The sequence below is a fragment of the Actinotalea alkalitolerans genome (genome assembly GCF_023369855.1).
Taxonomy (GTDB): domain Bacteria; phylum Actinomycetota; class Actinomycetes; order Actinomycetales; family Cellulomonadaceae; genus Actinotalea.
Map to the genome: position 1 here is coordinate 1 of NZ_JAMBPP010000012.1, position 115,343 is coordinate 115,343.

Here is a 115,343-nt window from a genome sequence, read left to right on the forward strand (position 1 = left end):
TCCGGGTACTTCCTCGGTGCTGCCATGACTCTCATCCTCCGTGGATTGAGAGCCTCTACGGAACCCGGGGCGGTTCAGCAGCGGTACGCCGTCCGGGGGTTGACCGCGGGCTCGGTGAAGGGCTGACTCGTCAGTCGGTCTCGGTGATGACCCTGGTCAGCCCGGACGCCGAGGACATGGAGCCGGCCATCGCCAGTGCCGCCGACCAGAAGCCCCCGGGGCGTGATACGAGACGGCGAGCCGGCGCCGAGGACCCCACCGGACAGCAGTGCGACCAGCCGAACACCTCAGGGCGCGCGCGTCCGTCGGGCCGGTGGTGTCAGGTGTTCGCCCTCGCCTGCGCGGCGCGGTAGTGCCGAGCGACGACGTCAGCACCCGCCTTCGCGTACATGCAGTAGTCGGTGTCCTTCCAGGCGGCTTCCGCGGGGTAGAGGCGCGCGGGCCAGTCCCAGAGCATGAATCCGTTCACCCAGGGACGACGGGAGCATGCCGACATCATCTCGTCGAGGTAGTCGGCCTGTGCCTGCTCGCTCGGGGGGCCATCATGGGTCCAGTCGTTGGGGCGGTCCGGTGAACCCTCGCGGCTGGGGCACCCGGCCTCGATGAAGAGGAACGGCTTGCGGTGGCGGGTGACCACGGGTTCGATGCGGTCGAGCTGCTCCTCCCAGTGACCGGTGGGGTAGTAGCCGGACGCGCTGATGACGTCGACGGCGTCCCACCAGGTCAGCCGGTCCTCCTGGTACTTGTCGGCGTTGTACGTCACCAGGCCCGAGTAGACCTCTCGCACGGCGGCGACAAGATCGCGCCAGTGCTGATCCTGCGCGTCGGCCCGCACCATCTCGCACCCGATGCAGAAGAGCTCGGCACCGATCTCCTCCGCGAGTGCGGCGTGGTGCAGCACGTACTCGCGATAGGACGCGAACCACTCGCCCCAGGTCGGCTCACCAGGAACGTCAGGCTCGAGGAAGCCGATGTGGGCCCGCCAGGTCCCGTCCGCGCAGTTCACCACGGGCTTGAGGCAGATCTTGAGACCGAGCTCACGGCTGCGCGCCGCCGCCGAGCGGATCTCGTCGTCGAAGACCGTCGTGTCGCGCCACTGGATGGCCGTGGACTGCGCGGTGTCCTGCATGGCGGCGTAGGCGAGCGTGACCCAGGTGACCCCGAGCTCGACGACGGCGGTCAGCGAGGCGTCGGCCGCGGGGCCCGTCCAGCTGCCGGGGGAGCCTACCCAGCCCCAGGTCATGCCGCAGACCGGTGCGTCCAGCGCCTGCGTGGTGAGGTCATGCATCGGAAGGCCTTTCTCCCGGTGGAGTGTTCAGGAGACGGCGTCGCAACGCCGCCTCGGCAGGAACTTACGCGCTTAAGTGATTTCGCGCTAGCCTACCGCTGGTGAGCGACGACCTCCTCGGGGTGCACTACGACGGCAGCCGGCCCTGGCGCACCGTGCTGCGCCTCTACCGCCGACGCCGCGGGCGTCTGCTCGTCGCGGCGATCGCCTTTGCCTTCAAGCACTCCCCGGTGTGGGTGATGCCGGTGCTCACTGCCGAGGTCATCGACATCGTCGTGCAGCGACGCCCGCTCGAGCGGTTGTGGCTGGCCGCGGGGCTGATGGCGCTCGTGATCGTGCAGAATCTTCCCGTCGCCGTGCTGTACGTCCGACAGCTCAGCATCAGCATCCGCAGCGTCGAGACCAGCCTGCGGATGGCCCTGTGCCGACGGCTCCAGGAGCTGTCCATCGGCTACCACCGTCGGGTCAGCGCCGGCGTGCTCCAGGCGAAGATCGTGCGAGACGTCGAGAACGTCGTCGAGAGCACCCGGCAGACCTTCGACTCCGGCATGGCCGCCGTGACGACCCTCGTCGGAGCGCTTGCCCTGACGGCCGTGCGGGTCCCGGAGTTCCTGCCCGTCTTCGGGCTTGCCGTGCCGGCGTCGGCGGCGCTCGTCGTCGCGATGCGCCGCAGGATGGTCACGCGCAACGCGGAGTTCCGCACGGAGGTCGAGCGACTCTCGGCGCGGGTCAGCGAGATGACCCACCTGGTGCCCGTCACCCGTGCGCACGCGGTGGAGGAGCGGGAGCTCGACCGGATGGGCTTCACGCTCACGGGGGTGCGCGAGGCCGGGATGCGGCTGGACGTCGTCAACGGATGGTTCGGCGCCCTCGCCTGGATCACCCTGCAGCTGCTCTCGGTGGCCTGCCTGGTCGGTGCTGCCTGGGTGGCGTGGACCGGCGTGTTCGAGGTCTCACCCGGCGACGTCGTGATGCTCTCGAGCTACTTCGTCGCCCTGACCGGCTCCGTGACGCAGCTGATGACGCTCGCGCCCGTGGTGACGAAGGGGCTGGAGTCGATCAGGTCGATGGGGGAGGTGCTCACCGACGACGACCTGGAGCGGAACGAGGGCAAGCGCTCCGTCCACGAGGTTGCCGGGGCGATCACGTTCGAGCGCGTCGGGTTCGCCTACGCCGACGCCCCCGGCCGGCAGGTCGTGGCGGACCTCTCGCTGGCGGTGGAGCCCGGCGAGACCGTCGCCCTTGTCGGGGCATCGGGCTCAGGGAAGTCCACCGTCCTCAACATGGTGATCGGCTTCCTCCAGCCCCAGCAAGGACGGATCCTCCTGGATGGCGTCGACATGTCGACCCTGGACCTGCGCGGCTACCGGCAGCACCTGGCCGTGGTGCCCCAGGAGTCGCTGCTCTTCGAGGGCTCCGTCCGGGACAACGTCACCTACGGACGCACGGACATCACGGACGACGCGCTCGTCGCTGCGCTGGTCGGCGCGAACGCCCTTGCCTTCGTCGAGGAGATCGGCGGTCTCGACGCCCTGGTGGGTGAGCGGGGGGCGTCACTGTCCGGCGGACAGCGTCAGCGCATCGCGATCGCCCGAGCGCTCGTCCGGGACCCGAGCGTCCTGGTGCTCGACGAGGCGACGTCGGCCCTGGATGCCGAGTCGGAACGGCTTGTCCAGGAAGCCCTGGGCCGGCTCATGCGTGGACGGACGACGCTGGTCGTCGCGCACAGGCTGTCCACCATCCGGGGGGCCGATCGCATCGTGGTCATGGCCGGGGGCAGGGTCGTGGAGACGGGGCGGCACGCCGACCTCGTGGCGGCCGGCGGGCACTACGCGGAGATCGCGCGGATCAGCGCCGGACCGCGGTGAGCGTCACGTGCCGACCTGTGCCTTGCGGGCCTCGTACGGCCGTATCCTGCTGGGGCTGCACCAGCGACCACAGACGAGGACGGTGACGGTAATGGCGCATCGACCGGGGACCGCGCGATGAGCCCGCGTCGACCGTCCGGCCCTCGGCGCCCGACGATCGCGGACATCGCCGCCCAGGCGGGCGTGTCCGCCGGGGCCGTCTCCTACGCACTCAACGGTCGACCGGGCGTCTCGGAGGCCACCCGTGCACGGGTGCTCCAGGTCGCCGCCGAGGTGGGGTGGACACCGAACTCGGCAGCCCGCGCGCTGACCGGGGCCGGCTCGGCGACGGTCGGCATGGTCATCACCCGACCGGCCTCGGTCTTGGGCGTCGAGCCGTTCTTCATGTCCTTCGTCTCGGGCATCGAGGAAGTCCTCTCCGAGCGTGGTTTCGCTCTCCTGCTGCAAGTGACGCCCTACCTCGACCGCGAGCTGGAGACGTATCGGCGCTGGTGGTCCGAGCGGAGGGTGGACGGCGTCTTCGTCGTCGACATCCGCGTCGCCGACGACCGCATCGGGCTGCTGACGGAGCTGAGGCTCCCGGCGGTGGTGGTCGGGGACCCCGAGCACGCCGGGTCGTTGCCGTCCGTCTGGAGCGACGACGTCCGCGCCGTCGAGGAGGCGGTGCGGCACCTGGCGGAGCTCGGCCACCGTCGCCTCGCGCGGGTCGGGGGCCTGGAGAACCTCGTGCACACCCGCCTGCGCGCGGAGGCGTTCGACCGCGTCGCCCAGGAGCTGGGCCTGGACGCGGCGGTCCAGGTGAGCACGGACTACACGCTCGACGGCGGGACCGCCGCCACCCGCGCGCTGTTGACCTCCAGCGACCCGCCGACCGCCGTCGTCTTCGACAACGACCTCATGGCGTTGGGGGCCATGCACGTCGCGGGGGAGCTGGGCCTGCGGGTCCCGCAGGACCTGTCGATCCTGGCCTGGGACGACTCCCCGCTGTGCCGACTGACCAGCCCGCCGTTGAGTGCGATGAGCCGTGATGTGGCCGAGTACGGCAGGGCCGCGGCAGTCCTGCTGCTGGCCACGCTGGACGGGTCCGGACCCCGGGTGGTACGGAGCGCGGTACCGCGGCTGGTCGACCGTGGCAGCCTCGGACCGGGCCCGGCCCTCGCTGGGGTCTGATCTCGTCGTGTGACCGTCGCCACTTAAGCGGTTGATAACGATGTGGTCTCGACGCCATGGCAAGGGTTGACCGTCGCGGCCTTAAGCGGTTAAGTCTCAGTCATGTCGCACTCGCGACCCGCCGCAGCGAGGCTGTGGGCGTCGAGACGGAGAGAACAACCATGAAGAAGCGCACAGTGGCGCTCGTCGCCGCCGGCACGACCCTTCTTGCCGCGTGTGGGGGCGGCGGCGGCGAGCCCGAAGCCGGTGGTGACACTGGCGAGATCGCCGGGGACATCACCGTCCTCACCAACCGCACGGACATCGTCGACACGGTCTTCCAGGGCTACAAGGAGCAGTTCGAGTCCGAGTACCCCGACGTCACCGTCACCTTCGAGGCCATCACCGACTTCGAGGGTGAGGTCACGACCAGGATGAGCACCGCCGACTACGGCGACGTGCTCCTCATCCCGAACTCTGTCGCGCCGGCCGATCTTCCGGACTTCTTCGAGCCGCTCGGCTCCGTGGAGGAGCTCTCGGAGACCTACCGGTTCGTGACGAGCGAGCAGAACTTCGGGGGTGACGTCTACGGGATCGCCATCACCGGCAACGCCAACGGCCTGGTCTACAACAAGCGCGTCTGGGAGGAGGCAGGCGTCACCGACGCACCCGCCACCCCCGAGGAGTTCCTCGACGCGCTGCAGGCGATCGCGGACTCCACGGACGCGATCCCGCTCTACACCAACTACGCGGACGGCTGGCCGCTCTCGCAGTGGAACAGCAACCGCGGCGCGATCAAGGCCGACCCGGAGGCGCCGCACCAGATCGCGTACTCCGACACCCCGTGGGCGCAGGACGAGGAGCTCAACGTCATCGACTCGCTGCTCTTCGACGCTGTCGAGGCCGGTCTCACCGAGCCGGACCCGGTGACGACCAACTGGGAGGAGTCCAAGGTCCTGATGGGCGAGGGCAAGGTGGCCACGATGGCCCTCGGTTCGTGGGCGATCACCCAGATGCAGGAGGCGGCGAGCGACGGTGCCGACATCGGCTACCTCCCGTTCCCGTACCAGGTCGACGGTACCTTCCACTCGGTCGCGAACGGTGACTACAAGAACGCGGTCAACGTGAACTCCGACAACAAGGCAGCCGCGCTCGCGTGGTTGTACTGGTTCGCCGACGAGTCAGGCTACGCGGCCGACCAGGGCGGCATCTCGCCGCGCCTCGACGGCCCGACTCCTGACACGCTGGCCGACTTCGACACCTTCGGCGTGGAGTTCGTCGAGCTGGCGCCGGCACCGGTCGGCGAGGAGAGCCTGGTCAACGACATCGACGCCGAGGGTCAGATCGGCCTGTTCTCGCCCGAGTACAAGCAGCGGATCGTCGACGCTGCGCGGGGCGCGTCCGGCGAGACCAAGGAGCAGATCTTCGACGACCTCAACGCCCGCTGGGCGAAGGCCCGCGCGGCCGTCGCCGACTGACGCTCAGCCTGCCTCCCGCCGCGCCGATCACCGACGCGGCGGGAGGTACCGGGTCGGTCCGGCCCGGTACCTCCCGGACCCCTAAGCTTGGAGAACCACCATGTCCGGTGTGACGACCCCCACCGCGCTACCGATGAAGGTGAGCGCCGGCGGGAAGCTGGGCCGCAGGAAGGACGAGGCGCCGCAGGGGCGCCGCCGGGGGTCGCCGACGAGCCGGCTCACGCCCTACCTGTTCTTGCTGGTCCCGATCGCTCTGCTCGTGACGTTCACCTACGTCCCGATGATGAACATGTTCCAGTACTCGGTGACGGACTGGAACGGCATCAGCAAGACGCGTGACTCCGTGGGACTCGACAACTATGCCCGGATCTTCACCGACCCCGAGTACTTCCGCGTCTTCTTCGTCAGCCTCTACTACTTCGCGGCGTCCTTCATCCAGATGGCGCTCGCGCTCTACTTCGCCACCGTCCTGAGCTTCAGCACCCGGTTCCGCAACGTGTTCAAGGGGATCCTCTTCTTCCCCTACCTCCTCAACGGCGTGGCGATCGGTCTGACGTTCCTGTACTTCTTCCGCCCCGGCGGCACCCTGGACGCCTCGCTGGCCTTCGTCGGTCTGGAGAGCCTGCAGCAGCAGTGGCTCGGCGACCGGAGCCTGGTCAACGTCTCGCTGGCAGGCACCTCCGTCTGGCGCTACATGGGACTGAACTTCGTCCTCTTCCTCGGTGCGATCCAGTCGATCAACCCGAGCCTCTACGAGGCGGCCGAGCTCGACGGGGCCAACCGGTGGCACCAGTTCCGATGGCTGATCCTGCCGTCGATCAAGCCGATCATCGGTCTCTCGTTCATCCTCGCGATCTCCGGGAGCCTGTCGGTCTTCGAGATCCCGTTCATCATGACCGGCGGCGCGAACGGCTCGTCGACCTTCGTGATCCAGACGATGAACACCGCGTTCGAGTTCCGGCGCGTCGGCCTGGCATCGGCGATGGCCGTTGTCCTGCTCCTGTTCGTGCTGCTCATCACGTGGATCCAGCGGCGGATCGTGCCCGACGAGAAGGTCGACCTGACATGACCGCGACCCGAGTCCCAGAGCGGACCGGCTCCCACGAGCCGGCCAGCACCCAGCACGTGACGGAGAAGGACCGCACCGGCCGCGCCGGACGCATCGTCGCGACGGCCGCCAAGTACGCGACACTGGTTCTGGCGTGCTTCGCCTCGCTGCTGCCGATCGTTGTCATCGTCATCGCAGCTCTGAAGCCCGCAGAGGAGTTCCGCTCGAGCGGCGTGTTCGAGCTTCCTTCGGGCGTCTACCTCGGCAACTTCGTCACCGCATTCACCGACGGGCGCATGGCTCTCGGTTTCGTCCACACGGCGATCATCCTCACCGTGTCGGTCGGGGGCGCGGTCGTGATCGGGGCGATGACCGCGTACGCGGTCGACCGGTTCGAGTTCGCCGCCAAGCGGCTCGTTCTCGTCCTGTTCCTGATCGCGGTGCTCGTGCCTGGCGTGACGATGCAGGTCGCCACCTTCCAGATCGTCAACGGTCTGGGTCTGTACAACACGCTGCTCGCGCCGATCGTCCTGTTCATGGGCACCGACATCGTGTCCATCTACATCTTCCTGCAGTTCGTGCGGTCGGTCCCACGGGAGCTCGACGAGGCGGCCACTCTCGACGGCGCGAACCACTGGACGATCTTCTGGCAGATCATCTTCCCGCTGCTCAAGCCCGCGGTCGTGACGGTCGTGGTCATCAAGGGTTTCGCCGCCTACAACGAGTTCTACATCCCGCACCTGTACATGCCGTCGCGTGAGCTGCCGGTGCTGTCGACCTCGCTGTTCCGGTTCATGGGCCCGTATGGAAGCCAGTGGGAGATCATCGCGGCCGGCGTGCTCATCGTGATCATCCCGACGCTCGTCGTCTTCCTCATGCTCCAGCGCTACATCTACAACGGCTTCACCTCGGGCGCGTCCAAGTAGCGCCTGCGGCGCCCGGTCCGACCGATCGCTGCCCCCGCCGGGCGGGGGCGTCGGAAGACACCCGATCCATCCAGTACCCGTCTCCGGCGCCTCGCGCGTCGCAACCAGAGTCGAAGGACGATCATGACCACCACCGCTCCGCGACCCAGCGACGTCGTCGTTGGCCCCCAGCTCACGACGGTCGCCGACTGGACGTTGCGCGTCCGCGGGCCGCTCGACACCGTGCCCGAGAGCTTGCGCCCACGGTTGGCCCGCGGGCTTGCCGTCACCACACCGGTGACGGCACTGGGTGCGCTCGTCGCGGCGGGCCTGGTCCCCGACGTGACAGTCGACGCGCGGGAGGCGGAGGTCCAGTGGGTCGCGGCGACCGCGTGGGAGCTGCGCACCACCGTGGCGCGCCCGACGACCGGCGCGGCTGCGCGGCTCGTGCTGCACGGTGTGGACACGGTCGGCCGGGTCGTGGTCGACGGCGTGGTGCGTGCCGAGGTCGAGAACATGTTCGTGCGGCACGAGGTCGAGCTCGACCTCGTCGCCCCTGTCGCGGCCGACCACAACGGCGAGCCGGCGTGGGACGTGCGGGTCGAGCTCGACCCCGTCCTGCCGGTCGCAACGGCCGCGGAGGCCGAGAACCCGCTGCCCCGCCCGCTGATGTACGTCCTGCCCTACAACCAGGTACGCAAGATGGCCTGCTCCTTCGGCTGGGACTGGGGTCCCGTGACGATGGCGGCCGGCCTCTGGCGTCCGGTCGACCTGGAGGTCTGGGACGGGCCGCGGTGGCAGGACGTGCTCCTTTCCACGGGCTGGACGGGGACCCACGGGACGCTCACCCTCTCGGCAACAGCGACCGACGGCGCCTCGACGGCCCAGGTCCGCGTGCGGGCGGCGGGCGAGACCGCTGCCGGCCGCGTCGTCGGCACGCTGCCGGTGGTCGACAGCGCGGTCGCGGGAGAGGTCCCCGTCCCCGACGTGCTGCCGTGGCACCCGGTCGGATCGGGCGACCAGCCGCTGTACGACGTCACGGTGGAGCTCCTGGGTGAGACCGGTGAGGTGCTCGACCGGCAGGAACGCCGGACCGGCTTCCGCACGGTGACCCTGCGCCAGGACTCCGACGCGCAGGGGCGCAGCTTTGAGATCCACGTCAACGGCCGGCGCATCTGGGCGCGGGGCTACAACTGGATCCCGCCGCACGTCCTCCCGGAGGTCGTGACGAAGGACTGGATCCGCCACCTCGTCGGCGAGGCGGTCGACAGCGGGGCCAACATCCTGCGTGTCTGGGGGGGTGGCGTCGTCGAGTCCCCCGACTTCTACGACGTCTGCGACGAGCTCGGGGTCATGGTCTGGCAGGACTTCCAGTTCGCGTGCGCGCCGTACCCCGAGGACGAGGTGACGCGTGCGCACGTCGCCGACGAGGTGCGCGAGGCCGTCCGCAGTGTCGGGCACCGGGTGTCCCTCGTCCTGTGGTGCGGGTGCAACGAGAACCTCTGGGGCTACGTCGACTGGGGATGGCAGGAGATCCTCGCGGACCGCCCCTGGGGCGACGTCTACTACTACGACGTCATCCCGGGGATCCTCGGTGAGCTGGACCCGGCACGGCCGTACATCCCGGGTTCGCCCTTCTCCCCGGACCCGACCCTGCACCCGAACGACCCGACGCAGGGCACCACGCACCACTGGGACACCTGGAACGCGCTGGACTACACCGCGTTCGACGGGAAGACCACCCGCTTCGCGGCGGAGTTCGGCTGGCAGGGGCCAGCGTCCTGGCCGGTGCTCGTGCGTGGGCTCGGCGGTGAGCCGACGGGTCTGCACGACCCGAAGCTGCTGCGCCTGCAGAAGGCCGAGCGCGGCACCGAGAGCCTCGTGCGCGGCATCGAGGCACACGTCCCGGACGTGACCGACGGCCGCTCGTGGTTCCTCGCCGCCCAGCTGGTCCAGGCGCGCGCGGTCCGCGCCTCGATCGGCCGCTTCCGCTCGTTGCACGACGCGTGCTCCGGAGCGATCTGGTGGCAGCTGGACGACGACTGGCCCGCGCTGTCCTGGTCCGTCCTGGACGTCGCCGGACGCCGCAAGCTCTCGTGGTACGCGATGCGGGAGGTGCTCTCGCCCCGCGCGGTGCTGCCGACCGCCCCCGACGAGGCTGCCGCGCTCACGTTGGTCAACGACACGGACGAGGCGTGGGAGACGATCGTCCTCGTCACCGCGGTGTCGCTCACCACCGGTGCTCTGGGGCGCCGCGAGGGCGCTGTCGTCGTCCCGGCCCAGGGGCACGCCGTCGTGCGGTACGACGACGCGCTGCCGGAGGGCACGGACGCCGTCGTCGTGGACGCCGGGGGGCTCCGCTCGGCGCGCTGGCTGCGGCCGGACCTCGATCTGGGCGCGCCGTCGGCTACGGCGACCCTGCGGGTCCGCTCGCGCACAGCGAGCACCGGGACCGTCAGCGGCGAGCCCGGCACCGTCGAGCTCGAGGTGCGCGCAGGCACGGTCGTGCGTGACCTCGTCCTGCTCGCCGAGACGGACCCGCGCCTCGCGGACGTCGTCGTCGACGCGCAGCTCATCACCCTGCTGCCGGACGAGACCGTGACGTTCACGGTCCGCGGGCAGCAGGTCACGGAGATCCCGGACGCGGACTGGGCTGGGCTGCTCGCTCTCGCCGGTCCGCTGGAGGTGTCTGTCCAGCAGCTGTGAGGGAGACCTCGCACCGGGGCTCGGCGTCGTCGAGCCGCACCGCTCCGACAACGACGTCCGACGGAGGACAACGATGCGACCAGTGCACGGAAGACGAACGAGCGGCTTGCTCGCCGGGCTCCTGGCAGGGGCCCTCATGGCGAGCGGGTCACCCGCCCTCGCCGCGGAGGGTCCCCTGCGGATCGTGGACGCCGAGGCGAACGGCCCCACCGCGTCGCTCTTCGCCACGCTGCTGGACCTCGACGACGGCGGGATCCTGTTCGGCCATCAGTACCCGACCCAGCAGGGCATCACCTTCGACACCGCGGACGGCAGCGCCTCCGACGTGCTCGCGGGGATCGGAGACCACCCGGCCGTCTTCGGCTGGGACTCGCTGATCCTCGAGGGGCGTGAGGCGCCCGGGATCGGCACGCTCGCGACCCATGGCGAGCAGAACGCGCGGACGTGGGGCGCGGCGATGGCGCAGGCGCACCAGCTGGGCGCGATCAACACGATCAGCATGCACCCGAGCAACTTCGTCACCGGCGGGAACTACGACGACACCCGCGGCGGTGTCGTCACCGAGATCCTTCCCGGTGGCTCGAAGAACGCCGAGTTCCTGGCGTACCTCGACCTCGTCGCGCTCGCTCTGAACGAGGCGGACGACCTGGGTGGCGGGGTGCCGGTCGTCTTCCGGCCGTTCCACGAGAACACCGGCTCGTGGTTCTGGTGGGGCGCCGGCCACGCGACGACCGGCGAGTTCAAGGAGCTCTTCCGGTACACGGTCGAGCACCTGCGCGACTCCCGGGGCGTGGACAATGCTCTCTACTCGTTCTCCCCGAACGGATCCTTCGGTGGGAACCCCGCCCGTTACCTCGAGACCTACCCTGGCGACGAGTGGGTCGACGTCCTCGGGTACGACCTCTACGAGGGAAGTGACGACGCCGACACCTCCGACGCCTTCATCTCCCGCCTCGTCACGGACCTGGAGATGCTGACCGAGCTCGGCCAGGCGCGAGGCAAGCCGACGGCCCTGACGGAGTTCGGCCGCAACGGCGCCCGGACCATCCGCGAGACGGGCAACAAGAGCCTGACCTACTACAGCGACCTCATCGAGGGCATCGCGGCGAGCCCGACGGCGAGCCGTATCAGCTACGCGCTGACCTGGGCGAACTGGGGGCTCGACCAGTTCTACATCCCCTACCCCGCGCACGGTGAGCGCGCCGAGCACGAGATGTTCGGCGACTTCGTGGCTTTCGCGGAGCACCCGCTGACGCTGTTCGCCGACGACATCCCCGCCGACGCCCTGACGCGCGACGTCATCGTGGCGCCGGCGCTGTCGACGGCCCGCATCGCCTCGCCGGCGGACGGGATACGGGTCGAGACGACCTCGACGATGCTCCGGGTCCGAACGACCGGCTCGGCGCCGACGTCGGTCACGGTGGCCGCCGACTCCGGCGGGGATCCCGTCGTGCTGAGCGACGACGACGGTGACGGCTGGTGGACGGGCACGTGGACGGTGGCCGAGGACCAGCTGACGGACCAGGCGGTGACGCTGACGGCAACCGTCACCTCCGCGGGTGGCTCGACGCAGGAGGCGACCTCCCGGGTGATCCTCGGGGCCGAGCGCGTCCTGCCGGTCGGGGTCGTGGACGACTTCGAGGGCTACGCCGACGACGCCGCACTGCGAGCGGGGTTCGCGTACAACAACGCCGCAGGGTCCGACCTGTCCCTGGTGACCGACTCGCGTGACCCGGACGGCTCGGCTGCCCGCTTCGCGTACGACTTCACGTCCCGCGACTACGGGGGCTTCGGGAAGACGTTCGACCCCCAGGACTGGTCCGGTTTCAACCTCATGGAGCTGTGGCTCGAGCCAGACGGCTCGGACCAGCTGCTCGTCCTGCAGATCAAGGCCGGTGGACGCACGTTCGAGGCCTACCCGTCGCTGGCGGGCACCGATCCGGGGCAGGTGTCGATCCCATTCGTTGACTTCCGTCCGCCGGCGTGGGACACCGCGAACGCCGACGTGCGTCTCACCAGGGCCATGCTCGCTGAGGTCACGGAGGCGTGGGTCTACCTCAACAGCGTCGGTGAGCGGCGTTCCGGGGCGATCGTGCTGGACGACTACCAGGCCGTCGCGGGCGAGGGTCCGCAGGTCCCGGGCGATGAGCCCGCTCCGGTCGCCCCGCAGGTAGTGGACGACTTCGAGTCGTACGGGACGGACGACGAGCTGCGTTCCGTCTGGAACCGCAGGGAAGACGGCGCGCAGCTGTCGCTTCTTCCGGACGGCGGTTCCGAAGGGTCGCAGGCGGCCACCTGGGACTACGCCTTCGAGACGAGGGACTACGTAGGGGTCGGGCGGTCCGTCACGGGTGACTGGCGCGAGCTGGACCGGCTCGTGATGCTCGTGACGCCGGACGGCTCGGATCCGCGCCTGACGGTGCAGCTCAACGCCGGAGGGGTCGTGTACGAGGCGGCCCTCGTCCTGGAGGGCACCGAGCCGCGGACGGTCGAGGTGCTGTTCGCCGACGCCGCTCCCGCGGGATACCAGGGCCTTCCGGCCGACCGCCGCGCGAGCGCGACAGAGCTGGTGAGCGTCACCGAGGTGACGTTCTTCGTCGGCGGGACACTGGGCAGCGCCGGGCGGCTCGTCGTCGACGACGTCCGGGCGCAGCTCGGTGCGACTGTTGCTCCGGGCCAACCGACGGGTCCGACAACACCCCAGCTGGTCGACGACTTCGAGTCGTACACGACCGACGGAGAGCTGCAGGCGGCGTGGGACCGGCGGGACGACGAGGCTGGGCTGTCCCTGCTGGCCGACGGCGGCTCGAGCGGGTCTCGGGCCGCGGCCTGGGCGTTCGACTTCACGGACCGGAACTACGCCGGGATCGCGAAGGCCGTCATCGGTGACTGGAGCGGTCTGGACCGGATCGCGCTCCTGGCCACATCCGATGGCTCGAACCCGCGGGTGACCGTGCAGTTCAATGCCGGCGGGGTCGTGTACGAGGGCACCGTCGCCCTGGAGGGCACCGAGCCGCGGACGGTCGAGGTGCTGTTCGCCGACGCCGCCCCGGCCGGGTACCAGGGGCTGCCGGCCGACCGCCGCGCGAGCGCCGCGGAGCTGGCGGGCGTCACCGAGGTCGCACTGTTCCTCGGTGACGACGCAGGTGCGGCCGGGGTCGTCGTGCTCGATGACATCCGCGCCCAGCTCGGGGCCTCGCCCACCGACCCGGTGGACCCGGTGGACCCGGTGGACCCGGTGGTTCCGGTAGACCCGGCAGATCCGGCAGAGTCGCCGAGCAAGGGGTCCGGGTGGACCGGTTCGCTGGGCGACACGGGCAGGGACCTTCGCGCTGCCTTGCTCGCGTTGGTCCTCACCGGCAGCGGCGCCTTGCTGGTCGCGGTGGCTCGACGTCGACGAGCCGGCCTCGAGGCCCCGCTGAGGGTGGTCTGATCGGCTGACGCGGCACATGTCGCGGGCCCCGCGCGGTCCTCGGACCGACGCGGGGCCCGCGCTCCGACTGCTCGACCTCGCAGAAGCCCGACCCCGGTCACCACGACGAACAAGATCGAGAACTACACCACCCCAAGGGACGTCACCCTCGTGGTCTCCACGTCCAGCCGGCGCCCGTCCGAGGCGCTCGGTGAGGTCTGGGCGGCACCACCCGCCGCGTGCCGGACGGCGTGGGCGTCACCTCGGTCTGATCATGACCTCGACCGAGCCCAGCACCCGCCCGTTGACCTGGAGCTCCACCCGGTGCGGCCCGGGGCGGATCGTGCGGATCGAGACGTGGTCGAACCGGTGCCGTTTGGTCACCGTGACCTGGTCGCCGGCGGGCAGGTGACGGCTCGTCAGCTTGAACACCTTGCCCGGTCGCGGCCCCCGGGCGCCCTGGTAGTGCACGAGGTAGTCGATGGCGGCCCGGGTGTCGTCGGCCGCGCTCAGCGTCGCGGTCAGGGTGACCTCGTCGCCGATGGCGATCACGTCTGGGCTCACCGTGAGGTCGACCAGCGTGACCGTCGTGGAGTGGCCGTACCCGAGCAGGGCCAGCGCCCGCGGGTCACCGCGCTTGATCAGGGTGCGCAGCCCGTGCCGGACCACGCCGTCGCCGTGGCTGGACGCTGCCAGCCACCGCTCGGCGCAGGCCAGGGCGAGGTCGGGATGGTCCTTGCTGATGTCGTTGAGATGGTTGGCCACCGACCGCCGGACGTACGCCGACTCGTCGTCGAAGAGCCGCTCGAGCAGCGCGACGGCCGGCGTCGGGTCGGTGATCAGCCCGCGCAGCACGGGCGCCCACGGCAGCCGGGGCCGGGTGCCCTCCGACACCAGACGGCGGACGTGCTCGTCCGGGTGAGCGGCCCACTGGTGGAGGTACCGGAAGGTCACCTCGGGGTGACGGGCGATGAAGGCGCGGATCGGGAACTCGCTGGAGGACCTCCTGGTCAGTCGAGCCAGGAGCGGCAGCGCGATGTCGGGGTCGTCGATGCCCTGCTGGGCGACGAGCTGCCCGCAGGGCCAGATCATCCAGCCGGTGAACGTCGGCGACTCCAGGGCCCGGTCCAGCACGGCCGCGGCCTCGGGGAAGGTCGGCGGGAGGCAGAGCGCCAACGCGTCGGCGAGGTGTGCTGCCCGGGCCTTGAGCTCGAGCACCTCCAGGCCCGAGGTCGCGGCGTGCGACCAGGTCTCGAGGGGGAAGTCGGTCCAGGCGTTCTGCAGCTCCGAGCCGAGGGCCTGGGCCAGCGCGGGCGAGAGCTCGTCCTTGAAGTCGGCCATCAGGGGGTGGCTGTCGCTCGGGCCGGGGGTTCGTCTCGCACCCGTCCATCATGCCTCGGAGATCGCCTCGGCCCCCCGCGCCCGCTTCTCGGGAGGCCGTCAGCCCGCCCTGCCGGTCCAGTGCAGGGCTGCGGTGACCCTCGGGTTGAGCGTGGGGTCGGCACGGTCCAGGTCGAGCTTGGCGAACAGGTGCGAGACATGGCACTCGACGGTCCGTGGGCTCAGCGAGAGCAACCTGGCGATCCCGGCGTTCGACAGCCCGCTGGCGAGCAGGGCGTACACGGCACGCTCGGTCGCCGTCAGGGCGGGCTGAGCGACGGCGGGAGCGCCGAGGGTGGCGAGCCACCCGATCACCTGGGACACCGTCGCCGCCTGGGAGATGCTCGTGGCGAGAGGCAGCACGTCCACGCGGCGCGGGGCGATCGCGTCGGTGAGCGCCTCGCGCCAGTGGTCGGGTTCGTCAGTGAGCACCAGGACGCCCGCACCGCCTACCGCGAGGTCTCCCAGCGCGTCAGGGTCGGGGCTCGTACCCGGCGCCACCACCACGACGGCATGGTGGTCGCCGTCGAGCTCGTCGGCCGTGGCGGACTCTGCTGCGACCGGCACGCCACGGTCACGCAGCTGGAGCACGACGCCGTGCCGCAGCAGCGGGATCCGTCCGACCACAGCCAGTCGCATGAGGTCCCCCAGGGTCCTGACCTGTCCCATGGTGCTCCTGACGTGGCGTCCAGGACCAGTCCCATCTCAGTGTTTGCACCGATGACACCCGGCGGGCCGCGTGCCAGTTTCGGAGCAGGCGGACGCAGTGGTCGCCCTGAACGAGGAGGTGCCAGGTGGCACCAGGACCCAGACGTGATCCCGACGACCGGCCGGTACGCCGGCCGCCGGATCCGGACGGCCGGCTCGACGTCCGCCTGATCCGGCCCGAGGACCTCCTGGACCTGCGACTGTCGGCCGTCGACTGCACCGTCGAGGACGGCGTCGCTGGCCAGGTCCTCGTCGGCCATGGCCAGGACGCACGTCTGGTCGTGCACCTGCCGCCGCAGCACGTGGGCGAGCGCGCCTGGTGGGAAGGAGGGTCGGCCGGTGCGGTCTCGGCACACCGCGTGGCCGCGGCGAGCCGCCTGGTCTTCGCGGTGGGGGACGGCCAGAACGTGCCGTTCACGCTCGAGGGTGTGCTCGGGGCGCTGCCGACCTTGCCGCTGCGGGTCTCACCGCACGCCGAGCCGGCTGGTACGGCCGGCGAGAGGGCGCCGAGCTGGCCGGGTGGCGTGCTCGTCGGCGACTGGGTCGAGCAGCTCACGGCCGGAGCGCACGTCGCCGATCTGATCCTCGGCGGCAGCGGCAGCAGGCGGCTGGCCGGTGCCGGGGGTGACGTGCTCGCCCACGTCCGTGCCGCGCGGGTCCTGCGCGGGTGGGCGCCGCCGAGAGATCTCGTCTCCGGGGTCGGCGTGCACCGCGTCGGCGAGCTCACGGGCGGGTTGGGCGGGTTGCTCGGACGCGGCGTCAGGCCGGGTGTCGACCGTGGTCCGGGGGGCTTGGGTGACATCCTCAACCCCGGTGGAGGGACGGGCCCCGTCGTGCGGGACCGCCCACGCCCACCGCGCGACGACGAGACGGCTCTCGAGGTGCCGTACCGGGTGACGGTCTCGCCCAGCGCCCTGGGGGCGTTCACCCACTCGGTCGCCCCGGTGCGCTCGGTCGAGGACCCGCAGCGCACCGAGCTGTGGCGCACCCACCTGACCGTCCGGACCACCGACGACGAGGGTGCCTTCGTCGGTCATGACCCGACCGACGACGCCCAGCGGGTCGTCCGTGCGATCTGGTCGCGCGACCTGGACGCGATCGATGCCTCGTCCGCCACCGATCCCGCACCGCTGGCGCCCCAGTCGCTCGCCCCTGCCCACCGTCGCGCCCTGGTGCGACAGACCGCCGACCCGCGCGTCGCGGCACGCCGGCCGTTGTCGGTGCGTTCCTTCGCGCTGTCGAGCCTCGGGGCGTGGGTGGACTGGCAGGGTTCGTGGGACACCGTGGCGCTCGGGGCCCCGCAAGGCGGGGGGAACCTCGTCCAGCTGCTCGAGTCCTACCGGCACCAGGCGGTCATGGGCCGGGACTCCTACGTCCGGGTGACCATCCCCGGGTTCCTGTTCCCGTTCGGTCACCGGGCGGTGTGGGTGCAGGTCACCGAGCGCAAGGTGCGCGACCGGTCCCAGGGAACCGCGTACCTCTGGCAGCGGTTCTTCATCATCGTGCGTGAACCCACCCGTACCTACACCGGCCACGACACCCCGCTGACCCGGGTGACGCTCGAACCGCTCGTGACCCCCGACCTGGACCCGGCGCCGGACGGCGACGCCGGCGGCCCGTTCGCCCCGTTCGTGCCGCACCGCGGCGGCAAGCCCTTCGAGTTCTCCCTGGTCAGCGTCGACCAGGGTGGGGGAGCGTCGACGTACGGCGCAGGGCTCCTGTTCGTGCCGCAGGTCTGGGTCGAGCACACCGACGACGCGACCGCAGCCGCGCAGACCGAGCTGCTCTACGGTCCGGTGCGATCGATCGACGCACGCGGTCAGCAGGTCACCGTCGCCCGGCCGGCCGTCGCCGGCGACACGACCCTCGACGTCGACGAGCTGCGCTTCAGCGGCGAGGTGCAACGCGCGACGCTGTCCAGCCGGCCCTACCTGTCCCGGATGCGAGCCGTGGTGCCCTCGATGCGGCACCTGGCCCCGCACGCGCCCGGCGTGGAGCTGGTGTACCCGCCGCACTTCCTCGCCGCCGGTGACGGCGGCTTCGGTGGCGGCAACCCCGGTGAGGTCTTCCTCGCGCTCGCCGGGGCGCCTCCGGTGATCGACTTCTCCGGCGGGTCGGACTCCTCGGGCGGCTTCCTGGCGCCGAACATGGCGGTCGCCGCGCTGTCGAGGGCCTTCGGGGCGGTCGGGGACGACGGCGCCCAGCCCCAGGGGCTGTCGCAGGGAGACTTCGACCCGACGACGTTTCTCGCCGGTGCGCTGCCCAAGCTGTTCGGTCTGTTCTCGCTGGTCGACGTGCTCGACGCACTCGGTCTCGACGGCGTCCCGGAGTTCGTCACCGAGGCGTTGGACACCGTCAGCGCGATCGTCACGGAGGCCGACCGGCTGCGGGGCGCCGCTGCCGGCGCGGACCAGCGACTCCTCGACGAGATCGCCGGGGCGGCGCACGACGGTGCCGCGGCCGGCATCGAGTCGGCGCGTGCCCAGCTCGCGGCCGCGACCGGACCGCTGCTCGACCACCTGGACACGCTGACCGCAGCCGTGCAGGCGCTGCCGGGCGCCGGCGACCCCGGGACCGCCGTCGGCGCCGTGACCGACGCGCTGGCCGCGGTCGTCACCGACGTCGACCTCCTTCTGGGGGCTTCAGCGGCACCAGCCCTGCCCTCGCACCTGCGCGCCGCCCTCGAACGGCCGGCCAAGGCCCTGCGGACGCTGGCCGCTGCTGCCGAGACCGTCCAGGCCCTGGCCGACCTGGTCGAGGACCTGCTCAGCCCGGCGACCGCGGTCACCGCACGGTTCGAGTGGGCACCGAAGATCGTGGGCTGGCCGGCGGGCGCGGAGGTGTTCGTGCCGCACCAGGACCGTGGGCTGCGCCTGGCCGTCGAGGTTCGGTCCTCGGCCACGACACCGCCGGTCGTCGACGTCTCGGCCGAGATCGTCGACTTCTCGCTCGTGCTGCTGCCGGGTGAGCCGTTGATGGGCATGCGCTTCCAGCGGATCGGCTTCCGCTCAGGGTCGACGTCCAAACCGGTGGTCGACGTCGTCTTCGGCGGGATCGAGTTCCTCGGACCCCTGGCGTTCGTCGACACGCTGCGGCGGATGATCCCGTTCGACGGCTTCGCCGACCCTCCGTACGTCGACGTGTCGCCCGAGGGCGTCACCGCTGGCTTCGACCTCGCGCTGCCGAACGTGTCGGTGGGGGTCTTCAGCCTCGAGAACATCGCACTCGGCGCCGACGCCCGCGTGCCGTTCCTGGGCGACGCCGTCACCGTCGGCTTCGGCTTCTGCTCCAAGGAGTCGCCGTTCCGGCTCACCGTGATGATGATCGGCGGTGGGGGATGGGTCGCGCTTCGGGCCTCGCCCAAGGGCCTGGTGCTGCTCGAGGTAGGGCTCGAGGCTGCCGCCTCGCTGTCGATCGACCTGGGGGTCGCGTCCGGGTCGGTCTCGATCTCGGTGGGTGTCTACCTGCGCCTCGAGGCCGACAAGGGGTCCCTGACCGGGTACTTCCGGATCCGTGGCCAGGTCGACGTGCTGGGCCTGATCTCGGCCTCGATCACCCTCGAGCTCTCGCTCACCTACCACTTCGACTCGGGCAAGCTCATCGGCCGCGCGTCCTTGGTGGTCGAGGTCGAGGTGCTGTTCTTCTCCGCCTCGGTCGAGATCACCTGCGAGCGGCAGCTCGCCGGATCGAAGGGTGATCCGGTTCTCGCGGACATCATGCCGCCGGTCGACGGCGCCAACCCGGACTGGTCGCTGTACTGCGAAGCCTTCGCGGCGATCGCCTGAGGAGACCCGATGACCACCACACACCTGCTGACCACCGCCCTGCCGGCGTCCCGTGGTGCGCGCGACCGCGTGCACCTCACCGCGTTCGTCACCCACAAGCTCGTCCCTGATGCGGCCGACGCGACCCTGGCGGACTTCCCGGCCGCGCTGGACTGGGTGTCCACCCTTCAGGCCGGCAGGTTCGAGCTCCTCGCCTCCCACCTGGCCGGGCCGGTGCCCCTGACGGTCGTGCCCGACGCCGATGCCGCCGCGTGGCGGGCGGTGTTCCCGCCGCACGTCCCGGTCGAGGGGTATCCCGCACCGACGGTCTCGACCGCACCGTGGCGCTCCTTCCCTGCACACCGCACCGGTGACGGTGCGGTGGACCTGCATCTCCTGCAGCTCACCGCGGCCCCCACGTCCACCCCCGGGGTGGTGGGCAGCCCGGTCCTGTCCGGCGTCGTGCAGGTGCTCGCCGAGGTCTCGGTCGCGGTGCGGGAGCTGCTCACCATGGCCGAGCGCCGCTCACGGCGGGCCGAGGACCTCCTCGCACGCCGGACCCAGGAGGCGCAGGCCTCGCTCGGCCTGGTCCGTGAGGCGCACGGGTACCCCACCAGAGACCAGACGACGGCGTCGGCGATCGAGGTGCTGCTCGCCGATGCCGAGGCGGACACGGCGATCACCCAGTACCTCGACTCCCTCGTCGGCCAGGACCTCTCGGGGGCCCCTGAGCTGCAGCTGCTCGTCGACGCGCACACCGCCCGGCGCTTCTACCAGCGGCCCGAGGCCGAGTACGCCTACCGCGACCGACCCGTCGAGGGTGCCGCCGCGCCGCGCCCGGAGCGGCCGAACCCTGACTTCCATGCCCGTGCCGCGTCGTTCGGGTCCACCCCCGTCATGCTCCGCAGGCTCGGCCTCGCGGTCGACCTGCGTGTCGAGGATGCCGACGTCCGGACCGGCCTGGACGCTGCCACCTGGCTCGCGGTGCGGTTCGTGCCGGGTCCGGACGCAGACGTCACGGTGCTGGCACACCCACGCACGCAGGTCGTGGTGCGTGGCGATGTCGTCACCGCCCGGTCCAGCGACGCCTGGGTGGCGGGGGCGCTGCCGCTCGGTGACGAGACCTACGTCGTCCTGGACGTCGACCCCGATGCCAGCGGCCTCAAGACCGAGCAGCACCTGCGTGACCTGCCGCGGACCTTGGCGGCAGAGGTCAACGGTGACCCGGCGACCTCTGCCCCGGCCACGCTGCGCTCCACGGGCTTCGCGATCGCCCGGACCGACCGTGTCGAGACCACCAGGACGCAGGTCGCCCGGGCCGAGGCGATGACCTCACCCGTCGAGGGAGCGGGCGCCGTCGGTCCGGACCTGCTCTACGACGACCTGGTCCGCGGGCTACGGGTCGAGGTCTGGGACGACGTGACCCGGACGTGGCACAGCCTGCACGAGCGTCGGGTCACGGCGACGGCCGACCCCGGCACCGGTGCGATCACCGTGCTCGACGACGAGCCGGACGTCGGCTTCCTCCAGCTCAGCGGTCTCCACCGGGTCCCGGGCCCTGACTCCAACCCGTACTACCTGCACGAGGTGATCGCCGGGTGGGACGGCTGGAGCCTCTCGGCCCCACGCCCGGGAAGGGTCGTCGTACGTGACGGTGCGACCGAGACGGTCGTGGACGCCCCGACGGACCCGCCCGCGACGGGTGTCGCGCTGCGCACGAGGGTCGAGCCGGGATCCCTGCCGCGGCTGCGGCACGGCACCTCGTACGCGTTCCGTGTGGTCGGGGTGGACCTGGCCGGTGGTTCGGTCCGAAGGACCGGTCCGCGGCGCCCTGTCGCGATGCCGGCCGGTGGCGACGCGCCGGCAGCTGCCCGTGAGCACCTGGAGCGCCTACGGGGCGTGTACCGGGAGCGGGACACCAGGCTGCTGGGTGCGGCTCGGGACCGGGTGCTCGATGCCCTTCCCGTCGCAGAGCCCGGGCCCGACTGGCGCACCACGCTGACGTGGCTCTCGGCGCACGAGCCCCCGCAGGCAGGTTCCGGTGCCGTCGCGGGCTCACCCGCTGAGCGCGTGGCCGCCGTGGTGCCCGAGGCGGTCCGTACCGGTGACCTGGCGATCGACGCCGTCATCGCGGACCGCATCTCCACCGGGGCGGCTGGGGCATCGATGACCTCCGATGCCGCGATGGCCCTGCGCGCAGCCGCAGCCGGCACCCACCACCTCGCGGCCGGGGCCGGCACATGGCGGGTCCGGCCCCAGCTCGAGGTCGACCCGGGCACGTTCGCCGCGCTCTGGGCCCTCGACGACCTCGTCGTCGGGCCCGGTGCGCTGCCACCGTCACGCGCGGTGGTCACCACCCCCAGACCCTTCCTGCGGTGGGACCCCGTCCCGCCCCCGAGCCTGGTGGCCCGCGCGCCGCTGACCACCGGTGAGCAGCTGTCGAGGATCGTGGTCCGCAGCGGGCTGGACACAGGCTCTCCCGATGCGGTCGCGACGAGCGAGCGCCACGTCGTCCCGGCGAAGGCGACGCAGACCGACGCCGAGCTGGCAGGACGCTTCGACGAAGCGATCGGCTCACCGGACCCCGACGTGCAGCGGGTCGCCTACGGCTGGGCGCTGCGTGAGAGCGGCACCCTGCTCGATCGATGGATACCCGACCCCGCGAACCCCGGCGGTGTCGTGGAGCAGCCGGGCATCGCACTGCATCAGCGGCCCGGCGCGAACCCCGACACGCTCGTCACGCTCGCCGACATCACCGACCACCGTGACACCCCGCTCGGCGAGGGCCAGTACGTGGTGCACGACGTCGACGAGCTCGTCGTGCCCTACCTTCCCGACCCGTACGCCGCCGGGGTGGCGCTGGTGTTCTACGACGCCGGCGCCCCCCACCTGCTGCCCGAGCCGCGGGTGCTTCAGGCAGTCACGGTCCCGTTCGCCGGGTCGTGGCCGCGAGGACGTCCGCTGCGGCTGGTCGTGGAGGCCGCCGGTGCGGACGAGGAGCTCGGCGCCGTCGTGGAGGAGCTCGGTGCGGGTGGAGGGGGCACCGTGGTGCGGGTCCGGCTGCCGGCCGGACTGCAGGTCAGGGTGGCCATGTCGAGCTCGATGCGCCGCGAGGACCTCGACCGGTTCGGGCTGTGGCGCTCGCACCTGGCGAGCACCGTCGACCCGGACGGGGACGGTGGCGCCACCCCCGAGGACGTCGTGGCTGCGGCTGCGCTCGTGCGGGCCGCGGTGAACGGCTGGACGTGGTGGTTGACGCCGTCGGTCGACCTGCGTCTCGTGCACGCCGTGCCGGCGCCGGTCAGGCCGCCCGCGATCGAGGCGTTGCGCTGCCTGCTGCGCCCACCGGGGCTCACCGTCGCCCAGCTCGCCGGCCTGGTGGACGTGCACGGACCGAGCACCGACCGGCTCGTGGTGCGGGCGTCGTGGACCGAGCAGGTGGACGACCTCGCTGCGCCTGGCCCGACGACGGTCGCCCGCGACGACGTCGTGGTGAGCTCGCCGGTCTCTGCGGGGCAACGGACCGGACTGCTGACCATGGTGGACTTCCAGCCCTTCGGCCCCAGCGCCGACATGCTCGCGCTGGCCGGTGGGGGTGTGGGTCTGCACCGTGCGATCCAGACCTTCCCCGACACCCACCACCGCCGGGTCACCTACACCCCCAGCGGTCTGACGCGCTACGCCGAGATGTTCGCTGCGCAGGACGTCCCCGAGCCCCAGGACCCGCTGCTCGCCGGCGAGCCGGTCACCCTGGAGATCCCGAGCTCTGCCCGTCCCGCGGCACCCGACCTCGTCGACGCCGTGCCGTTGCTGCGGTGGGAGGAGACCACGGAGCCGGACCAGCCGTTCGCGCTGCGCCGGGTGCGTCGCTCGGGCGTGCGGCTCTGGCTGCGTCGACCCTGGTTCTCCTCGGGTGACGGAGAGCTGCTCGGTGTCGTCGTGTCGCGCACCGGCCACGAGCCGGACGCGACGATCAGCCTCTGGGGCCGTGACCCGACGGTCCTCGGCGCGGCGACGGGTCCGGCGACCCTGCCGCCGCTGCTGCGGGCGGGGCACCTGCTGGTCCAGATGGTGGGTGGTACCACGCTGGACGAACCGGCACGCCCCGTGCTGCCGGTCGCCGCGGTACCGCTCGTCGACCTCGCCGGCGCGCCGGTGGCCAGCGTGCTGGCCTACCGCCCGGAGTACCACCCGGAGCGTGGCCTGTGGCACGTCGACATCGCGCTGGACGACGGCCCGGCGTTGTGGCCGTTCGTGCGTCTCGCCGTCGGCCGCTACCAGCCGGACTCGATCGAGGGGTGCGCGCTGTCGGCCGTCGGTCTCACGTCGTGGGTCCAGCCGTTGCCGACGCGCACCGCGACCGTCAACCGACCGGACGAGGACCATGTGCGGGTCACCGTCACGGGTGCCGTCGCGTTCCTCCGGACTCCTCGACGTGGTGAGGACGGTCCCCGTTCCGCCGGTGACGACCTCGACGCCGACACCCCTACCGGCGCGGCCGCTGCGTTCGACGCGCTGCTCGCGCAGTCCAGGACGATGCACGCCAGCGTCCAGGTCCTCCCTGACGGTGCGGGTGACCTGGGGTGGGTGACGGTCGCCGAGCGCCGGCTCCCGGCGGTCGGGGTGGGCGACGAGTCGAGCTTCCGGGTCACCTGGAGCGGCGGGCTCGACCTGCCCGCCCCGCATGCCCGGCCGGCACCCCTCGAGCTGCGGACCCCCGGGGATCAGCCCCGGTGGCGGGTGCTCATCGAGGAGCGCGAGCTGCTCGACGCGGACCCGGTGGACCGGCCCAACGCCAGCGGGGCGACATCGATCACGCCGCGGGTGGTCTACGCCGACGCCGTCGTGCTCTGAGCCGCGGAAGGTGCAGGGCCCGCAGGCGGGACGGGCCGGTCGTCGCCAGGTCCCGGTCGCGAGATCGGTGGTGGACGGGACGCGCGGGTCGGCAGACTCGTGACCATGACGTCCTTCGTCTCGCACACCACGGTCGACTGCCGTAGCGCCTTCGCCCTCTCCGAGTGGTGGAAGCAGGTGCTCGGCTACGTCGACGTGGTCGATGACCCGAACGAGGCCGGAGACGAGGAGTGCATGATCGTCCGCCCGGACGGCGGCCACCGGATCCTGTTCGTCGAGGTGCCCGAGGCCAAGCGCGGGAAGAACCGCCTGCATCTCGACCTGCGCCCCGGTGACGGCACACGCGACGAGGAGGTCGCGCGTCTCGAAGGTCTCGGAGCGACCCGGATGGCTGACCGTCGTGACGAGCACGGACCAGGAACCGGATGGGTCGTGCTGGTCGACCCCGAGGGCAACGAGTTCTGCGTCCTTCGCAGTGAGGCAGAGATCGGCCGGTGACCGTGCCGGGCGGCATCGCGACCATCTCTCCGGCCTCGTCACCCGAGGACGATCGCGACCCCGTCGCCGGTCATGACGAGGACCTTGTCCCCGATCACCCCCGCATAGGCGCTCTGCTCAGGTATCCCGACGGTCCAGCGCACCTGCCCGCTGCGGATGTCGTGCGCGGCGAGCACCGGACCCGAGCCGGCGTCCCGCTGGGGCACGAGCAGCACGTCGCCGTCCGTCATCGAGCCGATGTACGGCCGCAGGTGCGCACCCTGCTCCCACCGGACCTCGCCGGTCAGGACGTCGATCGCCACCACCCGGCCTGAACCCACCGCCACGAGCACGCCATCCACCTGGACGCGCGGTGACACCCCCGCAAGGACACCACCCGTCCACCGCAGCTCGCCGGTGCGGGCGTCGATGCCGATGACCTCCCCGGTGCTCAGCAGCGGTCCGGTCTCGACGCGGCGGACGGTGAGCACCTCGGGTGCGGAGCCGTCGCTGACCGGAGGCGCCCACGGCTCCACGGGCGCGTCGAACAGGAGGGTCCCGTCCGCATCGAGCACCCGGCTCCCCACGACTCGGTCGTCGTCGCGGGTCTCGACGAGCGTGCCACCACCGGGCACCGACGGGGCGGCATCAGGGACCACCTCGCCCGTCCTGACGTCCAGCGGGGTCGTTCCCGGTGCGCCCCACCACAGCAGCTCGTCGACGACCCGGAACACCGAGGTGACGTCGTGGCTCCCCCCGAGGAAGTCCTCCGCCGCCGGCTGTGCCCAGACCCTGCGACCGGTGCCCGGCTCCCACCGCTCCAGCAGGATCCCTGCTGTCCGCCCCACGGACGCCACGAGCAGATCCGTGCCGTACCCGCCCGCCGCCACGACGTACCCGGAGATCTCGAGCTCGGCGACGGGTGCGCCGGTGGCGACGTCGAGCAGGACGACGGCGTGTGCCTGGTCCTGGGAGGCACCTGCCTGCGCCACCAGGGCCGTCTGGCAGGCGATCCGCGGCGGGTCGTCGCCACCGCCGCCGTCGAGCACCGGCTGGCACTCCTCGTCTGCGCCCAGGTCACGGCTCCATCGCAGGTCACCGTCGGCCAGGTCCAGCCCCCGGAGGGTCAGCCCGCCGGCGTCGCTGAACACCACGACACCTTCGGCGGCATGCAGCTCCCCGCCGACCTGGGTGCGCCACAGCTCCTGGAGCGGCTGGTCGAGCGGGGCGAGCACGCCCGGGATGGCTGCCAGCTGAGCGCGTCGGGCCGACTCGCGCCGGTCCTCCATGACGGAGGCGCCCGCGGCGATCACGGTCACCAGGGCGACGGCGGCCACCACCGGCCACCACGAGCGGCGCCGGCGCGGACCGCCGTCCTGGGCGGGCGGAGCGAGGTGGTCGACACCCACGTCGTCGTGCTCGGTCATCGAGACCTCGACGGACTCGCGATCGTGCCGTGCCTGCCCCATCTGCTCACGCTATCGTCCGCCCGCCGTGGTGCTTCCTCACGCTCGGACGGTCCGTACCCCGCGACGCAGTGCCAGGGGGACCACCGCGAGCACCGCCGTCACCGCGATCGTCACCGACAGGCTCACGTACACCACCCAGTCCATGGTCGGGACAGGTGTGCCCAGGAGCCCGTAGCTGGCTCCGACCAGGGCGGGGATGACGGCGAGCGTGCCCACGACCCAGGCCGACAGCACCACGAACGCCACCTCGACGACGACCATCGCGGTGAGCTGTCGACCGGTGGCACCTGTGCGACGCAGCAGCGTGAGCTCACCGGTCCGCCGGGTGGTGAGCATGGCCAGGGTGTTCGCTGCCGCGAGCCCGATGAAGGTGAGCAGTGCGAGGAGCAGGACGGTGGACAGGTGCTGCTGGGACGAGCCCGCGACGCGGACCTCGTCGACGTAGGTCTGGGTGGTCCGCGTGCTCAGGCCCATCATCGCGAGCTGCTCACCGACCTCACCGGCCGCACCGGGTGCGGTCTGGATGAAGAGCGTGTCGGGCTCGGCCTGGCCGAGCTCACGGGCGGTCCCCTCGCCGACGAGGTAGTCACCGAAGCCCAGCGACCGGTCGTAGACCGCGACGATGGTCGCGACGATGGTCGCGACGTGCTCGGTCCCGTCGGTCAGGCGCAGCTGGACGGTGTCGCCGATCCCCTTGCCGGTGCCGAAGGTCGCGTCTCGTCCCACGGCGATGGTTCCGGTGGTGTCGAGTGCGGAGAGGGACCCTGCGCGCACCTGCGGGTCGATCACAGCCGTGGTCACACCCGTGGGGAGCACCCGCAGCGCAGTCGGCTCCCAGGCGAGGAGGTCGAGCACGGGGAGGTCCTCGTCGTCGGCCTCGATCTTCACGTCGGCGGTCATGGTGCCGGTGGTCACCGTGCCGGTCACCCGGGGAAGCCGCTCGACCTCCTGCATCAGGTCGGGGCTCGCTCCGGACGCGTCGACCATCAGGTCGGCCTGCAGCCCCGCCGCGAGCTGCGCGCCCGACGCCTCCACGGTGGTCCTGCTCACCCCTGTCTGCACGGTTCCCAGGGCCAGCAGCAGGGCGAGCGGGATGATCGCGCTGGTGAGACGGCGCGAGAACCCACGGGCGTTGGCCAGGGCCAGGTGCCCGCTCGCCCACCCCAGGGGGCGGACGAGCCGTAGCGCGCGCCCGGCCATCCCCGCCACGACGGCGGGGCCGGCCAGCGCGGCTGCGGTGATGAGCAGGACCGCGGAGCTCACGCCGGCGGCGCTGCCCATCAGACCGGGTGTGACGAAGGGCACGAGGGCGACCGCGAGGCCTGCGACCGCCAGCCACGTCGCCGCCACCCGCCGGCCGTGCCCGAGGGTGGGGAGCTCGGCACTGCTCTGCTGCACCGCTGCCACGGGGCTGGTCCGTACGGCTTCGCGGCCGGCCAGGCGTGCAGCCAGGACTCCGGTCGGCACCAGCAGGAGAAGGGTCGCGACGACCGGTAGCGGTGAGAGCGTGAGCTCGTACCCCGGCGGTACGATGCCGCTCGAGGCGAGCAGCGGCTCGAGGAGGCGAGCTCCGGCCAGGCCCGGAACGGCGCCGAGCGGACCCGCGACCGCGATGATGAGCAGCACCTCAGCGGTGACCATGGCATGCACCTGTCGGCCGGTGGCGCCGACGGCGCGGAGCAGCGCGAGCTCACGGCGACGATGCCGCAGCGCAGCGGCGATGGTCGAGGAGACCATGAGGACCACGACGAGGATCGTGGTCCCGGCGAACGAGGCGGCGACGGCTGCCAGCAGCATCGAGGCGCCGCCCGGCCGGGCTGTGCCCAGACCGGTGCGGACCCCGGACTCCAGGAGCACGCCCGTCGCGGTCAGCAACGCCGAGGCGAGCAGGACGATGGCGAACCCCCCGGCAAGACCGGAGCGGTGAGCACGGGCGGACGACCTCGCGAACGACCACACCGTCATCACCGCCCGGTGGTCGTCAGGCGAGCGATGATCTGCTCGGCGGTCGGCGACCCGAGGGTCCCCACGACGTTGCCGTCGGCGAGGAAGACCACCTCGTCGGCGACCGCGGCGACCTGCGCGTCGTGGGTGACGAGCACCAGGGTCTGGGCCAGGCTCCGGGTGGTGCTGCGGAGCACGTCGAGGACCTGCCGTCCGGTCGCGGAGTCCAGTGCACCGGTCGGCTCGTCGGCGAAGACCACCGCGGGCCTGGTCACCAGGGCCCGTGCGATCGCCACCCGCTGGGCCTGCCCTCCGGACAGCTCACCGGGGAGCCGCGTGTCCATGCCCTGCAGACCGACGGCCTGGAGGAGGTGGTCCTGCCAGTCCGCATCGGGCCGCCGCCCGTCCAGGAGCAACGGCAGGTGCACGTTCTCGGCGACCGTGAGGTGCCCCACGAGGTTGTAGGCCTGGAACACGAAGCCGACGCTGCGCCGGCGGAACCGGGTCAGGTCGTCGGGCGACATCGACGTCAGGTCCTGGTCACCGATGACGACCTGGCCGCTCGTCGGGGTGTCGAGGCCCGCGGCACAGTTGAGGAAGGTCGACTTGCCTGAGCCTGACGGGCCCATGACCGCGGTGAACGATCCGGGCCGCAAGGCCACCGAGACCGATCGCAGCGCGTGCGTCACCTCGAGACCGTCGGGGTAGGTCTTGCCGACCTGGACGAGACGGACCGCCGTCCGCGTGCCCGGATCAGCGAGGGACGTGGACGAGGCAGTGACGGCTTCCATGGGGCTCTCCTGGGGTTCGGGTCAGCGGTGTGGACCGCCGATCTCGACGCTAGGAGCGCGCAGGGCACCTCATCGAGCCGCCTACGGGGGAGCTTCGGGACCTGCATCCTTCGATGCAAGCGGGTCGGGCTCGTCGTCCGGGACCGCGACCACACGGTTCTGGTAGGCCCACACGGCAGCCTGCAGACGTGAGCTCACGCCGAGCTTCGGCATCATCCGAGCGAGGTGGGACTTCACGGTCGACACCTCCACGACGAGCTCGCGTGCGATCGCCTCGTTCGACATCCCGTGGGCCAGGAGCAGCAGGATGTCGGCCTCGCGTGCGGTGAGCAGCTCGGAGGCGCGCCGCGCGCTCACCGGACGGCTGCGACGGCGCTCGGCGAACTCCCGGAGCACGCGGCGGGTCAGGGTCTGGTCGAGGGTGCCGTTCCCGGCCGCGATCGACCGCACCGCGTCGACCATGACCGCCGGGTCGGCATCCTTGAGGAGGAACCCGGCCGCACCGGCCTCGAGGGCCCCGAACACGTAGTCGTCGAGGTCGAACGTGGTGATCACGAGCACCGGGATCGGGTCGACCACGTCCGGTCCGCTCAGGTCCCGGGTCGCCCGGATCCCGTCGCGTCCGGGCATCCGGATGTCCAGGCAGGCCACGTCGGGTCGCAGCTCGCGCGCGAGACGAACCGCCTCGTCGCCGTCGGCCGCGAGGGCGACCACCTCGATGTCCGGCTCGGCCCCGAGCAGCGCCGAGAGCCCCGCACGCACCAGCACCTGGTCATCGGCGATGAGGATGCGGATCATCGGTCGTCTCCTGCGGTCGGGTCGCGGGGGAGCCGCAGGGAGACGTCCCACCCTCCGTCGGTCGTCGGGCCGTACCGGAGGTCTGCGCCCGTGAGCTCGGCCCGCTCCCGCATGCCGACCAGCCCCAGCCCGCTTCCGCGCGAGGTCGGCGCGGTCGCAGCAGCCTCGTTGCGCACGGTCACGAGCAGCGACGACGGGTCGCGATCGTCCATGGTCACCAGGCACCGTGCGCCGGGCGCGTGCTGGACGGCGTTGGCCAGCGCCTCCTGGACCATCCGGTACGCCGTGAGCTGCGCGAGTGGTCCCAGGCCGGACCCGAGCGGTCGGCCGCCCTCGTCGCGCAACGTCGTCAGCCCGACCGGCGTGCCGTGCTGCGAGATCCGACCGGTCAGCTCGGCGATCCCGTGGAGCGCCTCCACGGACAGCTCTGCGACGTCGTCCTCGCGCAGCAGCCCGACGAGTCGGCGGAGGTCGCGCAGCACCGCTGCGCTCTGACCGCGCACCTGCCGCGCACCGTCTCTGGCGCCCTCGGGATCCGTGCCGATCTGCCGCTCGATCGCCGCAGCCATGACAGTGATCCCGGAGAGGTGGTGCGCAGCGATGTCGTGCAGCTCGCGGGCCATCGCGGTGCGCTCGTGAGCTCGTGCCTCGCGCACCCGTGCCTCGTTCTCGCGCTCGACCGCACGCAGCTCGTGCTCCCGGGCCTCGCGGATGTCCCGCCTGGAGGAGACCAGCAGCGCCACGAGTGCGGGAACCCCGACGACCAGCGCGGCCTGGGCCAGGGAGCCGGCGAGGACCGCACCGGCGCCGAGCTCGTCCTCACGGAGCCCGGCCACCGCGAAGGCCACGAACGTCATGGCCACGACAGCGAGCCCGACGGCTCGAGCGGCGTCCAGGGGGCGCTCGACGAACGCGACGTAGGACGCGACCGCCACCGCCACGGACGTCAGGCTCAGCAGGGTGCCCGCTGTGGTCCACGAGACGATCAGGGGGATGGTGGCGACGACCAGCAGAATCGCCCGTGGGGCGACCCGTGCCCACAGCAGCGCGACCGCCTGACCCGACACGGTCAGGGCTGTCGCCCACCATGTCGTGGTGCTGAGCCCGGCGACGTCGTCGGCGAGCTCCGGGTCGAGCCCCGAGACCGTCCGCACCAGCAGGAGCAGCCCGACCGCGACCGACCAGCAGACGACAGCGATGACGACATCACGGCGCAGCGGTCGTCGGAGCGCGACGGACGGGGTCATGCGCACACCCTAGGTCGCGACCACTGCTCGACCCGGCGGGGGCCGGGTCCGGCGACGAGCTCAGGGATGAGCCCGTCGGTAGACCTCGAGGGCACGCGCCGCGCGCTCCCGACGGTTGGCGAAGACCCGCTGGACCGCGGGATCCTCGCGTGGCCGCAACCGACCGGCGTCAAGGACGGCACCGGGTACCTCGAAGCGGTACACGACCTCGTCGGCAGCCTGGTCCGCGCTGACCGAGGGGTCCGAGATCACGCGGTTGACGGCGGCATACGAGGCGCGCAGCTCGGTCACCAGGTAGTCGAGCTGGGCGTCCATGTCGAACAGGATCGCCTCACCTGTGACCCCGCCGTGGGAGTGCGCGAAGAGGCCTCGTCGGCGGGACGGCGAGGTCCACTGGGCGAGGCCGACACCGGGCTTCTCGGGCCCGCGCCCGGCATCGCGGTCACGGTGGATGACGTCGTGGGCGGTGAAGGTCCGCTCGACGCCGTCGAAACCGCGTGCACGCAGAGGCGTGGCAGGCCGGCTGCCCTCGACCCGTGACGGGATGATCCCCGACTCGGCATGCAGGTTGCCGACCAGGCCCGCGGCCCCCTGGACCGGATAGCCCCTCGCCACGAGCTGTTCCATCGCGTAGAGGTACCGGGCGTCATCCGTCTCGTCGGACCAGCTGCGGGTCCCGGGCGGTGCGGAGTGCCCACCCGCGCTGCTCGACCCGCCGCCGGCTCCGCCTCCACCGCCTCCAGCGGCGAGCGCACGCTCGGTGTGCGGACCGACGATGCCATCCGCGGTGAGGCCGTTGGCCGCCTGGAACGACCGCACGGCCCGGTCGGTCGCCTGGCCGAAGATCCCGTCGACCACGCCCGGGTCGTGCCCTGCTGTCGTGAGCTGCTCCTGCAGCCGGCGCACCGCGTCGCCGCGGTCACCCCTCCTGATCAGTGCCACCTGCGGTCTCCCTCTGCTCGGTCACCTCCTGCTCGGTCACCTCGTCGGCGGGTTGTACTCCCAGTGCCACGGCTCCGCCGAGTACGGGTAGAACCCGAACCGCGATGCGTTCGCGTCGAGCCACCTCCACACCGCTGTGCCTCGCTGGCTGTCGGCGTTGGCGCTGTTGATCGACGAGCCCATCCAGCAGTCGACAGCCCGCCCCGAGTGGTGCGGGCTGTTGCCCGGGGGTGCCACCCACCGGCGTGCAGCCTGCTCGGAGCCGTAGCGTTCGACGGCTCGCTGCCAGGTGCTCTGCTGCTCGGCGACGCTGCGGTACCCGGACATCGGTTGGAGCAGCGGCTCTGCGATGCCGTCCGCACGCGCCGTGACCGTGAGTGCGGCCCAGGCCTCGGCCGCGAGCCGGTGCAGCCGGACGTCGCGACCGCCGTGACCGGCGACCGTGACCATCTCGCTCGTCGCCGGCTCGCTCTTGTCGGTGATGCGACCACCGCCAGGGTTCTCGACCGCCGTGGGAACGAAGGCGCCGCTCGGGTGAGGTCTGGGTGGTGCCGGTCCGGACCCCGCCCCGCCGAGTGCCGCCTGGGTCATCGGTCCCACGACACCGTCGGCGGTCAGCCCACGGGCGGACTGGAAGTCCTTGACGGCTCTCTCGGTCTTGGGACCGAACACGCCGTCCGCGGTGCCGCTCAGGTGACCGAGATCGATCAGCCGAGACTGCAGGTCGCGCACGGCTGAGCCGCTCGAGCCTCGACGTAGGGTCACGATGCCACCTCCTGGGGGACGTCGGCCCTGGGCACGGGCCACGTACCCTCCATGCTCGCGCCGTGGAGGGGTCGGGACGACGCCCGCAGGGGCAGGCCCACGGTCACGGCACCCCGCCCGTGCAGGCACGGTCCCGCCGGAACAGCTCGCTCCCAGGATCTCGTCCCGGCAGGGCATCCACCTGAGGGGCTCCCGGACGACCCTTCGCCCTGGGCAACGTCGGCGCCGCGTGGCAGCATCACGCAGGTGACCACCGATCCGGCCCGGGTGCAGCACCTGCGCGGTCTGGCGCGGTTGCGGGGGGTCCGCGACCGGATCGACCGCGAGTACGCGCAGCCGCTCGACGTCGAGGCCCTGGCCCGCGGTGCGCACATGTCCGCCGGGCACCTCAGCCGTGAGTTCCGGCAGGCCTACGGGGAGTCGCCGTACTCCTACCTGATGACGCGGCGCATCGAGCGGGCGATGGCGATGCTGCGCCGGGGCGATCTCAGCGTGACCGAGGTCTGCTTCGCGGTGGGCTGCCAGTCGCTGGGCACCTTCAGCACCCGCTTCACCGAGCTGGTCGGGGTACCGCCGAGCGTGTACCGGCGCCAGGCGGAGGGCTCGACCGCCGGGATGCCCTCGTGCGTGGCGCGGCAGGTGACCAGACCGGTCAGGAATCGAGAAGCGCGACCGAGCGAGCCGCGCCTAGCGTGAGCGTCATGGACCTCACCATTCACCACACCTTCCTCCCGCACACCGACCCGGAGGTGTCCCTGGCGTTCTACCGGGACGTGCTCGGCTTCGAGGTGCGCAACGACGTCGGGTACGCCGGGATGCGATGGATCACCGTCGGCCCCCCGGGCGGCAGCGGCACGTCCGTCGTCCTGCACCCCCCGGCCGCAGACCCGGGTGTCACGCCGGACGAGCGCCAGACGATCGCGGACATGATGGCCAAGGGCACCTACGCCTCGCTCGTCCTGGCCACCGCCGATCTCGACAGCACCTTCGCCCAGGTGCAGAGCCACGACGTCGAGGTCGTCCAGGAACCGACCGACCAGCCCTATGGTGTCCGGGACTGCGCACTGCGTGACCCTGCGGGCAACATGGTCCGCATCCAGGAGCTGCCGTGAACCGTCGGGTGGTCGCGGCCCTGACCGGTCGTGTCGAACAGGAGACCCGATGACAGCGTCCACGCGGACCGGGGCACCGACGGCGGTGCCGCGCACCGCCGACAGCCACGACGTGATCCGGGTGCAGGGTGCCCGCGAGAACAACCTCAAGGACGTGCACGTCGAGATCCCCAAACGCCGGCTGACGGTGTTCACGGGGGTGTCGGGATCTGGCAAGAGCTCACTGGTCTTCGACACGATCGCCGCGGAGTCCCAGCGGATGATCAACGAGACCTACAGCGCGTTCCTGCAGGGCTTCATGCCGAGCCTCGCCCGGCCTGACGTCGACGTCCTCGAAGGGCTCACGACCGCGATCATCGTCGACCAGGAGCGCATGGGGGCCAACGCCCGTTCGACCGTCGGTACCGTCACCGACGCCAACGCCCTGCTGCGGATCCTGTTCAGCCGCCTCGGTCAGCCGCACATCGGGTCACCGCAGGCCTACTCCTTCAACGTGCCCTCGGTCAGCGGAGCGGGGGCGGTCACGCTCGAGCGGGGCGGACGCAGCGTCAAGGAGCAGCGCAGCTTCACCGTCACCGGGGGCATGTGCCCACGGTGCGAGGGCATGGGGACGGTCTCCGACATCGACCTGAGCCAGCTCGTCGACGAGTCGAAGTCGCTCGACGAGGGGGCGATCACCGTCCCGGGCTACACGGGCGACGGCTGGTACGTGCGCATCTTCGGCGCCGTGGTCCCGACCGACGTACCCATCTCACGGTTCACCAGCAAGCAGCGCCAGGACTTCCTGTACGGGCAGGCCCGCAAGGTCAAGGTCGAGAACACCAACTTCACGGTCGAAGGGCTCGTGCCCAAGGTCCAGAAGTCGATGCTCTCCAAGGATGTCGACGCGATGCAGCCGCACATCAGGGCGTTCGTGGAGCGCGCCGTCACCTTCCAGACCTGCCCCGAGTGCGGTGGCACGCGCCTGGCCGAGGCGGCGCGATCCTCCAGGATCGGCGGGACCAGCATCGCCGACGCGTGCGCGATGCAGATCACCGACCTGGCCGGCTGGGTGGGTGGTCTGGACGAGCCAGGTGTCGCGCCGCTGCTAGGCGGCCTGACGCACCTGCTCGACTCGTTCGTGGAGATCGGGCTCGGCTACCTCTCGCTCGACCGTCCGTCGGGGACGCTGTCGGGCGGCGAGGCTCAGCGCACCAAGATGATCCGCCACCTCGGGTCGTCGCTCACCGACGTCACCTACGTCTTCGACGAGCCCACGATCGGCCTTCACCCGCACGACATCGCGCGGATGAACGGCCTGCTGCTCCAGCTGCGGGACAAGGGCAACACGGTGCTGGTGGTCGAGCACAAGCCTGAGGCGATCGCTGTCGCCGACCACGTCGTCGACCTCGGCCCGGGCGCGGGGACGGCGGGCGGCGAGGTGGTGTTCGAAGGCACCGTCGAGGGGTTGCGGGCCAGCGGGACCCTCACCGGACGGCACCTGGACGACCGCGCGGTGCTCAAGGAGTCGGTCCGGACACCCAGCGGCGCGCTCGAGATCCGCGGTGCCGACGCCCACAACCTCCGGGACGTCGACGTCGACGTCCCGCTCGGGGTGCTGGTGGTCGTGACGGGTGTCGCCGGGTCGGGGAAGAGCTCGCTGATCCACGGCTCGGTGACGGGTCGTGACGGTGTGGTGACGGTCGACCAGGGCGCGATCCGGGGCTCGCGCCGGAGCAACCCGGCGACCTACACCGGGTTGCTCGAGCCGATCCGCAAGGCGTTCGCCAAGGCCAACGGGGTCAAGCCGGCGCTGTTCAGCGCCAACTCCGAAGGCGCCTGCCCGGTGTGCAACGGGGCGGGCGTGATCTACACCGACCTGGGTTTCATGGCCACGTTCGAGAGCACCTGCGAGGAGTGCGAGGGCAAGCGGTTCGACTCCACGGTCCTCGAGTACCACCTGGGTGGACGTGACATCAGCGAGGTCCTGGCGATGCCGGTGACCCAGGCCCGGGAGTTCTTCGGAAAGGGCGAGGTGCACAACCCGGCGGCGCACGCGATCCTCGGCCGGCTCGACGACGTCGGCCTGGGGTATCTCAGTCTCGGTCAGCCCCTGACGACGCTGTCGGGCGGTGAACGTCAACGCCTCAAGCTGGCGACCCGGATGGCCGACAAGGGCGGCGTCTACGTCCTGGACGAGCCCACGACCGGTCTGCACCTCGCCGACGTCGAGCAGCTGCTCGGTCTGCTCGATCGCCTCGTCGACTCGGGTTCGTCGGTCGTCGTCATCGAGCACCACCAGGCGGTGATGGCTCATGCCGACTGGCTCATCGACCTGGGGCCGGGCGCCGGCCACGACGGTGGTCGGGTGGTCTTCGAGGGGACCCCGGCCGAGCTCGTGTCCTCCCGCTCGACCCTGACCGGTGAGCACCTCGCGGCCTACGTCGGTCGCTGATCGCAAGGTACCCACCGGTGCGGGCGCATCAACCCGCCGTCTCCAGGGTCGTCATCTTGCGGACCAGCGCGAAGGCCTGCTCGACCGAGTCCTCGTCGGCCGGGCCCTCCCCGGGGGGCTCGTTGCCTGTCTCGACCGCGACCAGGTTCAGCGGCTTCGTCGTCGACGAGCTGGTGCCGTAGGTGTAGTAGAGCTGGACGGGCGCCTCGTTGCGCAGGAGGTCGTACATGCGGTCGAAGTCCGCGAACGGCACCTGTCCCAGGACGTGGATGCCGTCGAAGTTGAGGCCCCCGACGTTGAGCGCCCAGCCGTTGAGCTGGCCGTACGACGGGAAGAAGTACAGGGTCGCCCTGTTCTGGATCCCGTGGGACAGGACGGGACCAAGGATCGTGATGCGAGCGAACTGCGTGGAGGTGTTCCTCGCGACCCGGACGGTGTACGACACGATCGGGATGGTTCCTGACGGCATGATGACCTCCTTCGGCTGGCCGGTCGTCGCCTCGGTGCGGCGACCGCGCGGGGAGCAGTGACTTCCCGTACCACCTCAGGAGGCATGGCACCCGCGAGTGTGACAAGGCCGGGCGAGATCTGGACAGGTGACGTCCGGTAGCGGATCCTGGCCCGAGACGACGGCGTCGCCCTTCGCTGGTCGATCGAGGACGAGGACATGCCATGACGACGACGCCGCAGATGGTCATCTCGGGACTCCCGTACGCGGTGGTCGAGGTCGACGGTGATCCGCCGTCGGGCCTCACCGCGTTCGAGCGAGCCGTGGAGTTCGTCGTCGAGGGGGGCACCGGTCGTCACCGGGTGACCGGCGAGGGCACCCGCCACGGGGAGACCGTGCGGTTCCACGAGAAGGACCCCGACAGCGGCAAGGACGTCCGGGTGTGGAGCGTGCACCTGTCGAGCGAGCGCGTGCTGGTCGCTGAAGCTGTCTGACCGAGTGGTGGGCAGTGCGCCCGCACCGGTCGATCGACGTGCCCCGCAGGCTGCCCGTCCCGACCGGCGTGATCGCAGGGGGCAGCGACGTCAACGGGTTGCCGGTCGACATCAGCAGCACCGCCGACGTCAGGGCCTTCCGCTTCGGGCCCGGCCACCAGGTCGTCGTCAACGCCGCGCCGAGGGCCAGCAGCGAGGCCACTGACCTGGTCGACAAGCTTCGTGACGAGTCGCTGTCTCCCTCGTCATCCTCGTCATCCTCGTGCAGCCGGTCCATGGCCCACGCAGACATGTCACCGGCGTCGCCCTACCGTGTCCCCATGGGGATCGAGGTGCTGCCGGCGGTCGGGCGGTTCGAGGACTTCGCGACGGTCGCCGGGACCCGTCGACCCGATGCGGGCGGGTGCTGGTGCATGAGCTACCGGGACTCCCGGGTACCGAACCTCGAACGGCCCGCGTACATGCGACGGGAGTGCGACGAGGATCCCGGTCCGGGCGTGCTCGCCTACGTCGACGGCGAGGTGGCGGGCTGGTGCTCGATCGCTCCACGCAGCACCTACCGCAGGCTCATGCGGTCACGCACGATCCCCTTCCTCGACGAGCGCGACGCGTGGAGCGCGGTCTGCTTCGTCGTGCGCCCCGGCTTCCGGCGACGGGGGCTGATGCACGAGCTCCTGGCCGGGGGCGTCGCGCACGCCGCGGCGCACGGCGCGGAGGTCGTCGAGGGATATCCCGTGGAGACCGGGGGCACCCGGGTCGACGTCATCTCGGGCTACGTGGGTACCGTCGAACTCTTCGAGGCGGCCGGATTCCACCGCGCCGGCCCCACCACGGCCCACAGCGGTCACCGTGAGCGCTGGGTCATGCGTCGCGAGCTGGCTCGCGGCGCAGGTGCTGCCGGGTGAGCACATGAACGCTCAGGACCAGCTCGACACCCTCTCCTGCTCCTCGCGACGCAGGGCAGCCTCGACCGCTGCGAGCTCGCGGTCGGTGCACGGCAGGTCGAACGCGAACCGCACCGCCCGGGCGATGTCCGCCCGGTAGTCGTGGCCCCCGGCGGCGAAGGTCCCTGGGGCCGCGTACCCGGCGTTCTTGGTGTCGACCGCTGCCTGCAGGAAGGTGATCGGGGTCTGCCACCCTGTCTGGGCGGGAACCGCCGCGGTCCGGTGCTCCTCGAGCCATGACGGGCTCCGGACGAGCAGCTCGGGGCTGAACAGGGTGATCCCGTCGTCGTCGTGCGAGAGCAGGACGTACCGTGCCGCGGCCGCCCGCTCGGGCTCGAGACGCTCGAGCGCGTCGACGTCCGAGACCCGGAGCACCTCGCCGGGGCGGACGTCCCCCCGGGTCGGGTCCCGGACCTCGTGCGCCCACCCGCTCGCGTACGGGGTGCCCAGCCAGAGCGCGCGTTCGACGTGGTGCAGCCGAAGCCCCCGGGTGCCCGTGTGCAGGAAGGGGTCCTGACTGGTGTGGGCTCCCAGGCTCTCGCCGAACAGGACGACCCGTGGCCGCCGGCCAGCGGGCCGGGCTGCGACGAGCTCGGCGACCGCGGACCACATCGCGCTGTTCTGCTCCCGGCCGTCGTCGACCCGGTCGAGAGACAGGATCGAGGGCCGGAGCGAGTACTGCAGCGTCAGGCTCGCGCAGTCCCCGAGGGTGAGGTACTCCCAGGCCGCGCAGGCCGAGTAGTTGAGGTAGCCGGTTCCCGTGGGCGAGCAGAGCACCACCAGCGAACGGTCGAGCGCCTTCGTGCGCTCGATCTCCGCCAGCGCCAGGTCGACCCGCTCGGCCACCGTCGGCGCGCTGGTCAGGCCGATGTAGAGCCGGATCGGCTCCTGGGCCGGGGAGCCCATCGTCGCGGCGATGCGCGCCGCTGGGGTGACCGAGGCCAGGTGACGTCGAGCGGGACGGGTCAACGGTGCCCACGCCACGGCGCTGTCCGGCCCACCGCTGACCAGGTGCGACTCGGGAGCTGCTGCGAGGTTGACGTCGGGGGAGGACGCCGCAGCCTCGACCCGGTGGTAGTAGCGCGCACCCAGGGCGTACAGCAGGCCGCTGATCACGGCGACCGAGGCGAGGTGGCTCGGGACGGCCCCGTGCCCGGCGAACCCGGTGGCGCGGCGGATCGTGAGGTCGGCGCGGCGGGCGATCCGTCGCTCGACCGCGGCCAGCCCCACGGCGCCCGCCGCGGTCAGGGCCCCCACGCCGAGCGATCTCGCCGTGGGGGCGCCGGCCCCGTGCGCGGCGTCGATTCCGAGGGCGCGCAGACGTCTCACGCGCAGCACCTGGACCCCGGTGGACACGCCTGCCCCCACGGCGACGGTGGCCGGCAGGGTCCGCACCGCGCGTCCCAGGGCACGGTCCCGACCCGGTGCGGCGTCAAGCATCCCCGCGATGATCCCCGCCACCGACGCCGCACCGACGCGGCGTGCCGTGGTGCGGACCAGGGCACGCACCGTGGTCTCGTCCTCGCGCCTCGGCAGGGCGAGCTGGACGACCGCGGACACCCCCAGCGCCACGGTGTCGACGGCCAGGGTGGTCCGTGCAGTGCTCCCCACGTCGGCACGGACTCCCGCGAGCCGGAGCATCGCGCGTGAGGTCATCAGCACGGCGTCGTGCTCGATCGTGGTGAGCGCGTAGCTCATGGCAGAGGACAGGCCGGTGATCAGACCCTGGTCGAGTGCCGAGCGAGGACGGAGCAGCGGGACGAGGCTCATCGGGACCGAGGCCGACGCGGCGACGATGCCGGCCCGCTGGCTCGCCGAGAGACGTCGGTACAGGTCGCCGTTCCTGATCAGTCCTCGGGTCGGGTTCCGCACCCCCTCATCGTGGCCGACGACGGGTGGAAGAGGGAGTGGTTCGACGACCCGACCGGGGACGTGCGCGAGGTTGACCTCATCCGTGCCGGCGCAGGACCTGCCGCGCGTGGGCGAGCACCGGGCCGTCGACCATCCGTCCCTCCCAGCGGAACGCCCCGCGCTGACCGTCTGCGGCGTCCAGCACCGCACGCGCCCAGTCGACCTCCTCCTGGTCCGGTCGGTACCCCGCTCGGATCACCTGGACGTGCGACGGGTGGATGCAGGCGGTGGCCGTGAACCCTGACGCGCGTGCGTCACCGACCTCGGCGGCAAGGCCCTCGAGGTCGGTGATGTCCAGGTGCACGGCGTCGACCGCTCCCTTGCTCTGGGCCCGGGCGGCCAGCAGGACGCTCGCGCGGGCATGCCGAGCGACGTCGCGGTAGCGCCCGTCCGGGTGGCGGCTCGAGGTGCCGCCCAGGGAGGCCACGAGGTCCTCGGCACCCCACATCAGGGCGACGACCGCGGGCGCTGCGGCGATCTGGGCGGCCTGCGCCACACCCGTGGCCGTCTCCACGAGGGCGACGACGGTGACGCCCGGGAGGGCGCCGGACACCACGTCCACGTGCTGGGCGCTCCCGGTCTTGGGGAGCATGACCGTGCGGTACCCCGTCGTCGCGAGGGCCGCGAGGTCCTGAGCGAGCTCGGGCGAGCCGACCTGGTTCACCCGGACGACGGTGCGGTCCGGGTCCAGCGCGCTGGCGACCAGCGCCTCCCGTGCCGCGGCCTTGTCGTGGGGCGCGACCGCGTCCTCGAGGTCGAGGATCACGGCGTCCGCCCTGCGTGCGGCCTTGCCGAAGCGATCCGGCCGGTCGGCGGGGCAGAAGAGCAAGGCAGGGCCCATCGTGAACCCGGTCATGGTCGGGCGTCCGAGCACCAGACCAGGACGGCGCGGGTCGCGGTGACGACCACCAGGCCGTCCTGGTTCCGTCCGGTGTGCGCGAAGGTCACCACGCCCTGCCCCGGACGCGAGGACGAGAGCCGCTTGGTCACGACCACCGTCTCGGCGTACAGGGTGTCGCCGTGGAAGACCGGGGCCGGGAAGGTGACCTCGGCGAAGCCGAGGTTCGCGACGATGGTCCCCTGGGTGAGCTGGGCCACCGAGAGGCCGACCAGGGTGGACAACGTGAGCATCGAGTTCACCAGCCGCTGCCCGAAGGGTTGCCCGGCGGACCAGGAGGCGTCCAGGTGGAGCGCCTGGGTGTTCATCGTCATGGTCGTGAACAGGACGTTGTCGGCCTCGGTCAGGGTGCGGCCCGGGCGGTGCAGGTACCGGGTGTCGGGGGAGAGCTCCTCGTAGTACAGGCCCCGTTGCTCGACGTCGCTGGTCATGACTACCTCCTCGGCCCGCGGGACCGGGCGTGGGCCACCGCTGCCCTGGGGCGCCCTTGCCCGCTCTGCTGCCAGCCTACGGCGACAAGCGACGGCAACCGCTTGTCAGCGATGCCGGCGCAGGGCTCAATGAAGCCATGGAGCAGACGTGGCGATGGTTCGGCCCCGACGACCCCGTACGCCTCACGGACGTCACCCAAGCCGGTGCGACCGGCATCGTGACCGCGCTGCACGAGGTCCCCAACGGTGAGGTGTGGAGCAGTCAGGCGATCGCGGAGCGCAAGGCCCTGATCGAGGCGGCCGGGCTGCGCTGGTCGGTCGTGGAGAGCGTTCCCGTGCACGAGGACATCAAGCGTGCCGGGCCGCTGCGAGACCGCTGCATCGAGGCCTACCAGGAGAGCCTGCGCAACCTGGCGGCCCACGGCATCGACACCGTCTGCTACAACTTCATGCCGATCCTGGACTGGACCCGCACAGAGCTGCAGCACCGGTTGCCGAGCGGTGGGTGGGCGCTGCGTTTCGACCAGGACGCGTTCGCCGCGTTCGACCTGTTCATCCTGGAACGCGCCGGGGCACGGGACGAGTACTCCGACGCCGAGGCACAACGGGCGCACGCCCATCACGAGGCGATGTCCGCGGACGAGCGCGCCGCCCTGGTGACCACGATCATCGCCGGCCTGCCGGGCTCCGAGGCCGGCTACACCCTCGAGTCGTTCCGGGAGATGCTCGCGACCTACGCCCATGTCGACGCCGACGCGCTGCGGGCCAACCTCGGGTACTTCCTGCGGGCTGTCGTCCCCGTGGCCGAGGAGCTCGGGATCCGTCTGGCGATCCACCCCGACGACCCGCCGCGCCCGATCCTGGGCCTGCCGCGCGTGGTCTCGACCCGCGACGACGCCCGGTGGCTCCTCGATGCTGCCCCGAGCGTGTCCAACGGCCTGACGTTCTGCACGGGGTCCTACGGGGTTCGTGCCGACAACGACCTCGTCGCCATGGCGCGCGAGCTCGCCCCCCGCATCTACTTCGCCCACCTGCGTTCGACCCGGCGCGAGGACAACCCGCTCAGCTTCCACGAGGCGGACCACGCCGGTGGGGACGTCGACATGGTCGGTGTGATCTCCGAGCTCGTCCGCGAGGAGCGACGTCGTGAGCTCGAGGGTGGCCCCGCGATCCCGATGCGCCCCGACCACGGCCACCAGCTCCTGGACGACCAGCACCGTCGGACCAACCCCGGGTACTCCCTGATCGGCAGGCTCAAGGGCCTCGCCGAGCTCCGGGGGATCGAGCTCGCGGTCCGCCGGCTGCTGCCGTGACGTCGTACCCGGGCCCCTAGAAGCCCAGCTCACGGGCGATGACCATCAGCTGCACCTCGGTCGTCCCCTCGCCGATCTCGAGCACCTTGGCGTCACGGTAGTGACGGGCGACCGGGTTCTGGTTGAGGAACCCGTAGCCACCGAAGACCTGGGTCGCGTCACGGGCGTTGTCCATCGCAGCCTCGCTGCCGATGAGCTTGGCCAGGCTCGCCTGCATCTTGAACGGCTTGCCCGCCACGATCCGGTGGGCGGCGTCGTAGTAGGCCAGCCGGGCAGCGTGCACCCGCGCCTGCATCCGCGCGATCTTGAAGGCGATGTGCTGGTTCTCGCCGATCGTCCGCCCGAACACGGTGCGCTTGCGCGCGTACCGGACGGCCTCCTCGAGGCAGCCCTGGGCCGCCCCGGTGCACAGTGCGGCGAAGGCGACACGACCCTCGTCCAGGGTCTGGATGAAGTTGGCGAACCCGCGACCACGCACGCCCAGCATGTTGGCCTCGGGGACACGGACGTCGTCGAGCGACAGCGGGTGGGTGTCCGAGGTGTGCCATCCGACCTTGTCGTAGGCCGGTCCGACCGTCAGACCTGGGGTGCCACTGGGGACGAGGAAGGCCGTGAGCTCCTTCTTGACCGTGCCGTCCACCCGCGTGGTCTCGCCGGTCACCGCGGTGACCGTGATCAACCGGGTGATGCGGGTCCCCGAGTTGGTGATGAACTGCTTCGACCCGTCGATCACCCACTGACCGTCCTCGAGCCGAGCCGTGGTCCGGGTTCCCGCAGCGTCCGAGCCGGCGTCGGCCTCGGTCAGGCCGAACGCCGCGAGCGCCCGGCCCTGGGCCAGCATCGGCAACCACTCCTCCTTCTGCGCCTGCGTGCCGCCCCGCCACACGGGCATCGCCCCCAGCCCGACCCCGGCCTCCAGGGTCACGGCGATCGACTGGTCCACACGGGCGAGCTGCTCGACCGCCAGGCACAGCTGGAAGTAGTCCTTGCCCTGGCCGCCGTACTCGCGCGGGAACGGGAGGCCGAACAGGCCCATCTCGCCCATCTGGGCGAGGATCGCGTAGGGCAGCTCTCGACGGGTGTCGTACTCGTAGGCGGCCGGGGCGACGACGCTGTCGGCGAAGTCCCGCACGGTGTCGACCAGTCCCTGCTGCTCGCTGGTGAGCTCGTGACTCATGGGGGCGTCCCTTCGTGGGGGTGGGGGGTGATGGTGGCCACCACCTCGTCGAACCTCACCCGGTCGGCCGGTCGGGCCGTGAGGGTGACGACACCGCCGGTCGTGGCGGCGAGCCTGTGCTCCATCTTCATCGCCTCGACGGTCAGCAAGGGCTGACCTGAGGTGACGTGGTCGCCCGTGACGACGTGGACCGCGACGACCGTCCCGGGCATCGGGGAGCGGACCTCGGGGTCCGCGGCGCCCTCGGGCCGGGTGATCAGGGAGAGCTCCTCGGCGAGCCGGTCCGCACGGCCACGGATCCTCAGCTCGAAGGCCGACCCGTCGTGACCGATCCAGGTGCGGTCGCCCTCGGTCGCGACACGGACCCTGCGCGTGATCCCGTCCACCTCGACGACGGCGACGTCCGGCCCGCAGCGGTCCAGATGGGCGCGGACGGGTGCGGAGTCGCCGACGGTGACGGTCGCGGTGCCTGGGGGCCCCAGGACGGACACGTCCAGGTTGGCACCGGCCCCTGTGGACACCTCGACGTGGGTGGGCCGATCGTCTCCCAGACGCCATCCGTCGACGCGCCATGGGTCCGTGGGGCCTCGCCGACCGTGCGGAGGCTGTGAGGTGGCGCACGCCCAGAGCGCAGCGGTGACGAGGTCGGTGCGGTCGGGTGCGGGCAGGTCGAGGCCGGGGAGGCATCGCTGGAGGAGGTCCGTGTCGAGCTCTCCGGACCGGACCCGGGGCTCGGCCAGGAGCCGGCGCAGGAACGCGATGTTGGTGTGCACACCCAGGACGGAGGTGGAGGCCAGGGCGGTGTCCAGGCGGGCCAGCGCCTGGTCGCGGTCGTGCCCCCACGCGATCACCTTGGCCAGGAGCGGGTCGTAGCTCGGGGTGAGGACCTGGCCCGGCAGCAGACCGCTGTCGACCCGGACACCCTCACCGGTCGGCTCCTCGAGCAGCAGGACCGTCCCCGTGGTGGGCAGGAAGCCGCGGGCGGGGTCCTCGGCGTACACCCGGGCCTCGACCGCGTGACCGGTCATCTCTACGTCCTCCTGCCCGAAGGTCAGGGCCTCACCGGCCGCGACCCGGAGCTGCCACTCGACGAGGTCGATCCCGGTGACGAGCTCGGTCACGGGGTGCTCGACCTGGAGCCGGGTGTTCATCTCGAGGAAGAAGAAGTCGCTGGGGGAGTCGTTCGACACGAGCATCTCGACGGTCCCGACGCCCAGGTACCCGACGCTGCGCGCGACCGCGCACGCCTGCTCACCGAGCCGGCGCCGTGTGTCGGGGTCGAGCAGCGGCGACGGCGCCTCCTCGACCACCTTCTGGTGGCGCCGCTGGAGCGAGCACTCGCGCTCACCCAGGTGGATCACCGACCCGTGGGCGTCGGCGAGCACCTGGACTTCGATGTGACGCGGCGAGGGCAGGTGGCGCTCGAGCAGGAGGGAGTCGTCGGCGAAGGCGGACCGCGCGACCCGCCGAGCGGTGAGCAGCGCCTGCGGGAGGTCGTCCGGGTGCTCCACGACCTGCATCCCGATGCCTCCGCCACCGGCCGAGGGCTTGACGAGCAGCGGGTGACCGACCTCGTGAGCCGCGAGGACCAGCTGCTCGTCGCTGAGTCCCGGCTCGGCCACCCCGGGGATCACGGGGACCCCGGACCGCTGGACGTGGGCCTTGGCGCGGATCTTGTCGCCCATGATCTCGAGGGCCGCGATCCCGGGTCCGACGAAGACGAGGCCGGCGTCGGTGCAGGCCCGTACCAGGTCCGTGCTCTCGGACAGGAACCCGTAGCCCGGGTGGACCGCCTGGGCACCGGTCCGACGTGCGGCGGCGATCACCGCCTCGACGTCCAGGTACCCGGGATCGCTGCCGGCGTCACCCAGACGCACCGCGGTGTCGGCCATGGTGACGTGCTTGGCGCCGCGGTCCGCGTCGCTGTGCACGGCGACCGAACGGATGCCCATCCGCTGCAGCGTGCGGATCACCCGGCAGGCGATCTCGCCGCGGTTGGCCACCAGGACGGTCTGCAGGCGGACAGGGGACGGGGTCGAGGTCATGGTGCTCACATCCGGAACAGGCCGAGGGCCGGCCGGTCGAGCGGGACCGTGGAGCAGATGTCCAGAGCCATCCCCAGCACCCTGCGGGTGTCGGCGGGATCGATGATCCCGTCGTCCCAGAGCCGCGCGGTCGAGTAGTACGGGCTGCCCTGGCTCTCGTACCGGTCACGGATCGGGGCACGGAACCCGGCCTCGTCCTCGGCCGACCACTCCTGCCCCCGTGACTCGACCTGCTCGCGGCGGATCGTGGCGAGCACCGACGACGCCTGCTGCCCGCCCATGACCGAGATGCGGCTGGCGGGCCACGTCCACAGGAAGCGCGGCGAGTAGGCACGGCCGCACATCGAGTAGTTGCCCGCGCCGAAGGAGCCGCCGATCACCACGGTGAGCTTGGGGACCCGGGTGGTGGCGACCGCGGTGACCATCTTGGCCCCGTTCTTGGCGATGCCCCCGGCCTCGTAGTCCTTGCCGACCATGAAGCCCGAGATGTTCTGCAGGAAGACCAGGGGGATGCCACGCTGGTCGCAGAGCTCGATGAAGTGGGCGCCCTTGAGCGCGGACTCGCTGAACAGCACCCCGTTGTTGGCCACGACTCCCACCGGGTGCCCGTGCAGACGGGCGAACCCGGTGACCAGGGTGGTGCCGTACTCGCGCTTGAACTCGTGCAGCTCGCTCGCATCGACCAGTCGGGCGATGACCTCGCGCACGTCGTAGGGGGACTGCACGTCGACGGGGACCAGGCCGTAGAGGTCACTCTCGGGCGCGGCCGGCCCTCGGCCCTGGTGGACCTCCCAGGCGGTGGTGCGGGGGGCCGGGAGCGTGCTGATGATGTCCCGCACGATCTGGAGCGCGTGCGCGTCGTTCTCGGCGAGGTGGTCGGTGACCCCCGAGGTGCGGGAATGGAGCTCTCCGCCGCCGAGCTCCTCGGCGCTGACGACCTCGCCGATGGCGGCCTTCACCAGCGGGGGCCCGCCCAGGAAGATCGTGCCCTGGTTGCGGACGATCACGGTCTCGTCGCTCATCGCGGGCACGTAGGCGCCGCCGGCGGTGCACGAGCCCATGACGCAGGCGACCTGGGGTATCCCTGCCGCCGACATACGGGCCTGGTTGAAGAAGATGCGTCCGAAGTGGTCGCGGTCGGGGAAGACCTCGTCCTGCAACGGCAGGAAGGCACCGCCCGAGTCGACGAGGTAGACGCACGGCAGCCGGTTCTCGAGCGCGATCTCCTGCGCGCGGAGGTGCTTCTTGACGGTCATCGGGTAGTAGGTGCCACCCTTGACGGTCGCATCGTTGGACAGCACCATCACGTGCCGCCCGTGGACCAGGCCGATCCCGGCGATGACACCAGCGGCGGGGGCCTCGTCGTCGTACATGCCGTGGGCCGCGAGCGCGCCGATCTCCAGGAAGGGGCTGCCGTCGTCGAGGAGCACGTCGATGCGGTCGCGCGGCAGCAGCTTCCCTCGGGTGACGTGCCGTTCGCGCGAGGACGGGGGGCCGCCCAGGCTTGCCGCGCGCAACCGGTCGCGGAGCTCGACGACCAGGGCGCGTTGTGCCGCCTCGTTCTGCTCGAACGGGGGCGCGCCGCGGTCGGTCGTGGTGGGCAGTGTCTCCATCGACGCCGCTTCCTTGAGGACCCTGAGGTCGCCTGAGTTAACGCTCGCTAACTGAACTGACGCTAGTGTGCACGGACGGGGTTGTCCACGCAGGGAAGGGCGTGAGTCGTGTGAGGGTCGAGGTGGGAGAGGTGGCGTCGGTGCGCCCGACCTCCGCCCGGCACCGGGCCAAGGCCGATCGCCGGGCGACCCTGCTGACCGAGGCGAGCCGGCTCTTCGCCCGACGAGGCTTCGACGGCGTCTCGATCGAGGACCTCGGTTCGGCGGCCGGTGTCAGCGGACCCGCCGTCTACCGGCACTTCCCCAGCAAGCAGGCCGTGCTCGCCGCGCTGCTCGTGGGCGCGAGCGAGCGACTGGTGACCGGCGGCCATGAGGTGGTCGCCGAGGCAACCGACGACACTGCGGCCCTCCGATCGCTCATCAGGTTCCACGTCGAGTTCGCCCTGGCCGACCCTGACGTGATCCGGGTCCAGGACCGAGACCTCGACTCGCTCGCCGAGCCCGAGCGGCGGGCGGTGCGCGGCCTGCAGCGCCGCTATGTCGAGCTCTGGGTCGCCGTCCTGACCCGGCTCGAGCCCGAGGTCGACCCGGCCGAGCTGCGGATCCGCACCCACGCCACGTTCGGGCTCCTCAACTCCACGCCGCACAGCGCCCGCTCGCTGCCACGCTCCCGCGTCGGTTCGCTGCTCGAGGAGATGGCCCTCGCCGCGCTGGGACGCCCCGCCCCCTAGACCATCGTCAGGACCCGCGCCGGGCGGGCCAGGACCGTGCCGACATCGGCGAGGAAGCGTGACGCCTGCTCTCCGTCGACCAGCCGATGGTCGAACGAGAGGCTCAGCGTCATCACCTGGCGCAGCGCGACCTCGCCCTGGTGCTCCCACGGCAGCCTTCGGACGGCTCCGACCGCCAGGATCACGGCCTCGCCGGGGTTGAGGATCGGTGTCCCCGCATCGATCCCGTAGACCCCGATGTTCGTCACCGAGAGGGTGCCGTCCCGCAGGTCGGCAGGTGACGTCGTCCCGGCGCGGGCGGCGTCGGTCAGCGCGGTCAGCGCCTGTGCGAGCCCCGCGAGGTCGAGCCCGTCCGCGTCCTTGATGTTCGGCACCAGGAGGCCCCGTGGGGTGGCGGCCGCGATGCCGAGGTTGACGTAGCCGAACTGCACGATCTCGCCGGCCTCCTCGTCCCAGCGGGAGTTGACAGCCGGGTGACGGCGCGCCGCGAGGGTCACCGCCTTGGCCACGATCGTCAGGACCGTGATCCGGCTGCCCGAGAGCTCCCGGTCCTGGCGGAGCTCCTCGACGAGCTCGACAGCAGCGGTGGCGTCGATCGTCAGGAACTCCGTGGCGTGCGGCGCGGTGAACGCGCTGGCGACCATCGCGGCCGCGGTGTGCTTGCGCACCCCGGTGATGGGGGTGCGCACCTCCCGCGGTGCGGCCTCCCTACCGCCTTCCGCTGCCCCCACCGCGGTCCGCTCCAGCGGGCCCGCGAGGTCTCTCGCACGCGTCAGCACGTCGTCCCTGGTCACCAGTCCGCCCTCGCCAGAGCCGTCGACCGAGGCCAGGTCGACCCCGAGCTCCTGGGCGAGCTTGCGGACCGGAGGGAAGGAGCGCGGCCGGTCACCGCGCCTCCGCCCCGGGGCAGTGGGCACGGGAGCGGAGCTCGGCGTCGCGGACCAGGCCGACCCGCGAGCGCGCCGACGAGGACGGTCCGCCGCCTCGACCCGCGGGCCGTACCCCACCAGCACCGCGTTCCGACCCGAGCTGGCCGTCGTGGCCCCGGCCGAGGTGGCACCGACGTCGATCGCCAGGATCGGCGCACCCACCGGAACCGTCGCACCCGGCTCGACGAACAGCCGTGCCACCGTCCCGGCGTAGGGGCTGGGCAGCTGGACGAGCGCCTTGGCCGTCTCGACCTCGGCGATCACCTGGTTCAGCTCGACGGTGTCGCCCACCGCGACCTTCCACTCCAGAAGGTCGGACTCGGTCAGTCCCTCACCGAGGTCGGGCATCGCGAACTCCTCGACCGCCATGTCCTAGCCCCTCCATCCGCTGAGCGAGTTCTGCCGGCCCATCACCCGGTCCACCGCGTCCAGGAGCCTGTCCAGGTCGGGCAGGAAGTGGTCCTCGAGCGCGGCGGGCGGGTAGGGCACGTCGAAGCCCGTCACCCGCGCGGGCGCGGCCTCGAGGTGGTGGAAGCACCGCTCGGTGATGCTCGCCGCGACCTCGGCGCCCACGCCGCCGTGCTGCTGGGCCTCGTGGGTGACCACCAGCCGACCCGTCCGGCGCACCGAGGCCTCGACGGTCTCGTAGTCCACCGGGGCCAGCGAGCGCAGGTCGATCACCTCGAGGGAGATCCCGTCGTCCGACGCGGCGAGCGCGGCGTCCCGGGCCGTCGCCACGAGCGGGCCGTAGGTCACCACGGTCACGTCGTCGCCCTCGACCACGACCCTGGCACGATCCATCGCCATGGTGGTCTCGTCGATGACCTCGTCGACGTCCCCCTTGACCCAGTAGCGCCGCTTGGGTTCGAAGAAGAGCACCGGGTCGTCGCAGGCGACGGCCTGGCGGATCATCGTGTGGGCGTCCTGAGGCGACGAGCAGGTCACCACGCGCAGGCCCGCGGTGTGCGTGAAGTACGCCTCGGGCGACTCGGAGTGGTGCTCGACCGCCCCGATGCCCCCGCCGTAGGGGACTCGCACCGTGATCGGCATCCGGACCGCCCCACCGGTGCGGTAGTGGAGCTTGGCCACCTGCGCGACGATCTGGTCGAAGGCCGGGTAGATGAAGCCGTCGAACTGGATCTCGACCACGGGCCGGTAGCCCCGGTAGGCGAGGCCGACGGCCGTGCCCATGATCCCCGCCTCGGCCAGCGGGGTGTCCATCACCCGATCGGCTCCGAAGTCCCGCTGGAGCCCGTCGGTCACGCGGAACACCCCGCCCAGACGGCCGATGTCCTCGCCGAGCAGCACCACCCTCGGGTCGTCCTGGAGGGCCCGGCGCAGCCCTGTGCCGATCGCCGCGGCGAGGGTCTGGACGGCCATCAGCCCTCACCTCCGCCGGGGGCGTCCTGATACATCGCGAGGTAGGCCTCGTACTGCCGGCGCTGCCGCTCGAGCCAGGACGTGGGGGAGGTGTAGACGTGGTCGAAGACGCTCAGCGGCTCGGGTGGCTCGAGGCCGTGGCAGCCGTCCCGCATCTCCCGCGCCGCGGCGTCGGCGGTCGCGGTGACCGCACGGGTCAGCTCGGGGGTGAGGTGGCCCCCGAGCTCGAGCAGCCGCTCGACCCGCAGGATGGGGTCGCGGCCCGCCCAGCTCTCGTGCTCGGCCTTGTCGACGTACCGGGTGGGGTCGTCCGATGTCGTGTGGGGACCCATGCGGTAGGTCACCGCCTCGATGAAGGTCGCGCCGTCCCCGCGACGAGCCCTGTCCAGAGCGACGCGCGTGGCGGCGAGGACGGCGAGGACGTCGTTCCCGTCCACCCGGATGCTCGGGATGCCGAACCCGGGTGCCCGGTCGGCGATCGGCCGGACGGCCTGAAGGCTGACCGGCTCGGAGATGGCCCACTGGTTGTTCTGGCAGAAGAAGACCACCGGGGCTCGGAAGCTCGCGGCGAAGACCATCGCCTCGTTCACGTCGCCCTGGCTCGTCGCCCCGTCACCGAAGTAGGCGACAGCCACCGAGTCGACGCCGTCCTTGACACACCCCATCGCGTAGCCGGTGGCGTGCAGGGTCTGTGCGCCGATGATGATCGAGGGGGTCGCCATCCCCACCGCGTAAGGGTCCCAGCCGCTCGCGGAGGTGCCCTTCCACACCCGCACCAGGTCCGTCAGGCCTACCCCTCGGCAGTACGCGACAGCGTTCTCGCGGTAGCTCGAGAAGACGAAGTCGTCGGCCCGGAGCGCTCGAGCCGAGCCCACCTGCGAGGCCTCCTGACCCAGCAGCGGTGGCCACAGCCCGAGCTGACCCTGGCGCTGCAGAGCGGTGGCCTCGATGTCGAGGCGGCGCACGACGACCATGTCCTGGTAGAGCGCGGAGATCTGGTCGGTGCCGACGTCCTGGACCCATGGCTCGTACTCGGGGTCGCTGCGCCTGGTCCCGTCAGGCGAGAGCAGCTGCACGGTCGCGCGCGGCCTGGCGGGGAGGTCCTGCCACGGGTCGACATCGTCGTCGGTTCCCGCTCGTGAGTCGGTCGTGCGGTGGTGGACGGGGTTCGGGGACAGTTCTGAACGCAACATGTTGTGCTCCGTTGTTGGCGGAGCCCACGCCCTTGTGAGGCTTGGGCACCATTGCCCGATGTCCAGCCAGGGTACGACGCGGGAGCACGCCGTGCCGCCTTTGTGCCGGGAGCCGGCGTTTCTGGGTCTCGGCACCCGGGGGCGCGGCCTAGTCCTCGGCCCGCCCGAAGCGGCGGAGGAACAGCCGCCGGACCTGCTCGGCGAGCTCAGGGGCCGGTCCCTCGACCACCACCTCGGGGGAGATGTCCTGGACCCGCAGCATGCGGACCGGTGGCAGCGGCAGGTCGAGCTCGGTGAGCCACGAGGCCAGCTGCGCGGACGACGTGGCGTAGACGATGCGGCCCAGCCCCACCCATCCGTGCGCCGCAGCGCACATCGGGCAGTGCTCGCCCGAGGTGTAGACGGTCGCACCCGAACGCTCGTCGGGCGAGAGGTGTGTGGCGGCCCAGCGGGCCAGCGCGAGCTCGGGGTGACGCGTCGCGTCGCCCGCGGCGGTCCGGTTGTGGTCCTCCGCGAGCACCGACCCGTCGGGACCGACGAGGATCGAGCCGAAGGGCTCCTCGCCTGACTCGAGCGCCTTCCCGGCCAGCTCGACGCACCGACGCAGGTGTGCCAGGTCGACGTCGTCCAGCATGCCGGTCTCCCTCCGGTCGGCCGTGTGGCGGCAGCGCCGAGAAGGCGCACCGTGGTCCACGACGATGCTGCCATCTCGGGAGCTCGGGGCCCTTCTCGCAGCAGGATGTCCGCACCACGAGGGGTCCGCGTGGCGGGCGCCACGGCGCGCGACGGGACCGGTACGGCAGGATGGGTGCTGATGACCCGAACAGACCCGCGCCACCGCCCCGCCCCTGTCAGCCCGCAGATCGCTGCCGAGACCCTCCCTCCGGGATGGGTCGTATCCCACCCTGCGCCCGACGACGTCGACGACCTGCACCTCCTGCTGAGCCGTCACGAGGTGGCGGCCCGCGGCCGGTCGGGGACAGGTCGTGAGGACGTCGATGCCGACCTCACCACGGGAGGTCTGACCCGTCGCCACCTCGTGGTCCGCGACCCCGACGACCATGCCCAGGGCTGGGCGACGGTGCACGACCGAGCCGCCGGGCGGGTCCTGGTCTCGGTCGTGGTCGACCCCGACCTCGAGCCCTCGACGGCCGACACGCTCGCCGAGGGGCTCTTCGGCTGGACCGCCCGGGCGGCCGCAGAGCTCGCGACCAGCCGCGGCCTGGACCTGACCCAGATGGACAGCGGCGCCTTCGCCGACGACCTCCGCCAGCAGCGGTGGCTCACCCGTGCGGGTTTCGAGCACACGCGGACGTGGTGGCAGATGAGTCGCCCGGTGGACGAGGCTGAGGGCGACGCGCCCGCTGTCGACCAGTACCCGGGTGTGGTGGTACGACAGGTGCGCCGGGCCCCCGACGGGATGCCCGAGCAGGCAGACCTCATCACGGTGCACGACGTCCTCGAGGAGGCGTTCACCGACCACTTCAACTATCACGCGGAGACGTTCGACGAGTTCGTCTCACGGCTGCGTGAGGACCCGGGCCACCGCTGGGACCACTGGTGGATCGCCGAGATCGTCGACGACCAGGACGGTACCGGGCCTCGCGCGGCCGGTGCACTGGTGGGAACGGTCTCGCCCGGGGCCGGCGGGGCGCCTGACGGCACGTACGTGGCGTACCTGGGGGTGCTGCGCTCGGCCCGCGGGCGCGGCGCTGCCCGCTCGCTCCTCGACGCCGTGATCGCCGATGCCGCGGCGCGTGGACGCGATCGCGTGGGTCTGGAGGTCGATGCCGAGTCGCCCACCGGTGCGGTCGACCTGTACACCACGACCGGGTTCTCCACCTCGTACGTCACCCAGTCGTGGCACCGGGACCTCCCGGTCGGCGGCTGAACCGACGGTAGAGTTCGCACCATGCCTCTGATCCTGGTGCGTCGCGTCCACGTGGACCTGCTGCGTACCGGTAGTGCGCTGTGTCCGGGTTGCCCTCGCTCCCACTGACCCGGACCCCACACACCAGAAGGCCCACTCCGATGACCCTGTCGTCCCTGCCTGTCCTCGACCTGTCCCACGCCGACGATCCCGCCACCGCGGAGCAGTTCCGCACGGCCCTGCGGGAGGCCACCCACACGCACGGCTTCTTCTACCTGGTCGGTCACGGCGCGAGCCGTGAGCTGACCGAGCGGGTGATCGCGGTCGCCCGGGAGTTCTTCTCGCTGCCGACGCACGAGAAGCTCTCGATCGAGAACACCCACAGCCCCCACTTCCGTGGCTACACCCGCGTCGGCGGTGAGCTCACCCAGGGGAAGGTCGACTGGCGCGAGCAGATCGACGTCGGCCCCGAGCGTGACGCCCTGCCCACGGGCCCCGAGCACCCGGCGTACAACGTGCTGCAGGGCCCGAACCTGTGGCCCGACGCGCTCCCCGAGCTGCGCGAGGTGATCACCGCGTGGAACGCGACCATGGCGGGCGTGGCGGACCGGCTGCTGCACGCGTGGGCGCTGTCCCTGGGGCAGCAGGCCGAGGTGTTCGACGGCGCCTTCGGCGACGCTCCCGCCACCCTGACGAAGGTGGTCCGCTACCCGGGCCGCACCGAGGGGGGCACCGACCAGGGCGTCGGCTGGCACAGTGACTTCGGTGTGCTGACCCTGCTGCTCGTCGAGCCCGGTCGACGGGGGTTGCAGGTCGAGTACCAGGGCGAGCCGCTCGACGCACCGCCGCTCGAGGACGCGTTGATCGTGAACATCGGCGAGATGCTCGAGTGGGCGACCGACGGGTACCTGCGGGCCACCAAGCACCGGGTGCTGGCCCCGGATCCTGGCACCGACCGGATCTCCGTGCCCTACTTCCACAACCCGGCCCTGGACGCCGTCTTCCCCCGGGTCGATCTGCCGGCCGACCTCGCCGCCCGGGCCGGGGGTGTCGCGCGCGACGCCGACGACCAGGACATCGTGGGGGAGTACGGGTACAACGCGCTCAAGAGCCGCGTACGCGCCCACCCCAACGTCGTCGCGGCGCACCATCCGCACCTGCTCGCAGCACCGATGGCTGCCGCGGGCTGACCGGGGCGCCGCAGCGGCGGGATGCCCTGCCGCTGCGGCGCACCACCCAGGACGTCCGTCCCGCTTCGCGACGGCACGGTGGCGGCATCATGGATGGTGCAGTGTGCCTGCGTACCGGGGAGTCCTCATGTGCGACCCTGCCGTGGCCGAGTGCGACCTCGACCTTCCGGACGACCGGCACGGGTGTGAGCCCGTGGCCGATCCCGTCAGCAGTGCGGCCCGAGGGGCCCCCGGGCGACATGACATGGACCGCACGGACGGGTCGGGGCGGTCCCGATGAGCGGCCGTCAGGCCCGCTACCCGGGCATCCCCGTGGTCATCAACGGCAACGGCGCCGTCGCGCACGTCATGAAGCACGTCTGCGGTGGGGTGATCGGGTACCCGATCACCCCCTCGACCGAGATCGCCGAGCTGTACGAGGCCGCCCGGGCCGAGGGCAGCGTCAACGTCTGGGGCAAGCACCCCTTCTTCTTCGAGACCGAGGGGGAGCACTCTGCGCAGAGCGGTGCGCTCGGTGCTGCCCTGACCGGTGGTCAGTACATCTCCAACGCCTCCTCGAGCCAGGGGATCCTCTACGCGATGGAGTCGCACTACGTGACCGTGGGCAAGAAGATCGGCGGCTTCGTGCTGCAGGTCGCCGCGCGGGTGGTCTCCAAGCACTCGCTCAACGTCATGGCAGGTCACGACGACGTGTACGCCCTGCTCCCGTCGGGGTACACCGTGCTGTTCGGCGCCAACCCGCAGCAGGCCGCCGACCTCGCGGCGATCTCCTACCGCACCTCGGCGCTGTCGCTCATCCCGGTGGCGAACGCGATGGACGGCTTCGCGACGAGCCACATGCTCAGCGAGGTGCTGCTCCCCGAGCCCGAGCTGCTCCACGAGTACCTCGGCGACCCGGAGGGAAGCATCCCTTCCCCCACCGTGGCGCAGGAGATCCTCTTCGGTGCCGCCGGGCGGGTCGCTCAGCTCACCCGCTATCTCGAGCGCATCCGCGGTGACCTCCCGGTCGACGACCTGCGTGCGTTGACCGCCTACCTCGACGCGCGCGCGGACCAGGTCGAGATGGACGGCACCGGCAGCCTCCTGGACGACACCCTGCCCTGGCTGCCCGAGGAGGTGCACGGGGCATGGCGCCGCCAGTGGCTCAACGCTACGACGCGGGGTACCCGCAAGCGTGTCCCTTCGCTGGTCGACCTCGACAACCCGGGCATGACCGGTCCGGTGCAGAACCAGCCGGACTTCCAGGCCGGCGCCGTCGACCACCGCACCCACTTCGCCGCCGACGTCCCGGACCTGGTCCGTCGCGCGATGCGCGAGTACTCCTCGCTCACCGGCCGCCACTACGCGCCGCTGGACACCGACGGCTGCACCGATGCCGACTACGTCCTGGTCGGGCTCGGGTCGATCGCCGACGACGTCCGGGCCGTGCTGCCCCACCTGCGCGCGCAGGGCCTGAAGGTCGGGCTCGTCCAGGTCACGCTGCTGCAGCCCTTCCCCGAGGCCGAGCTCGTCGCGGCGCTGCGGCAGGCGAAGCACGTGACCGTGCTCGAACGCTCCGACCAGACCGCCCTGACCTCGCTGGTCACGCAGGCGCTGTTCCGAGCCCGCGCCAACGCCGAGGTCGTGCAGCACGCGGGCCTCCCGGCGATCGACTCCCTCCCGCGCCTGACCACCGCGATCTTCGGACTCGGCGGTCACGACGTGCAGCCGCGGCACCTGGTGGCAGTCGTGCAGCACATGGCCGACGGCGGGACGGCGCCTCTGGTGTACCTCGGGTCCCAGTTCTTCTCTGCCGATCCCTCGCCGAAGGCAGCGCTGCTGGAGGACCGCCTGCGCACGGCCTACCCCGGGACCCAGCAGATGGCGCTCCGCACCGGGCCGAACCCGGTGCTCCTGCCGCCGTCGGCGATCCGGGTCCGCTTCCACTCGATCGGCGGGTACGGGACCGTCGCGACGGGCAAGCTGCTCACCGACATCCTGGCCGGGGTGCTCGGCATGCACTCCAGGTCGGCTCCGAAGTACGGCTCGGAGAAGAGCGGTGCACCGACCAGCTACTACATCACCCTGAGCCCCGAGCCGGTGCTCCTGACGAACGCCGAGCTCGAGGACGTCGAGGTCGTCGTGTCCCCGGACCACAGGGCCTTCGCCCACACGAACCCGCTCAAGGGTCTGGTACCCGGGGGCACATTCATCCTGCAGACCGACCTGAGCCCCGAGAAGGTGTGGCGAGAGCTGCCGCAGCAGGCCCGACGGACGATCCGTGAACGGCGCATCCGGTTCCTCGTCGTGGACGCGTTCGCGGTGGCGAAGCGGCACGCGCCCACGCCCGAGCTCGAGACCCGCATGATGGGGATCGCCTTCATCGGTGCCGTGACCGGGCACGTGGACCGGGTCACCGGTGACGCCTCGCCCGAGAGCATCGACCAGAGGGTCCGCACCCAGATCACCAAGAAGTTCGGCAGCAAGGGCACCGCCGTCGTCGAGGGCAACATGGCGGTCATCCGTGACGGGATGGAGGCGACACGACCGGTCCGGTACGACACGCCTGAGCTCCTCGCGATCGACGCCGAACCCGTCGTGGTGCGGTCGCGCTCCACGGTGGCGATGTCCGCGCAGATGTGCCCGACCGTCGCGACCCCCGCTCCGAGCGGACTGTTCGACCCGGACTACTTCGAGACCGCCACGGCACGACCGTTCCGCGAGGGCACCATCGGTGAGGCACCGGTGCTCCCCGGTGCCGGGCTGTTCATGCCGGTGGGGACCGCGGCGACCAAGGACAAGGGCCTCTTCCGGCGCAGCGTGCCCAGCTTCGACCCCGACCGGTGCACGGGGTGTCTCGAGTGCGCCCTGGCGTGCCCCGACGCGGCCATCCCGAACACCGTGCACGAGATCCCCGAGCTGCTCGAGAGCGGCATCGCCCGGCTCGACCTCACCGACGCGCGCCGTGAGGAGCTGCGTCGTCACGTCCACGTGCTGGCTGAGGGAGTGCGCGAGTCGTACCGGCAGGACAGGACCCCGCGCGCCTTCGCCGACGTCGTCGCCGACGTGGCCGTCGACGTCGTCACCGACGACCCGTTCGTCGCGCGCGCTCTCGATCAGCTGGTCGCCCGCCTCGCTCGGTATCCCGTGGCGCGGACCCGGCCGTTCTTCGACGCGATGGAGAAGGCCGTCCCGGGGACCGGTGGTCTCTACGCAGCCGTCGTCGACCCCTGGAAGTGCACCGGCTGCCTCGAGTGCGTCGAGGTGTGCGGGCCTGGTGCGCTGACCCCCATGGACCAGGACAGCGACGTCCTGGCCACCCTCGAGGACCGCTTCGACGTGACGGCGACGGCGCCGCCCACGCCCCGGCGGTTCTTCGAGGGGTCGACAGCTCCCGGTGGTGACGTCAAGCGGCTCCTGCTCGACCACCGCAACTACTACGCGACGACCGGTGGTCACGGGGCATGCCGTGGCTGCGGGGAGGTCACGGCGATCCGGCTCCTCATGGCGACCAGCCATGCCCTGGGATCCCAACGCCGTCAGGCGCACCTGCGTGAGCTCGGCGCGCTGCTCGACCGGTTGCACGCCCTGCACGACCGGCTCGACGCCGACGCCGACGCCGACCGCCGGGCACGGGTCACGGCGACCATCGCGACCCTGGACCGTCGCCTCTACCGGTACGAGGGGGGACCGACGGGTCACGGACCCGCCTCGACGGTGGTCGCCAACTCGACCGGCTGCAGCAGCGTCTACTCCTCGACGATGCCCTTCAACTGCTACCTGGACCCTTGGGTCAACAGCCTGTTCCAGGACGCCCAGCCGCTCGCCAAGGGCATCTTCGAGGGCCTGTGCGCGCAGGCGCTGCCGGACGTCGTCGCGTGGCGTCGGGCGCACCTCGAGCTCGAGGACGCCTACCAGCCGACGACCCACGACAAGCAGCTGCAGATGCTCTCCTGGGAGCGACTCACGCCGCAGGAGATCGCCCTGCTGCCCACCGTGCTGACCATCGGTGGCGACGGCGCGAGCTACGACATCGGCTTCGGCGCGATGTCCCGTGTGCTGGCGAGCAGCACACCGGTCAAGATGCTGGTCCTGGACTCCGGTGCCTACTCCAACACCGGTGGGCAGGCCTCGACCGCGAGCTTCACCGGGCAGGACTCCGACCTGGCCCGGTTCGGCGGCGAGCACGTCGGCAAGCTTGAGGCCCGCAAGGAGCTCGCCCTGCTGGCGTCGTTCCACCCCGACGTGTTCGTCTGCGCCACGAGCACCGCGCTCCACGGACACTTCCTGGGCAGCGCCCTGGAGATGCTCACCTACACGGCCGGTCCGGCGGTGATGGACGTCTACACCCCGTGCGGCTCGGAGAACGGGGTTCCCGAGGCAGCGTCCAACGCACGGTCGCGGCTGGCCGTGGAGAGCCGGATGAACCCTGTCTTCGTGCACGACCCGCGCCGCGGGCCCTCGCTGCACGACAGGTACTCCCTCGAGGGCAACCCCGACATCGAGGCGACCTGGACCACGACCACCCTGGAGCACGTGGACGACGAGGGCAGGCCAGCACTCCTGAGCACTCCGCTGACCCCGGCGGACTTCGCCCTCGGCGAGACCCGGTTCCGCAAGCAGTTCCGCCCCCTGGACCCGGCTGCCGAAGGCGTGCACGTCGCGGAGTACGTCGAGCTGGCCACGGACGCACGCGCCGGACTGGTGCCCTTCGTCCCGACGACCGACCGTGACGGCCGCCTGGTACGCATGGCCTGCTCGACCTCGATCGTCGCCCTGGTGGAGGACCGGCGTCGCCACTGGCAGACGCTTCAGCACCTCGCCGGGGGGCGCGAGGCCGAGCTGACGGCCCGCCACGACGAGCAGCTCGCGGACCTGCAGGCGCGGTACGACCAGGTCCAGGCCGACCAGGAGCACGTCCTGGACGACATCGTGCGGACGATGACCGAGCTCGCCACGGCGAGCGGTGCACCGGTCCGGCCGGGCGTCGTGCCGGCGGGAGGTCCGGCACCCGGCGTCGGAGACCACGACGCAGGGACCGCTCGTCCGCCGGCTGCTCCCGTCGACGTCCAGGACGCCGTGATCACCCTCGACCCGGCGGACCAGCCGCTGTGCAACGACTGCGGGACCTGCTACCAGGAGCTTCCGCAGCTCTTCGAGCGCACCACGATGCTCGTCGACGGTGCTCCCAGGACCGTGGCGGCGATGATCCCGGGTGCGCTCGGCAAGCTCGAGCTGACCCCCGAGCTGCAGGCCCGGATCGAGCGGGTGAAGGCGACCTGCGACGCGGAGATCCTGCGATGACGACGACCGCGTCGGGACCGACCCTGCGACCTCCCTCGGAGGGGCGGGCGGACCTTCGCCGCTACCTGGAGGCCGACGAGGCGGTCCGGGCAGGTCAGGAGCAGGTCCAGGTCCTCGAGGGGTCGGAGGCGGTCGAAGACTTCCACCGCCAGCTGGCCCTGCTCAGACGGCGCCTCCTCGCCGACCCGTCGGCGTTCCGCGAGCTGTTCCTCACGGACGGGATGGAGGCCGTCGCGTGGGAGTTCCGTCAGCCCGAGCTCGGCGCCGAGTTCGTGGGTGCTCTCTGGTCGGCGCTGCTGCGCGGCGACCAGAGCAGCAGGGTGCTCATGCGGTTCGTCTGGGCCCTGCCGCTGCGGGGCAAGCGCACCTTCGTCCGTGCGCTCGACCGGCACCTCTCCGACCGGTACCCGATGTTCGCGGGCCTCTCGCAGGACTGGCCCGCGGCCAGCAGCATCCCTCCTCGGGTCCGGGAGGCCACGACCCGCTCGCACGACTTCGACCTGGTCAACACCGGGTTCCAGGGCTATCTCGACGTGGGGTACACCTCCGCGGAGGTCGACCTCTTCGTCTGGCTCGAGGCGTTGCGTGACAAGCAGTGCGCCGAGAAGCCGTGCGAGCTGGGTGTCTTCCTCGCGGGTCATCGTGAACCCCAGGGTGGCTGCCCGGTCGGCATCCACATACCCCGGGTGCTCGAGCTCGTCGGGACGGGGCGCTTCCAGGAGGCGCTCGAGCTGGTCGAGTCCGCCAACCCGCTGCCGGACGTCACCGGTCGGGTGTGCCCGCAGGAGCTGCAGTGCCAGGGCGTGTGCCTGCACGCCCGGATGCCGATCGCCATCGGCCAGATCGAGTGGTTCCTCCCCGAGCGGGAGAAGCGGCTGGACCCTCAGGGGTTCGCGCGACGGGTGGCCGGCAGGCCCGACCCCTGGACGGCGGCGACCCTGCCACCGGTCGCCGTGGTCGGTTCCGGCCCGTCAGGCCTGATCAACGCCTACCTGCTGGCGGTCCAGGGCTTCCCGGTCACGGTCTTCGAGGCCTTCCACGCCCTGGGTGGCGTGCTGCGGTACGGCATTCCTGAGTTCCGCCTGCCCAACGCCTTGATCGACGACGTCGTCGCCAGGATCACCCTGCTCGGTGGCCGGTTCGTCCCCAACTTCGTCGTGGGCCGGACGGCATCGCTCGAGGAGCTGCGCGAGGCCGGGTTCTGGCGGGTGTTCGTCGGTACCGGTGCGGGGCTGCCGAAGTTCCTCGGGGTGCCCGGTGAGCACCTGCTCAACGTGATGTCAGCCAACGAGTTCCTCACCCGGGTCAACCTGATGCAGGCGCTGCGCGACGACCACGAGACACCCCTGCCGCAGGTCGAGGGCCGTCGGGTCGTCGTGGTCGGCGGGGGCAACACGGCGATGGACGCTGCCCGGACGGCCAGGAGGCTGGGTGGCGCGGTCACGATCGTCTACCGCAGGTCCCGCGAGGAGATGCCTGCCCGCGTCGAGGAGCTCGAGCACGCCCTCGAAGAAGGTGTCGCGCTGCAGGTCCTGCGGTCACCCACCGAGTTCGTCGGCGACCCGCAGAGCGGCTTCGTGCGGTCCGCGACCCTGGACGTGATGGATCTGGGGGAGCCGGACGCGTCAGGACGGCGTCGACCCGTGCCGACCGGGCGCACCGAGAACGTGCCGGTCGATCTGGTGATCATGGCCCTGGGGAACACGACCAACCCGATCATCAAGGACTCCGAGCCGCGCCTGCACACCTCGCGTCACGGCACGATCGACCTCGACCACCGCGGCTCGCAGGAGACGACCCTGCCAGGGGTCTTCACGGGTGGTGACGCCAGTCGCGGTGGGTCGACCGCGGTGCACGCCGCGGGTGACGGGCAGGCGGCGGCCCGGGAGATCATCGGGACCGTCGACCTCCCGGCAGACGCCGTGCGAGCGCAGGTCGCCCGGGCCCGTGCGTACACCGACCTCGCGGCGACCGTGCCGGCGGTGGTTGCCTCGACCGACGTGAGCGAAGGCATCGTCGAGCTCGTCGTCCGGGCCCCGCTGATCGCGCGCGCGGCACGGGCGGGGCAGTTCGTGCGTCTGCTGCCCCACCCCCGCAGCGAGCTCATCCCGTTGACACTGGCCGACTGGGACGCTGACGAAGGGACGATCTGCCTGGTGGTCCAGGGGGTCGGCACGACCACCATCGGCCTGACCAGGACGGCCGTGGGGGAGTCCTTCGCCGGGGTCGCGGGGCCTCTGGGACGTCCGAGCGAGGTCACCCGCGTGCCCGAGGGGTCGGCCGTGGTGCTGACCGCCGGGGGGTTGGGTCTGCCACCGGTCTTCCCGATCCTTCGCGAGCACCTGCGGCTCGGCAACCACACGACCCTGATCGCAGGGTTCCGCAGCGCCGGGCTGATGTTCTGGACCGGGCCGCAGGAGCGCATCGGGAGTCTCCAGCGGGAGTACGGCGAGCTGCTGGACGTGATCTGCACCACCGACGACGGCTCCTTCGGGGTCCCCGGGCTGGTGACGGGCCCGCTCGAGGAGATGCTCAGGGCGGGCGAGGACGGGTCGGGACGAAGGGTCGCGCAGGTCGTGACGATCGGGCCGCCCCCGATGATGCGCGCGGTCAGCGACCTGACCCGCCGTCACGGTGTGCCGTGCGTCGCGAGCCTGAACTCGATCATGGTCGACGCCACCGGGATGTGCGGGGCCTGCATGGTGCCCTGCGTGGTCGACGGGCGGCCGGTGCGTCGGCACGCGTGCCTGGACGGCCCCGAGCTCGACGCGCACAGCGTGGACTGGGACCGGTACCTCCCGCGCTTCGGTCAGTTCCGCGAGCAGGAGCTCAGCAGCCGTGTGCGGCACGGGCTGGCCTGAGCGGGCGGCGCACGCTCAGAGCAGGCCGAAGGCGCGCATGACCCCGAGACCACCCACGACCGTCAGCGCTCCCGACACGGCGTAGACGTGCACGACGCGCACCCGCGCGGCCCGTCGGATCAGCGCCAGGGCCCGGCGTGACGGCGGTGTGTGCCCCAGTGGACCGAGCTGGCGCAGCGCCGGGCCGATGGTCGCGTCGAAGAGCCGTTCGACGTGGGCCCCCACCGAACCGGCACGGGTGAGCAGGGACCCGGTGGTCGAGCCGAGCTCGGCCACCAACGACCGGGAGACCTGGGCCCCACGCAGCAGCACCAGGGCGAGTGCGCAGCCACCCAGGGCGCCTAGTCCCACCATGCGGTCTCCCCGCGCCTCGCCTGGCTCCTGCACCCACACGAGCACCGTGATCACCAGCCCGGTGAGCACACCGAGCCAGGCGGGGGCGATCCCACGGTCGACCACCCCGATCACGGCGCGGTGCGCCCGGCTCACGAGCGTGCTGCGGACCATCGCGAGGTCATCGGCAGGGGCGCCCTGCAGTGCGCCGACGACGCCGACGAGGGCGGTACGGGCCTCGGCGCCCGCTGGTCCCTGCCCCACCAGCCAGAGATCGAGATCCGCTGCTGACTCCGCCACCAGAGCGCGCAGCACGGCCCTCTCGGTCCCGGAGATGTCAGTGCGGACCTCTGCCTCCACCAGTGCGAACCGGTAGGAGTCGGCGAGCCGTCCCACGGTCTGGACCAGGTCGCTGGGCACCACCTGAGCGTACGTCGGTGGCGTGAGGATCGTGACGACGCCGGCGAGGCGGACGGAGCGCCCGGCGGGGCGAGGTAGCGTCGAGGCCGTGGAGCACCCCGGATCGGACGAGGCTGCCCGTCGGTCCCGTCCCGGGCTCACCGCATGCAGCCTGTGCAGCGGCGAGACGCTCGGGGACCGCGACCCGGCGGCAGGTGGACAGGCCGCCAGGCTGCGTCGGCTGCAGGCCGAGGGCCTGGCGAGGTTGACCTTCGTGGAGTGCCTGGACGAGTGCGAGCGCGGTGACGTCGTGGTGGCACGCCCCAGCGCGAGCGCCCGCGCGTCGGGAGGCCCGGTGTGGTTCGAGCGGCTCGCGGGGGACGACCCGACAGGACACCTCGCGAGCTGGCTCGCCGAAGGCGGCCCAGGTGTGGCACCGGTGCCGGGGCCGCTCGCCGCGTACCGAATCGACAGAGACGGGCCACCGACGGGACGCGACGGCGGCGCCGAGGTCGGGTCCGCGGGTGTCGACCGCGCGGAGTGACGTCGACACCGACCCGCCTGGCAGGAATACGGCGTGGCCCCCCTCTGTTCAAGGCATACCCCCCTGGGGTATAAAGGGATGACTCCCCACGACAGACCGAGGAGTGGACGGATGAGCACGCGACAGCCCCAGCACACGACCCCGGACCACCACCGTGCCAACGCCCTGGACCATCCAGATCACATGTCGCACGGTGACCTTCCAGCGCACACCGGCGCACCCGGCGAGGCAAGCCACGCGGGGCACCACGACCACGTCGCGGAGTTCCGCCGGCTGTTCTTGATCAGCCTCGTGCTGGCTGTCCCGACGGTCGTGCTGAGCCCCATGTTCGCCATGATCCTCGGGTACGACCTGCCCGACCTGCCCATGATCAACGCTGTCCCACCCGTTCTGGGGAGCGTCATCTACCTGTGGGGTGGTCGGCCCTTCCTGGTGGGAGCCGCCAAGGAGATCGCAGCGCACCGCCCAGGGATGATGCTGCTCGTCGGGATGGCGATCACCGTGGCGTTCGTGGCCTCCTGGGGTGCGAGCACCGGACTCCTCCCGCACGAGCTCGAGTTCTGGTGGGAGCTGTCCCTCCTGGTCGTGATCATGCTGCTCGGGCACTGGGTCGAGATGCGCTCGCTCGCGCAGACCTCGTCTGCGCTCGACTCCCTCGCAGCGCTCCTGCCCGACACCGCCGAACGTGTCGAGGGCGACCAGGTCGTGCCCGTCGCCCCCGCCGACCTCCGGCTCGGTGACGTCGTCGTGGTGCGCCCCGGGGGTCGGGTGCCGGCGGACGGCGACGTGGTCAGCGGCACGGCCGACGTCGACGAGTCGATGATCACCGGAGAGTCGCGCCCGGTGCGGCGCACCGTGCACGACCGGGTGGTCGCCGGGACCGTGGCCACCGACTCCGCCCTGCGGGTGCGGGTGACCGCCATCGGGGACGACACCGCCCTGGCCGGGATCCAGCGGCTCGTCGTCGAGGCGCAGGCCTCGACGAGTCGCGCCCAGCGCCTGGCGGACCGCGCCGCCGGGTGGCTCTTCTGGTTCGCCCTGACCGCGGCCGTGGTCACGGTCGTCGTCTGGTCGGTGCTCGGCACCCCGGAGGCCGCACTGATCCGGGCGATCACCGTCCTGGTCATCGCCTGCCCGCACGCGCTCGGCCTCGCCATCCCGCTCGTCGTCTCGATCGCGACCGAGCGCGCCGCCCGTGGCGGCGTGCTGATCAAGGACCGGATGGCCCTCGAGCGGATGCGGACCGTCGACACCGTGCTCTTCGACAAGACGGGCACCCTGACCCGGGGTGAGCCGGTGGTCCAGGAGTTCGTGGCGGCGAGCGGTCAGGACGAGGACGAGGTCCTGGCGCTGGCCGCAGCGGCGGAGTCCGACAGCGAGCACCCGCTGGCCCGGGCGATCGTCACCGCGGCCACGTCCCGGGGCTTGCGACCGGTGCCGGCCAGCAGCTTCGAGGCCACGACAGCGGTCGGGGTCCGGGCTGAGGTCGCCGGCCGAGAGGTGGCCGTCGGCGGGCCGGGCATGCTCGCCCTGCACGACGTCCGTGCCCTGCCGCAGACCCTCCCGTGGGAGAGGCGCGGAGCGATCGTCCTGCACGTGCTCGTCGACGGTGTGGTGGTCGGCGCGTTCGGCCTGGCCGACGAGGTGCGCCGGGAGTCGCACGACGCGGTCCGAGCCCTGCACGACCTCGGGCTCCGTGTGGTGATGATCACCGGAGATGCCGAGGCGGTGGCGAGGTCGGTGGCCGACCAGCTGGGCGTGGACCAGGTCTTCGCCGGCGTGATGCCCGAGCACAAGAGCCAGAAGGTGCTCGAGCTCCAGCAGGGTGGCCGGACGGTCGCGATGGTGGGCGACGGCGTCAATGACGCACCCGCGCTCGCCCAGGCCGACGTCGGGATCGCGATCGGTGCGGGCACAGACGTGGCGATCGCGTCGGCAGGGGTGATCCTGGCGAGCGACGACCCGCGCTCCGTGCTGTCGGTCATCCGGCTGTCGCGGGCGAGCTACCGGACCATGGTCCAGAACCTGTGGTGGGCCGCGGGGTACAACCTGGTCGCCGTGCCGCTCGCCGCCGGGGTGCTGGCCCCGGTCGGTTTCGTGATGCCGATGGCCGTGGGGGCGCTGCTGATGTCGGTGTCGACCGTCGTGGTCGCGCTCAACGCCCAGCTGCTGCGTCGCCTCGACCTGAGCCCGCGGCTGGAGGGAGCAGCGACCCTCAGGGACGCCAGAGCACTGCGTGCGTCTCGTCAGACGTGAACTCGCAGCCCACCGCCCACCCGCGGTCGTTGACGGCGTTGAGCACCCCCGCCGCGTCCGGGAGCAGCGCAGGGATGCCCTGCACCTGTCCCGGCCCTCGGGTCACGAAGCCCTGCTGCCCCCCGTCGGCCGGCGTGAGCCACCCCACCACCGCGCCGTCACGGTTGAGGTCGGTGGCGGTGCCCGAGGTCTCCCCGTCGGGGGTGAGGACCTCGATCTCACCGTCCTTCGACCAGCGCACGGCGACCATCTGGCCCGAGCCTGCCGCGGAGTAGGCGTATCCGACGGAGACACCACGGTCGTTGATCGCGGAGGCGAGGGCGTGGTCGCCGGCCCCGAGGGGTGCGAGCCGCGTCAGCGTCCCGTCGGCCTCCCACCGCACGGGTACCTGGACCCCGTTCTCGTAGGCGTAGCCCACGGCCTGACCCGTGCGGTTGACGTCCAGTGCGCCGGCGTCCCCACCGAGGTCGGGCAGCACGGTCAGGGCGTTCGACTGCCACCGGAAGGCACGTGAGGGGCCGCCGTACTGCCCGGAGATCCCCACGACGACGCCCCGGTCGGAGAGCCCGGTCACCGAGGAGTACTGGTCCTGCGGGTCGGCCACACCGATGACTCGGGTGCGACGGCCGTCCCACACGGCGGCGACCCCGCCGGTGGTCCCTCCGATCTGGCCCGAGGCGTTGATCCGGGTGGCGGTGGAGAGCCCGTCCGGGAGGGAGGTGATCCGCCCGTGCCGGTACACGTGGGTGTCGGTTACGACGACGCCACGGTTGTTGATGTCGCGGGCGCACTCCTGGACGCCGATCAGCTCCAGTCCCCGGCTCACGGGACCGTGGGCGTGGGCCGGTGCTGCGTGGAGCCCCGCCAGCAGCACGCCGACGACGACGAGTGATCCCGCTCTCTTCACGTTCTTCCCCCTGATCACGGGTGCGGTTCGTCGAACCGCACCTTCCCCCCGAACCGGCACATACCGGCCAGGGGAATGATCCGCCTGTCTCCGGTCTGGCGCAACGTCCGGACCCATCTGTGACCATGCCGTGTCCTGGCGGGTCACGTCTCCTGGGAGCGGGGGAGCGGCGCGCAGTCGAGCTCCCACCAGACCACCTTGCCGCTCGGGGTGTCGTCGGCGCCCCAGCGCGAGGCGAGCCGATCGATCAGCAGGACACCGCGACCGTCCAGGTCCGTCGGGGTGGGGTCTCGGAGCACCGGGACGCTCGAGGTGCCGTCGAAGAGCTCGAGCCGAATCTGGGTGTCCCGGAGCAGGAGTCTCAGCTCGAGCGGGTTCGCGGCGTGCTCGATGCCGTTGGTGACGAGCTCGGAGGTGAGCAGGCGGACGGTGGCGGACTCGTGCTCGGACAGTCCTGCGGTCCCGAGCTGCTCGTCGACCCAGCTGCGGGTGGCTGCCGGCTCGCGCAGGTCAGGCATCACGGACCGACGGAGCGTGGGGGTGTCCCCACGGGCTCCACCGATCTCAGAGGTCTCGGCCACGGCGCCCCTCTTCCCCCGGCGGACTGTGCTGGGACGTCCGCATGACGGCCGTCCAGGCCCACACCCTAACCCGCCGCCCTCAGGAGCCGTCCGGCGACGTGACGACGCGCCCTAGGCTCGGGGCACGGGCGCGTTCGCGCGACCGATCGTCGGATCCAGCTGAGGAGCTCCAGCCGTGACGACCATCGACCTCAACTGTGACCTGGGGGAGTCCTTCGGGCCGTGGTCCATGGGCGACGACGCAGCGATGCTTGCCCTGGTGAGCAGCGCCAACGTCGCCTGCGGCTTTCACGGGGGGGATCCCCTGGTGGCCCGCAGGACCTGCACGACGGCCGCCCACGCGCAGGTGAGGGTGGGCGCCCACGTCGGCTACCGGGACCTGGGAGGCTTCGGCCGGCGCTTCGTCGACGTCGACCAGGAGGAGCTCACCGCGGAGGTCATCTACCAGATCGGCGCGCTGCAGGCCGTGGCACGCTCGGCGGGGACCGAGGTCAGCCATGTCAAGCCGCACGGCGCCCTGTACAACGCCATCGTCCACCACCGCGAGCAGGCCCGCGCCGTCGTGGCGGGGATCCACGCGGTCGAGCCGGCGCTCCCCCTGCTGGTCCTGGCCGGCTCGGTGGTTCAGGAGGAGGCCCACGCCGTCGGGCTGCGAACCGTGACCGAGGCCTTCGCCGATCGTGCCTACCGACGGGACGGGACCCTGGTGCCGCGGGGTGTCGAGGGGGCCGTGCTGCACGACGCCGAGATGGTCGCGGACCGCGTGGTCCGGATGGTGGTCGAGGGAACGGTCGAGACCGTCGAGGGTGACGTGATCGAGATCGACGCCCAGAGCGTGTGCCTCCACGCCGACACCGCGGGTGCCGTCGCCCTGGCCACCGCCGTCCGCCGGGCCCTGCATGCGGCGGGCGTCCTGGTCGCGAGCTTCTGATGACACCCGAGGTCCGGGTGCGCCCGATCCACGCGGTCGGAGACCACGCGATCATGGTCCAGTGCGAGGACCTCGAGGAGGTCCTGGCCCTGCACGGCGAGCTGAGGTCTCGTCCTCGTCCTGGTCAGGTGGACGTGGTGCCCGGCGCCTGCACCCTCATGGTGCGGACCGAGAGCCCCGCAGCGGCACTCGCCCTCGCGGCGGAGCTCGCGTCGCTCATGGTGCCCCCGGCGGGGACGGAGATCGGCAGGACGCTCACCCTGGACACGGTGTACGACGGCCCGGACCTGGAGACGGTGGCAGCCCGAACCGGCCTGAGCATCGAGGAGGTCGTGGCGAGGCACGCCGCTGGGACATGGGTAGCAGCCTTCGTCGGCTTCGCGCCGGGGTTTGCCTACCTGACCGCACCGGGTTCAGGTCTCCACGTGCCGCGGCACGACTCCCCGCGCGCGAGGGTCCCGGAGGGCTCGGTCGCCCTGGCGGGGTCCTTCTCGGCGGTCTACCCCCGAGACTCGCCGGGCGGATGGCAGCTGATCGGTCGGACCACCGCTCGGCTGTGGGACCTGGGTCGTGAACCCCCTGCACTCGTGCTGCCGGGAGACCGCGTCGTCTTCCGGGCAACCCGTGAGGTCGTGAGCGCTGCGCACCGCCCCCGACAGGCGCCGCCGGCACCGGTGAGGCCGCGCGCCACCCGGGATCTCCCGAGGCCGTCCGGGCTGATGGTGGTGAGCCCAGGACCGCAGAGCCTCGTCCAGGACCTCGGGCGCCCCGGCCAGGTCCACCTGGGTGTCGGCAGGTCCGGTGCCGCGGATCGCGGAGCCGCCATCAGGGCGAACCGGCTGGTGGGCAACGACCGTGGCGCGGCGGTGATCGAGACGGTGCTGGGGGGTCTCACCCTCCAGGCCCGGGGCCGCCAGGTGCTCGCAGTCACCGGACCGTCCTCACCCCTGACGACCCGTACCGCCCACGGCGCGGGCACGCCGCCCCCGGAGGTCGGCCGGCCCTTCGTGCTCGAGGACGGGTGCGTGCTCGAGGTCGGTGCCCCGGTGCAGGGTCTGCGCTCCTACGTCGCCGTGCGTGGAGGGCTGGACGTCGACCAGGTGCTGGGCAGCCGGTCCACCGACCTGCTGGCAGGGATCGGTCCGGACCCGTTGCGCCCGGGTACGTGGCTGGGCGTGCTTCCCGCCGGCGGCCGACCTGTCGCCGGCTGGCCAGACGCCGGTGTCCGGGAGGTCACCGGTCCGGTCCGGGTCCGCGTGGTCGCCGGGCCTCGCGACGACTGGTTCGGACCTGCGGGGCTCGCGTCCTTCCTCGACCAGGAGTGGACGGTGACCCCCGACGCCAACCGGATCGGGCTGCGTCTCGACGGCAGCCCGCTCGTCCGGACCCGGACCGAGGAGCTTCCGAGCGAGGGGACGGTGGAAGGGGCGGTGCAGGTCCCCGCCTCGGGGCGGCCGGTCGTCCTCCTCACCGACCACCCGGTGACCGGCGGCTACCCGGTGGTGGCCGTGGTGGTGCGTGCCGACCTCGACCTGCTCGGTCAGCTGCGCCCCGGAGCCCGGCTGCAGTTCGAGGCGGTCACGGGTCCGAGCCTCCCGCGACCGGTGATGCGGTGAGACGCCGCCGCGACGCGCTGACCAGGACCCTGACGGCGAGTCGGCCCGCCGGCCGAGCTCCGGCCGGCACGAGTCTCACTGTGCGTCGAACTCCCAGTGCCACGGCTCCTGCGGGCCGCCACCGCCGGGCTGCATGATCCGGGGGTGGTACCAGCCGAACCGCTCGGCGTTCGCCTTCATCCACCGGTAGTTCGCGCTCCCGAACTGCCCGAGCCCACCGAACCCGCCGAAGTCCACGGCGAGTGCCAGACCGTGGTTGGAGGTCCCCGGGGTGGCCGCGAGCGAACCCCGGCTCCGCTTGACGGCGACCTGACGGTCGTAGCTGCGGTAAGAGCTGACGATGGTCAGGTCGGTCCCGAAGTCCGCCCGGTAGGCCGCGTTGAGCTCCTCGAGCGCCGCTGCGGCGTCGCACCGGATCAGCGCGTCGCGCGCGAAGGAGACTCCGCACAGAGCGTCGGTGGGGATCTGGCCGTTGGGGGCGTCGGATGCCACGGCGATCTTGCGCTCGATCTCAGCGGCTGCAGCCCGGGCCGCAGCCTCTGCGGCCTCTCGGGCGGCCTCGGCCTCGGCCGCTGACGCCTGCAGCTGGTCGGACAACGCGGCGACGTCCTGTGCGGCGGCAAGGATCTGCGCGCTGACGTCGAGGTCCAGTGCGTCGACGTCAGCGCTCTCCGGGAGCTCGGTCGGACCGTCCTGCGGCTCGAGCGACCCGTCGGGGGCAGCGGGATCCGGTGCGGTGACGTCCACGTCAGGCAGGTCGGTCGGCAGTGCGGGTGCTGCGGAACGCGAGGCGGCCGAGGCCGACCGGTCGGCACCGGGCACGGGCGGAGACCGGAACGGGAGCGCGGACTCGCCGTCGGCGGTCTCCGGGGTCTCCTCGTCGAGCTCGGCGTCGGGGGGCTCCTCCTCGAGCGAGGCCGGGGCGACCGGGGAGGTCTCGATCAGCGAGGTCAGCTCGGCGACTGCGGCGTCGAGGGCGGCGATGGTCTCGGGGGTCACCAGCTCCATCGCGTCGGCGCTCACGGCGCCCGCCGTGTCGACCGCGTCGCGAGCGACCACCAGGGCCTCCTCGCGCTTCGCGGCCGCGAAGCCGGCGGCCTCCCCGGTCAGGCGCGTGGTCGTGGCGCGGTCCACGCGCTCGGCGCGGAGCTGGTTCAGCGCAGCGGCGGTCGTGGCGTCGGCCTGCTGCTGGTTGCGTGAGCGGTGCTCGGCGTGCACCTGGGTCATGCCACCCAGGAGCAGTGCAGCGGCGAGCACCCCGACGGTCGCCGGCCGCGACATCGTGTGCTGACGGCTCAGAGCGGTGCGTGCGGCGGTGCGGTCGCGCCCGGCAGTGCGGCCCTGCCGTCGGACCGCAGGGGGGCTCAGGACGAGGGAGAACGGTGACCGGCACGCCTGGTCGGCCAGGCGCAGCTCACGTCGGGTGGTCGGGGCCCGTTCCGGCGTGACCTGTGGGGTCGCCGCCTGCGACGGACGGCGCGACTGCTCCGCGGCTCGTCGCTCACGTCGGGTGACCGGCGTGGGGTCCTGCTCCGCCATACGTGGTGATCCTCGCTGTCGAGATGCCCGGTCCTGGTGACCGGGTCGATGAATCGTGCCTTGTGCCGCAACGTGGATTCGGCCGGATCCATCCCTCTCTGAAGGGTTCTTGCCAAGCCATCACCGGATCCACACATTCAGCCGGTCAGAGCCGTCACAAGACGATGGCGTTCGTTGCACGGACCGCTTCACCCAGGCCGCCCGGCATGCCAGCCCGTGCAGCACGCGGGATCACCCCGCGGTGAGCCGTCCGACCAGTGACTGCGCGGCTGCCGTGACGAGCGCATGGTCGTGGGTCACGACGAAGTCGAACTCGCGGGCACGGTCATCGGCGGTCCCCAGACCTGCCGGGGGACGACCAGGCCCTGCCTCCCGAGCGATCAGGGCGACGGACTCGTGGGCTCCCAGGACCACGACGGTCCACTCGCGTGCCAGGGGGTCGTCCGCGGCCAGGCTCGTCCCGTGCACGCCCACGACCGGGACCCGGGGCATGCCCACACCGAGCGCGCCGACGAACGGCAGCGACGCGGCCAGCGCCGAGTACCGGCCGGCGGTGGCGCGGGTGAAGTACCGGGAGTCCTGGAAGCACGCGAGCAGCACCGGGGGAACTCGGGACTGCCGGGCGACGAGCTCGAGGCTGTGGGAGAGGGGAAGCAGCAGGTGCTTGGGTGCGCGGCGCAGGTCGGTGCGTCCCGCGACCAGCGTGGAGGGCTCGGTGCGGGATCCGCCCCTGACGGGGTGCGGCACGAAACGGGGACGGGCGTCGGCGGTCTGCGTGAACGCCCGGGCGGGACGTCCCCACAACCATCCCTGGCCCAGTGTCGCCCCGAGGACGAGCGCCCGGGTCAGGTCCTCAGGGGTCTCGATGCCCTCGGCGACGACCTCCGCACCGCTGGCCTCGGCGTAGGCACGGACGGCTCCTGCCACGGTCAGCGTGGCAGGATCCTCGATGCTGCGCAGGAGCGCCAGGTCGAGCTTGACCACCTCAGGACGCAGCAGAGGGATGAAGGCAAGGGACTCAGGCTCGACCCCCACGTCGTCGAGTGCGATCGCGCAACCGGCCGCACGCAGCCGCTCGGCGCCCGCGAGCACCCCAGCCGGATCGGCGGCAAGGGCACGCTCGGTGATCTCGACCACCACCTGGGTGCTGTCGCGGCGGGACAGCGCCTCCACCACGACGTCCAGGTGGCCGGTGAGCGTCGAGGGCTCGATGTTGACGAAGAGGGTCCGGGACCCGCGCGGAGGCAGCCGAGTGGCGTCGTGCAGGGCCGCCTGGAGCGAGCACCGCTCGAGGTCGCTCAGCCGCCCGACCGCTCGGGCCGCGTCGAGCAGGACCAGCGGGGACTCCCATGGACTGCCCGCGGGGCCGCGGAGAAGGGCCTCGTGCCCCACGGCGGCTCCGCTGTCCAGATCGATCAGCGGCTGGTAGACGCAGGAGAGCGCACCGTCGTGCAGGAGGTCGTCGATCGGTACCAGGGGCGTACCTGCCAGGGCTCGCACGTGGTGCTCGGTTCTCACTGCTTCCTCATCGACCACGATCCTGCGGTCGTGAGGCCTTCCGAGGACCGGTGCCGGCGGTGCCGGCGGGTCCTAGCGGCGTGTCGCGGTGCCGTACTCCCAGTGCCACGGCTCCGGCGGCCCGTTGCCGCCAGGCCCCAGGGCAGGGGGGTGGTTCCACCCGTGGTCAGGTCCGTGGACGACCATCCAGCGGTAGGTAGGACGGCTGAAGTCACCGAGGCCGCCGAACCCGGCGAGGTCCACCGCGAGCCCCCGCCCGTGGTTGGAGCTCCCCGGCACGGCCGCGAGCTCGGGCTTGGTCTGCCGGAGCAGGACCTGGGTCTCGTAGTCCCGGTAGGTGCTGACCAGCGTGAGGTCGGCGTCGAAACGCTCGCGGTAGGCCACGTTGAGCGTCTCGAGGGCAGCGGCAGCGTCGCAGCGCAGCAGGGCATCGGCGTCGAAGGAGACAGCGCACAGGGCCGAGGACGGGATCCTGCCGTTGGGTGACGCGTCGGCGGCGGCGACCTTGCGCGCCAGCGCGGCGGCGGCCTCTTCCTCGGCTGCTCGCTGGGCCTCGCGCTCCGCGGCCTGGGCCATGCTCGTCTCGACCGCCGCCGAGATCGTGGCGGTGATCGTCGCGACCTGCTCGGCCGTGGCGAGGATCTGCTCGCTCGCCTGCAGGTCGGGGGTCGATGTCGACGCGGGTTCGACCGTCGACGCGGGTTCCACCCGAGCAGCGTCCCCGCGAACCGTGACCATGCTGTCGGCGACCGCGGGCGAGGCGGCGGCAGGGGCGGCGCTCTCTTCGGCTGCCGGCCCGGCGGTGCGCTCTGCCGGCTCGGTCGGGAGGTCCGTTGCCGAGGGTGTCGCAGCGAGGGGTTCGACGACGTCCTGGATCATGGCGACGGGTGCGACCGGGTCCGGTCCGGCGGGGACGGCTCCGACGAGCGCTGCGAGGTCGGCGAGAGCAGCGTCCAGCGGCGCGAGGTCGTCGGGCGTGAGGTGCACCGCTGCGAGCTCTGCGACGCTGGTCGCGGTGTCGACGGCGTCCTGCGCGGCCGCCAGCGCACGAGCGTGGGTGTGGGTCGCGTGAGCGCCCGCCTGCCCGGTGAGTCGACTGATCGCTGCCGCCGTGGTGCGTCCCTGGTGGGCCTGCGCCAGCTCTGCCGCCAGGACGACGTCGGCCGCGGCGCGCTGCGCGGTGACGACGCGGTCGAGCTGTACCTGGGTCAGACCGCCGGCGAGGAGCGAGAGGCAGAGTGCGGTCGCAGCCGCCGCGTGGCCGAAGTGGGGGCCGGCCGGTCGCGCAGCGCTGTGCCGACCGGACGAGCGTCGACGGTCCGCACCCGGGGGGCCGGGCAGGCGACGTCGACCCGCCTCCTCGGCGAGCCTCAGCTCGCGCCGGGTCACCGGCGCGGGGATCGGTCTCGTCATGGGTGCGGTGTCCTCAGCAGGGTCGGATCCGGGGGAGCACGGTCGCAGCTCCTGGCCCCTGTCTCGACGCTGCCCGCACGCCCCTCAAGGGCAGGAGCGGGTGATTCCGCGCGATGTCACCCGTTTGCGCGTCAGCAGGCCTCCGACTGCTCGCCGAGCCATGGCGACAGCACGTCCTCGCGTCCGAGCCACCGCACCAGGCCCTCGGTCATCTCGGCCTCGCTCACCAGGATGTCCTCGAAGGCCTGCCGCAGGCGCACGATCTCTGCACCACCGCCGGTTCCCGTGTAGACGAGCCGGGTGAAGGGCTCGCACCCGGCCCAGCTGTCTGCCTGACCGACGGCCAGCTGCCCTCCGGCGCCGTCCCAGATGCACGCCGAGTGCGGCCGTGTCGGCACCCAGAAGACTCCTCGGCTGCGCAGCCGCCCGCTGCCGAGCCGTTCGACCTGGTCGACGAGGCGCTCGGGGTGCAGCGGGCGGCTCGAGCGCAGCTCGATGCTCCAGACGCCGTTGTCCGTGGGACCGTGCGCGGCACGGGCGCGCAGCGGGTCCAGGCGCTGCTCTCCGGCGGCGCTGTCGTGCCGGCCCTGGACCAGGCGGGACAGGTCCAGGAGGTGGGTTCCCTCGACGCGGACGCCGTCAGGGGCCCGCAGGTGGTCGACCAGGTCCGAGTCGATCGGGTGGTCGGTGGCCTCTCCGGACACCACGACGACGTCGGCGTGCCCGAGCTGCGCCACCAGCGCCTCGCCGACCGACCGCCGGTCGTCGGCCGTCAGCGCCAGGCCCCGTTCGGCGAGCAGGTCGTCACCCAGGATGTCGTGCTCGACTGCCCCCAGGTCGAGCGCGTTCACGATGCTCGCCACACGCAGTGCGCTGAGCTCCCCACCACGCCGCATCATGCTGCCGAGCTGGCGGGTCACCGGAAGCGACTCGGCCGAGACGGGGAGCGTCAGCACCACCACGCCCCAGCGTCCGTCGTCGGCGAGCCGGCGCAGTGCGGGCACAGCGTCCTCCCGCACCGCGCAGCTCAGGCAGGCGTGCTCGAGGGGGAGGTGCTGGTCCTCGACGACCCCGTGCGCGTCGAGCACGAGTCGTCGCAGACCCCCGCCCCCGGGTCCGTCGGTGATGTCGTGCCGCAGCACGACCACTCCGGGCGCGTCGGTGAGCATTCCTGCGACCGCGGTGTCGCGCAGCACGGGGTCGATGGTCGTCAGCACGACCAGGGGCAGCGGGGCGGTCATGGTGCTCCTCAAGTCGAGAACGGTTCTCAGTCAGCCTAACGCAACATGAGAACGGTTCTCGCCAAGGGGGTCTCGGCGTGCCAGTGCCAGCTACCCCCAGCCGTGATCGGCCCGGAAGGCCGATGCCACCTCGTCGACCCCCGGTGCGTCGCCCATGTCGAGGAAGCCGACGGCCAGAACGCACGCCAGCTCCTCGATGCCTGATCGCAGCACAGCCCCAGCAAACCGGACCCCAGGCCGCTCGTCCGTCGAGGCGACGTCGGCGAGCGCCCACAGCGACCCGAAGGTCTCGGCGAGGGCCTGCCGGGGATCCGTCTCGCGGAAGTAGTAGCTCTCCGGCAGCTGGCCAAGGTCGACCCGGATCACGGCGACGTGCTCCGCGAGACCGTGCACCAGCGCGGCCGCGGAGGGCGCGTCGATCAGCCGCAGCTCCTCCCGCACATCGGCTGCCTCCAGGGTTCGCATGCGTTCGGCGAGCGTGCGGCGCCGGGTGAGCGCCGGGTAGATCTGGAGGATCCAGGTGACCGCGGCCGAGAGCAGCGCGAAGCCGGTCAGCGCCTGCCCGGGGACGACGAGCCGCACCCAGGGCTCGACCGGGACGACGTCACCCAGGCCGAGTGTCGCGAGCGAGACCATCGAGACGTAGAGGGCGTCCAGGAGGTCGCCGTCGCGCGCGTCCACCTGGCTCGAGTAGGCGAACCGGTCGATCCGTGGCCAGTAGATCAGGGCCCAGCCGACGATCGCACCGGTGAACCATATGAGCACCACCGCGACCATCCCGGCGGGTCCGGTGACCCGGCTCGGGGCGTCGTCGCGCGCGACCCGTCGCGAGAGCCTCCAGCCGGTCCGGAGCACCACGGAGGCAACCGACCCCCGGCCCGCCGGATGCCACAGGGTGGCGAAGACATCCCGCAGGACGACGACGATCACGACGCTCCCCAGCAGAGCCCATATCCAGTGCATGGCAACACGCTAGGGGTGCGCGAAGCCTCCCGCGTCGTCGACCTCGTGCTCTCCGGTGGCGGCCCGGCCAGACCCTGCTTAGCGTCGGTGTGCCGCCTGGTCGTTCGGGCGGTCAGCAAGCACCGGCGCAGGAAGACCGTCGGCGCCACCTCGCAGGTCGAGGGTGGTCAGCCGCGCCCGAGCGCCCCCACCCCCGTCGGCGAGCACCAGTCCGTCGACCCCGGCGCCCGCCGGAGTCGTTGACACCCGGGGGACACCGATGTTCTTCCACAGGCAAGAGCTCCAGCACAGGGCAAGTCCTGACCGCCCAGACGCCGTCTACGCCCGCAAGCTCCAAGAGGTGCTCGGCGGCCAGTACGGCGAGATCACCGTCGCGATGCAGTACGGGTTCCAGTCCTGGAACGCCCACCTTCCCGGCAAGTACCGGGACCTGCTCTACGGGATCGGCGCCGAGGAGATGGGTCACGTGGAGATGCTCGCCACGATGATCGCCCAGCTCCTGGAGAAGGCACCGCTCGGCGTGACCGAGGACGCGGTGCAGTCTGACCCCACGGTCGCCGCGGTGGTGGGGGGTACCGACCTGCAGCACGCGATCCTGGCCGGGGCCGGCGCCCGACCCGTCGACAGCATGGGCAACCCGTGGTCGGCGGCCTACATCACGGCCAGCGGCAACCTCCTGGCCGACTTCACCGCCAACGCCAACGCCGAGATGCAGGGTCGGCGGGCCGTCGCGCGGCTCTACCACATGACCGATGACGCAGGTGTCCGGGACCTTCTCTCGTTCCTGCTCGCGCGGGACACGATGCACCAGAACCAGTGGATCGCGGCAGCTCGCGAGCTGCAGGAGGAGGGCCTCGAGGGCTTGCCGGTCCCGAGCAGCTTCCCGCTGGGCAAGGAGGAGCGATCGGTGTCCTACGAGTACATCAACTTCTCCGACGGCGCCCACGCGGGTGAGGGCAGCTGGGCCAGCGGCCCCGCTCCTGACGGCAACGGAGAGTTCAGCTACCGGGCCGAACCCGAACCGGGGGTGCCCATGCCGCCCCCGACGCGGCCCGACGGCAGGTTCTACGGCACGACCGACCTCCCGAACGTCGTGGAGAGGGTCGCCGGGGCCGTCCAGGACAAGCTCACCAAGGAATGACGACAGAAGGAGGTACGACCATGACGTACGACACCGGGACGGCTCAGCCGTCCGACGACGACCAGCGGTCGACAGCACAGGCAGCCCGGGACGAGACCGCCGACGTCGCCCGCGGTGCCGTCGACGGCGGCCAGCACCTCGCGAGCGAGGCCAAGGCACAGGCCAAGGACGTCGCCCGTGAGGCGCGGGGCCAGGCCAACGACGTGCTCGCGCAAGGTCGGGCGCAGCTCGTGGAGCAGGCGGACCAGCAGCAGAAGCGCGTCGCGTCAGGGCTGCACGGGTTCAGCGCCGAGCTGGGGGCGATGGCCGAGGGCTCGCAGGAGGGCGGTGTCGCCACCGACCTCACCCGGCAGCTCGCCGATCGCACCGACGCCGTCGCGTCGTGGCTCGAGGAGCGGGAGCCCGGAGCGCTGCTCGAGGAGGTCACCTCCTTCGCCCGGCGGCGACCCGGCACGTTCCTGGCGATCGCTGCGGGGGCCGGGCTGCTCGCGGGTCGGCTGACCCGCGGGGTCAAGGACGCGTCGGGCTCCGGTGCGCAGCCGTCGGTCGACGAGTCCCGGGTCACCGCGGCCCATCGTGCTCCGGGAGCGCCGTCGACCCCCGTGACGACGTCCACCGCGGGCGGACCGGCACCGGTTACCCGCACCCCGGTGCTCCCCAGCAGCCAGGCCTCCGGTGGGCAGGGCGCCGGGACCAGTGCCGGTGACCCGATGGCCGGTGTCGAGGTGGGTGAGCGACGATGACGAGCAGCACGGACCCGTCGGTCGCCGCGGCGGCACCACGAGGCGATGCCGCCGCACCGCACCCGACCCACGCGCCACCCGCTGGGACCGGGACGAGCACCGGTCACGAGGCGTCGCTGGGCGATCTCCTGAGCGAGATCACCCAGGACGTCTCGACCCTGATGCGCCAGGAGGTGGCCCTCGCCAAGGCCGAGGTCGCGCAGTCGGCCAAGGAGGCCGGGAGAGGCGCCGGGATGTTCGCAGCGGCCGGGGTCGCCGGGCACCTGGTCCTGGTGTTCCTCTCGGTCGCGCTGTGGGCGGGGCTGGGGAACCTCGTCGGGCACGGGTGGTCCGGTCTGGTCGTCGCAGGCCTGTGGGCGATCGTGGCCGCCGTGCTCGCCCTACGCGGGCGGGCCGAGATGCGCAAGGTGCAGGGTGCCCCGCGGACCGCGGAGACCACGAAGAAGATCCCGAACGCGCTCAAAGGACATGAGGAGAGGAACACATGAGCACCAACGACCCGGACCAGATCCGCGCCGACATCGCCAGGACCCGCGCCGAGCTGAGCGCTGACGTCGATGCGCTGGGCGACAAGGTCAGCCCAGGGCAGATCGCCCAACGGCAGAAGGACCGCGTGCGGTCGACCGCGACAGCGGTCAAGGAGCGAGTGATGGGGACCGCGCACGGCGCGGGCGACTCGGTCTCCTCCCGCGCATCGAGCGCCGGCGAGGCCGTGGGGGACATCCCCGGCACATTGCGCCGGCAGGCCGAGGGGAACCCGCTGGCCGCGGGCCTGATCGCCTTCGGCGTCGGCTGGCTCGCGTCCAGCCTGATCCCGTCGAGCCAGAAGGAGCAGGAGGCGTCAGTTCACCTCAGGGAGAAGGCCTCCGGTCTGGCCGACGAGGTGAAGCAGGTCGCCTCGGACGTCGCCCAGGACCTCCAGGAACCCCTGCAGGGCGCGGCGCACGCTGTGCAGGAGCGCGCGCAGACCGCTGCGGCCGAGCTGAAGGAAGAGGGCGCAGCGACGGCCCACGGCGTCCAGCACGACGCTCAGGCGGCCACGGAGAACATCCAGGGGTCCCGCGCCGGGTCGTGACACGGCCCGGCGAGGCGCGATGGTCGGGCGGCCGTCCGAGGTCGCCCGACCATCTGCGTCCGCCCGACTGCCGGCTCAGTCCCCCGTGGTTCGCTCGCGGAAGGCTGGTGCGGGCCGGGCGGGGCTCCCCGAGACTGCCTCGACCACCGCCGAGGCGACGTGGCGCAGCTTGACGCTGCGTCGTCGCGACGTCTCCCGCAGCATCGAGAAGGCGGCATCTGCCGAGCAGCAGTGGCGAGCCATGATGACGCCGATCGCCTGGTCGATCGTGGTGCGTGAGTCCAGGGCTGAACGGAGGTCGGCGTTGAGCGTCTCGGTCTCGACGGTGCGCATGAGAAACCCCCAGGACCTGGCCACCTCGATCGCGAGCTGCTCGGACCGGTGCGCAGAGGCCGTGTCCGGGACGCACGGCCGGTCGACGTAGACGGTGAGCACGAGGTCGGTGCTCGCGTCCACGACGGACGGCACGATCACCGCGCCCGCGAAGCCCTCGAGCCCTATGGTCCGGAGCCAACCCGGCCATCGCCCAGGAGGGCGTGTGTCGCGCACGATCCGTGGGTTGCCGTCCGCGAGACAGTCCGACGCAGGGCCTACGCCTTGGTCCAGCTCGACGGCCAGGCACCGGACGGCACGCTCGTCGGTGGCGGCGACGACGTGCCTCGAGCGATGCCGGGCGACCAGACTCACCGCACCGCGCGTACCGACCCGGCGCAGCGTGCACCGCGCGGCACGGTCGACGAAGTCCTGCGGGTCCTGCGCCTGGAGCAGCACGGACTGCATCGCTGTGATGGTCCCGGCACGCCAGGTGGGGTCGCTCATGGCCCGTGCTCCTTGGGCTTCGCGCCGAGGTCCTCGGCGGCATCCGTCGTGCTCTACCAAGAACTGTGCGACTGGTTGTTCGATGTCGCCACACAGGAGCGGCCCCTGGGTGGCCCTCGCGGGGGCCGGCCGGCCGTTGTAGGTTCGAAAGAAGACCACGGGCGCGAAGGAGGGCCGGTGCGATGGGCGAGGGACCGACCGAGGACGAGCTCGCACAGGTGCTGGATCGCGGCAGCGGTGCCCTGCCCTCCGACGGGACGGTGGAGGCGGCCCTGCACCTGGTGACCACGGTCGCCGAGCACACCATCGAGGGTGCAGACGGCGTCAGCATCACCGCACGTGGACCGGACCACCGTCTCGTGACGATCGACGCTTCCGACGCGTCCGCCGTTCGGGCCGACGACCTCCAGCACCGGATGGGCGAAGGCCCGTGCCTCGCTGCGTCGACCGACCGTGCGCTGGTCCGCTCGGACGACCTGCTCCACGAGTCTCGGTGGCCCCGCTGGGCCCGGGCCGTCCAGGGGATCGGGTGCAGGTCCTGCCTGTGCGCACCGCTGGTCGCCGGGGACCGCTGCGTCGGTGCTCTCACGGTCTACTCCCGGCGGGCAGCGGCCCTGACTGAGCGGGACGAGCAGATGATGGGCATCTTCGCCGCGCAGGCGGCGTTCCTGGTGAGCAACCTCGACGCGCACCGCCGATCCGGCCGGCTCGGTGACGAGCTGCGCACGGCGCTGCACCGGCGTGACGTCGTCAACCAGGCAAAGGGTTTCGTGATGGGACGTGACGGCACGACCGAGAGCGCAGCGCTCGCCCACCTGGTCGGTCTTGCCCGCAGCGAGCACCGGACCGTCATCGAGGTCGCCTCTTGCCTCGTCGGGTCGGCAGCCCGGCCCCGGTGATCGGCGGGGACTCCCCGCCGTCACCGATCGAGGATGGGACACTTGGGCAAGAACCGCCCCGGCGCGCTCTGGAGGGAGAGGAATGGCAGACCGCGCGGAGCTGCTGGCCCGGCTCGCGAGCGCCGTTGCCGAGGCTCCTGAGTCGCAGAGCCTGACATGGCGCCTGTGCGACGCCACGCGCCGCCTGCTCGGTGCTGACGGAGCGTCCATCTCGCTCGACTCGCAGTCCTCGCGGCCGATGACGGTGTGCGCGACCGACGAGGTCGCCACGGTGCTCGAAGAGCTCCACGAGGTGCTCGGAGAGGGGCCCGCGACCGTGGCCTACACGACCCGTGAGCCGGTGGTCGCCGAGCTACGGGCGCCGGCACCGGCGTGGTCGGTCTTCGCCGAGGCCGCGACCCGGCAGACGCCTGCCGCCGTGCTGATCGCCTTGCCGATGCTCTCGGGTGACGTCGTCCTCGGGGTCCTCTCGCTCTACCGTGCGAGTCCTGGACCGCTCTCGGAACCTCTCGACAACGCCGGCTTCCTCGCCGGCGCCGTGGGCGCGGCACTGCTCTACGACTCGAGCCCGCCGGCTCCGGGCGACGGCACCGGCTGGTCCGACCAGGCCGAGGTCCACCAGGCCACGGGCATGGTCGTGGCACAGCTGGGGATCGCCGTCCCGGACGCACTGGCCATCCTGCGGGCGCACGCCTTCGCCCTGGACGTCACGCTCTCGCAGGTGGCACGCGCCGTGGTGGCACGTGATCTGGACTTCACCGAACCCCCACCATGACCGTCCACCCGTGCCCACTCTCGACCCCGCCCGGCAGGAGGTACCCATGAAGACCCCGAAGACTGCTGTCGCCGCACTGGCGGACGTCACCGCGGCCATCGTCGACGAGTACGACGTGGTGAGCTGCCTGACCCGGCTGGTGACCTCGTGCGGTGAGGTGCTCGGCGCCAGCGCCACCGGGATCCTTGTCCTGGCCGACGCCTCCACCCAGGCCGGTGGTGGTGGGCGGCTCGAGCTCCTCGCCGCGTCCTCGCACGCGGCGAGCGAGCTCGAGCTCTACCAGGAGCAGGTGGGAGAGGGACCGTGCGTGGACGTGATCTCCATCGGTGCGGCCCTCGGCGTCGCCGGGGAGCAGCCGCTGCGCGAGCGGTGGCCGGTCCTCGGTGAGGTCTTCGTCACGAAGGGACTGCTCGGCGTGCACGCCGAGCCGTTGCGCTGGCACGGGTCGACCTTCGGCGGCCTGAACCTCTTCTTCGGCTCGTCAGCTGCGCTCTCCGCGGAGGAGCAGGTCGTGGCCAGAGCGTTCGCCGATGTGGCGAGCCTGACGATCATGCACGCGGGTGTGCTCAGCGCGACGGCCATCACGCGTGAGGTGCAGGAGGCGCTCAACGGGCGCATCGTCATCGAGCAGGCGAAGGGGGTGCTCGCCGTCCAGGAGTCCGTGGAGCCGGGACGGGCCTTCGACCTCCTGGTGACCCGTTCCGCGTCCACAGGCATCTCGTTGGCCGGGCTCGCCGAGCGGGTGCTCGCCAACGCGCAACGCGGTGCGCACTGGACGACGCACCGCTGACAGGTCGGCACCAGCGGCGAGATCACCGCGCGCGGCGGCCCGGGCGACGAGCTTCCTGGGCACGCGCAGACCGGTGCGGTGCGGTCCCCGGCCGTCGATACGGCATCCTGGCTCGGTGGGCGACGACTTCGAGGGGGTGCTCGAACGGGCTCGCGCGGGCTCGCCCGAGGCCTTCACCGTCCTCTACACCGAGCTCTCGCGGCCCGTGACGGCCTTCCTCCGGTCGCGGGGCGTCCGGGAGGTCGACGACGTCGCGAGCGAGGTCTTCCTCGCTGTCTTCACCGGGATCGGCCGGTTCGTGGGCGATGAGGCGCAGTTCCGGGCGTGGGTCTTCACCATCGCGCACCGACGGGTGGTCGACGGATGGCGCAGGGGCGCACGCAGCCCCGCGACGCAGCCCTTCGAGCCCGCAGCCGACCCCCGCACCGCCCCGAGCGCCGAGTCGCAGGCGTTGGACCTCCTGGGTGGCCGTGACGCCGTCGCACTGCTGGACCGGCTGACCGACGACCAGCGGGAGGTGCTCCTGCTGAGGATCATCGGCGACCTCACCGTCGACCAGGTCAGCGAGGTGCTCGGCAAGCGGCCGGGTGCGGTCAAGGCGGCTCAGCGGCGAGGTCTGGCCACCCTGCGACGCCTCGTCGTCTCCGAGGGAGTACCCCTGTGAGGCGCCGCGACGATGACCACTCTGTGAGGGTGACGGTGGACGAGCGCGTGCTGCAGGGTGAGGACGTGCCCGGTGAGGCTGACCTCGTGCATGTCGTGACCGCGGTCCGGCGGATGGTCCAGGCGACCGAGCCGAGGCCCCACGAGGCGCTGAGCGCGGTCCTGCGTGAGGGCCTGCCTGGTGCACACCTCCCGACAGGACTCGGCGCGTCGGACGGCGGACGGTCTGCGGCTCCGCTGCACCGGCGGGTCGCGGGCTACATCGCCGGCGTGGGTGTGGCCACCAAGCTTGCCCTGGGCGCGGGGGTCGCGGTCGCATCGGTCGCAGGAGCAGCGACGGTCGACGCCGTGCCCGACGTGATCCAGCGGCCCGCGGCTGCCGTCGTCTCGGCCGTGGGCGACCTGGTCAGGACGGTGTCGAGCGGTCCGGTACCGGGCTCGCTGGTGCCGGACCGGTCCGACGACCCCGTACCCGGCACGGGCTCGGCGCCGTACCCGACCACGCCCGGGCTCGCACCCCGGTCTGAGGCCGTTTCGGGAGGAGGAGTCGACCCGTCGGGGGCCGCGCGGAAGACCGACGCCGGCGCCCTCGACCGTCGAGCACCGGGGTCTGGCGAGCCGGCACCCGAGCGTGTGCACCAGGGGCCTGAGGACCAGCTCGGCGGCGGGCTCCTCGACCCCGTGGATCAGGCGCGGCGCGCCTCCGCGCCCGGACAGCAGGCCGTCGAGCCGCGGGCCGGTGCTGCGCAGGCGGGAACGGACGCGCCTGGAGAGCTCAGCACGTCTCGAGCCCCGAGCACGACGAGGACCCCCTCCGCACCTCCCGTGCCGCCGACACGACCGACGGAGGAACGCCACAGCGTCCCGGCCCCGGTCCCAGACCTCCCCGAGCAGGCCCGATCCACAGGACCGGTTGTCCCCAGGTCCTCCGCGTCGGGTCGGGACGACCGTGCCGACCCGACGCCGGGCCCGTCAGCACCGTTCGCTGCGCCGGCCGTGCCCACAGGGGAGCGGCCTCGATCGACGCCTGGCGCTCGCGTGGACCCCGAGGACACCAGGCATCCCAAGGGGTGAGACGATCCCGCGAACCCGTATCCCCGCGGGACGTGGTCACGATTGCGCTCCTGAGACGGCCGCTCGGGTCCCCCCACCCGGATGAGCGGCGGTCCGTGCGGACCGACGCCGCCCCGGAGGACCCCCCCTCCACCGGGGCGGCGTCGCCCGTCCGCTCCCTCGCGCAGGGCGGCACCGTGCAGGCTCGTCCCGCGGGCACGACTACGCTCGCACCATGCGAGGCTCCCGGGGTGTGCGTCGCCTCGCGCAACAGGTGCTCGGGGGTGCGCCGCGCGTGCACGTCGGGATGCGTGCCACCGATGCCGGCCTGGACGAGTCCGTGGTCCGGGGAGCCATCGAGCTCGCCCTGCGCATCGGTGAGGCCATGCTCTCGCTGGGGGCACCCGCCGCCGACGTGACCGGTGCCATCAACCGGGTCATCCGCGCCTTCGGACTCCCGCGCTGCCAGGTCGAGGTCAACTTCACCACGATCACCCTGTCCTACGACCGGGGTGGTGCTGCCTATCCGATAACCCTGATGCGCATCGCACCGAGCCGGATCGCCGACTACGGCCGCCTGGGGAGCGTGATGGAGCTCGCCCAGGAGATCGGCGAGCAGCGCACCTCGCTCGACGAGGCCCCCGCACGGCTCGAACGGGATCACGGGCGGCTCGACGAGATCGTGCAGGCGCCGCACTCCTACCGCCGCTGGGTCGTGACCCTCGTGCTCTCTGTGCTGGCGGGCGCCGTCGCCGTCCTGCTCGGTGGGGGGGCGGGCGTCGCGCTGGTGGCAGGGGCGACGACCGCGGTGATCGACCGGGTCGTCTTGGCGCTCGAACGATGGGGCCTTCCTGCCTTCTTCCTGCAGATGGTCGGCGCCGGGATCGCCAGCTCGGTGGCCGTCGGGCTGCACCTGGTCATCCCGGTCCTCCCGGTCGAGCTCGAGGCACTCCCGCCCTCGCTCGTGGTCGCCTCGGGGATCGTCGTGCTGCTCGCGGGTCTCTCCCTGGTGGGTTCGGCCGAGGACGCGATCAGCGGCTTCCCCCAGACGGCTGGTGCCAGGGCGTTCGAGGTGGTGGTCCTGACCCTCGGGATCGTGGTCGGCATCGGTGCGGTGCTCGACATCGCCCGACGCGCGGGCGTGGACCTCCCGGTGATCAACGTCGAGGGGAGGTCCGTTCCCGTCGTCGTGGTGGTGACCGCAGGTGCGGTGATCGCGGGTGCGTGGGCGGTCGCCTCCTACGCGCGTCCGAGGGCGGCAGCCGCCGCGGCAGTGGCCGGAGCGGTCGCCTCGATCGTCTTCAGCGTCGCCCGCGACCTGGGCGCGGGACCGGCGGTGGCGAGCGCGGCCGCAGCGCTGCTCATCGGCTTCCTGGCGGAGTACGCCGGTCCACGACTGCGGGTGCCGCCACTGGTCATCTCGGTGTGCGGCATCGTGCCCCTGCTGCCCGGGCTGGCGATCTACCGCGGTCTGTACGACCTCGTGAACGAGCCGACAGGAGGGCTCGGTCCCGGTGCAGCCGGCCTCCTGGGCGCGGCCATGGTGGGTCTGGGTCTGGCCGGGGGAGTCACCCTGGGTGAGTACCTCGCTGCGCCTCTGCGCCGACGACACCATCGGCAACGCTCGCTCAAGGCGCTGCGACGGCGTTCCCCGTGGGTGCCCCGACCTCGAGGTCAACGCCTGCAGGACGAGGTGCGCGGGCAGGGAGGGCAGGCCACCAGCCGTGCTGGCGGGCACCAGACCGACCCCGAGCCACCTGGCGGCTGACGACGCCGGGTACGGCCGGTGCCGACACACCTCCTCGCGAACACCACGGCGGGACCTGGTCAGTCAGCGGTCGAGCAGCGTCGCCGTGACGATCACGCTCGAACCGGCGCGACGAAGGTCCAGGGCGTCGAGGTCCGTGCCGATCCGGCCGCGAAGGCCAGCGAGCACGTGCACGGACAGGGGCTGCGCCAGCTCGAGGGTGAGGGAGACCTCGGTGATGCCATGGGACCGGGCCTGTGACATCGCCTCGCACACCAGCCACGACGCCGTGGTGGCGACCCCTCCGACAGGTGGCGGGCCCAGACGGAGCACCGCGTGCGTGCGGTCGAGGTACCTGACCGAGACGGTCATTCCACGGGCCCTCACCAGGGTGCAGGTCGCCCTCACACCAGCCTCGGGGGTGATCCTGCTGGGCCTTCCGGAGGTCGTCAGCGAGTCCGTCAGCCCGAGCTCGAGGAGGAGGTCGCGGATCGGCCCGTGCTGGGTGGCGAGGGTGACGTCCAGGCCCTGGTCCCGCCCGTTCTTGGCGCACTGGATGACGAACGCGAGGCCGGCCGAGTCGATGGACGTCGTGCCCGACAGGTCCAGCACCATCGGCAGGTCCCGTTGCAGCATCTGTGACATCGCCGAACTCGCCTCGGCACGAAGCGCCGTCCCGATCTCCCCGCACAGGTGGGTGATGGTTGCGGCGTTCGTCTGGGTGACCGTGATCGTCCCGAGGTCGTCAGGGCGCTCCATCACAGAACGGGAAGCATTCATTCGGGGGACCCCTTGGCACAGTGCACCGCTCGCGGGCGGAGTCCTCACCCTGCTCCGCACCCTACACGCTCGGCCGTGACGCCCGACCGCTCACTGGTCCCCAGGAAGGAGACGGGTCTGCACGATCTGCCGTGCCAGATCGTGCAGCTTGATGTTCCGATGCTGGCTGAGGCGGGCCAGCACCGCGAAGGACCGCTTCGGGGTCAGCCCGTAGCGCTCCATCACGATGCCCATCGCCTGGCCGATGGTGTCCCGGCGCACCAGCGCGTCACGGAGCTGCTCCTCCTTCGCGGCGCCGACGATCGCCACGGCAGCATGGGTGGCGAAGAGCAGCGCGACGTCCTCGGAGTCCTGGGAGAAGGCATGCGGGGACTCGCTGAGCAGGTTGAGTGCGCCGAGGTCGTCACCGTTGACGAACAGTCGCACGCACAGCATGCTTCCCGCGCCCAGACGGCTGGCCGTGGCGCTGAAACGAGGCCACCGCTGCTCCGTCGCCATCTGGGGAACCTGCACGGTTCGCCGGTGGTAGAGCACGTCCAGGCAGGGCCCCTCCCCGGCGTCGTACTGGGCGTTGTCGGTCCGGCGGGGGAGCTCGCTGGTCGATGCCCTCGTGATCACCTCTCGGCGGTCCTTGACCATCGAGATGCTGGCGTGCTGCGCGCCGGGCACAGTGCCGATCGCCGCGCCCACGATCGCGTCGAGGGTGCCCTGGAGGTCCTCCTCCTGCTCAAGGCTCAGCGCGACCCGGCTCAGCTCAGCCGCGAGGTCGCCGGGTGTGAGGACCGTACCCGCGTCCCGGCTCGATGCGAGGTGGTTCCGCTCGTCGTCCGCCATGCTGCCGACCTATCCGCTGCGCCTCGGCCCCCGGGGGCTGAGGGCTCGGACGGCGCCCTTCCATGATGCCTCACCGGGGGCCCAGGCGGCACCCGCGCACGCCCTCGGTGACCTCGAGCACACCGCTGGCCCGTGCCCTCGTGCGGAGGGACCGGGCCAGCGGCGTCGTCGGTCGTGGTCAGCTGCAGCCGCTGGTGCTGCCGCATCCCTCGCAGACGTAGCACGAGCCAGCGGGGCGCATCTTGATCCCGCACGACATGCAGAGCGGGGCGTCAGCGGTCCTGCCCTGCTTGAGCTCCATGAGCTCGGCCGAGGAGTGGACCGAGGCGGGCACGACCGCCACGGCTACCGCTTCGGTGCTCGTGGTTGCCGAGGTCTCGGCGGCGCCGTGCCCGGGGCTCTCGGCAGCGGACTGGTTCAGCGAGTCGAGGTCCTGGCTCTCGTTGGACTCGTAGGAGCCCGTCTCGAGCTGCCGTGTCCGCTCCTGGGTCGTGTAGATGCCGAGCGAGGCCCGGGTCTCGAAGGGCAGGTAGTCCAGCGCGAGCCGCCGGAAGATGTAGTCCATGATCGACTGGGCCATCCGGATGTCCGGGTCGTCAGTCATACCGGCCGGCTCGAACCGCAGGTTGGTGAACTTCTCCACGTAGGTGGACAACGGCACCCCGTACTGCAGACCGATCGAGACAGCGATGGAGAAGGCGTCCATGACCCCGGCGAGGGTCGAACCCTGCTTGCCGAGCCGCAGGAAGACCTCGCCGAGACCGTCGTCGGGGTAGGAGCCCGCCGTGAGGTAGCCGTTGGCACCGGCCACGGTGAACGAGGTGGTCACCGACGGTCGCTGCTTGGGCAGTCGCTTGCGGACCGGACCGGCCACCACGGGTGCCGTCTCGACGTGGACGGGCGCGGCGGGCGCCGCGGGGGTGGCCGACAGCGCCGGCACGGCCGAGTCCGCCCCGGCAGCCTTCCCGTCGGAGAGCGGCTGGCCCACCTTGCAGTTGTCGCGGTAGATGGCCAATGCCTTGATGCCCATCTTCCAGGACTCGAAGTAGATCTCCTCGATCTCCTCGATGGTCGCCGACTGGGGCATGTTGACCGTCTTGGAGATCGCACCCGAGATGAAGGGCTGCACGGCTGCCATCATCCGGACGTGACCCATCGGGGAGATGGCGCGCTCGCCCATCGCGCAGTCGAAGACCTCGTAGTGGATCGGCTGCAGCCCGGGTGCGTCGACGACGTGACCGTGCTCCGCGATGTACTCGACGATGGCCTCGATCGTCTCGACCGCGTAGCCCATGCGACGCAGCGCGCGGGGAATGGTCTGGTTGACGATCTGCATCGACCCGCCGCCGACAAGCTTCTTGAACTTGACCAGCGAGAAGTCCGGCTCGACCCCGGTGGTGTCGCAGTCCATCATGAACCCGATGGTTCCGGTGGGCGCCAGCACCGAGGCCTGGGCGTTGCGCCACCCGTTGACCTCGCCGGTGCGGTTGCCGTCGGCCCAGACCCGTGTCGCCGCCGCGTGGATCTCGGCGTCCATCTCGTGCAGGGTGCGGATCTCGTCGTTGGCCGCGGCGTGCTTGTGCATGACCCGCTGGTGACCGGCCTCGTTGCGCGCGTAGCCGTCGTAGGGGCCCACGACCCCGGCGAGCTCGGCGGAGCGCTTGTAGGCGGTGCCGGTCATCAACGAGGTGATCGAGGCGGCCAGCGCGCGGCCACCCTCGGAGTCGTACCCGTGGCCCGTGGCCATGAGCAGGGCGCCGAGGTTGGCGTAGCCGATGCCGAGCTGGCGGAAGGTCCGGGTGGTCTCACCGATCGCCTCGGTGGGGAAGTCCGCGAAGCAGATCGAGATGTCCATCGCGGTGATGACGAGCTCGACGGCCTTCTCGAACAGCTCGACGTCGAACGTGTCGTCCTCGCGCAGGAACTTCAGGAGGTTGAGCGAGGCCAGGTTGCACGAGGAGTTGTCCAGGTGCATGTACTCGCTGCACGGGTTCGACGCGGTGATGCGACCGCTCTCCGGGCTGGTGTGCCAGTCGTTGATCGTCGAGTCGTACTGCAGGCCGGGGTCGGCGCACTCCCAGGCGGCGGTGGCGATCTTGCGGAACAGGCTCGGGGCGTCGACCGTGTCGATCACCCGACCGTCTGCACGGGCCCGCAGGCCGAACGAGGTCTTGTCCTGCACCGCCTGCATGAACTCGTCGCTCACGCGCACCGAGTTGTTGGCGTTCTGGTACTGGACCGAGACGATGTCGCGGCCGCCCAGGTCCATGTCGAACCCTGCGTCGCGCAGCGCGCGGATCTTGTCCTCCTCGCGCGCCTTGGTCTCGACGAACTCCTCGATGTCCGGGTGGTCCACGTCCAGCACGACCATCTTGGCCGCGCGCCGGGTGGCGCCGCCGGACTTGATGGTGCCCGCGCTGGCGTCCGCGCCACGCATGAAGGAGATCGGGCCGCTCGCCGTCCCACCCGAGGAGAGCAGCTCCTTGGAGGACCGGATGCGCGAGAGGTTCAGCCCAGCACCCGAGCCCCCCTTGAAGATCATCCCTTCCTCGCGGTACCAGTTCAGGATCGAGTCCATCGTGTCGTCGACCGCGAGGATGAAGCACGCGCTGACCTGCTGGGGCGACGGCGTGCCCACGTTGAACCAGACCGGGGAGTTGAAGGAGAACACCTGGTGCAGCAGCATCCAGGTGAGCTCGTGCTCGAAGATCGTCGCGTCCTCCGCACCCGCGAAGTAGCCGTGCTCGCGGCCGGCCTTGGTGTAGGTCAGCACGACGCGGTCGATGAGCTGCTTGAGGCTCCACTCGCGGACCGGTGTGCCGACAGCCCCGCGGAAGTACTTGGTGGTGACGATCGTGGCGGCGTTGAGCGACCACGTGGAGGGGAACTCGACACCCTTCTGCTCGAAGATCGTCTCGCCGGACTTCCAGTTGGTCTGGACGACGTCGCGTCGCTCCCACGTCACCTGGTCGTACGGGTGCACGCCCGGTGTGGTGAACACGCGCTCGATCGTCAGGCCGCGCTTGCGCCCCTTGGGACTGCGCGCTCCCGACCGTGCCGGGGACTGCGACGTCTCTGTCATGACTACTCCTTCGCGCCGTGCTCACCACCGTCGAGGTGGTGCTGAGGTGCTGTGCTGGTGGGGTGCGGATGTGCGTGCGGGAACGGTGCCTCGGGGACCAGCGGCTGCTCCCAGGAGGAGCCTACGGACACCCACTGACACACCCGCGCGACCATTCGAGCGAAGGTGCCGGTGGAAGGGTGGCGTGCTGCTGACCACTAGCAGTAGCCATCCTACAAGGCCGAACCACTAGATGTAGTAGCCGGCGGCGCAGGTGCAGGTCACGCCGGAGAAGTCGGTGCGTGCACTCGGCGTGTCGCGTCAGATCCGTCCGGATCGTCCGGTTCACGTGAGGGGGGGAGGGGGCCGAAGGAGGCCCGTGCAGCCGTCCGCCGCAACGCCGCGAGCAGTGGCCGACCGAGCACCGCCAGGCCCAGGCACGTGGTCACCGCACGCCCGAGGTCCCATCCCAGCGAGGTGGCGGCGCTGTACAGGACGAACCTGCGCAGGTTGTCCACCACCGGGTCGCCGGCCACGAAGGACAGGCTCGTGCCGCTGCCGATCTGGAACGGCCAGAAGGACAGGTTCATCGACCAGCCGAAGGCGAAGGCGCCCACGGCACCGTAGGCGGCGAGCAGCAGGATCTCGCGACGGCCACGGACCCGACGGGGCAGCAGGCCCGCACCGAGCCCCAGCCAGGAGGCGGCGAGCATCTGGAACGGCATCCACGGCCCGACCCCGCCGGTGATCAGTGCCGAGGCGAAGATCGTCGTCGAGCCCAGGGCGAAGCCGAACCCCGGCCCGAAGACGCGACCACCGAGGATGATCACGACGAAGACCGTCTCAATCCCCGCGGTGCCTGCCGACAGCGGGCGGAGCACGGCTCCGACCGCCGAGAGCAGGCCGAGCACCGCGATCGCCTTGACGTCGATCCCACCGTCCCCCAGCGCGACCATGACCACGGCGATCACCGCGACGAGGACGGCCGCCAGGACGAGCGGGGCGTCCGTCCCGTGCTCGAGACCGCTGCCTGGGCTGAGCACGAGCGGCCATCCGAACGCCAGCAGCCCGGCGAGGCTGGCCAGCACGAGCGCCAGCACGGTCCGTCGACCCAACGGCAGCGCTCCGTGCTGCCGCCTCATGCCGGGGCCCCGAGGGTGTGTCGCACCTCGGTGAGGGTGAGCAGACCGAGCGGGTGCAGGATCTTGGCCACCTGCGGTGCGAAGGTCGGCGAGGCCACCAGGATCTCGCGGGCGGCGCCGTCAGCCACCACCTCACCGTCCGCGAGCACCACGACGCGGTCCGCGCACTCGGCGACGAACTCCACGTCATGGCTCGAGAGCAGAGTGGCACCGCCCGCCCCGGCGTGCTCGGCGAGCGCGGCAGCAAGTCGCTGCTTGGTCGCGTAGTCGAGACCGCGGGTCGGCTCGTCGAGCAGCAGCACGCGCGGGTCCGCCGACAGCTGGATGGCCAGGACCAGTGCCAGCCGCTGGCCCTCGGACAGGTCACGCGGGTGGGCGTCGGGAGTGATCCCCGGGGCCAGGTGCGTCAGCAGGTCCGCCGTGGTGCCGGTCCGCGCACCCGACTGCCGGTCGGAGGCCTCGAGCTCGTGAGCCACGGTGTCCAGGTACAGCAGGTCGGTCGGGTTCTGCGGTACGAGGGCGATCAGGCGACGGGTGTTCGCGGGGCTCAGCTGCGCAGGTTCCTGGCCACGGGCTGTCGGTCGCGCCCCAGGGGCGTGCACGAGCACCGATCCACGACTCCGCGGTCCCGCACCCTGCAGCGCCCACAGGAGCGATGACTTGCCCGCGCCGTTGCGTCCCATGACGGCCGTGACCTCACCGGCCCGCAGTCTCAGGTCGACCCCCCGCACGGCGTGGACCTGCCCGTGGCGGACGTGGACATCCCGGGCGACGAGCACCGGCGCGCCCGCCTCACGGGCGCTCACCGAGCCCGTGAGCCCTCCCCGTGGGCCGGGCTGGAGGAGCGCCCGCAGCGGTGCGGCCTGCCGACGCGCGTCGCGCACGGACAACGGCAGGGGCTCCCACCCTGCGAGCCGACCGAGCTCGACGATCGGCGGGGCGACCACCGATGCCCGCAGCACGCTCTCGGGGGCTCCCTGGGTCGCCGTGCCGCCAGGGCTGAGGCTGATGATCCTGTCGGTGTACTGCACGACCCGCTCGAGGCGGTGCTCGGAGAGCAGCACCGTCATGCCGAGGTCGTGCACGAGTCGGGTCAGCGCCGCCAGGACGTCCTCGGCCGCGGCCGGGTCGAGCGCCGAGGTGGGCTCGTCGAGCACCAGCACCCGGGGGTGACTGGTCATGACCGCGCCGATCGCCACGCGTTGCTGCTCGCCGCCGGAGAGGTCGGCCAGCGGTCGACCCCGCAGCGACGCCAGGCGCAGCAGGTCCATGACCTCCTCGACGCGTTTGCGCATCACCGCGGGGGGCAGGCCGAGCTGTTCCATGCCGTAGGCGAGCTCTTCCTCGACCGTGTCGGTCACGAAGCCCGAGGAAGGGTCCTGCGCGACGACGCCCACGACGTCGGCCAGGTCACGGGGCTGGTGCGTGCGCGTGTCACGCCCGTCGACCAGGACCCGTCCCTCGAGGTGACCTCCGGTGAAGTGCGGCACGAGCCCGCACGAGGCACGCAGCAGGGTGGACTTGCCGGCACCGGTCGGCCCCACGACCAGGCACATCTCACCCTCTGGCACCACGACCGAGACGTCCCGCAGGGTCGGGTCGATCGCACCGGGGTAGGTCACGCTGACGTGCTCGAACCGGATCACCGTGGGCTCCTTCGCAGGCCGATCACGGCGGGCGCCGCCGCGAGCAGGACGCTGACCAGGGCGACCGGCGGGAGCGAGGGCCAGGACAGAGGGCTCAGCGACGGGTCGAGGGCTGCGGGGTCGGTCGCGGTCGCCACCACCAGCAGCAGCGCCGCGCTCACCCCGCAGGCCGCGACGAGGTTCTCGGGGCCTCCCCACGGGTCGGGCCGGTAGCGCGTCCGGGTGACCTGCCGCCCGGCGAGCACCGAGCCGAGCACGGCAGCGACCCCGCCGACGAGCAGGACGGGCACACCCATCCAGGGTGGCGACGTCCCGTCCAGGAGTCCGTAGGTGCCCAGCGCCGCCGCGAGCAGGGCAAGCAGCAGCAGGCCGCCGACCTGACGTCCCGAGCTCCCGGGGACGGCGCGCGCGTAGCCGCGCGAGTCCATCGACGCCGCGAGGTCGAGCGAACGGTCCAAGGCGTCCTGCAGCACCGGTACGGCGCAGGCGACGAGGGCCCCCACCCCCCGAGCGTCCTGCCCACGCAGCCTCTGGGCGCGTCGGACGTCCGCCACCGAGGACACGAGCTGGGGGGTCACGCTCACGGCGATCACGACGGCGGTACCGATCTGGTGCAGCGAGGCGGGCAGCGAGCGCAGCGCCCGTCGGGGATTGGCCAGGGCGTTGGCGGCCCCGAAGCAGATGACGAGCGCGGCCAGGCGCAGGCCGCCGTACACCGCGACGAGAAGACCCGTCAGGGTGACCGGTCCGAGCAGCTCGACACCGACCGCCCAGCCGGGCAGGGCGACCCGCGGCAGGTCGATCAGGACGGTGCCCGGGGTCTTGATCCCGACCACGACGTAGAAGACCACCCGGACCACGACGATGCACGCCCCGAGCACCAGGTAGGCGGGGAACGCCCGAGCCCATGGCGTGTCGGCCCGGCGAGCCATCACCACCAGGACCACGGACGCCACGAGCAGACCCAGCACCGCGGGGTTCGTCGTGCGGGTCGCGGCCACGCCAAGTCCCAGGGCCCAGACCCACCACGCCAGGGGGTGCACCGTCGTCGGCCGGTTCGGCTCAGCGCCCGGCAGGTGGCAGCTCGGACCCGTCGGTGGCGGGGTCTGCCTGCGTGCCTCGTCGACGCGCCACCCAGGCACCGGCGGCCACGAGCACGAGGAGCAGCGCCCCACCAGCCACCAGCAGCCCCGAGGGTCCACTGCCCTCCTCCGCAGAAGCGGGAGCGGCGTCGTCCTGCGGCATCTCGTCCTGTGCGTCGGTGCCCTCACCGGCAGCCTCGCCGTCGCCCGGCTCGGGCTCCGAGGTGGTCTCCGTCCCAGGGGTCGCCTCCGCCTCGGGAGCCCCGCCCTCGAGGGCGGACGCGGGGGTGGTCGTGGGGCCCTGCGAACCGTCGTGGTAGCGCCACCCCTCGACCTCGCCGGCAGCCGGGGTGCTCGTGTCGGACCCGACCTCGTAGGACTCCCACTCACCGTCAGGCGTCGCGTGCCAGTAGGACCAGTACGAGCCCTCCCAGGTCGTCGGGCAGGGGTCCGGGCTCGAGTCGATCGCACAGATCATCCCCGCAGCGTCCCGGGTGTCGAGGAACCCCGCGGCGAGGAGCGCCTCGGTCCCGGTGGCTGCGTCGGGGGCGCAGCCGATCTCGACCTCACCGTCCAGGTCGGTGAAGTCCACGACGACGGTCACCCCGGCGCCGTCGGGGCAGGGCCCGGAGTCGGAGGTCGCGGCGGTCGGGCTCGCTGCGGCCGAAGCGGCCGTGGGGAGGGCCAGCAGCGTGCCCATGGCGAGCAGCACGGCTCGTCCCGGACGGCGGGCACGGGTGGTGAGGAAGGACATCAGGTACCTCTCTGAGCGGTCCGCGACGGACCCCCGGTAGGGCCGGCGTCCCCGCCGGTGGGCGGAGGACGGCTCGTGCACGAACCGGGGCTCCGTCCCGTAGGCCTCGACGGAAGGAGCCTCTCGACCCGTAGCAGGCGTTCCGGCTCGTCGGGCTTTCGCCCGACCTACGGTTGCGGGTCAGCGCCGGACTTCGACCGGCTTCCCCTGGCTGCAGGACGTGGAAGAGGTGAGCCCGGTGACCGGGCCTCACGCTCACGGTAGCGCGTGACCTAGGGTTCCTGCGGAACCCCCGACCACGAGGAGCGAACAGGTGAGCAGGATCTACACGAAGGCCGGGGACGACGGCAGCACCGGCCTCTTCCTGGGTGGCCGGGTCTCCAAGGCGGACGTGCTGGTCGACGCCTGCGGCGACATCGACGAGGCGGTGGCCCAGCTGGGCGTCGCACGTGCGGGCTGCCCCGACCCGCGGCTCGCCTCGATCATCTTCGCCCTGCAGCGTGAGCTCTTCGTGGCAGCGGCAGACCTCGCGACCAACCCGGAGCACCGCGGTCGGCTGACTCCTGGTGTGTCCTTGGTCACCTCGGAGATGGTGGACGCGCTCGAAGGTCTGATCGACGACCTGGTCACCGAACGGCCGCTGCGCCCGGTCTTCATCGTCCCGGGGGCGACGCCGACCTCGGCCGCCATCGACCACGCACGCACGGTCGTACGGCGCGCCGAGCGTCACGTGGTGCGGGCGTTGGGTGAGGGGCACACGGTGAGCCCTGTGGTTCTCGCCTACCTGAACCGGCTGTCGGACCTCGCCTTCGTCCTGGCCCGCCACGCAGCCGGCGACCAGGAGGAGGAGCCGAGCCACGACTGAAGTCCGGGCCGTCCGCGCCGATATAGTCACCGGACGAACGGACGGTGTCGTCCGGGTCGCGACGACGGCTTGGTGTGCCGGTGGGGAGCAGGGCTGTGGCGTTCGAGCTCGACCCGTGCCGGGTGTACGCCGGATCCGGCGAGCTCCTGGCGGAGGGCTTCGTCCGGGAGCACGACGGTGACTCCCTCGTCGTCGAGGCCGACGGGTTCACCGGGGTCTGGCTCGACGAGGGCGACGCCGCGGTCGTGCAGGTGATGAGCGCGGTCAAGGGGGAGTGCACCTACGACGCGTCCGTGCGGTTCAGCGCGGCCCGTCGGATCGGGCTGGCGGGTCTGCGACTTCGCGAGGCCGTGCAGAAGCGCGCAGCCGTACGGGTCCCGACGGCGCTGCCCCACCGGGTCACGCACCGCGTCGAGGGCCGCGAGAGGATCGAGCTCGACGAGCCGCTCGAGGTGCTCGTCCTGGACGTCAGCGCGCACGGCATGCGGCTCGGCTGTGCGCACGAGATCGACGCGGGCACCAGGCTCGCCCTGGAGTTCACGGCGGCGCGGCGACCGCTGGACCTCACGGTGACGGTGCTGCGCAGCGTCCCCATCCGGTCGGGCTTCGCCCACGGCTGCCGGCTCGAAGGGATCGACGAGCGCGAGATGGACGAGCTCTTCACCTTCGTGCTCAACGAGCAGCGACGGCAGAGGGCGCTGCGGATGGACGTGGTCTGACCGGTCCGCCCGGTTGTCGCGGACGCCTCGGGAGAGTGGTTGATCTCTCACGTATCCTGGCGTGAACCGTCGATCGCACCACAGCACCCCGAGGAGTCCGGTGACCAGCCAGACCAGACGACCGAACCCCAAGGACGAGCGACGCGAGAAGGTCGCGCAGCTCAAGGCCGAGCAGCAACGGGCCGAGAAGCGCCGCAACCGGATCGTCATCGGCGTCGCAGCACTGGTGGGCCTTGCCCTGGTGGTTCCTGCCGCGTTCATCATCGTGGGTGAGCAGCGACGGCAGAGCGAGATCGCTGCGGCGGCGTCCGAGCCGATCGACGGCGTGCAGCTGTTCGACGACCTGGGCGCGAACCACGTCACCACGCCGGTCGACTACCAGCCGACGCCACCCGTCGGCGGTGACCACCACCCGACCTGGCAGAACTGCGGCTTCTACACCGAGCCCGTGGTGGACGAGCACGCCGTCCACTCGCTCGAGCACGGTGCCGTGTGGCTGACCTATGCACCCGACCTCCCCGAGGCCGACGTCGCGACGCTCCGGGCGCTCACCCAGCGGCACCCCTACCTGCTCGTCAGCCCCTACGACGGCGTGACCGGCCCGCTCGTGGCCAGCGCCTGGGGGGTCCAGCTCGAGCTCGACGGTGTCGACGACGAACGGCTCGAGCCGTTCCTGCGGGCGTACCTGCAGGGGCCCCAGACCCCTGAGCCGGGCGCTGCCTGCACCGGCGGTGTCGGCGGGGCCTGACCGTGCAGCACGAGCTCCCGCTCACCCCACGCGAGACGGCCAGAGCTGACCAGGACGGCGCCCCGAGCAGCTCCGCGGACCGGGCTCGCTCGACGGTGGTGACGGCGGTGGTCGCGGTCGTCGCGCTCGCCGCGGGTCTCGCTCTCGGTCTGCTGGGCGCGGGCGCACTCCTGCGAGCCCCCGTCCCGGGTGACAGCTCGGTCGACGCCGGGTTCGCGCGCGACATGCAGGCGCACCACGCCCAGGCCGTGGAGATGTCGGTGCTCGTGCGTGACCGGACCGACGACGAGGAGGTCCGCGTCCTGGCGCTGGACATCCTGCTGACCCAGCAGCAGCAGCAGGGGCAGATGTTCGGCTGGCTCGCCACCTGGGGACTGCCGCAGGCCTCGACCGATCCGGTGATGGCGTGGATGGCCGACCATCACGACGGACCGCTGGACGAGGGCCTGGGGCTGGCGGCGATGCCGGGGTACGCGAGTGCCGAGCAGCTCGAACGGCTCACCTCCGCGCAGGGGCAGGAGGCGGAGCGCCTGTACCTCGCCTTGATGATCCCGCACCACCAGGGCGGCGTCGACATGGCCGACGTCGCGGCCGAGCAGGCCGAGCAACCGGCGGTGCGCGCGCTCGCCGCTGCGATGGTCGCGGCTCAGCGGTCCGAGATCGCCGTGCTCCGCCAGATGCTCGACGAGCGGGGCGGGGCCCCCGACGACCTGTGACGGCGACCCTGCCCGCGCGGGGGCCCCGATCCCGGGTCCCCCGCGGGGGTCAGACGGTGTGGCGCGGTGCCCGGCGGGGTGCCGTGTGGCGGTTCGCCTCGGGGCGCTTGCTCTCGGGCCGACCACCGTCGTGCGAGCGGTGCGCGCCGGAGTGCACCGTGCTGCGCGTCGTCGTGCGCCCGCCGCGAGGACCGTCGTCGAGGCGGATGCGCAAGGGCTGACCGGCCACACGGGCCGCGCCGATCCGGCTGAAGGCCTCGGGGCTCATCTCGGCCGAGATGTCCACCAGGCTGAAGTTCGCGAAGATGTCGATCTTCCCGAGGTCCTTGCCGGTCAGACCACCCTCACCGGTGATCGCCCCCACGATCGCCTCGGGTCGTGCGCCGTGGGTGTGGCCCACGGCCAACCGGTAGCGGGTGCCGGTCGTCGGGCGGCGGGTGGTGCTGCGGGCGCGGTCCTCGCTGGTGAAGGAGACCCGACCCTCGTCGCTGCGCGCAGACCCCCGGGCGGCCTGGCTCGGTGCGGACTCGATCTCGTCGACCTGGGAGGCAGGCCCGAGGTCGCCGACCGAGAGTGCGGCCAGGACGGCGGCGAGATCGATCGGGTCCATCCCGGTCTGCTCGAGGTGGGCCACGATCGCCTCGCGGTACATCGAGAGGCGACCGGCCTCGAGCCTCTCTCCGGCGCGTCCGAGCAGCCCGGTGACCTTGTGCGCGGAGACCGCGGCGGGGGAGGGGACGCTGATCTCCTCGATCTTCTGTCGGATGGTGCGCTCGATCGCCCGGAGCCGACCCTGCTCGTTGGGAGTGACGAACGTCATCGCCACCCCGGTGCGCCCTGCACGGCCGGTGCGTCCGATGCGGTGCACGTAGCCCTCGGGCTCGGTGGGCACGTCGTAGTTCACGACCAGGCCGACCCGCTCGACGTCGAGCCCGCGGGCCGCGACGTCGGTCGCGACGAGCACGTCGAGGGCACCGCCACGCAGACGCTCGACGATCTTCTCGCGGTCCTTCTGGGCCACGTCACCCGAGATGGTCGCAGCGGACACGCCGCGCTCGACGAGGGCGAGCCCGACCTCCTCCGCGGCACCACGGGTGCGGCAGAACACGATCGCAGCCTCGGCGTCGGAGGTCGCCAGCACGCGGGTGAGGGCACCGATCTTGTGGCGGAAGGGCACGACCGCGTAGGTCTGGCGGACGTTCGTCACGGTCGACGACTGGCGCGAGACCGCGATCTGCACCGGGTTGTTGAGGTGCTGCTGGGCGACCCGGACGATGGGTGCCGGCATGGTCGCCGAGAAGAGCGCGACCTGTCGCTTCGTCGGTGCCATCGAGAAGACCTTGTCGACGTCCTCGGCGAAGCCCATCCGCAGCATCTCGTCGGCCTCGTCCAGGACCAGGAACCGCACCGCGTCGAGCCGCATGGTGCGGCGGTCGAGGTGGTCGATCACTCGGCCGGGGGTGCCCACGACGATCTGGGCACCCCTGGCGAGCGCCCGCTGCTGCGGGAGGAACGGCGAACCTCCGTACACCGCGACGATGCCCAGCCCGGGGACGTGCTTGGCGAAGGTCTCGAGCGCCTCGGCGACCTGCATCGCGAGCTCACGGGTCGGGGTGAGGACGAGTGCCTGCACGTGACCCTGGGTCGGGTCGACAGCGGCGAGCAACGGCAGGCCGAAGGCGGCGGTCTTGCCGGTGCCGGTCTGCGCGACACCCGTGATGTCGCGTCCGGCGAGCAGGGCGGGGATGGCCTCGGACTGGATCGGCGTGGGCCGGGTGAAGCCCAGGTCGAGCACGGCGCGCAGGATCGGCTCGGGCAGGCCGAGGTCGACCAGGTCGAGCTCGGGGGCGGTCACGGCACCGGAGGAGGGCATGGTCGAGCGGGCAGAGTCGTCAGCAGGCATGAGTGTGTCCAGTTCGATCGTCGGAGCGGGAGCGTGGGAGGCGCACCGGGTGGTGGCCTGTCAGTCGCAGTCCCGAACATCGAGATCGGCCGGTGCATGGCACCGGCTGGCACAAGGCAGCAAGGGGGAGGCGCGACGTACTCCAGAGTCGAGTGAGAGCCTAGCGCCTCGCGACGCCGGCGGCCAGGACCGGACCCGTGAGCCCAGTCACAGCAGCACGCCGACCAGCCGCGGTCACCACGCCGCGGGGGAGTAGTCCTTGAGGAAGACCCCGTAGAGATCCTCGCCGCTCTCTCCACGCACGATCGGGTCGTAGACCCGCGCCGCCCCGTCGACCAGGTCCAGCGGCGCGTGGAAGCCCTCCTCGGCGAGCCGGACCTTGGTGGGGTGGGGTCGCTCGTCGGTGATCCACCCGGTGTCGACACTGGTCATCAGGATGCCGTCGTCGAAGAGCTCGGTGGCACTGGTCCGGGTGAGCATGTTGACCGCGGCCTTGGCCATGTTGGTGTGCGGGTGCCCGGGCCCCTTGTAGCCCCGCGAGAACACGCCCTCCATCGCCGAGACGTTCACCACGTAGGTGCGTCGCGCGGACGAGGCGGCAAGCGCTGGCCGCAGGCGGCTGACCAGGATGAACGGTGCGGTCATGTTGCACAGCTGGACCTCGAGCATCTCGAGGGCGTCGACCTGGTCCACGGTGGCCACCCAGCTGTTCGACGCGTGCAGGTCGGGGAGCAGCCCTCCGGCGTCGATAGCGTCGCCCCGTGCCAGCCGTGCGAGGGAGGAGGAGCCTGCCCGCAGCGCTTCGCCGGTGAGATGGTCCGCGTGGGCCACGGCCAGTGCTCGTGCGGTGCCCGGAGCGGCGTCGTCGTCGTGATGACGGGGGGCGTCGGTGCCCACGGCGCTGACCAGGGCCGCCGGGTGCGCGTCGCTCGCGTGCTCGAAGGTGATGAGGTGGGGGAGCGGACCGTGGGGAAGCGGTGCCTGCTCGGCCTCGACCAGCGGGGCGTACGACCCGGTCGAGCGACGAACCGTCTGCGCGGCGTTGTTGATCAGGATGTCGAGCGGTCCGGCGGCGGCGACCTCGTCGGCGAGGGCGACCACCTGGGCGGGGTCCCGCAGGTCCAGCCCCACCACGGTCAGCCGGTGCAGCCAGTCGGCGGAGTCCTCCATCGCGGTGAACCTGCGCACCGCGTCGCGGGGGAAGCGGGTCGTGATGGTCGTGTGCGCGCCGTCACGCAGCAGGCGCAGCGCGATGTACATCCCGATCTTGGCGCGGCCGCCGGTCAGCAGGGCGCGCCGCCCGGTGAGGTCGGTGCGCGCCGCCCGACGGTCATGGTTCAGGCTCGCGCAGGCGGGGCAGAGCTGGTGGTAGAAGGCATCGACCTGGGTGTAGAGCTCCTTGCACACGTAGCAGGCGCGCGCCCGCTGGAGGCTTCCCGCACTGGCTCCCCGAGCGTTGGACACCAGCGGCAGCCCGGCTGTCTCGTCGTCGATCCGCCGCGGTGAGCCGGTGGCCGTCGCCGCGACCACGGCGGCGTCGGCCGCGCTGATCGCGGCACGGCGGTCGAGCCGTCGCTGCTTCTTGACCGCCTTGAACAGCCGGCCGGTCGCACGCCGCAGCGCCAGTGCGTCCGGGTGGTCGGGGTCGAGCTGCTCGGCCCCTCGCAGCACCGCCAGACAGCGGGCGAGCTCCTCGGGGTCGATGCGCTCTGCGGCGGTCGTCTCGTCGGTCCCGTCCGGGGACGCCGGGCCGGCCACAGGGCTCGGGGCGTGGAGCGGGTTCGGGTCGTCGTGGTCTGCGTCCATGTCCTCTTCGTCTCAGCAACTGCTCGACGGGGTTCCGGCCCCACGAGCGCCGCGAGAACTGTACGCACACGGGTCGTTGACCCGTGCAGAGCGCCGACCGTACCGTGCAGTAGCTCACAGGTCCTCGAGACGGAAGTTGGTGGCAGGGATGGCACGGTTCCCGCTGGTTCGCTGGGCCGGAGCGGTGTCACCCGCGGTCGAACGACCCGACGTCGTGGTGGTGCGATCGACCGACGTCCTGGACGAGGCCGACCGCGCAGACCTCCTGTCCGGGGCGGGGCTCGTGGTGTGCGGGGGTGAGCGGTGGGACCTGTCGGTCCGCGACCTGCTCGCGACCCTGGGCGTCCTGGTGGACGTCCGTCAGGCCGAGCGCGCGGTGGTCCGGGCCGACACCGCGGGCATGGCGGTCGCGACCGGGCAGGACGTGCTGTCCCGCGTGACCGACTCCACGGTCACCGAGCTCGAGGGGACCGTTCACGCCCACCTGACGCTCGAGGCACCGGCCGGGGCCCTGCTGCGCACCGGTGCGGGGTCGGTGGTGGCGGCCGCGGTGGACCGCGACGGCCGTCGCGCCGTGGTGATCGCTGTCGACCTGGACGAGGCGCGGGCCGCCCACCTGGTCCGCAACGCCGCGACCTGGGCAGCCGGGCCGGCCACAGGGGACCTCTCGTCCGTCCCACCGGCCGACGGGCAGGAGCCTGCCGAGCACCTGACCCTGTCGACCGCCTGGCTCGAGCTCAAGGCCTGCGTGGAGGAGCTGCAGCCCCTGCAGGCCAAGGACGGATCCGTCCCGGACCCGGCCGACCACGAGCACGCTCGAGGGTTGGTGACCAGGGTGGTCGCAGCGGTCGAGCAGCTCGCGCCGGCCTTCCCGCACGACGCCGCGTACCTCGCGGCCCTGGGAGAGGACCTGCGCCGCTGGAGCGTCGAGCTCGGGGTGCCGGACTTCCTGGACTCCCTGGTCGCCTTCCAGCCTCAGGCGCAGCGCGTCGACGGTCGTCGGCACCTGGTGCTCTTCCCGATGTACACCCAGAACGGCAGCCCGGACCGACACCTCGAGGCGGTGCTGATCGAGGTCATCTGGCCGGACTTCGTCGCCGCGCTCGAGGCGGGGGACTACTCGAACAAGCTCTTCGTCCCCATCCGGTTCCTCGACTTCACCTCTGGCTACGACACCAACTCGGCAGTGCTCTTCCCCGAGACGGTCGCGATGCGTGAGATCCCCACGTTCACCTGGGGAGCGATCTTCGCCGACCGCGAGGCCGCCCGGTTCCGCGCGGTGGTGCGGGCCGCCGCGGCCACCACGGGGCTGGCGCTGCCACCCGACGCCGCACGCCTCCTCGACGACCAGCAGCTCGCCGAGGAGACCTTCGTCATGTGGGACCTCATCCACGACCGCACCCACATGCGCGGGGACCTGCCGTTCGACCCGTTCATGATCAAGCAACGGATGCCGTACTTCCTGTACGCCCTCGAGGAGCTCCGCTGCGACCTGACGGCGTTCCGCGAGGCCGTCGCCCTCGAGGAGAGCGTCCCGCACGCCCGACTCGTGCAGTACGCCGTGATCTTCGACCGCATCTTCCGGTTCGCGATCACGGGGTCCCGGGTCCGCAACTACGACGGCCTGGGCGGGCAGCTCCTGTTCGCCTGGCTCCACCAGCACGGGGTGCTGCACTGGACCGACAGCCGACTGAGCATCGACTGGGCAGGCGTGCCCGAGGTCGTGCTGGCCCTGGGGCGCGAGATCGAGGACCTGTACTGGCGCTCGATCGACCGACCCAAGATCGCGCACTGGCTCGCCGCCTACCGTCTGGTCAGTGCGACGGTCACCCCGCACCCGGCCTCGGTGTGGGCCAAGGGGCCCGACGCGCTCCCGCTCGAGGGTCCGCTCAAGGGGCTCACCGACGCCGTGATGCCCGACGAGTTCCCGTTGTCGATGTTCTACGAGGCGCTCAGCCGTCGCATCGGCGAGGTCGTCACGTCCACCGCCGGGATCACCGGGACCTCGCCGCTGGCCTCTGCACCCGTCGGCGGGTGAGAGGATCGGTCCTCGTGACCAGACTCCACGACGTGACGGTCCGCGGGTTCGCCTCGGACAACTACGCCGGTGTCCATCCCGCGGTGATCGCGGCGATCAGCGACGCCAACGACGGCCACCAGGTGGCCTACGGCGAGGACGTGTACACCGCGCGCCTGCACGAGGTGATGGCCGGGCACTTCGGCCGCGAGGTCGAGGTCTTCCCCGTCTTCAACGGCACCGGTGCGAACGTCCTCTCGCTGCAGTCGATGCTTCCCCGCTGGGGTGCGGTGATCTGCACCGAGACCGCCCACGTCCACACCGACGAGAACGCCGCGCCCGAGCGGGTCGCCGGCATCAAGCTCCTCACGGTCCCGACCCCCGACGGCAAGCTCACCCCCGAGCTGGTCGACCGGCAGGCCTGGGGCTGGGGTGACGAGCACCGTGCCCAGCCGGCGGTCGTCACGATCACCCAGAGCACCGAGCTCGGCACCTGCTACACCCCCGCGGAGATCGCGGCGTTGTGCGAGCACGCCCACGGCCACGGCATGACGGTGCACCTCGACGGGGCGCGGATCGCCAACGCCGCAGCGTCGCTCGGCGTGCCGCTCCGGGCCTTCACCACCGATGCCGGGGTGGACGTCGTCAGCTTCGGCGGGACCAAGAACGGCTTGCTCGGGGCCGAGGCCGTGGTGGTCCTGGACCCTTCGGCGTCGACCGGCCTGACCTACCTGCGCAAGATGAACATGCAGCTGGCCTCGAAGATGAGGTTCATCTCCGCGCAGCTCGTCGCCCTGCTCGAGGGTGACCTGTGGTTGCGCTCGGCGCAGCACGCGAACGCGATGGCCGGCAGGCTGCGCGACGGTGTCCAGGACCTGCCCGGGGTCCGGATCGTGCGTCCCGTCCAGGCGAACGCGGTCTTCGCGGTCCTGCCCGACGGTGTCGCCGACCGCCTGCGCACCCGGTTCCGGTTCTACGACTGGGACGCGGCGACGGGCGAGGTGCGGTGGATGTGCGCCTTCGACACCACCGAGCAGGACGTGGACCGCTTCGTGGACGCGCTCCGCGCGGAGCTCGCGCTGGTCTGACCGATCGGGTCCGGGGCTGAGCCACCGGGCCGCAGGCCTCAGAGCAGGCCGCGGACCTCCATCGCGCGGGCCAGGCCCACGCCGTCGGGTGCGCCGACCTGGACCGGTGATCCCGTGGACGTCTCGGTGTCACGGGACGGGGTGGTCGTCCCGTGCGCGAGCACCTGCTCGGCGGGCGACAGCTCGCGCAGGGCGATCACCCGCACCCGCCCCGGGTGCCTGCGGGCGACCTCGGCGTAGATCTCGGGGTCGTGCTGCCCGTCGTCGCCGACGAGCACCCAGGTCAGCTGGGGAAGCTCACGCATGAGCCTGTCGAGCTGCTCGTGCTTGTGCTCCTGCCCGCTGCGGAACCACCCGGTGTTGGTGGGGCCCCAGTCGGTGAGCAGCAGCGGGCCTGCGGGGAAGCCGTGGCTGGTCAGGAACCGGCGCAGCGCAGGGGCGACGTTCCAGGCCCCGGTCGAGAGGTAGAGGACGGGCGCGCCGGGGTGCGCCGCGTGCCACCTGCGGTACAGGTCCGACATGCCCGGCACGACGCGGCGTGCGCTCTCGTGCAGCACGAGCGCGTTCCACGCCGCGATGAGCGGGCGGGGCAGCGCGGTCACCATGACGGTGTCGTCGATGTCGCTCACCAGTGCCACGTCGGGCTCCTCGCCGATCACCAGCACGTCCGCCGGGACGGGTCGGTCACCGACCTGCAGCGTCACGGTGTGCCAGCCCGGTGGGAGGTCCGACTCGACCACGGCGTCGACGTAGCCACCACGGTCGGCCAGGAGCACGTGCGTCCGGTCGCCGACCTGGACCTCGACCCTCGCCCGCGGGATCTGTGCGGTGAAGAAGCTCCGCCAGCCCCGGACGGCCCGCTGCTGCGAGGCACGATCCTGCTCGGCCGCCTCCGAGGCGCGGGTGCCGGGGGCGGCCAGCAGGGCGCGACCCATGACCCGGACCCAGCCGGTGCTGCCGTAGCCGGTGTAGGTCACCACGCGAGGGACCCAGCCACGGCGGCGCAGCCAGCGTGCCACCAGGACGTAGGCGCGATCCTCGAGGCGGGCTGCCCGGTGCGGTCTGCTGCTCGACGTGCCGGAACGGGCGGGGTGGCTGTGCACGCCGGTCAGTCTCGCACCGCGGCGGCGGGTGCGCGCCCTGGTGAGCGGCCGACCCGCCCTGCTCAGTCGGGCCGGGAGGTCTTCGCGACGGTCAGCAGGATGACCGAGTCCTCGACGGCGTGCAGGGCGTGCGGCGTCTGCGGGGCGATGAGCAGGTCGCCGGGTGAGCCGTCCCAGGTGGTCGGACCACAGGTCAGACGGACCCGACCGGTCAGGACGTGCACCGTCGCCTCACCGGGGTTGTTGAACTCGTCGGTGCTGCGGCCGGCACACATGGCGATCACGGTCTGCCGCAGCACCTTCTCGTGACCCCCGTGCACCGTCTTGGCGCTCCGCCCGCTGGTGGCGCGCCGGGCCGCCTCGAGCTGCTGACGTGCTTGCGCGATCAAGGACGACTTCTCCATGGCGTGGGCTCCTTCGCTCGTGCCTGGCGGACCGCGACCTGGCCAGCATAGGAGGTGCCGAGGAACGCCCCGGCGGGCGGGCTCGCGCCGACGGCGGTAGACAAGGTCGGTGACCATCATCGGATTCCATGCCTCCCACGAGCAGATCGATCCCGGCACCCTGCTGCGTGACGTCCAGCACGCCGAGCAGGCAGGCTTCGGGGCGGCGATGTGCTCCGACCACCTCGCGCCCTGGAGCCACGAGCAGGGGGAGTCGGGGTTCGCCTGGTCGTGGCTCGGTGCGGCGCTGGCCACGACCGGGTTGCGGTTCGGCGTCGTGAACGCCCCGGGCCAGCGCTACCACCCGGTGATCGTGGCCCAGGCGGTGGCCACCCTGGGCTCGATGTTCCCCGGTCGCTTCTGGGCCGCCCTGGGCTCGGGCGAGAACATGAACGAGCACGTGACCGGCGACCAGTGGCCCCGCAAGGAGACGCGTGACGCGCGGCTCGAGGAGTGCGTGGACGTCATCCGTCGGCTCCTCGCGGGCCAGGAGGTCACCCATGACGGACTGGTGACGGTGGACCGTGCACGGCTGTGGACGTTGCCCGCGACGGCGCCCGCCCTGGTGGCGCCGGCGGTGACCGTCGCCACGGCCCGTCGGATGGCGTCCTGGTCGGACGGTCTGATCACGATCAACCAGCCGCACGACGTGCTTCGCGAGATGCTGGACGCCTACGCCGAGGTCGGCGGGCGCGGGCCTCGGTGCCTGCAGGTCCACGTCTCCTGGGCCCCTGACGAGGCCGAGGCCGAGCGTCTGGCCCATGAGCAGTGGCGGACCAACGGGCTGCAGCCCCCGCTGTGCTGGGACCTGACCGGCCCCGGCGACTACGAGCAGGCGAGCGTGCACGTCCGTCCGTCCGACGTCCGCGAGTTCGTGCTCGTCTCGAGCGACCTCGGCAGGCTCACCGCGTGGATCGCCGACCTCGTCGCCCTCGGCTTCGACGAGGTCTACCTCCACCACGTCGGCAAGGAGCAGAGCCGGTTCATCGACACCTTCGGCGAGCACGTCCTTCCCGAGCTCGCAGGAGCGGAGGAGCGGACCCGCTCGGCGTGAGCACACCCGAGCCCGCAGCCCGACACGCGCACGACCCCCGACGAGAGGCAACCCGGTGAGGATCACGGACACCAGCGACCTGTGGTGGAAGAACGCCGTCTACTACTGCCTGGACGTGGAGACGTTCATGGACTGGGACGGTGACGGCACGGGGGACTTCCAGGGTCTCGCCCAGCGCATCGACTACCTGGCCGAGCTCGGCGTCACCTGCCTGTGGCTGATGCCGTTCTACCCGACCGCAGACCGGGACGACGGCTACGACATCACCGACATGTACGGGGTCGACGAGCGGCTCGGCACCCACGGGGACGTGGTCGAGCTGATCCGCACGGCCAGGGACCGGGGCATGCGGGTGATCGCGGACCTCGTCGTCAACCACACCTCGGACCGCCACCCGTGGTTCCGCTCGGCGCGGTCCAGCAAGGACTCCCCGCACCGTGACTACTACGTCTGGCGTTCCGACCCGCCGCCGGACACCTCGGACGAGGTCGTCTTCCCCGACCAGGAGGACGGCATCTGGGAGCTGGACGAGAAGACCGGCGAGTACTACCTCCACCGCTTCTACAAGCACCAGCCCGACCTGAACATCACCAACCCGGTGGTGCGGGACGAGATCGCCAAGGCGATCGGCTTCTGGCTCGAGCTGGGGCTCTCGGGGTTCCGGGTCGACGCGGTCCCGTACTTCCTCGAGGTGCGCGACGCCACGCAGGAGAGCACCGAGGACCTGGGCGACCCGCACGACTACCTCCGGTCGCTGCGCACCGTCCTGGGCCGCCGGGTCGGGGACGCGATGCTGCTCGGCGAGGTGAACCTGCCCTACCAGGAGCAGGTGCGCTACTTCGGGTCGGGCCACGGGGACGAGCTCTCGATGATGTTCGACTTCGTGGGCATGCAGAACATGTACCTGTCGCTGGCCCGCGCCGACGCCGGCCCCCTGACGCAGGCGCTGCAGTCGCGTCCACCCATCCCGGCCGACTGCCAGTGGGCGACCTTCGTGCGCAACCACGACGAGCTGACGCTGGACAAGCTGAGCGAGGAGGAGAGGCAGGAGGTGTTCGCGGCCTTCGGACCGCAGGAGGAGATGCAGCTGTTCGGTCGCGGTCTGCGCCGCCGGCTCCCGCCGATGCTCGACGGCGACCCCCGCCGGATCCGCCTGGTGTACTCCCTGCTCTTCGCCCTGCCCGGCACACCGGTGCTGTTCTACGGCGAGGAGATCGGGATGGGCGAGAACCTCGACGCCCCGGGACGGCTCGCGGTCCGTACGCCCATGCAGTGGACCAGCGGTCCGAACGGCGGCTTCTCGACCGCGAGGGCCTCGCGCCTGCCCGGTCCTGTGGTCGAGGGAGGCTTCGGACCCGAGCACGTCAACGTGGCCGACCAGCTCCACGACCCCGACTCGCTGCTCAACTTCGTCTCCCACCTCTCGCGCCGCTACCGCGAGTGCCCCGAGCTGGGATGGAGCGGGGTCGAGGTCCTCGAGCAGCCGCACACGAGCGTCCTCGCGCTCTGCAGCTCGGTGCCGTCCACGGGACCGCGAGGATCGAGCAGCTCGGGGGAGGACGGCATCATCATCACGGTGCACAACCTGTCCCCGGAGCCGGTCGTCGTCCCGTTGACGCTGTCGATGGTGGCGGACCCGGCCGGACGCCGCCTGACGGACCTCCTGGGTGCCGGGTACCTCGACGTCGACGACCGTGCCCGCGTGGAGGTGCCGCTCGAGGGCTACGGCTACCGTTGGCTCCGTCTCGTCGGGCCGGGAACCCGCCGACTGGTGTAGGCCGCTCAGCCGAGAAGATCGGCCACGGCACGGAGCGTGCTCAGGTCGCCCTGGACGAGGATCGAGGTGACGACGGTCTCCTCCCACTCGGCCAGGCGGTCGCGCACGGCGCCCGGGCTGCCGATCAGGGCGATGTCCTGGACCAGTGCGGTCGGCACGGCGGCCGTCGCCTCGGCACGACGGCCTTCGCCGAACAGCCGGGCGACCTCCTCGCACTCGCGGGTGTACCCGAGCCGCTCGATCATGTCGCGGTGGAAGTTGGCGGTCTGGGCGCCCATCCCTCCGACGTACAGGGCGATGAAGGGCCGGACGACGTCCGCCGCGCGCTCCACGTCCTCGTCGATCACGACCGGCACCGTCGTGCTGACCTCGAAGTGATCGGGGGCAGGCAGGTCGGGCGACCGGCGGGCGAACCCCTCGGCCAGTGCGGCACGGTAGGTCTCGTCGAGCGCCGGGGAGAAGAAGAGCGGCAGCCATCCGTCGGCGATCTCGGCCGAGAGCGCGACGTTCTTGGGGCCCTCCGCCGCGAGGTGGACGGGCAGGTGCGGTCGGAGCGGGTGGACGGTCGGGCGCAACGGCCGTCCCAGCCCGGTGCCGCCGGGGTACGGGAGCTGGTAGAACTCGCCGTCGTGGGCCACGGGGGACTGCCTGCGCAGCACCTGGCGGACGATGTCGACGTACTCCCGGGTGCGGGCCAGCGGGCGGGGGTAGGGGTAGCCGTACCAGCCCTCGACGACCTGCGGGCCCGAGGCACCCAGGCCCAGGACGAAGCGCCCACCGCTCAGGTGGTCCATGGTCAGTGCAGCCATCGCCGTGGCGGTGGGTGCGCGGGCGGACATCTGGGCGATCGCCGTGCCGAGGCGGACGTTCCTGGTCCGGCTTCCCCACCAGGCGAGCGGGGTCAGGGCGTCCGACCCGTAGGCCTCGGCGGTCCACACCGAGTCGAGCCCGAGCTCGTCGGCAAGCAGCACCGCCTTCTGCGCGTCGGGTGGTGGACCGGCCGACCAGTAGCCGAGGTGGTAGCCGAAGCGCATCTCATCTCCTTCGACGGCGCGGTGGTGAGGGGACGCTATCAAGCCGGACGCGGTGGGGCAGGCACCCGCCGTCGAGCTCGTCGTCTGAGCGTCCGCACCGCGAGCCAGCCGAGCACGAACAACCCGACCAGCACGAGAGCCGGGACGAGGACGGCTGCCAGCGAGAGCAGGACGCTCAGGATGTCCTCGATCCCGCTCACCACGGGGCCACCCAGGCCACCGGTGCTGGTGTTGACCCCCACCCTGAGCAGGGCCTTGGCGACGTGGACCGTCAGGGACAGCACGACCCCGGCCAGGACCGCGAGCCACTGACCCGTGGTCGTCCCCTCGACCGTCGCAGGGACCGCCATGGTCTGCGCCCCGACCCCCGCGCTGAAGGCCACGCCTCCCGCAGCAGGTCGCAGCACGCTCTGGAGTACGTCGTTGAGGTGGTCGACCCCGGGGATCTTGTCGGCGACGACCTCGACCAGCAGCAGGACGACGAGCACCGCGATGGCCCAGCCGTCGGTCAACCAGGTCCACCCCTCGGAGAGCTCGACCAGTGGGGTCCAACGCGCAAGAACGCTCAGCACGAGGAGCGGGAGCGCGGCGTTGAGTCCCGCCGCGGTGGCGAGCCCGGTCGCGGTGAGGAGCTCGAGCATGGTCCCAGCATCGCACCTGGTGCGTTCGCGCCGGATGTCCTGTCACCCGGACCTGGACCCGGACCCGGACCCGGACAGCACACCACCCGCCCAGCGGTGATCGGGGATCACCTGCACCGGGCGGGTGGTGGTGGAGTCACGGCGCAGCGACGCCGGGTACGACCTACTTGAAGGCGTCCTTGACCTTCTCGCCGGCCTGCTTGAGGTCGGCCTTGGCCTGGTCGCCCTTGCCCTCGGCCTCGAGCTGCTCGTCACCGGTCGCGGCGCCGGTGGCTTCCTTGATCTTGCCGCCACCCTTCTCGCCGGTGTTCTTGGCCTTGTCGTCGAACCCCATGGTGGACCCCTTCCGTCGTATGTGGTCGTTGCCCCTCGACGCTACGTCGCGCCAGGTGCCTGCGCGCGGCGAAGGGCCCGCTCCCCGGGCACAGGGCCGTAGGATCGACGGAAGAACCCCGCCACGGAGCCCAGCCGCAGCGGGGTGTCAGGGGTACCCGGGCCCCAGCGGCCCAGACATGAGGAGTGCGGTGGCGCAGGCACGGGACGAGGTCGGTGCCGACCGCTCACGTCCCGACGGTCCTTCGCGCGTCCTGACGATCCCCAACGCCATCAGCGCTCTGCGCCTCCTGCTCGTGCCGGTCTTCACGGGGCTGCTGCTGGCTGGTGAGGACCTCTGGGGACTGGTCGTGCTGGCCGTGTCCGGGGCGAGCGACTGGCTCGACGGGGTGCTGGCACGCCGCCTGGGGCAGCAGTCGCGGCTCGGGGAGCTCCTGGACCCGGCAGCCGACCGGCTCTTCATCGTCGTGACGCTCATCGTGCTGGCACTGCGCGACGTCATCCCGGTGTGGCTGGTGGTCGTGATCATCCTGCGGGACGTCCTGCTGGCTCTGGTCCTGGCCCTGCTCTTCCTCGCGCGGGTCGGTCCGCTCCCTGTGCACTTCGCCGGCAAGGCGGGGACCTTCGCGCTCCTGTACGCCTTCCCGCTGCTCCTGCTCGGCCAGTGGCAGGGGGTGGTGCCGACAGCAGCAGGGATCATCGGGTGGGCGTTCGCCTGGTGGGGGATCGGGCTCTACTGGTTGGCCGCAGGCATCTACATCCGCCAGGCAGCAGGCGAGCTGCGTCGGCGGTCGGTGTCCGCGTGACGTCGGACGACACGCCCAGGAGCGAGGTGGGGCCGGCGACCCCGCGCCACGCGGCCCGTCCCGTCGACGCGTCGATGAGCCTGCTCAACGAGGTCATGTACCGCCCCCTCGACCCGGAGTACGCCGAGGCGGCCCGTTCCCCCGCGCCCCCAGCGACGGGCGCCCGTCGCGCCGCCCAGGTGGTGCTGACCCTCGCGCTCGCCACCGTGCTGGGGCTCGTGACGGTGAGCGCCGTGAGCTCGTTACGCACACCACAGCCCTCGGCCGTCCAGGCCAGGGCGCTGCTCGAGAAGGAGATCGACGAGCGTTCCTCGGCGGCCGACCGGCTCCAGGCCGACATCCAGGGGATGAGCGAGGAGATTGCCCAGCTCCAGACGTCGGCGCTGGCCGAGGAGGACCCCGGCCTGTTCCTGCTGCTCCAGCAGGCTGAGCTGCACTCGGGTGCGGTGAGCGTCGCAGGTCCCGGGCTCGTGATCGAGCTCGACGACGGCGAGGAGGACGAGGACGACCCGCGCGGGTCGCTCGACCACCAGGTCCAGGACGTCGACCTGCAGATCGTGACCAACGGGCTGTGGGCCGCCGGCGCCGAGGCCATCGCCGTCAACGGCAGACGACTGACCGCGCTGAGCGCCATCCGCAGCGCCGGCCAGGCGATCCTGGTGGGTCCCTCACCACTCATCGCCCCCTACCGGATCGAGGCGATCGGGGAGGTCCGCACGATGCAGACCTCGTTCGCGCGTTCCTCCGCCGCCGCCCACCTCGGCTTCATCTCCGGTACCTACGGGATCGAGACCTCGATCACCGCGACGACCTCGCTCGAGCTCTCGGGGGCCGGGAGCACGACCTTGCGCCACGCCCGCGCCCTGCCCGATGTGGCATCGTCTGACGCACCTGACAAGGAAGGCTCTTCATGATCGCCGTGCTGGGACTCATCATCGGGGCCCTCGTGGGTCTGGCCCTGGAGCCCACCGTGCCGGTAGCCCTCCAGCCGTACCTGCCGATCGCGGTCGTGGCCGCGCTGGACGCCCTTTTCGGCGGGCTCCGCGCACTGCTCGACGGGACCTTCGACGACCGGGTGTTCCTCGTCTCGTTCCTGTCCAACGTCGTGGTCGCGGCGCTCATCGTCTTCCTGGGTGATCAGCTCGGCGTCGGGACCCAGCTCTCGACCGGCGTCGTGGTCGTCCTGGGCATCCGGATCTTCTCCAACGCCGCAGCCATCCGTCGACACCTCTTCCGGGCCTGAGCATGTCGCCCGACCATCGCGCCGACCCGGGCCAGGACCCGGACGAGCAGTCGCCCACCCCCACCCGGCCACCGCTCTCGGCCTCGTGGCGGACCGTCCGGCGCGCGCTCGCACCCCGCGCGACCCGTGCCCAGGGCATGGCCGGTCTGCTGTGCGCGCTGCTGGGCTTCGCTCTGGTCGTCCAGGTGCAGCAGACCCGCACGGACGGGCTCACGAACCTGCGTCAGGACGAGCTGGTCCGGATCCTTGACGACGTGACGCAGCGCTCGGAGGAGCTCACCGCGCAGGCGAACGCCCTGCGGTCGGAGCGCAACGAGCTGGTCAGCGGTTCCGACACGCAGCGCACCGCCCGTGAGGCGGCGGCGCAACGAGCCGAGGTCCAGGGCATCCTCGCCGGGAGGCTGCCCGCCCAGGGACCGGGCATCGAGCTCGTCATCGTCGAGCGCGAGGGCAGCATCCCCGCACTGACCATGCACAACGTGCTCGAGGAGCTCCGCAACGCAGGAGCGGAGGCCGTGCAGCTCAACGACCTCCGGCTCACCGCCCAGAGCT

91 protein-coding genes and 1 riboswitch (1 of these 92 running past the window's edge) are annotated in these 115,343 nt (G+C 71.8%); of the genes, 47 read left to right on the forward strand and 44 right to left on the reverse strand.

What is annotated here, in order from left to right:
- Window positions 1–319 precede the first annotated feature (319 nt).
- Window positions 320–1,288 carry a glycoside hydrolase family 113 gene (locus M1R94_RS15075; RefSeq protein WP_249382540.1) on the reverse strand — a complete coding sequence of 323 codons (969 nt, stop codon included), beginning with the start codon at window positions 1,286–1,288 and terminating at the stop codon, window positions 320–322.
- A 101-nt stretch (window positions 1,289–1,389) separates the two neighbouring features.
- Between M1R94_RS15075 and M1R94_RS15080 the strand changes: the two genes are divergently transcribed.
- The 7 genes from M1R94_RS15080 to M1R94_RS15110 all read left to right on the forward strand — a co-directional run bounded on the left by M1R94_RS15080 (window position 1,390) and on the right by M1R94_RS15110 (window position 13,875).
- A complete protein-coding gene (locus tag M1R94_RS15080; RefSeq protein ID WP_249382541.1) occupies window positions 1,390–3,156 on the forward strand; it encodes an ABC transporter ATP-binding protein in 1,767 nt (588 codons plus the stop codon).
- Window positions 3,157–3,273: 117 nt separating this feature from the next.
- Window positions 3,274–4,326, forward strand: coding sequence for a LacI family DNA-binding transcriptional regulator (locus tag M1R94_RS15085; protein WP_249382542.1), 1,053 nt, complete (start codon window positions 3,274–3,276; stop codon window positions 4,324–4,326).
- A 161-nt stretch (window positions 4,327–4,487) separates the two neighbouring features.
- Window positions 4,488–5,783 carry an ABC transporter substrate-binding protein gene (locus M1R94_RS15090; RefSeq protein WP_249382543.1) on the forward strand — a complete coding sequence of 432 codons (1,296 nt, stop codon included), beginning with the start codon at window positions 4,488–4,490 and terminating at the stop codon, window positions 5,781–5,783.
- 133 nt (window positions 5,784–5,916) lie between these two features.
- Window positions 5,917–6,852, forward strand: coding sequence for a carbohydrate ABC transporter permease (locus tag M1R94_RS15095; protein ID WP_283253482.1), 936 nt, complete (start codon window positions 5,917–5,919; stop codon window positions 6,850–6,852).
- Window positions 6,849–7,757, forward strand: coding sequence for a carbohydrate ABC transporter permease (locus M1R94_RS15100; RefSeq protein ID WP_249382545.1), 909 nt, complete (start codon window positions 6,849–6,851; stop codon window positions 7,755–7,757). Before M1R94_RS15095 ends, M1R94_RS15100 begins: the two co-directional genes overlap by 4 nt.
- A gap of 123 nt (window positions 7,758–7,880) precedes the next feature.
- Window positions 7,881–10,442: a glycosyl hydrolase 2 galactose-binding domain-containing protein gene (locus M1R94_RS15105; protein ID WP_249382546.1), complete on the forward strand. Its 2,562-nt coding sequence runs from the start codon at window positions 7,881–7,883 to the stop codon at window positions 10,440–10,442.
- A gap of 73 nt (window positions 10,443–10,515) precedes the next feature.
- Window positions 10,516–13,875 (forward strand): glycosyl hydrolase, encoded by a 3,360-nt coding sequence (locus M1R94_RS15110; RefSeq protein WP_249382547.1) that lies wholly within the window; start codon window positions 10,516–10,518, stop codon window positions 13,873–13,875.
- 237 nt (window positions 13,876–14,112) lie between these two features.
- Here the strand turns inward: M1R94_RS15110 and M1R94_RS15115 are convergent, their stop codons facing one another.
- Window positions 14,113–15,195: a DNA alkylation repair protein gene (locus tag M1R94_RS15115; RefSeq protein ID WP_249382548.1), complete on the reverse strand. Its 1,083-nt coding sequence runs from the start codon at window positions 15,193–15,195 to the stop codon at window positions 14,113–14,115.
- A 99-nt stretch (window positions 15,196–15,294) separates the two neighbouring features.
- Complete coding sequence (locus M1R94_RS15120) at window positions 15,295–15,903, reverse strand: helix-turn-helix transcriptional regulator (protein ID WP_249382549.1); 609 nt, start codon at window positions 15,901–15,903, stop codon at window positions 15,295–15,297.
- A gap of 125 nt (window positions 15,904–16,028) precedes the next feature.
- On the opposite strand from M1R94_RS15120, the gene M1R94_RS15125 reads away from it, so the two are divergent.
- The 3 genes from M1R94_RS15125 (at window position 16,029) to M1R94_RS15135 (ending at window position 25,058) form a co-directional block, all read left to right on the forward strand.
- The gene (locus tag M1R94_RS15125) at window positions 16,029–19,727 is read left to right on the forward strand and encodes a hypothetical protein (protein WP_249382550.1); all 3,699 of its coding nucleotides are present in this window, start codon (window positions 16,029–16,031) and stop codon (window positions 19,725–19,727) included.
- Between the two features lie 9 nt (window positions 19,728–19,736).
- A complete protein-coding gene (locus M1R94_RS15130) occupies window positions 19,737–24,560 on the forward strand; it encodes a thioesterase domain-containing protein (RefSeq protein ID WP_249382551.1) in 4,824 nt (1,607 codons plus the stop codon).
- Between the two features lie 105 nt (window positions 24,561–24,665).
- Window positions 24,666–25,058, forward strand: a complete 393-nt coding sequence (locus M1R94_RS15135; protein WP_249382552.1) for a VOC family protein — start codon at window positions 24,666–24,668, stop codon at window positions 25,056–25,058.
- A 38-nt stretch (window positions 25,059–25,096) separates the two neighbouring features.
- Here the strand turns inward: M1R94_RS15135 and M1R94_RS15140 are convergent, their stop codons facing one another.
- The 7 genes from M1R94_RS15140 to M1R94_RS20480 form a co-directional block, all read right to left on the reverse strand.
- Window positions 25,097–26,506, reverse strand: coding sequence for an outer membrane protein assembly factor BamB family protein (locus M1R94_RS15140; RefSeq protein WP_249382553.1), 1,410 nt, complete (start codon window positions 26,504–26,506; stop codon window positions 25,097–25,099).
- 36 nt (window positions 26,507–26,542) lie between these two features.
- Window positions 26,543–28,471, reverse strand: coding sequence for an FtsX-like permease family protein (locus M1R94_RS15145; RefSeq protein ID WP_249382554.1), 1,929 nt, complete (start codon window positions 28,469–28,471; stop codon window positions 26,543–26,545).
- Window positions 28,471–29,241, reverse strand: coding sequence for an ABC transporter ATP-binding protein (locus M1R94_RS15150; RefSeq protein ID WP_249382555.1), 771 nt, complete (start codon window positions 29,239–29,241; stop codon window positions 28,471–28,473). Before M1R94_RS15150 ends, M1R94_RS15145 begins: the two co-directional genes overlap by 1 nt.
- 81 nt (window positions 29,242–29,322) lie before the next feature.
- Window positions 29,323–30,039: a response regulator gene (locus tag M1R94_RS15155; protein WP_249382556.1), complete on the reverse strand. Its 717-nt coding sequence runs from the start codon at window positions 30,037–30,039 to the stop codon at window positions 29,323–29,325.
- Window positions 30,036–31,286, reverse strand: a complete 1,251-nt coding sequence (locus M1R94_RS15160; protein WP_249382557.1) for a sensor histidine kinase — start codon at window positions 31,284–31,286, stop codon at window positions 30,036–30,038. The genes M1R94_RS15155 and M1R94_RS15160 overlap by 4 nt, the downstream gene beginning before the upstream one ends.
- 60 nt (window positions 31,287–31,346) lie before the next feature.
- Window positions 31,347–32,228 carry a phage tail tip lysozyme gene (locus M1R94_RS15165; RefSeq protein ID WP_249382558.1) on the reverse strand — a complete coding sequence of 294 codons (882 nt, stop codon included), beginning with the start codon at window positions 32,226–32,228 and terminating at the stop codon, window positions 31,347–31,349.
- Between the two features lie 36 nt (window positions 32,229–32,264).
- Entirely contained in the window at window positions 32,265–32,993 is a 729-nt protein-coding gene (locus M1R94_RS20480) for a M15 family metallopeptidase (RefSeq protein ID WP_308199920.1), read from the reverse strand.
- 246 nt (window positions 32,994–33,239) lie between these two features.
- Here M1R94_RS20480 and M1R94_RS15180 point away from each other — a divergent pair, with 246 nt between their 5' ends.
- The 3 genes from M1R94_RS15180 to M1R94_RS15190 are packed head-to-tail and all read left to right on the forward strand — an operon-like array spanning window position 33,240 to window position 36,539.
- Entirely contained in the window at window positions 33,240–33,689 is a 450-nt protein-coding gene (locus tag M1R94_RS15180) for a helix-turn-helix transcriptional regulator (protein ID WP_249382559.1), read from the forward strand.
- A gap of 5 nt (window positions 33,690–33,694) precedes the next feature.
- Window positions 33,695–34,105 carry a VOC family protein gene (locus M1R94_RS15185; protein WP_249382560.1) on the forward strand — a complete coding sequence of 137 codons (411 nt, stop codon included), beginning with the start codon at window positions 33,695–33,697 and terminating at the stop codon, window positions 34,103–34,105.
- Window positions 34,106–34,154: 49 nt separating this feature from the next.
- Window positions 34,155–36,539, forward strand: a complete 2,385-nt coding sequence (locus M1R94_RS15190) for an ATP-binding cassette domain-containing protein (RefSeq protein WP_249382561.1) — start codon at window positions 34,155–34,157, stop codon at window positions 36,537–36,539.
- 28 nt (window positions 36,540–36,567) lie between these two features.
- Here the strand turns inward: M1R94_RS15190 and M1R94_RS15195 are convergent, their stop codons facing one another.
- Window positions 36,568–37,008 (reverse strand): hypothetical protein, encoded by a 441-nt coding sequence (locus M1R94_RS15195; RefSeq protein WP_249382562.1) that lies wholly within the window; start codon window positions 37,006–37,008, stop codon window positions 36,568–36,570.
- A 203-nt stretch (window positions 37,009–37,211) separates the two neighbouring features.
- Between M1R94_RS15195 and M1R94_RS15200 the strand changes: the two genes are divergently transcribed.
- Together M1R94_RS15200 and M1R94_RS15205 are read left to right on the forward strand one after the other, a co-directional pair.
- Window positions 37,212–37,481, forward strand: a complete 270-nt coding sequence (locus tag M1R94_RS15200; protein WP_249382563.1) for a hypothetical protein — start codon at window positions 37,212–37,214, stop codon at window positions 37,479–37,481.
- 320 nt (window positions 37,482–37,801) lie between these two features.
- A complete protein-coding gene (locus tag M1R94_RS15205; protein ID WP_249382564.1) occupies window positions 37,802–38,386 on the forward strand; it encodes a GNAT family N-acetyltransferase in 585 nt (194 codons plus the stop codon).
- Window positions 38,387–38,398: 12 nt separating this feature from the next.
- Here the strand turns inward: M1R94_RS15205 and M1R94_RS20820 are convergent, their stop codons facing one another.
- From M1R94_RS20820 to M1R94_RS15220, 3 genes are all read right to left on the reverse strand, one after another.
- Window positions 38,399–40,297, reverse strand: coding sequence for an alpha/beta-hydrolase family protein (locus M1R94_RS20820; RefSeq protein WP_249382565.1), 1,899 nt, complete (start codon window positions 40,295–40,297; stop codon window positions 38,399–38,401).
- Window positions 40,298–40,373: 76 nt separating this feature from the next.
- Window positions 40,374–41,192, reverse strand: coding sequence for an HpcH/HpaI aldolase/citrate lyase family protein (locus M1R94_RS15215; protein WP_249382566.1), 819 nt, complete (start codon window positions 41,190–41,192; stop codon window positions 40,374–40,376).
- Window positions 41,189–41,665 carry a MaoC family dehydratase gene (locus tag M1R94_RS15220; RefSeq protein ID WP_249382567.1) on the reverse strand — a complete coding sequence of 159 codons (477 nt, stop codon included), beginning with the start codon at window positions 41,663–41,665 and terminating at the stop codon, window positions 41,189–41,191. The genes M1R94_RS15215 and M1R94_RS15220 overlap by 4 nt, the downstream gene beginning before the upstream one ends.
- A gap of 137 nt (window positions 41,666–41,802) precedes the next feature.
- On the opposite strand from M1R94_RS15220, the gene uxuA reads away from it, so the two are divergent.
- Window positions 41,803–42,978 (forward strand): mannonate dehydratase, encoded by a 1,176-nt coding sequence (uxuA, locus tag M1R94_RS15225; protein ID WP_249382568.1) that lies wholly within the window; start codon window positions 41,803–41,805, stop codon window positions 42,976–42,978.
- A 16-nt stretch (window positions 42,979–42,994) separates the two neighbouring features.
- On the opposite strand, the gene M1R94_RS15230 is transcribed toward uxuA, so the two are convergent.
- The 3 genes from M1R94_RS15230 to M1R94_RS15240 are packed head-to-tail and all read right to left on the reverse strand — an operon-like array spanning window position 42,995 to window position 47,813.
- Complete coding sequence (locus tag M1R94_RS15230; protein WP_249382569.1) at window positions 42,995–44,155, reverse strand: acyl-CoA dehydrogenase family protein; 1,161 nt, start codon at window positions 44,153–44,155, stop codon at window positions 42,995–42,997.
- Window positions 44,152–46,200: an acetyl/propionyl/methylcrotonyl-CoA carboxylase subunit alpha gene (locus M1R94_RS15235; RefSeq protein WP_249382570.1), complete on the reverse strand. Its 2,049-nt coding sequence runs from the start codon at window positions 46,198–46,200 to the stop codon at window positions 44,152–44,154. Before M1R94_RS15235 ends, M1R94_RS15230 begins: the two co-directional genes overlap by 4 nt.
- 5 nt (window positions 46,201–46,205) lie before the next feature.
- Complete coding sequence (locus M1R94_RS15240) at window positions 46,206–47,813, reverse strand: carboxyl transferase domain-containing protein (protein WP_249382571.1); 1,608 nt, start codon at window positions 47,811–47,813, stop codon at window positions 46,206–46,208.
- 131 nt (window positions 47,814–47,944) lie between these two features.
- Between M1R94_RS15240 and M1R94_RS15245 the strand changes: the two genes are divergently transcribed.
- A complete protein-coding gene (locus M1R94_RS15245; protein WP_374109478.1) occupies window positions 47,945–48,544 on the forward strand; it encodes an SACE_7040 family transcriptional regulator in 600 nt (199 codons plus the stop codon).
- Here M1R94_RS15245 and M1R94_RS15250 read toward each other — a convergent pair.
- The 4 genes from M1R94_RS15250 to M1R94_RS15265 all read right to left on the reverse strand — a co-directional run bounded on the left by M1R94_RS15250 (window position 48,541) and on the right by M1R94_RS15265 (window position 52,680).
- Window positions 48,541–49,842 (reverse strand): dihydrolipoamide acetyltransferase family protein, encoded by a 1,302-nt coding sequence (locus M1R94_RS15250; RefSeq protein WP_249382573.1) that lies wholly within the window; start codon window positions 49,840–49,842, stop codon window positions 48,541–48,543. The genes M1R94_RS15245 and M1R94_RS15250 overlap by 4 nt on opposite strands.
- Before the next feature lie 3 nt (window positions 49,843–49,845).
- Window positions 49,846–50,853 carry an alpha-ketoacid dehydrogenase subunit beta gene (locus tag M1R94_RS15255; protein WP_249382574.1) on the reverse strand — a complete coding sequence of 336 codons (1,008 nt, stop codon included), beginning with the start codon at window positions 50,851–50,853 and terminating at the stop codon, window positions 49,846–49,848.
- Complete coding sequence (gene pdhA / locus M1R94_RS15260; RefSeq protein WP_249382575.1) at window positions 50,853–52,046, reverse strand: pyruvate dehydrogenase (acetyl-transferring) E1 component subunit alpha; 1,194 nt, start codon at window positions 52,044–52,046, stop codon at window positions 50,853–50,855. Before pdhA ends, M1R94_RS15255 begins: the two co-directional genes overlap by 1 nt.
- Before the next feature lie 148 nt (window positions 52,047–52,194).
- Window positions 52,195–52,680, reverse strand: a complete 486-nt coding sequence (locus M1R94_RS15265) for a nucleoside deaminase (RefSeq protein ID WP_249382576.1) — start codon at window positions 52,678–52,680, stop codon at window positions 52,195–52,197.
- A gap of 180 nt (window positions 52,681–52,860) precedes the next feature.
- Here M1R94_RS15265 and M1R94_RS15270 point away from each other — a divergent pair, with 180 nt between their 5' ends.
- From M1R94_RS15270 to M1R94_RS15285, 5 genes are all read left to right on the forward strand, one after another.
- The gene (locus tag M1R94_RS15270) at window positions 52,861–53,937 is read left to right on the forward strand and encodes a GNAT family N-acetyltransferase (protein ID WP_249382577.1); all 1,077 of its coding nucleotides are present in this window, start codon (window positions 52,861–52,863) and stop codon (window positions 53,935–53,937) included.
- Between the two features lie 21 nt (window positions 53,938–53,958).
- On the forward strand, window positions 53,959–54,045 hold the full coding sequence (locus M1R94_RS20945) for a putative leader peptide (protein ID WP_374109479.1): 87 nt from the start codon (window positions 53,959–53,961) through the stop codon (window positions 54,043–54,045).
- Between the two features lie 32 nt (window positions 54,046–54,077).
- A complete protein-coding gene (locus M1R94_RS15275) occupies window positions 54,078–55,106 on the forward strand; it encodes an isopenicillin N synthase family dioxygenase (RefSeq protein WP_249382578.1) in 1,029 nt (342 codons plus the stop codon).
- A gap of 276 nt (window positions 55,107–55,382) precedes the next feature.
- Window positions 55,383–60,389 (forward strand): 2-oxoacid:acceptor oxidoreductase family protein, encoded by a 5,007-nt coding sequence (locus M1R94_RS15280; protein ID WP_249382579.1) that lies wholly within the window; start codon window positions 55,383–55,385, stop codon window positions 60,387–60,389.
- Window positions 60,386–63,250 (forward strand): sulfide/dihydroorotate dehydrogenase-like FAD/NAD-binding protein, encoded by a 2,865-nt coding sequence (locus M1R94_RS15285; RefSeq protein ID WP_249382580.1) that lies wholly within the window; start codon window positions 60,386–60,388, stop codon window positions 63,248–63,250. The genes M1R94_RS15280 and M1R94_RS15285 overlap by 4 nt, the downstream gene beginning before the upstream one ends.
- A gap of 15 nt (window positions 63,251–63,265) precedes the next feature.
- On the opposite strand, the gene M1R94_RS15290 is transcribed toward M1R94_RS15285, so the two are convergent.
- A complete protein-coding gene (locus tag M1R94_RS15290; protein ID WP_249382581.1) occupies window positions 63,266–64,003 on the reverse strand; it encodes a hypothetical protein in 738 nt (245 codons plus the stop codon).
- 88 nt (window positions 64,004–64,091) lie between these two features.
- Between M1R94_RS15290 and M1R94_RS15295 the strand changes: the two genes are divergently transcribed.
- Together M1R94_RS15295 and M1R94_RS15300 are read left to right on the forward strand one after the other, a co-directional pair.
- Window positions 64,092–64,526: a hypothetical protein gene (locus tag M1R94_RS15295; protein ID WP_249382582.1), complete on the forward strand. Its 435-nt coding sequence runs from the start codon at window positions 64,092–64,094 to the stop codon at window positions 64,524–64,526.
- A 111-nt stretch (window positions 64,527–64,637) separates the two neighbouring features.
- Window positions 64,638–66,782, forward strand: coding sequence for a heavy metal translocating P-type ATPase (locus M1R94_RS15300; protein WP_374109475.1), 2,145 nt, complete (start codon window positions 64,638–64,640; stop codon window positions 66,780–66,782).
- On the opposite strand, the gene M1R94_RS15305 is transcribed toward M1R94_RS15300, so the two are convergent.
- Window positions 66,742–67,689 carry a hypothetical protein gene (locus M1R94_RS15305; protein ID WP_249382583.1) on the reverse strand — a complete coding sequence of 316 codons (948 nt, stop codon included), beginning with the start codon at window positions 67,687–67,689 and terminating at the stop codon, window positions 66,742–66,744. The genes M1R94_RS15300 and M1R94_RS15305 overlap by 41 nt on opposite strands.
- Before the next feature lie 143 nt (window positions 67,690–67,832).
- The gene (locus M1R94_RS15310) at window positions 67,833–68,270 is read right to left on the reverse strand and encodes an ATP-binding protein (RefSeq protein ID WP_249382584.1); all 438 of its coding nucleotides are present in this window, start codon (window positions 68,268–68,270) and stop codon (window positions 67,833–67,835) included.
- Between the two features lie 175 nt (window positions 68,271–68,445).
- Between M1R94_RS15310 and M1R94_RS15315 the strand changes: the two genes are divergently transcribed.
- The gene (locus M1R94_RS15315) at window positions 68,446–69,201 is read left to right on the forward strand and encodes a LamB/YcsF family protein (RefSeq protein WP_249382585.1); all 756 of its coding nucleotides are present in this window, start codon (window positions 68,446–68,448) and stop codon (window positions 69,199–69,201) included.
- The gene (locus M1R94_RS15320) at window positions 69,201–70,817 is read left to right on the forward strand and encodes a 5-oxoprolinase subunit B/C family protein (RefSeq protein WP_249382586.1); all 1,617 of its coding nucleotides are present in this window, start codon (window positions 69,201–69,203) and stop codon (window positions 70,815–70,817) included. Before M1R94_RS15315 ends, M1R94_RS15320 begins: the two co-directional genes overlap by 1 nt.
- A 75-nt stretch (window positions 70,818–70,892) precedes the next feature.
- Here the strand turns inward: M1R94_RS15320 and M1R94_RS15325 are convergent, their stop codons facing one another.
- The 5 genes from M1R94_RS15325 to M1R94_RS15345 form a co-directional block, all read right to left on the reverse strand.
- Window positions 70,893–72,356, reverse strand: coding sequence for a M15 family metallopeptidase (locus M1R94_RS15325; protein ID WP_249382587.1), 1,464 nt, complete (start codon window positions 72,354–72,356; stop codon window positions 70,893–70,895).
- 231 nt (window positions 72,357–72,587) lie between these two features.
- A complete protein-coding gene (locus M1R94_RS15330) occupies window positions 72,588–73,874 on the reverse strand; it encodes a sensor domain-containing phosphodiesterase (RefSeq protein ID WP_249382588.1) in 1,287 nt (428 codons plus the stop codon).
- A 72-nt stretch (window positions 73,875–73,946) separates the two neighbouring features.
- Entirely contained in the window at window positions 73,947–75,287 is a 1,341-nt protein-coding gene (locus M1R94_RS15335; protein WP_249382589.1) for a M15 family metallopeptidase, read from the reverse strand.
- 131 nt (window positions 75,288–75,418) lie between these two features.
- Entirely contained in the window at window positions 75,419–76,528 is a 1,110-nt protein-coding gene (locus M1R94_RS15340) for a CobW family GTP-binding protein (RefSeq protein ID WP_249382590.1), read from the reverse strand.
- A gap of 90 nt (window positions 76,529–76,618) precedes the next feature.
- Complete coding sequence (locus tag M1R94_RS15345; protein ID WP_249382591.1) at window positions 76,619–77,491, reverse strand: potassium channel family protein; 873 nt, start codon at window positions 77,489–77,491, stop codon at window positions 76,619–76,621.
- 259 nt (window positions 77,492–77,750) lie between these two features.
- Here M1R94_RS15345 and M1R94_RS15350 point away from each other — a divergent pair, with 259 nt between their 5' ends.
- The 4 genes from M1R94_RS15350 to M1R94_RS15365 are packed head-to-tail and all read left to right on the forward strand — an operon-like array spanning window position 77,751 to window position 80,450.
- Complete coding sequence (locus tag M1R94_RS15350; protein ID WP_249382592.1) at window positions 77,751–78,632, forward strand: manganese catalase; 882 nt, start codon at window positions 77,751–77,753, stop codon at window positions 78,630–78,632.
- Window positions 78,633–78,652: 20 nt separating this feature from the next.
- The gene (locus M1R94_RS15355) at window positions 78,653–79,375 is read left to right on the forward strand and encodes a hypothetical protein (RefSeq protein ID WP_249382593.1); all 723 of its coding nucleotides are present in this window, start codon (window positions 78,653–78,655) and stop codon (window positions 79,373–79,375) included.
- Window positions 79,372–79,863: a phage holin family protein gene (locus M1R94_RS15360; RefSeq protein ID WP_249382594.1), complete on the forward strand. Its 492-nt coding sequence runs from the start codon at window positions 79,372–79,374 to the stop codon at window positions 79,861–79,863. Before M1R94_RS15355 ends, M1R94_RS15360 begins: the two co-directional genes overlap by 4 nt.
- Window positions 79,860–80,450 carry a DUF3618 domain-containing protein gene (locus M1R94_RS15365; RefSeq protein ID WP_249382595.1) on the forward strand — a complete coding sequence of 197 codons (591 nt, stop codon included), beginning with the start codon at window positions 79,860–79,862 and terminating at the stop codon, window positions 80,448–80,450. Before M1R94_RS15360 ends, M1R94_RS15365 begins: the two co-directional genes overlap by 4 nt.
- 75 nt (window positions 80,451–80,525) lie before the next feature.
- Here the strand turns inward: M1R94_RS15365 and M1R94_RS15370 are convergent, their stop codons facing one another.
- Entirely contained in the window at window positions 80,526–81,269 is a 744-nt protein-coding gene (locus M1R94_RS15370) for an ANTAR domain-containing protein (protein WP_249382596.1), read from the reverse strand.
- 182 nt (window positions 81,270–81,451) lie between these two features.
- Between M1R94_RS15370 and M1R94_RS15375 the strand changes: the two genes are divergently transcribed.
- The 5 genes from M1R94_RS15375 (at window position 81,452) to M1R94_RS15395 (ending at window position 87,217) form a co-directional block, all read left to right on the forward strand.
- Window positions 81,452–82,168 carry a GAF and ANTAR domain-containing protein gene (locus M1R94_RS15375; protein WP_249382597.1) on the forward strand — a complete coding sequence of 239 codons (717 nt, stop codon included), beginning with the start codon at window positions 81,452–81,454 and terminating at the stop codon, window positions 82,166–82,168.
- A gap of 82 nt (window positions 82,169–82,250) precedes the next feature.
- Window positions 82,251–82,943 carry a GAF and ANTAR domain-containing protein gene (locus M1R94_RS15380; RefSeq protein WP_249382598.1) on the forward strand — a complete coding sequence of 231 codons (693 nt, stop codon included), beginning with the start codon at window positions 82,251–82,253 and terminating at the stop codon, window positions 82,941–82,943.
- Between the two features lie 46 nt (window positions 82,944–82,989).
- Entirely contained in the window at window positions 82,990–83,733 is a 744-nt protein-coding gene (locus M1R94_RS15385) for an ANTAR domain-containing protein (protein WP_249382599.1), read from the forward strand.
- A 115-nt stretch (window positions 83,734–83,848) separates the two neighbouring features.
- Window positions 83,849–84,397, forward strand: coding sequence for an RNA polymerase sigma factor (locus tag M1R94_RS15390; protein WP_249382600.1), 549 nt, complete (start codon window positions 83,849–83,851; stop codon window positions 84,395–84,397).
- A 1,287-nt stretch (window positions 84,398–85,684) separates the two neighbouring features.
- The gene (locus tag M1R94_RS15395) at window positions 85,685–87,217 is read left to right on the forward strand and encodes a threonine/serine exporter family protein (RefSeq protein ID WP_249382601.1); all 1,533 of its coding nucleotides are present in this window, start codon (window positions 85,685–85,687) and stop codon (window positions 87,215–87,217) included.
- Window positions 87,218–87,280: 63 nt separating this feature from the next.
- On the opposite strand, the gene M1R94_RS15400 is transcribed toward M1R94_RS15395, so the two are convergent.
- The 7 genes from M1R94_RS15400 to M1R94_RS15430 all read right to left on the reverse strand — a co-directional run bounded on the left by M1R94_RS15400 (window position 87,281) and on the right by M1R94_RS15430 (window position 96,495).
- A complete protein-coding gene (locus M1R94_RS15400; protein WP_249382602.1) occupies window positions 87,281–87,955 on the reverse strand; it encodes an STAS domain-containing protein in 675 nt (224 codons plus the stop codon).
- Between the two features lie 111 nt (window positions 87,956–88,066).
- Window positions 88,067–88,810 (reverse strand): GAF and ANTAR domain-containing protein, encoded by a 744-nt coding sequence (locus M1R94_RS15405; RefSeq protein ID WP_249382603.1) that lies wholly within the window; start codon window positions 88,808–88,810, stop codon window positions 88,067–88,069.
- A gap of 178 nt (window positions 88,811–88,988) precedes the next feature.
- Window positions 88,989–91,892: a vitamin B12-dependent ribonucleotide reductase gene (locus M1R94_RS15410; protein ID WP_249382604.1), complete on the reverse strand. Its 2,904-nt coding sequence runs from the start codon at window positions 91,890–91,892 to the stop codon at window positions 88,989–88,991.
- A gap of 260 nt (window positions 91,893–92,152) precedes the next feature.
- Entirely contained in the window at window positions 92,153–93,013 is an 861-nt protein-coding gene (locus tag M1R94_RS15415) for an ECF transporter S component (RefSeq protein ID WP_249382605.1), read from the reverse strand.
- Window positions 93,010–94,659, reverse strand: coding sequence for an ABC transporter ATP-binding protein (locus M1R94_RS15420; RefSeq protein ID WP_249382606.1), 1,650 nt, complete (start codon window positions 94,657–94,659; stop codon window positions 93,010–93,012). Before M1R94_RS15420 ends, M1R94_RS15415 begins: the two co-directional genes overlap by 4 nt.
- Entirely contained in the window at window positions 94,656–95,834 is a 1,179-nt protein-coding gene (locus tag M1R94_RS15425; protein ID WP_465245965.1) for an energy-coupling factor transporter transmembrane component T, read from the reverse strand. The genes M1R94_RS15420 and M1R94_RS15425 overlap by 4 nt, the downstream gene beginning before the upstream one ends.
- Entirely contained in the window at window positions 95,722–96,495 is a 774-nt protein-coding gene (locus M1R94_RS15430; protein WP_249382608.1) for a hypothetical protein, read from the reverse strand. Before M1R94_RS15430 ends, M1R94_RS15425 begins: the two co-directional genes overlap by 113 nt.
- A gap of 115 nt (window positions 96,496–96,610) precedes the next feature.
- Window positions 96,611–96,726, reverse strand: a riboswitch (cobalamin riboswitch).
- An 82-nt stretch (window positions 96,727–96,808) separates the two neighbouring features.
- Here M1R94_RS15430 and M1R94_RS15435 point away from each other — a divergent pair.
- The 4 genes from M1R94_RS15435 to M1R94_RS15450 all read left to right on the forward strand — a co-directional run bounded on the left by M1R94_RS15435 (window position 96,809) and on the right by M1R94_RS15450 (window position 99,543).
- Window positions 96,809–97,360 carry a cob(I)yrinic acid a,c-diamide adenosyltransferase gene (locus M1R94_RS15435; protein ID WP_249382609.1) on the forward strand — a complete coding sequence of 184 codons (552 nt, stop codon included), beginning with the start codon at window positions 96,809–96,811 and terminating at the stop codon, window positions 97,358–97,360.
- A 95-nt stretch (window positions 97,361–97,455) separates the two neighbouring features.
- A complete protein-coding gene (locus M1R94_RS15440; protein WP_249382610.1) occupies window positions 97,456–98,079 on the forward strand; it encodes a PilZ domain-containing protein in 624 nt (207 codons plus the stop codon).
- A 100-nt stretch (window positions 98,080–98,179) separates the two neighbouring features.
- Entirely contained in the window at window positions 98,180–98,827 is a 648-nt protein-coding gene (locus M1R94_RS20825; RefSeq protein ID WP_249382611.1) for a DUF3105 domain-containing protein, read from the forward strand.
- A 2-nt stretch (window positions 98,828–98,829) separates the two neighbouring features.
- A complete protein-coding gene (locus M1R94_RS15450) occupies window positions 98,830–99,543 on the forward strand; it encodes a DUF305 domain-containing protein (protein WP_249382612.1) in 714 nt (237 codons plus the stop codon).
- 49 nt (window positions 99,544–99,592) lie between these two features.
- Here the strand turns inward: M1R94_RS15450 and M1R94_RS15455 are convergent, their stop codons facing one another.
- Together M1R94_RS15455 and M1R94_RS15460 are read right to left on the reverse strand one after the other, a co-directional pair.
- Window positions 99,593–101,446, reverse strand: a complete 1,854-nt coding sequence (locus M1R94_RS15455; protein WP_374109476.1) for a DEAD/DEAH box helicase — start codon at window positions 101,444–101,446, stop codon at window positions 99,593–99,595.
- A gap of 234 nt (window positions 101,447–101,680) precedes the next feature.
- The gene (locus M1R94_RS15460) at window positions 101,681–103,252 is read right to left on the reverse strand and encodes an SDR family NAD(P)-dependent oxidoreductase (protein ID WP_249382613.1); all 1,572 of its coding nucleotides are present in this window, start codon (window positions 103,250–103,252) and stop codon (window positions 101,681–101,683) included.
- A gap of 709 nt (window positions 103,253–103,961) precedes the next feature.
- Here M1R94_RS15460 and M1R94_RS15465 point away from each other — a divergent pair.
- Both M1R94_RS15465 and M1R94_RS15470 read left to right on the forward strand, forming a co-directional pair.
- Entirely contained in the window at window positions 103,962–105,290 is a 1,329-nt protein-coding gene (locus M1R94_RS15465; RefSeq protein WP_249382641.1) for a DUF6421 family protein, read from the forward strand.
- A 14-nt stretch (window positions 105,291–105,304) separates the two neighbouring features.
- Window positions 105,305–106,357, forward strand: coding sequence for a threonine aldolase family protein (locus M1R94_RS15470; protein WP_249382614.1), 1,053 nt, complete (start codon window positions 105,305–105,307; stop codon window positions 106,355–106,357).
- Window positions 106,358–106,395: 38 nt separating this feature from the next.
- Here the strand turns inward: M1R94_RS15470 and M1R94_RS15475 are convergent, their stop codons facing one another.
- Together M1R94_RS15475 and M1R94_RS15480 are read right to left on the reverse strand one after the other, a co-directional pair.
- Window positions 106,396–107,460, reverse strand: a complete 1,065-nt coding sequence (locus M1R94_RS15475) for an App1 family protein (RefSeq protein ID WP_249382615.1) — start codon at window positions 107,458–107,460, stop codon at window positions 106,396–106,398.
- Between the two features lie 62 nt (window positions 107,461–107,522).
- On the reverse strand, window positions 107,523–107,864 hold the full coding sequence (locus M1R94_RS15480) for a cupin domain-containing protein (protein WP_249382616.1): 342 nt from the start codon (window positions 107,862–107,864) through the stop codon (window positions 107,523–107,525).
- 109 nt (window positions 107,865–107,973) lie between these two features.
- Here M1R94_RS15480 and M1R94_RS15485 point away from each other — a divergent pair, with 109 nt between their 5' ends.
- Window positions 107,974–108,957, forward strand: a complete 984-nt coding sequence (locus tag M1R94_RS15485) for a TIGR03885 family FMN-dependent LLM class oxidoreductase (protein ID WP_249382617.1) — start codon at window positions 107,974–107,976, stop codon at window positions 108,955–108,957.
- A 55-nt stretch (window positions 108,958–109,012) separates the two neighbouring features.
- Window positions 109,013–110,734 carry an alpha-amylase family protein gene (locus M1R94_RS15490; protein ID WP_249382618.1) on the forward strand — a complete coding sequence of 574 codons (1,722 nt, stop codon included), beginning with the start codon at window positions 109,013–109,015 and terminating at the stop codon, window positions 110,732–110,734.
- 5 nt (window positions 110,735–110,739) lie between these two features.
- On the opposite strand, the gene M1R94_RS15495 is transcribed toward M1R94_RS15490, so the two are convergent.
- From M1R94_RS15495 to M1R94_RS15505, 3 genes are all read right to left on the reverse strand, one after another.
- A complete protein-coding gene (locus M1R94_RS15495) occupies window positions 110,740–111,768 on the reverse strand; it encodes an LLM class F420-dependent oxidoreductase (protein ID WP_249382619.1) in 1,029 nt (342 codons plus the stop codon).
- Between the two features lie 38 nt (window positions 111,769–111,806).
- The gene (locus M1R94_RS15500; protein ID WP_249382620.1) at window positions 111,807–112,409 is read right to left on the reverse strand and encodes a DUF4126 domain-containing protein; all 603 of its coding nucleotides are present in this window, start codon (window positions 112,407–112,409) and stop codon (window positions 111,807–111,809) included.
- A gap of 163 nt (window positions 112,410–112,572) precedes the next feature.
- Window positions 112,573–112,743: a CsbD family protein gene (locus tag M1R94_RS15505; protein ID WP_249382621.1), complete on the reverse strand. Its 171-nt coding sequence runs from the start codon at window positions 112,741–112,743 to the stop codon at window positions 112,573–112,575.
- A 190-nt stretch (window positions 112,744–112,933) separates the two neighbouring features.
- Here M1R94_RS15505 and M1R94_RS15510 point away from each other — a divergent pair, with 190 nt between their 5' ends.
- The 4 genes in view from M1R94_RS15510 to M1R94_RS15525 are tightly spaced (at most 2 nt apart) and all read left to right on the forward strand, a layout consistent with a single transcriptional unit that may run on beyond the window.
- Window positions 112,934–113,548 carry a CDP-alcohol phosphatidyltransferase family protein gene (locus tag M1R94_RS15510; RefSeq protein ID WP_249382622.1) on the forward strand — a complete coding sequence of 205 codons (615 nt, stop codon included), beginning with the start codon at window positions 112,934–112,936 and terminating at the stop codon, window positions 113,546–113,548.
- Window positions 113,545–114,462 carry a DUF881 domain-containing protein gene (locus tag M1R94_RS20830; protein ID WP_249382623.1) on the forward strand — a complete coding sequence of 306 codons (918 nt, stop codon included), beginning with the start codon at window positions 113,545–113,547 and terminating at the stop codon, window positions 114,460–114,462. Before M1R94_RS15510 ends, M1R94_RS20830 begins: the two co-directional genes overlap by 4 nt.
- The gene (locus M1R94_RS15520) at window positions 114,459–114,791 is read left to right on the forward strand and encodes a small basic family protein (protein WP_249382624.1); all 333 of its coding nucleotides are present in this window, start codon (window positions 114,459–114,461) and stop codon (window positions 114,789–114,791) included. Before M1R94_RS20830 ends, M1R94_RS15520 begins: the two co-directional genes overlap by 4 nt.
- 2 nt (window positions 114,792–114,793) lie before the next feature.
- Window positions 114,794–115,343, forward strand: the 5' portion of a protein-coding gene (locus M1R94_RS15525; protein WP_249382625.1) for a DUF881 domain-containing protein. It continues 254 nt past the right edge of the window; 550 of the gene's 804 nt are visible here — the first part of the coding sequence; it begins with the start codon at window positions 114,794–114,796; the stop codon falls past the right edge of the window.

What these genes read in the sequence shown, in the direction of transcription:
- M1R94_RS15075 (WP_249382540.1), bottom strand. Translation starts at nt 1,288, where the DNA reads ATGCATGACCTCACCACGCAGGCGCTGGACGCACCGGTCTGCGGCATG.
- M1R94_RS15085 (WP_249382542.1), top strand. Translation starts at nt 3,274, where the DNA reads ATGAGCCCGCGTCGACCGTCCGGCCCTCGGCGCCCGACGATCGCGGAC.
- M1R94_RS15090 (WP_249382543.1), top strand. Translation starts at nt 4,488, where the DNA reads ATGAAGAAGCGCACAGTGGCGCTCGTCGCCGCCGGCACGACCCTTCTT.
- M1R94_RS15095 (WP_283253482.1), top strand. Translation starts at nt 5,917, where the DNA reads ATGAAGGTGAGCGCCGGCGGGAAGCTGGGCCGCAGGAAGGACGAGGCG.
- M1R94_RS15100 (WP_249382545.1), top strand. Translation starts at nt 6,849, where the DNA reads ATGACCGCGACCCGAGTCCCAGAGCGGACCGGCTCCCACGAGCCGGCC.
- M1R94_RS15105 (WP_249382546.1), top strand. Translation starts at nt 7,881, where the DNA reads ATGACCACCACCGCTCCGCGACCCAGCGACGTCGTCGTTGGCCCCCAG.
- M1R94_RS15110 (WP_249382547.1), top strand. Translation starts at nt 10,516, where the DNA reads ATGCGACCAGTGCACGGAAGACGAACGAGCGGCTTGCTCGCCGGGCTC.
- M1R94_RS15115 (WP_249382548.1), bottom strand. Translation starts at nt 15,195, where the DNA reads ATGGCCGACTTCAAGGACGAGCTCTCGCCCGCGCTGGCCCAGGCCCTC.
- M1R94_RS15120 (WP_249382549.1), bottom strand. Translation starts at nt 15,903, where the DNA reads ATGGGACAGGTCAGGACCCTGGGGGACCTCATGCGACTGGCTGTGGTC.
- M1R94_RS15130 (WP_249382551.1), top strand. Translation starts at nt 19,737, where the DNA reads ATGACCACCACACACCTGCTGACCACCGCCCTGCCGGCGTCCCGTGGT.
- M1R94_RS15135 (WP_249382552.1), top strand. Translation starts at nt 24,666, where the DNA reads ATGACGTCCTTCGTCTCGCACACCACGGTCGACTGCCGTAGCGCCTTC.
- M1R94_RS15140 (WP_249382553.1), bottom strand. Translation starts at nt 26,506, where the DNA reads ATGGGGCAGGCACGGCACGATCGCGAGTCCGTCGAGGTCTCGATGACC.
- M1R94_RS15145 (WP_249382554.1), bottom strand. Translation starts at nt 28,471, where the DNA reads ATGACGGTGTGGTCGTTCGCGAGGTCGTCCGCCCGTGCTCACCGCTCC.
- M1R94_RS15150 (WP_249382555.1), bottom strand. Translation starts at nt 29,241, where the DNA reads ATGGAAGCCGTCACTGCCTCGTCCACGTCCCTCGCTGATCCGGGCACG.
- M1R94_RS15155 (WP_249382556.1), bottom strand. Translation starts at nt 30,039, where the DNA reads ATGATCCGCATCCTCATCGCCGATGACCAGGTGCTGGTGCGTGCGGGG.
- M1R94_RS15160 (WP_249382557.1), bottom strand. Translation starts at nt 31,286, where the DNA reads ATGACCCCGTCCGTCGCGCTCCGACGACCGCTGCGCCGTGATGTCGTC.
- M1R94_RS15185 (WP_249382560.1), top strand. Translation starts at nt 33,695, where the DNA reads ATGGACCTCACCATTCACCACACCTTCCTCCCGCACACCGACCCGGAG.
- M1R94_RS15190 (WP_249382561.1), top strand. Translation starts at nt 34,155, where the DNA reads ATGACAGCGTCCACGCGGACCGGGGCACCGACGGCGGTGCCGCGCACC.
- M1R94_RS15195 (WP_249382562.1), bottom strand. Translation starts at nt 37,008, where the DNA reads ATGCCGTCAGGAACCATCCCGATCGTGTCGTACACCGTCCGGGTCGCG.
- M1R94_RS15200 (WP_249382563.1), top strand. Translation starts at nt 37,212, where the DNA reads ATGACGACGACGCCGCAGATGGTCATCTCGGGACTCCCGTACGCGGTG.
- M1R94_RS15205 (WP_249382564.1), top strand. Translation starts at nt 37,802, where the DNA reads ATGGGGATCGAGGTGCTGCCGGCGGTCGGGCGGTTCGAGGACTTCGCG.
- M1R94_RS15215 (WP_249382566.1), bottom strand. Translation starts at nt 41,192, where the DNA reads ATGACCGGGTTCACGATGGGCCCTGCCTTGCTCTTCTGCCCCGCCGAC.
- M1R94_RS15220 (WP_249382567.1), bottom strand. Translation starts at nt 41,665, where the DNA reads ATGACCAGCGACGTCGAGCAACGGGGCCTGTACTACGAGGAGCTCTCC.
- uxuA (WP_249382568.1), top strand. Translation starts at nt 41,803, where the DNA reads ATGGAGCAGACGTGGCGATGGTTCGGCCCCGACGACCCCGTACGCCTC.
- M1R94_RS15230 (WP_249382569.1), bottom strand. Translation starts at nt 44,155, where the DNA reads ATGAGTCACGAGCTCACCAGCGAGCAGCAGGGACTGGTCGACACCGTG.
- M1R94_RS15235 (WP_249382570.1), bottom strand. Translation starts at nt 46,200, where the DNA reads ATGACCTCGACCCCGTCCCCTGTCCGCCTGCAGACCGTCCTGGTGGCC.
- M1R94_RS15240 (WP_249382571.1), bottom strand. Translation starts at nt 47,813, where the DNA reads ATGGAGACACTGCCCACCACGACCGACCGCGGCGCGCCCCCGTTCGAG.
- M1R94_RS15250 (WP_249382573.1), bottom strand. Translation starts at nt 49,842, where the DNA reads ATGGCGGTCGAGGAGTTCGCGATGCCCGACCTCGGTGAGGGACTGACC.
- M1R94_RS15255 (WP_249382574.1), bottom strand. Translation starts at nt 50,853, where the DNA reads ATGGCCGTCCAGACCCTCGCCGCGGCGATCGGCACAGGGCTGCGCCGG.
- pdhA (WP_249382575.1), bottom strand. Translation starts at nt 52,046, where the DNA reads ATGTTGCGTTCAGAACTGTCCCCGAACCCCGTCCACCACCGCACGACC.
- M1R94_RS15265 (WP_249382576.1), bottom strand. Translation starts at nt 52,680, where the DNA reads ATGCTGGACGACGTCGACCTGGCACACCTGCGTCGGTGCGTCGAGCTG.
- M1R94_RS15270 (WP_249382577.1), top strand. Translation starts at nt 52,861, where the DNA reads ATGACCCGAACAGACCCGCGCCACCGCCCCGCCCCTGTCAGCCCGCAG.
- M1R94_RS20945 (WP_374109479.1), top strand. Translation starts at nt 53,959, where the DNA reads ATGCCTCTGATCCTGGTGCGTCGCGTCCACGTGGACCTGCTGCGTACC.
- M1R94_RS15275 (WP_249382578.1), top strand. Translation starts at nt 54,078, where the DNA reads ATGACCCTGTCGTCCCTGCCTGTCCTCGACCTGTCCCACGCCGACGAT.
- M1R94_RS15280 (WP_249382579.1), top strand. Translation starts at nt 55,383, where the DNA reads ATGAGCGGCCGTCAGGCCCGCTACCCGGGCATCCCCGTGGTCATCAAC.
- M1R94_RS15285 (WP_249382580.1), top strand. Translation starts at nt 60,386, where the DNA reads ATGACGACGACCGCGTCGGGACCGACCCTGCGACCTCCCTCGGAGGGG.
- M1R94_RS15300 (WP_374109475.1), top strand. Translation starts at nt 64,638, where the DNA reads ATGAGCACGCGACAGCCCCAGCACACGACCCCGGACCACCACCGTGCC.
- M1R94_RS15320 (WP_249382586.1), top strand. Translation starts at nt 69,201, where the DNA reads ATGACACCCGAGGTCCGGGTGCGCCCGATCCACGCGGTCGGAGACCAC.
- M1R94_RS15325 (WP_249382587.1), bottom strand. Translation starts at nt 72,356, where the DNA reads ATGGCGGAGCAGGACCCCACGCCGGTCACCCGACGTGAGCGACGAGCC.
- M1R94_RS15335 (WP_249382589.1), bottom strand. Translation starts at nt 75,287, where the DNA reads ATGACGAGACCGATCCCCGCGCCGGTGACCCGGCGCGAGCTGAGGCTC.
- M1R94_RS15340 (WP_249382590.1), bottom strand. Translation starts at nt 76,528, where the DNA reads ATGACCGCCCCGCTGCCCCTGGTCGTGCTGACGACCATCGACCCCGTG.
- M1R94_RS15345 (WP_249382591.1), bottom strand. Translation starts at nt 77,491, where the DNA reads ATGCACTGGATATGGGCTCTGCTGGGGAGCGTCGTGATCGTCGTCGTC.
- M1R94_RS15350 (WP_249382592.1), top strand. Translation starts at nt 77,751, where the DNA reads ATGTTCTTCCACAGGCAAGAGCTCCAGCACAGGGCAAGTCCTGACCGC.
- M1R94_RS15355 (WP_249382593.1), top strand. Translation starts at nt 78,653, where the DNA reads ATGACGTACGACACCGGGACGGCTCAGCCGTCCGACGACGACCAGCGG.
- M1R94_RS15360 (WP_249382594.1), top strand. Translation starts at nt 79,372, where the DNA reads ATGACGAGCAGCACGGACCCGTCGGTCGCCGCGGCGGCACCACGAGGC.
- M1R94_RS15365 (WP_249382595.1), top strand. Translation starts at nt 79,860, where the DNA reads ATGAGCACCAACGACCCGGACCAGATCCGCGCCGACATCGCCAGGACC.
- M1R94_RS15370 (WP_249382596.1), bottom strand. Translation starts at nt 81,269, where the DNA reads ATGAGCGACCCCACCTGGCGTGCCGGGACCATCACAGCGATGCAGTCC.
- M1R94_RS15375 (WP_249382597.1), top strand. Translation starts at nt 81,452, where the DNA reads ATGGGCGAGGGACCGACCGAGGACGAGCTCGCACAGGTGCTGGATCGC.
- M1R94_RS15380 (WP_249382598.1), top strand. Translation starts at nt 82,251, where the DNA reads ATGGCAGACCGCGCGGAGCTGCTGGCCCGGCTCGCGAGCGCCGTTGCC.
- M1R94_RS15385 (WP_249382599.1), top strand. Translation starts at nt 82,990, where the DNA reads ATGAAGACCCCGAAGACTGCTGTCGCCGCACTGGCGGACGTCACCGCG.
- M1R94_RS15395 (WP_249382601.1), top strand. Translation starts at nt 85,685, where the DNA reads ATGCGAGGCTCCCGGGGTGTGCGTCGCCTCGCGCAACAGGTGCTCGGG.
- M1R94_RS15400 (WP_249382602.1), bottom strand. Translation starts at nt 87,955, where the DNA reads ATGGAGCGCCCTGACGACCTCGGGACGATCACGGTCACCCAGACGAAC.
- M1R94_RS15405 (WP_249382603.1), bottom strand. Translation starts at nt 88,810, where the DNA reads ATGGCGGACGACGAGCGGAACCACCTCGCATCGAGCCGGGACGCGGGT.
- M1R94_RS15410 (WP_249382604.1), bottom strand. Translation starts at nt 91,892, where the DNA reads ATGACAGAGACGTCGCAGTCCCCGGCACGGTCGGGAGCGCGCAGTCCC.
- M1R94_RS15415 (WP_249382605.1), bottom strand. Translation starts at nt 93,013, where the DNA reads ATGAGGCGGCAGCACGGAGCGCTGCCGTTGGGTCGACGGACCGTGCTG.
- M1R94_RS15430 (WP_249382608.1), bottom strand. Translation starts at nt 96,495, where the DNA reads ATGTCCTTCCTCACCACCCGTGCCCGCCGTCCGGGACGAGCCGTGCTG.
- M1R94_RS15455 (WP_374109476.1), bottom strand. Translation starts at nt 101,446, where the DNA reads ATGCCTGCTGACGACTCTGCCCGCTCGACCATGCCCTCCTCCGGTGCC.
- M1R94_RS15460 (WP_249382613.1), bottom strand. Translation starts at nt 103,252, where the DNA reads ATGGACGCAGACCACGACGACCCGAACCCGCTCCACGCCCCGAGCCCT.
- M1R94_RS15480 (WP_249382616.1), bottom strand. Translation starts at nt 107,864, where the DNA reads ATGGAGAAGTCGTCCTTGATCGCGCAAGCACGTCAGCAGCTCGAGGCG.
- M1R94_RS15495 (WP_249382619.1), bottom strand. Translation starts at nt 111,768, where the DNA reads ATGCGCTTCGGCTACCACCTCGGCTACTGGTCGGCCGGTCCACCACCC.
- M1R94_RS15500 (WP_249382620.1), bottom strand. Translation starts at nt 112,409, where the DNA reads ATGCTCGAGCTCCTCACCGCGACCGGGCTCGCCACCGCGGCGGGACTC.
- M1R94_RS15505 (WP_249382621.1), bottom strand. Translation starts at nt 112,743, where the DNA reads ATGGGGTTCGACGACAAGGCCAAGAACACCGGCGAGAAGGGTGGCGGC.
- M1R94_RS15520 (WP_249382624.1), top strand. Translation starts at nt 114,459, where the DNA reads ATGATCGCCGTGCTGGGACTCATCATCGGGGCCCTCGTGGGTCTGGCC.